We start from the raw sequence: 113,083 nt of genomic DNA on the forward strand, positions 1-113,083 counted from the left end.
GTCTTGATCGTGTCTTCGTCGTGAATGAGGCCAAATGGCGGGGTGTGCGGGCCGATGATAAAGCCGGCAACGATGTAACCCAGGACCACCGGCTGTTTCAACCGATGAAAGAGGATGGTGACCACGCCCGCCACCAACATGATTACGGCAAGATCCTGGATGAAGCTTATGGCATGCATGGCGTGCTACTCCTTGTTCACGGTGCCAGAGCAGACCGCTCCTCCGCTGAGGCGAACCTGAGCGGGCAGCAAGTACATACTGTGATTAAAGCGGGAAAGCCCATGTTGCATGGGCCGACTCAGGTTACCATCGCGCCCGGACGCAAAACGTCTGCGCAATATGCAGAAACAGATCGGTTGATGTGCTGCTGCACGTTTTGTGATGTGAGCTGTGACCGCTGCCCGGGTCTGGTGCACAACACCGCTGACGGCCCATGCGCGTGACGACGGAGCGCTCTGCGGCGTCCCGTATCTAGATCGGAAATTCAACAGGGGTACCAAGAAGTGTCTGCAGATACCGGCCCCGATTCAGCGCAACCTCACCGTGAGCACTCTATGGAACCTGGAAACGCCCAGCTGACTATGACCGTCCTGATGACCCCGGACATGGCCAACTTCTCCGGCAACGTACACGGCGGCACCTTGCTCAAATACCTCGACGAGGTGGCCTATGCGTGCGCCAGCCGTTATGCGGGGACGTATGTAGTGACCCTGTCGGTCGATCAGGTAGTGTTCCGCGAGCCTGTGCATGTCGGTGAGCTGGTGACGTTCATGGCATCGGTCAACTACACCGGCAATACGTCGATGGAAGTCGGCATCAAAGTGGTGACCGAGAACATTCGTGAGCGCTCCGTTCGCCACTCCAACAGCTGCTTCTTCACCATGGTGGCGGTGGATGACAATCGCCGGCCAGTCCCGGTCCCGGCGCGCCTGCCGCAAAGCAGCGAAGAAAAACGCCGCTTCCTCCAAGGAAAACAGCGCCGGCAGATCCGTCAGGAGCTGGAAAAACGCTACCAGGACCTGAAAACCGACTCGATTTAAACGCTCAGGCGCTGCGCTTCGAAACGCACCCGCGGATGGGCAATGCGATCCTGGGCTCGCACCAGCTGCAGTTCGTAGCTGGCGCAGGCTTGGGTTTCCAGCAGCACCTCATGGACAGCCGCTGCGGTGTATTCAAACGCTTGCAGCCAGCTGTCGCCCAGCAGCACGCGAGCCAGGAACAGCCCTGAGGTGAGGTCACCGACGCCAACCGGCTGGCGTGGGAAGCACAGCAGCGGCCGGCGCAGGTGCCAGCAGTCTTCGCCGGTTACCAGCAGCATTTCGAAAGAATCTTCGGCGCGGCCGGGATAGCTCAGGTGCTTGACCAGCACCACCTGCGGCCCGCGGGCGAGCAGGTTGCGCGCCATGGCCACGCAATCTTCCAGCGACTGCGCCTTGCGCCCGCTGAAGCTGTCCAGCTCAAGCTGGTTAGGGCAGAGAATATCGGCCTTGGCCGCGGCCTGTTGCAGAAGGAACTCGCTGACCTCGGCCGGCACGCTGCAGCCCTTCTCGGCATGGCCCATGACCGGGTCGCACAGATACAGCGCCTTTGGGTTAACCGCCTTGATCCGCTCGACGCCAGCCAGAATCGCCCGTCCCTGCTCGGCGCTGCCCAGATACCCGGACAACACCGCATCGCAGTTGCCCAGCTCGCCGATGTTGGCAATGCCTTCCACCAACGCAGGAATTTGCGCTGGAGCAAGCACTTCTCCGGCCCACTGGCCATACTGAGTATGGTTGGAGAACTGCACCGTGTTCAGCGGCCAGACATTCACGCCTATGCGCTGCATGGGAAACACCGCGGCGCTGTTTCCGGCGTGGCCGAAGACCACATGGGATTGGATCGCGAGCAAGTGCGGCGTGCGTTTCATGCAGAGGTTTCCAAAACTGATTTCAAGATAAGAACGTCGCGCAGTATGAACCCGATTGCCACCTGTACGACAGGCCAGGGACGCAGTTAAGCTGGATCTACCTGTTTGGAGCATATGCAAATGTTGACCCTGGAGAACCTCTTCTTCCTGATGCTGCTGGCCAGCGGCGGCGCCTGGCTGTGGCATAATCACGGGCTGCGCGAGAAAGCCCTCGAGCGGGTCAAACAGCATTGCGCCAAACTCGACCTGGAGCTGCTGGACGAGGCCGTAGCGCTCAAGCGTATTGGCTTTGTCCGCGACGCCAACGGCCGCAAGCGCCTGGCGCGGATCTACAACTTCGAGTTCACCGTGACGGGCGAGCAGCGCCATCCGGGTACGGTCACACAGTTTGGTGCACACACCATGCAGATCGAACTGGCGCCCTACCCGTTCGAAATCAAACCGGCGCCGCGCAGCGACAACGTGATCGAGATGCAGCAGTGGCGCCAGGAGCACAACCGCTGGAGCAACGATCAGCGCTGAATACGGCAGTCGGTCATGGCCTGCTGCAGCGCAGCTATAGGCTGCTCTTGCTCGAAGATCAGCTCCAGCCGTGAATCCTTGCGCCATTCGCTGCGCTGCCAACTCAAGGCGCCGTCAGCTAGCCCGTTGAACGACTGCCAGCCAGTTGTGCTGTGGATAACTCCTTTGGCTCTGAGCCAGGCCGTGGTGCTGAGAAAATGCTCGATGCGGCCTTGTTCGAAGCGTTGGGATGGATGCCAGCGCCAGCCACAGCTCCAACCACCTTCGCCTTTTTTAGCGGCAAACAATGGCTTGTCGCTACTTGTCCACAATGAGGCGGCTGGCTGGAGATAGTTGTCCTCAGGCAACGGCGCAACCGTCACAGCATGGGTCGGGCCTGTGGAAAACTGTAAAAGTTCTGCGATCGCCAGCCGTCCTTGTTCGGTCCAGAAAGCGGGTTTGCCGGATAACTGCGCGGTTATTGCCAGCCGCTGAGGATTATCCACAGCGTCGGCCTTGTTGATTATCAACAGCTCCGCTGCCGCCAGCGCTTGTTGCTGCGCCTCTGCCAAGCGCTCTCCCCTGACCAATGCTGACGCATCCAGTACCATCATCAGTGGCTGCAACTGCAGTATGCCGGCCCAGGGCGCCTGGCTTAACTGCTGCAACAGCTGCAACGGATGACCCAGGCCGGACGGCTCAATAAACAGCCGGTCCGGGCGAGCTTTGCGCAGCAGCCGACCCAGCCCAACCTGAAACGGCACGCCATTGACGCAGCACAAGCAGCCACCGGCAACCTCAGCGATGGCAACGCCGTCTTCGTCACGGTGCAACAGCGCAGCGTCCAGGCCAATCTGACCAAACTCGTTGACCAGCACTGCCCAGCGCTCATTGGCAGGCCTTTGCACAAGCAAATGGCCAATCAGGCTGGTCTTGCCGGCGCCTAGAGGGCCGGCAACAATGTGGGTGGGGATGTTCTTGAGCATGTCGATGGATCTGCGCAGAGCGAGGCAAAGCGGCCCCGTAACCGGAAGCGTCCACTATGCCCCGCCGGCTCAGGCAGTCAAGGCTAGCCTGCGAATCGCGAGGTTATCCACAGGCATCGTTTTACGCTGCCATATCCTCAGGCCAAGCGCCGAACGGGTCTGAAAATTTCAGCCACGCGTCAGAACCAGCGGCCATCTCCTCATCAGTTAATAGGCACGCATCCAGCGCTGTGGATAACTGTGCAAAGTCGATGTTCTGCCCGATGAATACCAGTTCCTGACGGCAATCACCGGCTTCCTCACTCCAGTGACCCAGGATCGCAGCCTTGCTGGCGTCGTCCTGCGGCCACTGGTCCTCCGGCACAAAACACCACCAGCGCCCCGCATAGCTGTAGCGCATCATGCCGCCCGCCTGCGACCAACTACCCGCCTCCTGATACTTGCTGGCAAGCCAGAAGAAGCCTTTCGAGCGCAGCAGTCGGCCGTTGGTCCATGGCTTGTGGATAAAGTCGAAGAACCGCTGCGGGTGCAGTGGCCGACGCGCCTGCCAGGAACTTGCGGCGATGCCGTATTCCTCGGTCTCTGGTACGTGCTCGCCGCGCAGCTCCTGCAGCCAGCCGGGTGCCTGCGCTGCCTGCTCGAAGTCGAACAGCCCGGTGTCGAGAATCTGCGCCAGCGGCACTTGGCCCATCACCATCGGCACGATTTGCGCGCGGGCATTGAGGCTACGCAGGATCGCCATCAGCTCGTTGCGCTGGTCCTGGCCGATCAGGTCGATCTTGCTCAGCAGCAGCACATCGGCGAACTCGATCTGCTCGATCAGTAGGTCACTGATCGAACGCTCATCGTCTTCGCCCAGCGTCTCACCGCGGCTGGCCAAGGTATCTGCGGCCTGGAAGTCGTGCAGAAAATTCAACCCGTCAACCACGGTCACCATGGTGTCGAGCCGGGCCAGGTCAGACAGGCTCCGACCTTGTTCATCGCGGAAGGTGAAGGTCTCGGCGACTGGTAGCGGTTCGGAGATGCCGGTCGACTCGACCAGCAGGTAATCGAAGCGGCCGTCCTCGGCCAGCCGGGCCACTTCTTCGAGCAGGTCTTCGCGCAGGGTGCAGCAGATGCAGCCGTTGCTCATCTCGATCAGTTTTTCCTCGGCGCGGTTGAGGCTGACGTTGCGCTGCACTTCGCTGGCATCGATGTTGATTTCGCTCATGTCGTTGACGATGACGGCGACGCGCAGGTTATCGCGGTTGCGCAGCACATGATTGAGCAAGGTGCTTTTGCCTGCGCCAAGAAAGCCAGACAGCACGGTGACGGGGAGACGGGTGGACATGGCAAACCTCATCAGGCGAACGCATTCGAAACGATGCATTTGCTTAATGTTATATTATAACAATACAATTTGGCCAACCTGTCCTGCGAATAATCTCTCCCGGAAGCCACCCATGATCCTGCCCGATATTGCTGCACAGATGGACGCACAGGCCCTGCCGCTGGATTGGGTCGGCATGCAAGGCATCGCGCTGCCCGTGACCATCGAGGGGCACCGGGTGAGTGCTCGCGCCAGCGCAGGTGTCAATCTGGTTGATGGACGCTCGCGCGGTATCCACATGTCGCGCTTGTACCTGGCATTGCAAAGCCTTGAGCAGGACGAACTGTCGCCTCTTGTCTTGCGCCGCCTGCTCAGCGAGTTCCTCGACACCCACGAAGGCCTGTCTACGGCCGCTCATTGCAGTCTGAGTTTTGATTATCTGGTCAATCGACCTGCGTTGATCAGCTCGCTAGCCGGCTGGAAGAGCTATCCAGTAACCGTTGATGCGTCGATCAAAAACGAAATGTTCCACGTGGAACTATTTGTGCGGATTGCCTATTCCTCGACATGCCCATGTTCCGCTGCGCTGGCGCGTCAGCTCATTCAGCAGCAGTTCCTGGATGATTTCGCTGGTGTGGAACTGCAGCAAGAGGCAGTGCTTGCCTGGCTCGGCAGCAGTGAAGGCATCGTCGCCACACCGCACAGCCAGCGCAGCGAAGCACACATCAAGGTGAGGTTAGCCACGAGCGACGACACAATGCCTTTAAGAGTGCTGGTAGATAGCACGGAGGCAGCATTGGGTACTGCGGTGCAGACAGCGGTGAAGCGCGCCGATGAGCAGGCCTTTGCTTTAGCCAATGGGCAGAACCTGATGTTCTGCGAAGATGCTGCCCGCCGACTGCATGTAGCGATGCAGGCGCTGCCTTGGGCAAATGGATTCAGCGTAAAGGTCGAGCACGCAGAGAGCCTGCATGCGCACGATGCGGTAGCCGTCAGCGAATGGCGCTGGTGAAACAACAACCGGCTGCTGGGGCAGCCGGTTGCAACAACAGCGCTTAGCCGCCCACCCGTGGCTTGACCGTGCCACAGTCGCTACCCAGCCACAGCGCGCGGGTATTCATGCTGCCCTTCTGTTCCACACCCGAAGCATTGAAGGTGCCGTTGACCTTGGTGGTGAATTCGCGGTCACTGAGGAATGTCGCTTCACCCTGACCCTGCGCTTTCGGGCAGCTGAATTCAAACTTCCAGACCTTGCCGGTGCGGTCAGTGATCTTCTGGGTGCAGCCGGACTTGGGGTCCTGCAGCGGAATATCGTCGGTCTTGACCTGCTCCGGTGTCAGGCACGAGCGCACGCCATTGCCACCAACGGTAATACCTTGCTTAGCCAGCACGCCTTCCATCATCGCCCGTTGCTCGGGCGGCAGGTTCTTCAGCTGACCAAGCATGAAGCCCATGTCGGGCAGCGCTTTGCCATCGACCTGCATGTCGCTGGTGGTCAGCTCCCACAGCCCAGGCTGGAGCATTTGTGCGTGGACCAACGGGCTGGTCAGACCCACGACCAGGGCGAACAGGGGCAGGCGGATGTTCATCAATAAATGCTCCTTGGCATAACCGGGCAACTGGCCGGACTCAGCTTAGACGTCAAATTTGTCAGTCGGTTGCACGCTAGACTAGACCCGTGGTCTGTTATCAGTAGTCTTCTCAGCAAGCAGGATGCACATGGATTACCACAGCCTCTATTTCTTCGGTTACGTGATTGGCTTCACTCATTTATTGGGGATGGTAGCTGCTCTGCATGCCGTGCTCACCGTGCGCACTGCCCAGGGCGCAATTGCTTGGGCGATGCCGTTGCTGTTCATCCCATATCTGGCATTGATCCCTTATCTAGTCTTCGGCGCCCGCTCGTTCAACGCCTATATCAAGGCGCGCCGTCAGGCCAACCAGGAAATGCACGTGGCGATGGCCAACCTGAACTGGCGGCCATGGGTTGAAGAAGCATTGGCGGCGCGCGAGTCGGACAGTTACAAGGCCCTGCGCGCCATGCCCAAGCTGGGTCGCATGCCGTGCCTGGCGAACAACCAGGTCAAGCTGCTGATCAATGGCCGGGCTACCTTTGACGCGATCTTTGCTGCGATCGACAAAGCGCGGCAAGCGGTGCTGGTCCAGTTTTTCATCATCCACGACGACATCATCGGCCGCGAGCTGCAGCAGTTGCTGTTGTGCAAGGCGGGCGAGGGTGTGCAGGTTTTCGTCCTATACGACCGCATCGGCAGCCACGCGCTGCCTGCCAGCTACGTGAAGGCGCTGCGCGATGGCGGTGTGCAAGTAAAGGCTTTCGCCACCCGTGGCGGCTGGTTCAACCGCTTTCAGGTCAACTTCCGCAACCACCGCAAGATCGTCGTGGCCGATGGTGAAGTCGGCTTTATCGGTGGGCATAACGTCGGCGATGAATACCTGGGCGGCAACCCACAGCTGTCCCCTTGGCGCGATACCCATGTCCAGATCAACGGCCCAGCCGTGGCCTGCCTGCAGGAGTCATTTGCCGAGGACTGGTACTGGGCAACGCGCGAGCTGTCGCCGCTGATTCTGCAGGACAACTACCCGGACAACGGCGTGCTCTGCCAGCTGCTGGCGAGCGGCCCGGCTGATCCCCAGGAAACCTGCTCGCTGTTCTTCGTCGAGGCTATCCATTCGGCGGTGCACCGGGTGTGGATAACCACGCCCTACTTCATCCCCGACGAGGCCGTGTTTGCCGCATTGCGCCTGGCTGTGATGCGCGGCGTGGACGTGCGCGTGCTGATTCCGGCGCGACCGGACCACCGCGTGGTCTACGCTGCTTCCAGCCTTTTTGCCTTCGAAGCGGTGCGCGCCGGCGTGCGCATGTTCCGCTACCAGCCAGGCTTCCTGCATCAGAAGGTGGTGTTGGTTGACGATGAGGTCAGCGCCATTGGCAGCGCCAACCTGGACAACCGCTCGTTCAGGCTGAATTTCGAAATCACCCTGCTGACCGTTGACCGGGCGTTTGCCGATCAGGTCGAGGCGATGTTGCAGGAGGACTTCTCCCACGCCAAGGAGATCACTGCCGAGGACAGCCGCGATACCCATCGCCTGCAACAGCTTGGCATGCGTATCGCTCGGCTGATATCTCCGGTGCTCTGAGAGCGCTCAGCGATACAGATCTTCGCGCGTCCATGGCAGATCGTGGTGGCCATCGGCATAGGGTTTGACCGCGAGGATCTGGTGCAGGTTGATCCAGCCCTTGCTGAAGGCATAGGCACACCCCGCCAGATACAGCCGCCAGATACGCAGAGTCTTGGCCGGTACTATCGCCGCTGCCCGGTGCAGCTGGTGCTCGAGGTTTTCACTCCACTGATGCAGCGTCCTCGCGTAATGCAAGCGCAGGCTCTCGACATCCACCACCTCGAGCCCGGCGGTGCAGATGCTGCTACTGATCATCGACAGGTGCGGCAGCTCGCCATTGGGGAACACGTAACGGTCGATGAACGCGCCCGCCCCTCTGCCCACCGGTCGGCCATCCACATGACGCGCCGTGATGCCATGATTCATCACCACCCCACCCTCACGCACGGCGCCGAACAACGTCTGGCAATACAGGTCGAGGTTGGCATGGCCGACATGCTCGAACATGCCGACACTGACCACCTTGTCGAAGCGTCCGTCCTGCGGCAGATCGCGATAGTCGAGGATCTGCAGATCGACCCGCTTGGTCAGCCCCTCCTCCTTGACCCGCTGGCGCGCCAGCTTGAGCTGCTCCTTGCTCAAGGTGATGCCGAACACCTTGGCGCCATACTCACGCGCAGCAAAGCGCGCCAGCCCGCCCCAGCCACAGCCGACGTCCAACAGATAGTCGTCCTGCTGCAGGCGTAGCTTGCGACACAGGTGGTCGAACTTGTCTTGCTGGGCCTGATCGAGGGTGTTGTCCGGCTCCTTGAAGTAGGCGCACGAGTAGGCCATGTCCTGGTCCAGCCACAGCTGGTAGAACTCATTGGACACATCGTAGTGGTAGGAGATGGCCTGCGCATCGGTGTGCTTGTCGTGCGCGGAGCGTACCGGTGCGGTGTCCTGCTGCCCCACCAGCAAGGCATCGCTGAGCTCATCGCAGACCCGGATCGCCTCGCCGATATCGCCTTCCAACTCCAGCTTGCCTTCAACGAACGCAGTGCCCAGCTCACCCATGCTGGGGTGGCTGAGCTGGCTGATCAGTTGCGGCTCCTTGATCAGGATGGTGACCTGAGGGCTAGGCCCCAGATCGAACTGATTGCCATCCCAAAGCTTGAGACGCAAGGGTAAATGCAGCTGCTGCAGTGCGGGTGGAAGTTGCGCTTGCATGAAGAGTCCCCCGTATGAAGTTCGGACGTCTTCGCAACAGGGTAGTACAGCTACTCAGCCAGGGAGCTGACGCTGGTCGGCCAGGGTCAGCGAGGCGCGCTGACGTCGGCCTGACCGCTCGCCAACAACGCCCCACGAACAAAGCCTTGCGCCAGGCGTCGCTCGATGAACCCGCGAACGTATGCAGCGCCGGCATCCCTGCCGCGTGGCACTGCCATGGCCTGGCGAATAGCGGTAAACGCGCCGTCCATTACCCGGTACTCAGGGTTACCCAAGGCAAACTGCTCCAGCGGCTGACGCACCCCTGCCGCGGCATCCAGCCCATTGGCGATGAACAGATCCACGGCGGCAGGGGACGTGTCTGCACGCTCCAACTGCGCATGCTGCAGGGTACGGGACAGATACAGATCATAGGCCGCGCCCTTGCTCACAGCGATACGGGTTTGAGCCTGATCGAGCTCGTCCACGTGCTGCCAGGCTGAATTACGCTTGACCAGATAAGTACCTTCGATGAGCACATAGGGCTCGGTGAAATCGATCTGAGCGGCCCGCACCGGCTCGATCGCCAGGAACGCAACACGCCACAGGTCTTGGTCCAACGCCGCAAACACCTTGCCGGCGGCGTCGAAGCCGGTTATCTGCAATTCGACACCGAGTTCAGCGGCCAGCGCTTTGGCCAAGGCAACGGACACGCCCAAGGGTGTGCCATCAGCGCCCTGCTGGGCGAGGACCGGATTGCCGTAGTTGATCGCAACTCGCAGCGTTCCTTCGGGAGCAAGATCGGCTAATACTTCTGGGGTCATCCCGTGCATGTCAGGGTTCCGCTGCAATGGCTGGCTGGATTGCCGAGGGTATAGGAGTGGCGCCCATCATTCACTCCACCGCCTCGTACGGCAAGCCAACATAGTTCTCCGCAATCGTTTTACGCCCGGCTTCCGAGCTCACGAAGTATTCCAGTTCGGTCTGCTGCATGCGTTGGCTGAAGGCGTCGGTGCCCGGGAATTGATGCAACACCGAGGTCATCCACCAAGAGAAGCGTTCGGCCTTCCAGACTCGGCGCAGGCAGATCTGCGAGTAACGCTCGAGCAGGTCCTGGCGGCCTTCGTGGTAGTACTTGAGCAGGATTCGGTAAAGGGTGCTGACGTCGCTGGCGGCCAGGTTCAAGCCCTTGGCGCCGGTAGGCGGGACGATGTGGGCGGCATCCCCGACCAGGAACAGGTGGCCATACTGCATTGGCTCGACCACGAAGCTGCGCAGCGGCGCGATGCTTTTCTCGATGGAGGGGCCGGTAATCAGCTTGGCGGCAACGGCTTCGGGCAGACGGCTCTTGAGTTCGTCCCAGAAGCGCTGATCCGACCAGTCTTCGACTTTTTCATCGCTGGCGACCTGCACGTAGTAACGAGTGCGCGTGGGCGAGCGCATGCTGCACAGGGCAAAGCCGCGCTCATGGCTGGCGTAGATCAGTTCTTCGTTGACCGGCGGCGTATCGGCCAGTACACCCAGCCAGCCGAACGGATACACCCGCTCAAATTCCTTGAGCACGCCGTCCGGGATCAATTTGCGGGAAACGCCGTGATAGCCATCGCAGCCGGCGATCAGGTCGCAGTCGATGCGCACCTGGTTACCGTCCTGGATGAACGTGACGTAAGGCTTGTTGCCCTTCAACTCGTGCAGTTGCACATCGCTGGCGTCGTAGTAGGTAGGCGCACCACTTTGCCGGCGAGCCTGCATGAGGTCACGGGTAACCTCGGTCTGGCCGTAGATCATCACGGTCTTGCCGCCAGTCAGTTCGCGCAGGTTGATGTGCTCGACACGACCGTTGAAGGCCAGCTCGAAACCATCGTGCACCAGCCCTTCCTGATCCATCCGTGCACCAACACCCGCCTCGCGCAGCAGATCAACCATACCTTGCTCAAGCACGCCGGCGCGGATCCGGCCGAGGACATAGTCAGGGCTCTGGCGCTCAATGATCACGTTGTCGATACCGGCGTTTTGCAGCAGTTGGCCGAGCAGCAGTCCAGACGGACCCGCCCCGATAATGGCAATTTGAGTCTTCATTGTTCTTATCCTCATGAGCCGGGGCTCAGGGTTACGATTAGTCGTTCTGTATTTTTCGCAGATAGAGGTTCCATAAGAAGGCACTTTCTGCTTTATTTTTAGGACTTTTCGAGGATCTGCGGATATCGGCAATGGCGAATGTGAATGGCATCCCGGTGTTCAAGCTCTACGGCGAGACGTCCTGGCCGACGCCAGATCTGATCCACTGCGAGTCGATTCCTGAGCGCAGTCGTCTGCATGACTGGGAAATCAAGACCCACCGCCACGGCGATCTGGCGCAATTGCTCTACGTGCAGGCCGGGCAGGCACGAGTCGTGGTCGAAGATGTCGAACAGCAAGTAAGCGGTGGTGCCTTACAGATCGTTCCGGTGATGAGCATTCACGGGTTTCGCTTTTCCGAGGACATCCAAGGCTATGTGATCAGCTTGGCCAAGCCGGTACTCGACCGCTTTGCGCCGCTGCTCGAAGGCAAGCCAATGGCTGAGGCACACTGCTACCTGGCTGGCGAAGACCGAGCCTACCTGGAGCAGTTGTTCGCCCAGTTGACCGAGGAATACGTATTGCGCCGACCGGAGCGCGACTTGATGTTGCAGTCGCTGCTGTGTGCCCTGCTGGTATGGATCTCACGGCGTGCTCGCGAGCGTGCTCAGCACATCGCGAAACCCCGTGAGCGCGGGATGCAGCACCTTGATCATCTGGCGCAGCTGATAGAAAAGCACTTCCGGGAACACCAGCAGATTGATGACTACGCCCGGCAGATCGGCGTCAGCACTGCCCACCTCAATGCGCTGTGTCGGCAACTTGCCGGCCAGTCTGCGCTGCAACTGGTCAACCAGCGGGTGATCCTCGAGGCCAAGCGCAACCTGGTCTACACCTCAATGACCATCGGCCAGGTGGCCGACAGTCTGGGCTTTGCCGAACAGGCTTACTTTTCGCGCTTCTTCAAGCGGGCTACCGGGCTGACGCCGAAGGAATTCCGGCTGCAACGCCGGGAGGTTTAGATGCTTTACAGGCCAAGCTCGGTCAGGCCTGGGTGATCATCCGGGCGGCGGCCCAGTGGCCAGTGGAACTTGCGCTCGCTTTCCTTGATAGGCATGTCGTTAATGCTGGCGAAACGACGATGCATCAGGCCATCCGATTCGAACTCCCAGTTCTCGTTACCGTAGGAGCGGAACCAGTTACCTGAGTCATCATGCCACTCATACGCGTAGCGAACGGCGATGCGATTATCGGTAAAGGCCCAGAGCTCCTTGATCAGGCGATAATCGAGTTCTTTTTTCCACTTGCGGGTGAGAAAGCCTTTGGCTTCTTCGCGATTGGCGGCAAATTCAGCGCGGTTACGCCATTTGGTATCCAGCGTGTAAGCGAGCGAGACTTTCTCGGCATCCCGGCTGTTCCAACCGTCTTCAGCCAGTCGAACTTTTTCAATCGCTGTTTCGCGCTTGAAAGGAGGAAGTGGCGGGCGAGTTTGGGCATTGGACATGGTCGTGACTCCAGTCGAGCAGGATAGATAAGTTTGAGTTGTTTCTCTGCAGCTCAAGCGTTAGGGCGTGAACTGCTTCAGCAACATCCGCGCAACGTCCTTTGCATCATCAGCGGCGTGATGATCACCCATGACTCGCGCCATGGTGATTGCGCCTTCCATCAACACCAGTAACTGCCTGGCTAACACCAACGGTTGCTCGGTGTTCAATTGCTCGGTCAGTTCAAGCGTGTAGTCCAGGAGCTTTTGCTTGTGCAGCTTTGCGATCTGGCGGATGGGATCATCGGGATTCCCAACCTCGCCTGCTGTATTGATGAAGGCACAGCCACAAAAACCCTCGGATTCGAACCAGCCCTTCAAAACAGAGAACATAGTAAGCACACGGTCATACGGCGTAGCCGCTTTGTCGCACTCTGTTCTAAACCATTGCATCCATCGCACATCGCGCGCACTCAGCGCCGCAGCGGCCACCTCATCCTTGGTAGCGAAATGGTTGTAGATGCCCTTGCGTGACACGCCAGAGGTCTTCACCAGTAGATCCATGCCTGTGGCATGAATACCGTTCTGGTAAATGAGTTTTTCGGCGGTTGCGAGGATCTGGTCTCGATGATCTATCGTTGGTCTGCCCATGGATTAAATGTAGAACGATCGTTCTCTACATTCAAGCAGCAACTGCTGAATTTTCGAATAGATGAGTGAGCGCTGGGGAAAGCCAAGTAGCCGGCATATCACCGTGGGGGGCTGAAGATGGCGGTGAGATCGGTGTCGGCGGCAACATGCTCGCAGTTGTAGCGATGAAGGCAAGGGATCAGGCTGCGAGCCAATCGCAACCGGAGCAGCCTTGTCGCCCCGGTTGTGTTCCCACTAACTATCCGCTGGCGGCGTACAGATCTACTCTGGATCGCGGCCGAGTGGTGTATCCGGGAGGGCGTTTAACTCGCGTCAGCCATATTGCATGGCCAACCAACTGGGTGCTCGGAACATAGTTTGACACAGAGGCCCCCAGAATCCGCTGGGTTCAGCGACGGGGGTACCGCCCGAAAACTAAATATAGTTTGACACAGCCAAGCACACTGTCGAAAAAGCCCACTCGCTTTTCGGATTAAAGTTTGACACAAACAGCCAGCCTATCAGCGGTCAGCCCATTATTCTCAAGGTCGTCCGCCCCCATCTCCAGGTGGCCTGAGCGAGCGGGCTGTCCGTCGGTAAGGTAAAGCATGCTAGTAGGGCACTTCGCTGAGCTTGATGCAGTTCATACTGCGTGCCTACATGTTCAGCATATCGTCATGACACGTACCTCAAGCCATCAGAGGTAAAAACGTTCATTTGCATGGTGCCGTGAACCGCATTCGCAAGGAAATCAGGCCCCAAAGCGTGATATCACTGGGCTACAATCAGTCATAGCGCTCACGCTCAGTCATCACAAACGCCTGCTGATGCCTGGCCCGAAATATGGATATTTCAATGCACACGTCTGCTGCACCTCGAACAATTCCAATTCTGTCCTCCCCGTCGCCGAGCAGTAGCCCAGCGCGCGGGCACCTTGGCGCGCGCCGCCGATAGGAAACTCGACTGTCTATGAATTACTTCACCGAAACGGCAGCTAACATCCTCGGCAATAAGAAGCTGCGCAGCCCGCAGATCGAGGCCTACATCAAAGCACTGGAGCATTTCGAAAACTCCAATGAAGATGCGCTGATCGTCCTGCCGACCGGCACAGGTAAAAGTGGCCTGATCTCTATCGTGCCGTTTGGCCTGGCAAAGGGTCGCGTGTTGATCATCACACCGGGCTTGGTCACCAAACAGAGCATCCGAAAGACCCAGGACCTGCTGGAAGACAATTTCTGGATCAATTTCGATGTGATTTTCAGTGCTGAGGATCTGCCGGTCACGTGTGAATTCACGTCAGATACACATCAGTCCAGCCTGGAACAGGCCCATTTCGTCTACTCGAACATCCAACAGGTGTACAACGAGCGCGGACAGTCACTAATTAAGCGGGTGGCCCCAGACTTCTTCGACCTGATCATCATCGATGAGGGGCACCATGCGCCGGCGGGCAGTTGGCAAAAGACCTTGGCCCATTTCTCCAAGGCAAAGAAGATTTTCGTGACAGGCACCCCATTCCGCGGCGACAACCAGGAAGTGCCAGGTAAGCTGATCCACAAGACGCCGCTTTCTGAGGTGATGCGTGATCGGTACGTGAAGTGGCTAAGGAAAGAGACCGTCAGTGCTCACGAGCTTTACTTCACAATCGCTGAGCAGCCAGGTACCCGGCTATCCAAGGAACAAGTCCTCGAATACAAGGACCGAGAGTGGGTAGAGCGTAGCGTCGCCCTGTCTCCAGAATGCTCAATGGACGTTATCGACCTGAGCATTCAGAAGCTGGATGAGCTTCGGAAAACCTCTCCAAAAGTGCCTCACAAGATTCTCGCTGTTGGCTGCAGCATCACCCATGCTGAGGACCTGCGCACCTGGTATCAATCCAAGAACCTGAGGGTGGCTGTCGTGCACAGCTACATGGATCAGGCCGATATCGCTGCAGCGTTTCGAGTAATCGACAACCATCAATGCGATGTCGTCATCTCCGTGAACATGCTTATGGAAGGCTACGACCATCGGTACCTCACAGTTCTTGCGCTTTTCCGGCCCTACCGAAGCGAAAACGCCTTTGCACAGATCGTCGGCAGAGTCCTGCGCGCGATTCCGGAAGAGGAAATCACGGCCTTTGAGATCGATAACAACGCCGTGGTGATCTATCACAAGGAAACCGGCCTGGACGCGATGTGGATGGCCTTCCAGACAGAGGTTGATCGGGCGAAACATCAGCGAACCCGCGACTACACCATCACGGATGAGGACTACACCCGCAAAGAGCAGGAGTTGGGTGGTGTTTCCACCTCTGAAGCGTTCGTGAGTGACCAGGACTCCTACCTTGTAGACTTGGACTTCAATAAGATCTTTTCCGAGAAAAGGGCCGAGGTCGAATCCATCGCGACTCAAAAGGTCCAGGCCCTTGCTGGTCTCGAGGGTTACGACGCGGATGTTCTGGCGCAGCTCAAAAGCGTGTTTCTCAACGCCGAGACGAAGAAAGCGGCTCAGATTATAGATCCCAACCTTGTGGAAAAGCGGCCCGAGATCGCCCGCAAGCAGCTGCGCGAGATCTTGACGAAGAAGGCTCAAGACGAGGTCGCGACCTTGCTCAGCGACCTGCAGATCCCAGAAAAAGCTTCTACCCTTTATCCGATATTCAAGAACCACCTGCCGATGGTGAAACCCAACACACCTAACGACGGTATACTGGTTAGCTTTATCAACACCAAGCTGGCGAAGAAATTCGGTAGGGTTGCTGACCGCGACAATGGCTTGCTGACCAGGTCAATTGAGGACGTGGAAGTGATCATCAACGAACTGAGGAGAATGCTGAAATGAGTCTTGAATCCATCAAAATACTGGTTGATGAGCTCTCGACTCTCCACGTAACCCGTGGCGTTCAGCCAAGTGAGCTCATCGACAATCTCTTCGAGGATGACTACGTCGAGTCCTCGGCCCGGAAAACCTCTCAGGGCTTGGTGTTCGAGCTGACCTTCCACGAGGCAGATGATGACGGATCGTCGAACAAGGTCACCATGCGCTACACCTACGACCTCAGCCGTCATCTGGTGCTTGTCGAGCAGAAGGTCGCTGCTAAGCGCTTCGCCATTCAGTGGGATCGCACCCGCGCCGTTCAAGAACGGTTGGCTAAACTTGAAGCGCTGCTCTCTGACCGGCTGCCACAGGAGAGCGTCGCCGCGATCCTATCGACCATGCCGCAAGACTACCTCGCAATCGCTCCTCGTCTGCGGTTGGTAGCCTAACCCTCGTCTTCTCCTCACTGCGGCTGATCGTCAAGCAGCGATGATATCGCCGCAGTGAATCTGCTCAATACGCCGATACGTCTCGTACAGAGAGATCAGGTCTCCTTGGGCCATGATCTCCAGAGGCGTGCGCCCCTCAAAGAATGGGTTGGCATTCTTGAACCCTGGAAAGCCCTTCACATTATCCTGGTTGCTGAATGCAACTCTCAAGAATCCGTGGATACCTATCACCAGGCTAATCCGCTGCTGCTGATCCAAATCCAGTCTTTGCCCACACTCCTGACCCCGCGCAGCGCGGCGATAGGTCGATTGAGAGATCCGTAGGATGCTGCAAGCCTGCGCCGGTGTTGCTCGCCAGGCATTGATGATTCGAAGCGCGACCTTCAAGCCGACCGAACACTGCTCACCTCTGAGGCGCTGTCTGTTGATCATGATTTCAACTCCTACGCTTTTAATGAGCTTACCGCTGACCAAGCGGGCGATCAAAGCTGCTACCGTCCTTGTACCGGACTCGATCACTCCAAATAATTCGCGTTTTCCAAAAAACCGCTCGATGGCCTATTGCGGTAGTAAGCGTTTCCACCAAGAACAACGTTGAAGCCGGGAGGTCCCTGCCAATCTCGTGATACGCCAGTTGATCTGAGTAGAGCCTCCGGATCTACGCCATGTTTTGCGAAGCCCTCCAAATCCCATTCGAAGAAGCTCACTAAAACGTGAAATACCGGGTTTGCAACGCTGGAAACCACATGGAGGCTGCCAGTGTTAATCGGAAGGTTAAGTCTAACCATATCGTCAACAGCACAAATCAATCTCCTCAACCGGAAGTGCCAAACCGATTCCAAGTGGAGATCAACCTGTTCTAGAGCTAGGGGAAATTTGTGCTTACGGGTTGCGCAATGCCTCCGCAGATTGATCGGGAGTAAATTCTGTAAATTGGTAATGTTTACCCGCTTCTGCCCTCTCGAAATCCGATACATCTCCTCAGCCCCCTTAATCAAGATGGCAGCAAACTCTTTGTCACGAGGGTCAGTGGCGCTTTCAACCTCAATAGGCGTGGGTTTTGGCTTGCTGAGCTTCGCCATCAGCCACGACTTGTCGTTCTCGTAAAGCCACCGTGTCGCCTTATAGGCATTCTGCCAGAGATATTCCAAGCTGATGTCCGCCCGAATCGCCAAGAGAGTTTCAATTTTCTGACGAAACTGGGCCTCTTTGCCCACGAGTGGTTTACCTTGCAGCCCGCGCAGCCTAGCACCTGCAATACTTTGAAGTACGCTTTCTTTCTTCAAGGCACTTTCAAACGCATCAACACTGCCGAACAAGTGCAGCGCGATAATCATATGCCGTGCAAGGGGCATGTCCATCTGCCCATTGTGGGAAGTAAACCTTATCCACTGCTCATGCTTTCCCGCGGCGTAGGCGCTGCACATCTGCGACAAGGCTTGATCGCCATATGTATCACGAATGCTGTCAAACAGCTTTGCTGTTCCAGCAAACCTTCCGTGTATGAAGCCCCGTTTTTTGCATTGTCGTAAATAGCTGGAACACAAAGCATCACTACTCATCGGCGGTAAATTGCGCTGTAGCAGTTCGTGTGCGAATTGGGCAAATTTCTTTTCAAGCTGAGCACCCTGACTCACTGGCGCAGGGGTGAGCGTGCTCCAACCGCATACACACGGCTCAGAAAGGCTCGGTAGCATCCGATTCTTTCTGAAGAATGGGTGAGAGCATCTCGGGCATGCTTGCATCAACAGGTCACCGTGACGCCAACAGACGGACACACCAGGCAAGTGATGCGAGCGATGCCAGTAGGCGTAACCCAATTCGAGAAGGTCCTGCTGAACGCAGGTTGGACAGAGTTTTGCCTTGCAGTGGACCGTCCCCTCCCTGCGGGGAATTCGGGCTACTCCAGTGAAGCTGAAACCTGTCGAAAGCCCTTCCGCCCCTTCACTGATCCCCAGAAATGGTCGGTAAGCGGGAAAGGTAGTGTTGGTGCAGATCAGCTCGTCAAGATTGCTTGCTGTGACACCTGGAAGCCTGGCAGCAAGCACCTCAATTTTCTTCGGGAGCATACCGACGTTGAAGGGATTCGAGCCAAACAGATCGCGGAAAGTCTCCCCTACGGTTCTGTTACCTGAAAGGAAGTGGTAGCGCGTGATACGAGAGTGCAGCATCTCGTCCGGCATCGACATAGGGAAAAATAGAAGATCAGACATCAGTTACCGACTTACAAGGTAGGGCTCGGAAAGGACGCATATCCAGTGATCGGTATACTTGTAACACACCAAATCCTGTACCAGGGTCAGGACTTTTGAAAATTTACACAAAGCACGACGTCAATTAGTCATAGTACTTTGACACCGTTGCACGCTATATCCCGCTCAGTATTTGTTCGATACAAAACACGTATACATCAGTAATTACGGGTGTACCCGGAAATTCACAACCACAAGATACCCTCACCCTTTCTCGCGGAAGTACGCCTGTACAAGCGTACAATAACGCCCGCAAGCTCCCGGGTGGGCGCGACGCAAAACAGCGCGATTTTAGCGAGGTCTTGAGGAGGCTCCCTCAAGTCAGAAATGCCAGGCTGAGTGCTTGCACCTGCGGCGACCAGTTGTGCGTTTCACTCTGGCCGTCACGGCACCATGCGAAGAGGGCGTAGGACAGGCCCTGCGTCAGCATTTCGTGGTCATCCGAATAGCAGCAAGACAGAACCAAAGAAATTTAGAGAATTAAAGCTGTCGCAGCCAGCAACGGCGGGGGCTGGGACGCTCTAACGTGGCATTGGGATTTGGGATAGAAAGCTTATTGGAGCCTCGGGGTGAAGGCCTTCGTCACCGAAATCAAACCGCCAATACCCCACATCATGCCAAGCATCGAGCTTGAATCCGACCTGCGGAAACGTACCGATGTGCTGGAAACCGAGTCGCTCGTGCAGCCCGACACTGCTTTCATTCGGCAAGGCAATGCCGGCATACGCCGAGCGATATCCCAGACGCTTCAGAACTGGCAGCAGCACGTCATAGAGCTGCCGACCAACCCCGCTGCGGCGCTGGTCCTCGGCGACATAGACCGTCACATCCACCGCCCAGCGGTACGCCGCACGCGCCCGGTGCTGACTGGCGTAGGCGTAGCCGACTACCCGCCCCTCATGCACCGCTACCAGATAGGGGTAGGTTTGCAGCGTCGTGGCAAGCCGCTCACGCATCTGCTCCACGCTCGGCACTGCCTCCTCGAATGAGATGGCCGTGTTGAGCACGATGGGCGCGTAGATGATCTGGATCTCTTCTGCATCCTCTGGTCTGGCGACCCGAATCTCGATTCCGCTATGCATCCGGCTGCTCCAAGCTGTTCAGGTGTTCAACTACTTCGTTGACTGTGCTGCGCGCGGTACGGGTGACGCCGATCAACGTAGCCGAGGCCAGGCCGGTCCAGTCGCCATATCCGACCAGCCAGAGGCGCGGCTCGCGAATAGAGCGCCCCCCATCAACCTCGACCCTACCGTAGTCATCCAGCACGTCCAGTGCCTTCAGGTGATCCAGCGCCGGCCGGAATCCAGTACACCAGATCACCGCATCGACCTGGGTTTTCTCACCATTGGGCCAGACGACCCCTTCAGGCGCGAATGAGACAAAAGGCCTTACAGACCGTAGGGCTCCTCGCTCGCGGGCCCGGACCACCGGGGGCACCATGACGATATCGCCAAGCCCGCCGACCGGTGCGTCGATAACACGGCCCTCCTGTTGAGCCTTGAGGCGCTCGGTAGCCCGTTCGAACAGCACCCGGCCATCGACGTCATCAGGCAGAAACGCCGGCTCCTCCGTGGTTACCCACGTTGCGTCGGCGACCTCGGACAGCTCCGCATAGATTTGCGCCCCCGAGTTGCCACCACCAACGACCAGCACCCGCTTTCCTCGGAAAGCCTCTGAAGACTGGTAATTGGCGGAGTGAATTTGCTGCCCCCGGAACAGCTCTATCCCCGGATAAACCGGAATATAGGGCTTGCTCCAAGTCCCCGTTGCGCTGATGACGGCACGGGCTTCCCAGTCGCGGTTCGTCGAGCGAACACGAAGGCCCCGCCCGGTTCGCTCCACCGCCGTGACGCTGACGGGGCGAACGATAGGAAACCCGTAGCGCGCCTCGTACTGTTCCAGATAGCTGACCACGTGATCCCTATCGGGATTACCTTCGGTGACTGGCGGCATCGGCCAGCCCGCGATCGAGCTCCAAGCGGATGGCGAGAACAGCGTCAGCGAGTCCCAGCCATGGCGCCAGGCCCCGCCCGCAGCCTCTTCGGCGTCGAGCAGCAGGAACGACAGCTTGGCCCGCTTGAGAAAATAGGCCACCGTCAGCGCGGACTGCCCGCCGCCAATCACGATGACATCGAGTAGTTCGCCGTCGGTGGCCATGGTCTCTCCTGTCTGGCTCGAGCGCTCAGTCTTCGCCGAATTGATTGATGTAGTTGATGTGCGCAGGCTTCTGAATCGCCCGTGGGCGCAGCTCCTGCACCCATGCGATCGCCTCGCGGCGCGGCATTCCGGATTCGATCAGCAGACGGGCAGCGAACAGCCCGGTGCGGCCGGAGCCGCCCTTGCAGTGGATGGCCAGGGTCTTGTTGGATGCGAGCAAAGCGTCCAACTGGTGGCGGATCTCTCCCAGCCCGGCCTCGAAGTTTTCATCCGGGGCCTGATCATCCTCGATCGGCAGCTGGTGCCACTCCAACCCATACTGCTTGGCCGCGACGCCAAGCTCGCCAACGCCGTTTTCCTGAAGCTCTGTATCCGACATCAGGGTAACCAGCGCCACGGCACCAGCCTGCTTCAGCGTCTCCAGGCTTTCAGCGAGAGCGGTGGCCTGCGTGCCCGGACAAGGCGTAAAAATCAGCGCACCCGGAGTATGGGGCAACGATTTAAATGAGTAAGGATGCGACATGCTCATGACCTCAAATAGACCGAATATTGACTCTCTTGGAGAGTTCTTCCGCCGACTCTTTGCGCTCGGAGTAGCGGTCTACCAAATAGTCCTGGCGATCACGCAGCAGGAGCGTGAACTTGGTCAGTTCCTCCATTACGTCGACTAGTCGATCGTAGAAAGAAGACGGCTTCATGCGCCCGGCTTCATCGAACTCCAGGAAGGCTTTCGGCACCGACGACTGGTTCGGGATGGTAAACATACGCATCCAGCGGCCAAGCACGCGCAGTTGGTTTACCACGTTAAAAGACTGCGAGCCTCCACAAACCTGCATCACGGCGAGGGTCTTGCCCTGGGTTGGGCGAACGGCGCCCATGGCCAGCGGTACCCAATCGATCTGTGCCTTGAAGACAGCACTCATTGAGCCGTGACGCTCGGGCGAGCACCACACCTGGCCTTCGGACCATTGCATCAGCTCGCGGAGTTCCAGCACCTTCTCGTGGGAGTGCGGAGCGTCATCCGGCAGCGGCAGGCCGGAAGGGTCGAAAATACGCGTTTCGGCGCCGAACTCTTCCAGCAGGCGCGCAGCTTCCTGGACCATCAAGCGGCTGAATGAGCGTTCGCGGGTCGATCCGTACAGCAGCAGGATGCGCGGTTTGTGTGTGGAAGGATCCTTCGGCGCCAGCCGCTCCAGCGACGGCAGATCAATCAGTTCTGGTTGGACATTGGGCAGGTGGTCGTTCATTTCGGTCTCCATTGATCCAGGGCCTACAGCGCGCCGATGCGGGCAAGTTCGGCTTTCAGTTCGTCCTGGCTCAGTTGCGAGAAAGGCAGCGCAATGAAGGCGCGCACGCGCTCATCGATCTTCGCAAGTGTTGTCTGGAAGGCTTCTTCGATTTCTGCCTCACTCCCGGTGACCGCCGAAGGGTCGGCCAGGCCCCAGTGGGCTTTGAGCGATGGACCGAAGAAAATCGGGCAGGCTTCGCCGGCAGCGCGGTCGCACACGGTGACAACGATGTCGGGAGGAGAGCTCTCGAAGGCATCCGAGGCCTTGCTTGAAAGACCAGCGGTGGGGATACCGGCGGCTTCCAAGGTTTTCAGTGCCCGCTCATTGACCTTGCCGCTTGGGAAGCTGCCAGAGCTCACAGCTTCCATACCCTCGGGGGCCAGGTGATTGAACAGCGCCTCGGACAGGATGCTGCGGCAGCTGTTGTGGGTGCACATGAACAAGACTTTCATCAGGTATCTCCGGTTCAAAAGCTCAGGCGGATGGCCAATGCGGCCAAGGTGGCAAGCAGGATCGGCAGCGTCAGGACGATGCCGGTGCGGAAGTAGTAACCCCAGGTGATGACGATGTTCTTGCGGGCCAGCACGTGTAGCCACAGCAAGGTGGCCAGGCTGCCGATGGGGGTGATTTTCGGACCGAGGTCACAGCCGATGACGTTGGCGTAGATCATGGCCTCGCGCACGATACCGGTAGCCTCGGCGGAATGGATGGACAAGGCCCCTACCAACACAGTGGGCATGTTGTTCATGACCGACGACAGGCCAGCGGCGAGCAGCCCCGTCCCGAGGGATGCGCCCCAGATCCCGTAGCCGGCGAAGACATTGAGGATCTGCGTCAGGTAGTCGGTAAGGCCGGCGTTACGCAGGCCATAGACCACGAGGTACATGCCAAGCGAGAACACCACGACCTGCCAAGGCGCGTCCTTGAGCACCTTGCGGGTTGAAATCACGTGCCCGCGCGCGGCGATCAGGTAGAGGATTAGCGCACAGGCACCAGCGATGGCGCTGATCGGAACGCCCAGCGGCTCGATGGCGAAGAAGCCGACCAGCAACAGCGCCAGCACCCACCAGCCGGCAACGAACGTAGCCTTGTCGCGGATAGCGGCTTCGGGAGCCTTCAGTTGGTCGAGTTCATAGGTACGCGGCAGGTCCTTGCGGAAGAACCACAGCAGCATTCCCAGGGTGGCGGCAATGCTGACCAGGTTCACCGGCACCATGACCGAGGCGTACTCGCTGAAGCCAATGCCAAAGTAGTCGGCGGAAACGATGTTCACCAGGTTGGACACCACCAGCGGCAAGCTCGCGGTATCGGCGATGAAGCCCGCCGCCATGACGAATGCCAGCGTCGCCGCCGGGGAGAAGCGCAGGGCCAGCAGCATGGCGATGACGATCGGGGTCAGGATCAGTGCCGCACCGTCGTTAGCGAACAGCGCCGAGACGGCGGCGCCCAGCAGGATGATGAAGGCGAACAGCTTGCGGCTGCTGCCATTGCCCCAGCGGGCCACGTGCAATGCCGCCCACTCGAAGAACCCCGCCTCATCCAGCAGCAGGCTGATGATGATGACGGCGATGAAAGTGGCGGTAGCGTTCCAGACGATCTGCCAGACCACGGGAATATCGGACAGGCTCACGACGCCCGCCAGCAGCGCCACGACGGCCCCCAGTGCGGCGCTCCAGCCCACGCCCAGGCCTTTGGGCTGCCAGATGACGAGAACGATCGTCACCAGGAAAATCAAAAATGCGATCAGCATGACTACAACTCAATCAGCGAAGGGAAGTCTCAAGCACAAGCAACAGGGCTCTGTGGCCGCTCGCCCATTTCGGCAAGGCGCAATGCATCGGGGCTCAACCATTCCTGGTTGGCATCGACCACTCCCTTCAGCATCGCGTCCACCCACTGCGGCAGTTCGGGGTGCAGTCGGTAGTACACCCATTGACCCTTGCGGCGATCCATCAGGATTCCAGCCTCGCGCAACTGGGCAAGATGCCGGGAGATCTTCGGCTGGCTCAGCTCCAGCGCGTGGGTAAGTTCGCAGACACAGAGTTCGCCTTCACGGGCGATCAGCAGGGTCATCCGGGCCCGGGTGTCATCAGCCAGGCATTTGAAAACGATGGGGGGAGTCAGTGTTTCCCGCATGTGACCTCCTGGGGAATGCGTGTACGGCCAATATCTGGAAATCCAAATATATGCCCATTCGAATATACGGTAAAGCAGATATTTACAATCGCCTCGCCTTACGGGACGTCATAAAACTGGAAAAAGCCCTCGCTCTGGGCCCTATACTGGCCGTCGATACCATCCCCAGAGTCCCCAATGAACCAGTCTGATATCTCTGTCCGATTGCTTGGTACCGATCAAATCCAAGGCCTGGCTGCGCATCTGACTGCAGCGGGCTTGCCGACCCAAGACCTTTTGCAGCCCGACCGAATGTTCTATTCCTTTCATCGGGGAGAAACGGAGCTGGGATACGGGGGCATTGAAGGAAGTGGTCGGACTCGTCTGATTCGCTCACTGGTTGTCGTACCGGCCCAGCGAAAGTCAGGGATCGGTACACTGCTGCTCAGAGCACTTGAGCGAATAGCGGAAGCTGACGGAGCCCAGAGCCTTCATCTGCTGACCACAACAGCACCCGACTTCTTCGAGGCTCGGGGATATGAGCACAGAGACCGATCCCAAGCCCCAAAGGCAATTTCCAGTTCGGAAGAGTTCAACAGCCTCTGCCCGACGTCTGCGGTCTACATGGTGAAGGAGCTTGGCGACATGAACTCGGTGTCACCACAGGTAACTCGCCTCCACGAACGTCAGTGAGTTCGTTCTCAGGTGTCCCAGAAACGAGTCCTGCGGCCCCCGAAAGATGTCGAACCCTGTGCTGACCCGCCATGAGTCAGTGATGGCGTACTTGAGGCGGCCCCGAAGCATCCAATCATTGCGGGGTTCGGTCCACACCGCGAACAGATCGAGATCCGCCTTGGAGTCGAACAACGGCCTTGCGTAGCGGAGTGTCAGTCCATACTGGTCCCGATCAAGTTCGTTGCTGATCAGAGCCTGAGCTTCTTGCACTTGAGCCATAAGGGGATCGTTGGCGATAGTCGACACCGAGCGCAAATGCCGCCAGAAGCCCTGCAACGATACGGTTTCTCGATCCCCGATGTACCACTCGGCCCCGCCGATTGCCGAAGTGTAGGGCTGCCGGCGTGCTACCGTCGGGTCCGACGATTGCTCGAAGTCCACCCAGGCGATCTCTCCCCGATAGGCCATCTCGCCACGAACGATCGTGAAGTCGCTTCCAATCAGACGCATGCGGGTTGCATGCTGGCCGAGGGTCACGCCAGCCGGCGTGGCACTACGCACTGCGAAGGTAGGGAACAGGTCATGACCATCGATCACGCTGATCGACCAGTCCGCGTCCGAACCCAATACGTCGTACTTCACGGCCACCGTTGGACGAACATCCGGGTCCTGCTCGCGGAAGGTTACGCCAGGCGTCTCTTCCAGAGGTACCTCATTAAAGCGGAACCGGTCGAGCACATGGACCTGCAGCTTCCCCACACCGGCAGCGCAGTCCAGATGCAGCCCCCAGTTGCCTGTACGCTGGTCCGTGGTCTCCGGGGTCAGGCGCCTATAGTTGCTGGGAGACACCTGGTCGGTAGGGTTGATCCCATCGGCCCGGCCCCACATCACCAGCTTCTTGCCCAGCGCAGGGGCGCACAGCGTGTCACTGCTTTTCACATACAACTCGTTGACCCCTGCATCCTCCCGTCTGCCGTCCAACCGCTCGGGGGACGACAGGGCCCAGACCTCGCTGCTGAAAGCCAGGCTCTCGCTGGCTTGCCAGTCGAGTTTGAGCTTGGCGCGATTGGACGAAATCGTGTGACGGTCATCCAGCATCCTGTTCGATGACCAAACCCCTGCCGCGACTTCACCGGTGACTTCAGGCACGTCGGCGAAGGCGCCCACCGAGAAAACCAAGGGCACGACGGCGCCAGCCCACCAGCCGGGGGAAAAAGACCCGCTCATGTCCTCTCCTTAGCGCGAAGCCATGTTGTTAGCCGAGAAGAGGCTGTCGCTCAGCGCCTCACCCACCTTGAAGTTGGAGAAGGTGATGGAAGTGGTGTGACCGCTCTGGAGGTTCTTGCCCTCGGTCTTCATCGGCTGCCACTTGCCGTTGGCGGCATCCACCAGTTGGATATCGGTGAAGGAGAACTGCTTGTATGGCGCCCCGCTGACGTCGGCCGCTTCCACATAGGTGGTAGCGAAGTTGTCCTTGCGGATCCAGGTCATGCGCTTCGCGTAGCCGGAGTTGGTGCGCACGCTGTCCTCGGCGGGCAGCGACTCGATGACGTAATGCTCGACGCCATCACGGGTCTCCTGCCTGACCAGGGTGTGCTTCCAGTCACTGACCTTGTGCCCCATCACGTCGCCGTAGCTGAAGTCGGTTCCGATGAAACTGTCCTTCTTGTTCGAAGCCACCAAGCGGCGGACACGCTTCATCGCCGGCAGGTACACCCACATCTCGTCGTCCTGGGCAGTCCGCTCGACCAGCAAGGTCGTGGTCCCGCGAATATCCGCCGGTGCTTCGAAGCGCACCAGGCGCATGGTGTCCTGCCCGTTGTCCTGAAGCTTTGAGGCCATGTTGGACTTACGGATCCGCTGGCTGCCGTCCTGGGTCTGCAGCACAAACTCGGCATTGGCCTTGGAGGTGCTGAAGCGGGTGACCACCGCGTTGCGCTCCATGATCTCTTTCGCCTCCAGTTCCGCAGACCAGCCGACCTGGGAATACGTCAGGAAGCCGATGGCCGCCAGGATGATCAGCAGTACGGCGCCACGGTCACCGGAACGGCGCTGGAAGATGAAACCAGGTTTGAAGGCCAGGATGGCACTCGGGATCAGGGTCAGGGTTGCAAGAACGCTCGCCAGCATCGCCAGCACGATAAAGGTAGAAAGCCACATATGAACCTTGTAGTCGTAGGAGAACATAAGGACGGCATAACCCCCGGCCACGGCGGTGGCGACGAACAGGCAGGCCTTGCCGGCGGTTTTCATCGCCATTTCCACCGCCTTGGGCAACGCCTTGCCCTGGGCCGTGTATTCGCTGATGCGGTAGATGAGGTAGATCGCGTAGTCGGCGCCGATACCAACCGCCATGGCCGAGATCAGTGAGTTGGGGATGTTCAGAGGCACGCCGAAATAGCCCATGACGCCAAACACCAGCGACAACACCACCAGCAGCGGCGACAGCACCAGCAGGCCGGCGATCACCGAGCGGAACGCGATCACCGACACCGCAAAGATCACGCCGAGGATCTGGACGATGTTGAGCAGCTTGCTGTGCACCATCACATCGGTGACCGCTAGGGTCTGCGCGACCTCACCGCCGAACGACACAGTGACATTGCTGGGGAAATGCTCGCTCGCGACCTGGCGCAGGTCGTTGACCAGGTGATCGATCTCGGCGTTGCTGTTGGTACGCAACATGATCGCGATCTTTGCCCGCCGGTAGTCGTAATCGACGTGGGCCGAGAAGTCCTCCGGATCCCCTGACATCGAGTAGAGGAACAGGTACTGAGCAATCAGCTCGCGGTCATTGGGAAGCGGCATGGCTGCCCCCGTGTCACCCGACGCTGCTTCGTGCATGCGCTGGAGGAAATCGTCGATGGACAGCGTCTTGCCCACGATCGGACGCTTCGCCGCGTCCGCCTGCAGGTAGCGGATCGCATCCAGTACGCGTGGGTCCTTCACCCCGTCCGCTTCGCCGGTGTCGACCATCACATAGAGCACGTTGGTCCCACCGGTTTGGGTGTTCAGCAGATTGTCATCGCGTTGCAGGGGCAGCGAGTCCGAGAAGAAGCTCTTGCTGGAATTATCCACATGCACCAGCGGCCAGCCGGCGACCGCCACGCCGATCAGCACCACAAAACCGCCGAGAATCCAGTGCCGGCTGCGCGGTGTCACCACCAGGTGAGCAATTCGGGCGCTGAGGCGATCCCAGATTCGAGGCTTGGTTTCAGTATCTATCTGCGCGGCCGATGGGGGCTTCAGTCCGGCCCGCACTGCCGGGGTAAAGGTGAACTCCAGGAGCACGGCCGCCAAGATGCCGATGCCGGTGAAGATGCCGAATGCCCGTACGGTTTCCAGCTCGAACACCACCAGCGAAAAGAACCCGAGGGCCGCCACACCGCCAGCGATCACCAGCACTGGGCCCACAGCCGCCAGCGACTGAATCGTCGCCAACCGGTTGGCCACCACAGGGTCCATCTGCTGACCATTCACAAGCTCGATGAAGCGTTCGTAGTAGCGCTTGAGCAACTGCACCGCGTGCCCTGCCGCAACGGCAAGGATCAGGATCGGCGTCGGCGAGTTGAAGATGTCCATTGGCACCTTCATCAACCCCATGATCCCCACGCCCCAGACTACCGACAGCAGCGCCGTCACCAGCGGCAGAACAAGCCCCTGGCGAGTCCGGAACGCTTCGTAGTGCAGCAGGCCGATGACCAGTACCGCGATCGGGAACAGCCAGTTGATCCGGTCGGCGAAGACTTCAGCCTGATGCAGGAATACCGGGTTGCCACTCAGGGATATCTCGATGCCCGGCGTATTCTCCTGGCTCAGGATCTGGCGAACATCGGACAGCATTGCGCCGAAGCCGTTAGGGTTCTCCTTGAGCTCCAGCATGATCGTAGCGGTGCGCCAGTCACTGGAGATCACCGTGTCCCGGTACACCGGGTTGGCGTTGATCGCCGCCTTCAGCTCCTCGATTTGCGCCGCGCTGGACGGCAACTGGTCACCCAGCAGCGGTTTGGCCTCAAAACCGTCAGCGTTGCCGCGGATACTCTTGGCCTGCCGCGATGACAGGCTGAGCAGCGTCTGCTTAGTGACCGACGGAGCCGCATAGAGCTTGTCGGTGATGCGCTTCACCGCCTCCAGCACTTGGGGCTGCAGGGCGTCGCCCTGGGTCGGTGTCAGACCGATCACCACCAGGTACTTCGAGCCGAAGATCTTCTCGATAGTATTGGTCGCCTTGATGTATGGGTGGCTCTGCGGTACCACGGCAGCCGGGTTGATGATGACCTGCTGTTTGGCGGCAAAGAACGCAAAGAACGCCGACAGCACCAGCACGATGGCGATAACCCACCGCCGATGGTCCACCACCCACGTCACGTACCGTTCCAGGGGCAGCGAGCTCTTCAGCCCGCTCGTATGAACAGAATCTACCGCTGCGGTTTTCGATATTTGCGTCATGGTCAGGCATCAGCACGTGAAGGAAGGGTTGGGGCAACATCGCTTTCGTTCTGGGGAGCGATTTGTGCTTTGAGGATGTGTTTCTGGACCTTCGCCGAGGCGGTATAAGGGAACGCATCCACGACGGTGCACTGAGTCGGGCACCAGCCATCGAAGGCTTGCGCCAGGGCCGTCTGCAGTTCAGCAACAACGGTGGTGGGCTCGGCATCGGGAGCCGCGACCCAGGCCAGTACGCTGCGACCGCTTCCTGTCTCGCAGATCACCAGAGCCGCGTCCGCGACACCCGGTACCAGTCTGGCCCGGTACTCGACCAGGGCAGAACTGAGGGGCGTCCCACCGACCAGCAGCGAGTCGCTCAGCCGATCGCTGACATCGAGCCGCGCATCGGCCTGAAGGGTTGCGAAGTCGCCGGTCGCCAGCCAATCGTCCTGCTCGGCGCCAACGGCTACCCAGTGTCCCCGTACCATGAGTTCGCCGGCGCCTTCGGCCACGCACGCCGCGTCATCACCTCGTACCGCCAGCTCGATGCCGAATACAGGCTGGCCATGTCCCAGCGCAGCCGCGCTGCTATCGAACCGTTCGATGGTGGCCAGCGGCGAGGTCTCGGTCATGCCCCAGGCGTGACACACCTCGACACCCAGTTGCTCCTGAATGAAATGCGCCACCTCGAACGGCAGGCGAGTTCCCCCAACCACAGTCCGGCGCAGGGTGCTGAAACGTTGCCCTGTGGCTTGCATGTAGCGAGCAAGCGCCAGCCAGTGAGCCGATACTGCGCCCAGCACGGTGACCCGATGTTCTTCGACCCACTGGAACCATTGGGCCGGATCACGGGTTGGTGGAACCAGGATCAGCTCGGCGCCCACCATCGGGCATACGAACGGAGCGCCCCATGCGCTGGCATGGAAGTTTTGCATCAGCGGCATGACCCGGTCGGCGCCGGTCAGGCCCATCGCGTCCGGCAAGGCGCAAGCCCAGGTGTGCAGCAGCGTCGAACGGTGCGTGTACTCGACGACTTTCGGCGTGCCGGTGGTGCCGGACGAGTAACAAACATGGGAAAGGGTGTCCTCCGGAAACTGTGCCGACACATAGCCGACAGCCCCCTCGGCATTGCGATGAGTCATCGCCCGCACCGCAGATCCTGGCAGCAGCCCGTGAAAAGCCTGAACCACGCCGGCCGTAGCGGCGTCATGCAGCATCAGTTTCGGACGTATCCGTTGCAGGAAGAGCCCCAAGTCTTCGGGGCTATGCTGGGGGTTCAGCAGGTGAGTGACCACTCCTTGGTCGAGTGCCCCGTAGAGCCAGGCCATCTGATCGAGCGAGCTCAGGCCAAAGCTGACGAGCGCATCACCTGGCCGGAACCCGAGGGCATGGAGTTGCGCGGCGCAATCACGAGCGGTATCGGCAAGATCCGCGTAGTTCTGGCGTTCGACAGCGCCGTCGAGAGCGATGGACGTTACTTTCACTGCGGCGTGCACCCTTGCCGCATGCTTGAGCACATCATGGATATGGAGCGGGAGAGTTTTCACTCTCGCGGTCGGGTATTGCACGGGATTAGCAGAGATAGTGTTCATGCGGCCATGGTAGAAATCGCCGCGCTTTGCCCACAATGGAACCGATGTACCATGGCGCCCTGCCACGCCAACTGCTCGGTTCAGGCGAATTGCAGATAGGCCTGAGTCAGTTCATGACGGGGCCGCTCGAATACCTCCCGCGCTTTGCCGCACTCGATCAGCCTTCCCACGCCCTCGACCTTCCAGAACACCGCCACCTGATCGGCAACCCGGCGGGCCTGACTCAGGCTGTGGGTGACCAGAACGATGGTTCGCCGCTGGGACAGGCTTGAGATGAGCGCCTCGATGGTTTGCGTCGAGATAGGGTCGAGGGCGCTGCAGGGCTCGTCCATCAGCAGCACCTCGGGCCCGAGTACCAGCGCCCTGGCCAGGCACAAGCGCTGCTGCTGCCCGCCAGACAGCGCCAGCGCCGGGCCATCGAGGCGATCATGTACCTCATCCCACAGGCCCACCTCTTTGAGCGCGGCCTCGATCCGCGCATCGATCTCGTCCCGCGCCTTGATTCCATGCTGCCGCAGCGCGAACTCAAGGTTCTTGCGAATGGAGAAGGGAAACGGATTGGGCCGCTGGAACAGCATCCCGACCTGGCGGCGCAACTGGGTCGGGTCCTTCAACAGGCGCTTGTCATCCATCCAGCTGAAGCTGATCGAACCTGATACCGAGCACTCGGGAACCAGGTCGTTGAGGCGGTTCAGGCAGTGCAGCAAGCTGGACTTACCGCAGCCGGAAGGACCGATCAGGGCCGTGACCGAGTTTCGCGGTACCCGCAGGTTCACCCCCTCGACCACCACCCGCTTGCCATAGCTCACCGACAGGTCCTGAATCTCGATATACCCTTCGGCTGCGGTATTCAGGTGCGTAACGGTGCCAGCGACGCTGGGGATGGCTCGCACCGAGGATTCGAGCGTTGCCGCCCCGGTCTTGTTGGTCATCGTCAATAACTCCCTGTCGTTGTGCCAGTCATGCGCCGCTGCATCCACCGGGTCAGGGCATGCACTGCGAAACTGAGCAGTGCCAGGAGCAGAAGAAGCGCGAGGGCCGATCCATAGGCGTTCGGCGTGCCGCCGGGTACGTTGGTGGCCAGATCGTAGATATGCACCGAGACACTGCGCCCCGAGTCGAGCAGTGACTCCGGCATCCGGTCCGAATAACCGCTGGTGAACAGCAATACCGCCGTTTCCGCCAGTGCTCTGGTCAGCGCCAACACGATCCCGGCGCAAATGCCCGGTAGCGCCACCGGCACCATCACCCGCAACAGCACGGCTTGCCGAGACAACCCGAGTGCCGCGCCACCCGCGCGATGAGCCATGGCCGCCGCTTCCAGCGAAAACGCCAGCGAGCGGGCTAGGGTTGGAAGGATCATGCAGGCTAGGGTCAGGCCTCCGGCCAGAATGGAATAGCCCAACCCCAACTGACGACAGAACAGGCTGAGACCGAAGAGCCCGAACACCACGGACGGTACGCCGGCCAAGATGTCGAGGCTGCAGCGCACAACCGTTGCTGGCCAGCCGCCTGGCTTGAAACCTTCGGTCAGCATCACCGCTACACCGAACGACAGCGGCAGCGCGGCCGCCAGGCTGACTAGCACGATGCCTAGCGTCGAAACCAGAATCGGCGCAATACCGCCGCCACGGCCCGCATCCACTGGACTGGACGATAGAAACTCCCAACTCAGAACCTGAACGCCCTTGCCGAACACCGTCAGCAACGGCCACAGCAGCATTGAGATCGCCCCGAGCGCCAGGCCGTAGAGCAATGCCGTCCAGGCCAACTCCTTGAGTCGGGCCAAGGGGATCCGCCTCATACCCCCATCTCCCGTTGACGTCGGCCAACCCACTCGCCTGCTGCCACCAGCACGCTGACAAGCAGCAACATCAGCAAGCCAGCCACAAACAGCGAAGCCCGGTGATCGCCCATGGCGTAGGGCATCTCCAGAGCGATGTTGGCCGTCAGCGCCCGTACGGGCGCGAACAACGAAGTAGGGACCTGCACGATATTGCCGCAGACCATTAGGACCACCATGGTTTCCCCGATGGCCCTGGCCGCGCCGAGTACCATGGCAGAGAAAATGCCTTGCCTCGCCGCCGGCACGACAATGCGCAGCAGGGTCTGATTCTCGGAAACACCCAGTGCCGCAGCGCCCTGCACATAGGCGAACGGTACCGTCTGGATGGCTGATTGGGTCAGGACGGTAATGGTCGGAATGATCATCAGGGCCACCACCAGGACACCGGCCAGCAGGCTGGCTCCGGGAGGGCTCCACTGGTTGATGATCGGCACGATGGCACTCACGCCCCAGAGGCCGTAGACCACCGTCGGCACCGCCGCACTGAGTTCCACCAGATTACGCATCAACCGCGCCAGCCCGGTGGGTGCCTTGAACGTGGTGACCAGCGATATCGCCAGGCTCAACGGCGTCGCCACAAGCAGCGCCCCGACCGTCAGGTAGAGGCTGGCCACGACCATCGGCGTCATATTGAAACTGGCATCCCTCGGCCACCAGCCTTCGTCGGTGAAGAACCGGGTGAAGCCTCCCTTGCTGATCAAGGGGAGCGCCTCACCCAGGAGAAACGCGACGATCAAGAACACGATCGCCGCCCCGAGCAAGGCCAGCATGGTCATTGCCGACCAGAACGCCCATCCGCGCAGCGCCGACGGCGGCGGTGAGATCGACTCAACGATAGGTAGTGTCATGAAGCGGCCCTGGCCAGCAACGCCGGCCGTTATTTCACGACCGGGATGAAGTACATCCGCGTGACGAAGTCCTCGGCCTGCTTCGATTGCGCATAGGCCACGAAGTCCTGGACCTGCTCATTCAGCGGCGTCTTGTAGACCAGGTTCAGGTCACGGCTGATCGCGTACTGCCCCGAGGCCACGGAAGCGGTCGAAGGAACTTGGTCGCCCATTGGGATCAGGCGAATGGCTGCACCTTGCCCAGCTTCGTATTCAGCCGAGCCGATGGAGACATAGCCCACAGCGGCAGGAGATCCGGCAACGGTCTGAATGCCTTGCTGGTTGTCGCCGATGATGACGTGGGCCTTGATGTCCTTGTAGGGAATGCCGAAGAAACTGCTGAAGATCTCCAGCGTGGAGCGGCCTTCCGCCTTGCTCACCACAGTGATCGGTGCATCGTCACCACCCACTTCCTTCCAGTTGGTGATTTGGCCGGTATAGATACCGATGACCTGCTCCTTGCTCAGCCCTGCAATCGAGTTGCTCTTGTTTACGATCATGCCAAGACCGTCCTTGGCGATCAGAGCATGCTCAAGGTCCTGCTCATCGGGCTTGAGGTCGCGAGACACCATGCCAAGTACGGCGGTACCGCTGCGCACATCCATGATGCCTCGCGCACTTCCGCCCGCCTGCACCTCGATGCGAACGCCCGGATGCTCTTGCTCGTAGGCCTTGGCCAGCTCGCTGATCAGTGGCGCGATAGTGCTGGCACCGACGACGCTGACGCGTATCGACTTAGTCTCCGCTTTCGGCTCTGCCTCGCGATTGCAGCCGGACAGGCAGAGCATCGCCCCCAGCATCCACAGCGCAGGCACACCAATGTGCCGGGCTGCCCAGGTTCTTGTTTTCATTTTGTACCCCAGCCTCTTCCATGAAACGCACCAGATGACCGCTGCGTCGTTATCTGACCCAGAGTAGGGGTCAATGAACCTGGTTTGAATAGAAGCTATGTACTATGGCCGCGCGCCATCATCCTCCCGACAATTCCCGCGGCAAGGGACTGCCCTTGAAGCCTAATGGGAGGATAAGAAATGCAAGAAGCATCTGCCGGCAATCAGCCAACTTCGCACGCCCCGATCGACCTTCGCTCCGTCAGCCGCCGCGAAGTGCTCGGCACCGAGCACAACAAGAGCGACGGCTACTTCAACCTGCTGGCTTACATCGCCTCGAACGCGATCGCAGGCGAGATCATGGCGGTCGAGAACTACTCGGAAATGGTCCCGCTGATGCCGGATACCGAGAGCAAGATCGAGACCGTCAAGCAGGCTCACGAAGAGTCCAAACACATCCAGATGCTGGCCAGCCTGGGCAAGCGCCACGACTACAACGTCATGCGCGAGATCGTCGAACCGCAGTGGTTCAACATCCGCCGGCACTTCAGCACCGCCGTACAAAACAAGGACTTGGCGGCCTGCCTGGTGATCCAGGACCTGATGACCGAAACCATGGCCATCGTGCTGTACCGCACCTTGGTGCGTCAGGGCGACCCGGATACCGCAGCACTGGCGAACAAGATCCTCGACGACGAGCTGGAGCACTTGGAAATCGGCCTGGCGCGTATTCGCAGCCTAATTGCCAAAGACCCTGAAGGCGTCCACGAAAGCCTCAAGTGGGCACACCATCGCGTCATGCCAGAGCTTTTCAGCATGGTGAGCACTAGCTGCCACTTCCTCTGTGATCGCCTGAATATCGATTGTGGTGCTCTCACGCTGGGCGACCTGAAAACTGACATTGACGAAATCCGCATCGAGGCACTGGACACCTATGTTGAGACCCTCGACAAGGCCGACTTCGACCCGGTGGTAACCGCCGCCTTGATCGAGTCGATGCAGTCCTACGGCGGTACCCCGTCCTTGAACGCAGGGCTGGCCAACGCCTAAGCGTTGTTCCAGTCCGCCCATCAGTACCGGCGGAGCTTGTATGTCCGATAACACGACCTTAGCGCAGGGTGTTCGCGCCTTCTTCGAGTTCCTGCTCATGGATGGTGCCCTGCTCATTGGGCTTTTCCTGCTGGTCACCTGGTCCGTGGTTATGCTGCAGCAGAAGATGCCCTTTCAGGCGACCCAAGGCTCGCTACTTGGCTCATCTGGCTGGCGTTCAGCTTTTGCCGCCAGCGTGGGCGGCGTGATCACCCCGTTCTGCTCGTGCTCAACCATTCCCGTACTGAGCGGCATGCTGAGGGCGGGGGTGGGTTTCGTTCCGAGCTTCGCCTTTCTGGTGGCGTCCCCGGTGGTCAACGAAGGCGTCTTCATCCTGCTGTTCCTGACCGTCGGATTCATTCCTGGGGCGGTGTTCATCATCGCCGGCCTCGCCCTGACTTCGGCGGCCGGCGTGATCGCAGGCCGCCTGGGGATGGCCAGGCACGTCACCATCACCCCGGCACCACAGAGCAGCGCAACCTTCCTGGGGCAGAAAGTCGCGGCCTGGCCGGGCTGGCAACCGGCAAGCCGCTTCGCCTGGCTGGCCGCCAAACAGGAACTGCGCACCGTCGCGCCGTACCTGCTGGTCGGCCTGCTAATCGGCGGCCTGATCTATGGCGCAGTGCCGAAGGACATGCTGATGGGGCTTGTCGATCGTTGGCCGGCCGCCTGGCTCTACCTCGCCTGCGCACTGGTGGGCGTGCCCCTCTACATCTCCCCGATCGCTGCACTGCCTATCGGTTTCGCGTTGATCGAGAAGGGCTTCCCAGTCGGGCCGCTTGTGACTTTCCTGGTCGCAGCGATAGGCACCAGCCCGCCCGAAGTGATGCTGCTGTTCAGGCTTTTCAGACTCCCGTTGGTGATAGCCCACACCCTGACCGTCGTTCTCTGCGCTTTGGCGCTGGGCTTGGCCGTCACTCTCGTGCTGTAACCACTCAATCAAGAGGGACAAGACATGTTCGGTTTCTTCAACAAAGCCTCGGACGCAGATATCGCCCAGGTCAAACGCGCACTGGGCAACGAAGCTGTAGTAGTGCTCTCCGCCAGTTGCTGCATGCCAGGTACCAATGAGGTCGATGAACAGATCGAGAAAGCCGCACAGGCAGCTCTGGCTGCGGTCAAGCTCGATTGGCCGGTGCTGACTGTCACCGTGACGAAAGCACAAACCATCCTGCCGAAAATTACCTCCGAGCTAAATGCAGCAGAAGGGGCACTAGCCCAGCAGGTCTCCGAGCTATTCATGGCCCACGGCCTGAGTGCATTCCCGATCGTTATCGTGGACCAGAAGCTGATGTCCTACGGCGGGGTTCCCGATCAAGCAATGATCCAGGACGCATTGCCCAACTCCACGGCGCCCAGCGTGGCGAGCGGAGGAGCCCGATGAATACGCCTCTGCAGACCGCACGCCATGGAGGGCGTGTTTTCCTAACTGGCGGTACCGGCTTTTTGGGAGCCCTAATGGCCGCCCAAATGCTCAGCGATGGATGGGCGGATCATCTGGTCTTGCCATCCCGTCGTGAAGTGCAAACCGGCAGCATTCCGGAAGAAGTCCAGCGAGAGCTACTCGCCCTGAGCAAAAACCCGGACGATTTTTCCGGCCAGATCACGACGGTTCACTGGCAAGGCGCCGAAACTGCCACGGTAGAGCTGCTGGAAAACACCCTGCGCGCGGGCAAGGTGGACACTATCGTTCACTGCGCCGGGTGCCTGGACTACTTCGACAACGACGCCCTCCAAGCGATGAACGTCGACTTCACCCAAAGGCTGGCTATCGCGGCCAAGCGTGCGGGGGTGAGTTTCTTCATTTTCGTATCCACCGCCTACTCGGCGGGCTACTCCGGTGCTCGAGTACCAGAAACCTCGCTGAGTGAGCCTCCGAAGGACCCGACCAATTACACCCTGACTAAGCGCGCAGCCGAGCGGGTTGTAGCTGAATGCGGCATTCCGTTCCTCGTCGTCCGCCCGTCGATCGTCATCGGCAGCTCGGTGGACGGACGCTACAGCGGTAAGCGCTACGGCCTGTATCAACAATGGATGGGCATCGAACGACTGCTGTCGGACCGGCACCACTCCGAGCTGCACACCGTCGCCACTGACCAGGCACTCAACCTGCTGCATCAGGACGTGTTCCAAGCCAGTGTCTCCAGTATCTTCCGCTGGGTACCTGCGGGGGAGTACGTCAACCTGGTTGTAGACGACGAGACTAGCCCGTCCATGCGCGACCTCTGGCGACTCTTCTGCGAAGTCACCCGGCCCAACACGGTGATCTTCTACGACAGCCTGAAAGACGTTGATCTCAAGGCCATCAACATTCGCCAGCGCGGCTATCTGACCTTCGCCCAGACGAACTTGGAAATCGGCGCCTACCCATGGGCGTTCGATCGCCAATGGCTGCGGAGCCTGCGCGAGCATGGATTGCACTTCACCGAAACCACGATGGAAACACTGAAGGTGTGCCAGGACCGGTTCGTTCGATCATCACAACCCATTCAGCGCTATCTAGAACGCTTCGGCGAGGTTCTGCCCGCCCACACCGAGTACCGTCATTATCTGGACACCCAGGACATAGCCGCAAATGAACATGCTTGATACCGCAGCCATTAGGCTGGAGCCGTGGCAGCGGGAGTTGATGCATATCGCATCATTGGTGAGTAAAGACCTCGACCACCATGCGAGTGTTACAGATTCGCCCCGCACGCTATGGTGGGGCGGCGGTTACTCCGACCTTCTCCCCCTTTGTGCCGATGGCTTAAGCGGTGAACTGCTGATTGCCGACAACGAATCGCGGAGCCTGCGCAAAAGCACGGCGTTGGTCGCCAAGGCTAGCGCAGTTCGACTGATGGCGCTCTCAGATCTGTCCCGCGATGCTGGTGTGATAGAGACGTTACTGCAAGGCGCGGTACTCCGTGACATCGACGGCTACCTAGCCCTGGAAGAAAAGCTGCGCTTTGGGATAGAGCGCTCTCCAGCCGTCCAGTCGGGATGGGCTAGCCGGATCGTAATGGACTTCGCTCTCAACCGTGTCGGTGCTGAAAGCGAGCAACAACTGATGTCCGAAACCTTCCGCGCGCTCAGTCTCAGCGGGTCCGTCCTTTGCGCGGTACTGGTGAGTGACGAGCTATTGAATTCGCTGCACTCCGTACGCTCCGCACCTGCTGGGGCGCCGCTAAGGATTCCATCTGAGCAAGCAGTCATCAGCGCGTTCGAACGTGCAGGCTTCCACGGGATTACCCTTCATTGGTCGGCAACGGCAGCGGAAGCTATCGACAGGATCGGCGATGCGGAAATCCGGATGTGCACAGTCCAGGCATATAAGGGAAAGCAAGGGCCTTGCTGGGAGCTCGGTCAGGCCGTCATGTACCGAGGCCCCTGGAGCGAAGTCCGCGATGACGATAACCATGTGTATAAGCGCGGGGAGCGAGTGGCGGTCTGTGCGAAAACCTATGACCTCATGATGAGGCCCCCTTATCAGGGCTCCTTCCTCGGGCTGCGCAGCGTGAACGAGCCGCCATTGGCCGAGGCGGTTTTGTTTGACTGCAATACACCGGCACTGAGGGACCCGAAAGTGACTAAAGGACTGTTGCCGTTTGAGGGTGCCCAGGCGACCGCCTGCTGTTCATCTGTAAGTGGATGTTGCTAGATCAAGCCCCATCAATGGCATTTGTCGCGGAGGTATCCGTTTCTCCATATAATCGTGAAAAATATGCTGATCAGGAGCCTGACCTCAGGCTTCTGATGCGCTATGACAGCACGGAGAGCGGAACATGGAAAAGGTCAAAAACGGCTGGGAAGTGCTTGCTGAAAGCATAGAATCGCCACCCTTGGCTGACCTTGATGTGGATTGCGTTGCTGTCGGTACCGCCTCGGTAAATGGCCCGGCAGTTCACTTCGAGCAGTTGCTCTTCATGCAGGGCGAAATCCATGAGGAACCAGAAACCCTGCAGAGCCATTGCGCTTCCCTCGTAGCCCTCTGGGCTGCCGTCCGAGCACCATCATTGATCGACCTAGGAAAATGCACCTGCATAGGCCGCCGCCTGCTACTGCAGGAACCAACCTTGGGCAGGCGTTTCGCAATCGATGCGACCCCGATCAGCGAGAGCCACTTGCTGTTCGCCGTAATCAGTTCCACAAAGCGCTGGAGCGACGTAGAACGCGTCAAAGTCATCGTGGCTGACCTGGTGCGGCAAGCCAACGGTCTGCACTCATCAGAAACTCCTGCCTACGTGCCCCCGCCAAGCCAAGAAATTGAAGAGCTGGACTGGTACCAGTTCACCGCCCGAGAGCTTGAAATATTGAAGCTAGTAGCCAGTGGAATAAGCAATAAGCAAATTGCCCGGCAGCTGGGTTCGAGCCCAAATACGGTACGCAATCAGATTCATGCGCTTTTTCGAAAAGCCAAGGTGACTAATCGAACTGAGTTAGCTCTACGTGTGACTGCTGCCATTTAAGTTCCCTCAACATTGAAGGTCTTTTCATCGGTGCCAGGCAAGATCTAGCCGTCTTAAGTGGTTCCAAAGCCCGCCCTGATAAGCGAATATCAGGAGGCACACCGTCGAAGATAAGCACGCGATCTGTATCACAGGTTAGTCTTTGAGCATCTGCTCAGCTATGCCACTGCAGTGTTGGAAAAGCGCTGATATCAAGATTTCGAGCTTACTCGCATCATAGGTGCCTGACTGAATGGCTTCGGCGGTCGTGTTGTAAAATGCCTTGGCGTAGCTGTCCTTGAAGTCGAGCGATCCCTGATAAATTTTCAATGACTCTTTGTAGTTCGTCCATGTGACCTGCGGAGGAGGACGCCCCTCCAGCTTAAGGTCTAGATAGCATTCGATAGCCGCGGCGCATCCGTTGATATCAGCGTTAGCAATCCCACCCGGCCCTTTTGCCGGAAAATTACGTAATCCATCCAGATCAGGTAGAACCATCGCTCTCATATTCGCTGGGAATTTGAAGCGATCAAGCAGGTTCCGGTAGGTCTCAATCCCTTCGGCATCATTGTCGAATAGGAAAATCACGCGATTGTGTACGTCGATCTTTACCAACCCTTCAGCGAATTTGGATAGGTTACCCGTACCGGAGAAGGGGTGACGCTCCTCTATGTCGATAAAGCGGAAAAAATCCTCGACATCTGGCCGCAACAGCGATAACGCGCGTTTTAAGATGTGGGTATCAGACGTGCCCTCAGTCGCAATCAGATAAGTCTGAGTTCGACGCGCATTGGCCACAAAATACTCGTTTTTAGCCCACCCTGCATGGACGAAGCTTCCGTAGTCCCAAACGACATCTTCGTCCAGATTGGCGGGATTTTCTGCGAGAATTCGGAGGACTGCATATGGGCTCAAGAACCCGATTAGGGAGCCAAAATGGCTGCGCTCGGAATACCCTCCGTGATCTCGGTCATAATCCCCACTGGGTAGGAGAGGGACCGCTGGATCACCGGCAAAAATGCCTCGTCCCTGAGCATGTGCGGCATCGTAGTCTTCTACGTAATCATTCTTAAGATCGCGTAGGGCATGCATTTTGATGAAGTCGACAAACTGCTCGAACGTTAAACGCTCCGGTCGCGGGTCATGGGGGTCATAGTCGTTGAATTGCTCGCCGTCGAGCGAGACCTGCATTTCATATTCCGATTTGACCGTCCCCAGCGTGTAACCGAGCAGCTCCAGCCGCGAAACCATGGAGCCGAGCGTTCGGCAGAAACACGATTCTCGTTGCTCAAGATCTTCGGCGCTGTGTGCGCAGTTGTAATTGATACCGGGGTGACGACGATACCGACGGTCACAATCCTGATACAGCATGCCATGGTCTACGCCCATGAAACCTGTGTTGTAGGTGAGATCAATATCGCCCACAGACAGCGTGATTGGTGTGCTCATGCAGATCACAGTTCCCGAATTAGCTCTGTAAGGTTGTCTTGTTAGAGGCAGTTTTTTCGAACCTAATTGTGTCGAACCGTACGCGCTCCAGCGTAGGCGTTTACGGGGCACTTCATCCTCTGGCTTACTCAGATATCGCCCTTCAACTGACAGAGTGAAATGCAAGGGTTCTCGATCTGCGAAGCCATGGATGAGTTACCTGCGGGGCAGGATTGTGGCGCGAGTGCAGGCCGCCCCAGCGGCCCGCTTCCACAGGATTAGGCTTGGTGGATTTCGACGGTCAGGTGCCGAACTTCGTGAACCGGCAACAGCCGCTCACGAATACTTTCAACACTGGTGTCGGGTTTGCCAATAACGCTGACGATAGCTGCGTGGGCGTCGGGGCCTACGCGCCAAACGTGCAGATCGCAAATGCGGACGTCACCCGGTTGCTCAATGAACTCGCGGATTTCCTGCGCTACATGATCATCAGTTTTGTCCAGAAGGACGCCCGCAGTCACTTTCATCAGGTTCCAAGACCAGCGCCCAATAACAACGGCGCCGACGATGCCCATCACAGGGTCGAGCCAGACCCAACCGAGGTATTTGCCCGCCAGCAGTGCGACGATCGCCAGGACCGAGGTCAGTGCATCGGCCAGCACATGCACATAGGCCGATCGCAGATTGTTGTCGCCGTGCCCGTGGCCATGATCGTGGTGGTGGTCGTGGTCGTGGTCGTGGTCGTGGCCGTGGCCGTGGCCGTGGCCGTGGCCGTGGCCCAGCAGCAACGCACTCACGATGTTCACCAGCAAGCCAACTACCGCGATACCAATCGCCATGCTGAATTGCACTTCATTCGGTTGGAACAAGCGGACGACCGACTCAGCACCCACTGCCAGGGCAACGAGTCCCAGAATCAGCGCCGAAGCAAACCCACCCAGATCACCGACCTTGCCCGTACCAAAACTGAATCGTGAGTTGGTAGCGTGTCGCTTGGCGTATGCGTATGCAGCGGCCGCGATGCCGAGCGCACCAGCGTGTGTGGCCATGTGGAAGCCGTCGGCGAGAAGGGCCATCGATCCGGTTATGTAGCCCGCGGCAATCTCGCCCACCATCATCACAACGGTCAGCAACACCACCCAGAGCGTGCGCTTCGCATTCTCTTCATGGGAGGCACCGAGAAAAACATGGTCATGGGTGGTTGCTGTCGTGCTCATACCTAGGATGTCCGAAGTCATTTTGAGTACCGCTGAATGGCTTCCAGGAGTTCTTCCACGCCCTTGCTGCGCTCTTCGTCAGTAAGTGACGGGGCAGCCACGTGCTCCCTGGCGTGATCCTTGATGATCTCGTCCAGCAAACCATTCATCGCTCCACGGGCCGATGCCACCAGTAGCAGGGTCTTGGCGCAGTCCTCTTCTTCCTGAAGGGCTTTTTCAATTGCCTGCATCTGCCCAGCAATGCGTTTGACGCGCTTGAGCAGCGCCTCTTTGTTCGATGCAAGATGGCCCATACCATCCCCCCCTATGTATATTTGCGCTGAGATTGGCATACCCCCCTCCCCTATACAAGAGGCCATTAATCAGCAGGCGATTTTTGAGACAGGGGGGGATGACTGCCGAACGTACCAGCCGTCATCCGGAGGAGCGTTAGATAGAGCCATCCTTTACTCTAACCGGGGTGTCAGTCGTGAGCGTGGCCATGGCCCGCGCTATCGTTCGATACCTCAGTCGGCATCGCCGCATGCGACGAGCAGGCCGAGAAGACCGAGTACAGCGATCGTACGTAGCAGTTTGACGGTCACGTCGTAGGTTACACAGTGGTGAGATCAAAGGATTCATAGGTCGAGGCTCACTTCTTCAACGTTCTGGTCACATTGGCTTCGGGTCTGCTGGTCGCTAGGGGAGTGCAGCACCGGACGCTCGAAAGCCTGGTACTCGCTGACGGGGCGGTTCTGGCTGCCTATCTGCTGCGCGAGCCACTCATGTTCGGCTTTTTTTGGGTGTTTGTGCCGGCAGCTCTGGTGCTCGCGATCAAAGGCCCCGAACTGTTCGGGTTACTGCCCGTTGCACTCTGTGCTGCTGGCAACTCTCGAAGTGGCCTGTTCGAGCAAGCAGCCCAACTAGAGCCGTTCGCCATCCTCGCACTGTCGGCTGCCGCCTTGGCGCCTCTTCTCGGTTTGACTCTTTTCTGGGCCCCATTGCCGTTTAAGGTCTTGCCTGTCACTCGGTGGAGCTATTGGTTCTACCCCGGCCACCTTGTGGCGCTGCTGGGCATTTGCAACTTGATGTAGGGTCGGCTTGGTTTTGAGCACTGGCATCCTCACGGTCCAGAACGCCAGCCCTCAAGTTCGGGCGGTCTTAATGGCAGTGACGCTCGCCCGTTTTGTGATTGGTGTGGCAACCCTTGGAGTCGGTTCCGCCGCTGTGCGCGAAGGCAGCCACCGAGGAGAACGATAGAACTGCAGCAATCACGAGGGAAACGATTTTCATAAGGCTATTCCATGCTTGGTTGCTGTAGTGGCCAATTGCCTTGCAAGCATAGGTCTATAAGCTCGGTCCAACAAATCCGTCCCGGGGACTGGCCGGGGATCGATTGCACACTGATTTGAGCACTATGGGCCGAAGGTACCGATATCAGCTCGTGGCGAGCGGCAAAGCGATGTGAAAGCTCGTCATCCCATCAGCGGAGGCACACCAAATTCGCCCGCCATGAGCGTTGATGATCGAACGCGTTATAGCCAGGCCAAGGCCGGCGTTGCTTGGGCTTCCCTCGCGTCTTGCGGGATCAGCTCGATAGAATCGGTCAAAGATCTTATTGATGTGTTGAGGATCAATCATGGCCCCGCTGTTTTGGATAGTCAGGATGACGTGATCCGCAGCTTCGGCGATACGGACAGCGATATCGTGACCCTCTGGTGTATAGCGCAGGGCGTTGGATAGGATGTTCGAAACTGCCCGGTCAATCATCAGCCGGTCACCACGAATCAACCCTTCGCCATCCAGCGTAAGTTTTATGCCCCGATCTTCGGCTGCGAGCTGGTAGTACTCAATCAGTCTGGACATTAGATCTGCCAGCTCAATATCCACTTGCTCTGGAATGATCAGGCCATTGTCGGCTTTGGCCAGGAACAACATGTCATCAATCATGCGTGACATGCGCTTCAGGTCTTCAAGGTTGGCGTAGAGGTTGTCTTCGTAGGCATCGAGGTCGCGTTTTTTGGTCAGGACCACTTCGGTATGCGTCAGGAGATTGCTCACCGGGGTCCGCAGCTCATGTGCTATATCTGCAGAGAAGTTTGATAGCCGGACGAACGCGTCCTCCAGGCGCGCAAGCATGCCGTTGAAAGACAGGATCAGCTCCTGCAGCTCAAGCGGCACGGGTTCTAATGGAATCCGCTCGCGAAGGGACCTGGCTGACATGGACGTAGCCACTCTAGTGATCTGCCCAACGGGCCGAAGTCCGCTCTTGGCCACGACCCATCCCAATCCTGCGCTGACCAAAGCACTGATTACCAAGCCAATGCTGAACCACCATTGCAGCGTCTTGAAGAAGTGAGCATGGCTGGTGACATCCAGCATCAACATGACTGTCACGGGAGCCGGCGACTGCGCTATCGCTAGTTGAGAGGTAATCCCACGGAAGTTCCCCGAGTCGGTCTGCCATTCCCAGATTTCACCTGAAGTGGCGTGCTTGAAGCGCTCTGGAATGCGGGATGCCTTGGAGTCCGAGAACAAGACGGTACCGTCAGCATCAAGGATCTCAGCGGAAAGGTCCTGATGAGCCCCCAACAACGCCCGCAACTGAGGCGCTTGATCCTCAAGTTCATGTGCTGCTGAGAGTGAAAGAATGTGCCGGGTGGATTCGAGTTTCTCGGCCAGGGCTTGCTCGTCCAGCATCTGGAAATGGTGCTGACTGAGCACGTAAAAGCTCATGCCGGCAACCATCAACACGGCGGTGACCGCTGACATGAACATCAAGGTGAGACGTTTGACGAGGGATGATTGGGCGCGCATCACTCGGGAACATCCATCAGGTAACCCATGCCACGAACTGTGTGGATCAGCTTGGTAGCGAAATCATCATCAATTTTGGCCCGCAATCTGCGAATAGCGACCTCAATCACGTTAGTGTCGCTGTCGAAGTTCATATCCCAAACCTGCGAGGCGATAAGGGACTTTGGTAGCACCTCGCCACGTCGACGCAGGAGCAATTCCAGCAGGGCGAATTCCTTGGCTGTTAGGTCGATCCGCTTGCCATTTCGGGTGGCTCGCCGCTTAAGCAGGTCGACCTCCAAGTCGGCCATTTGCATTGTCGTTTGCGCAGAGACACTGCTGCCTCTTCGCAGTAAAGTCCGCACCCGCGCAAGCAACTCCGAAAATGCAAAAGGTTTGACCAGGTAATCGTCAGCTCCAAGCTCTAGCCCTTTCACGCGGTCGTCCACGCCATCACGGGCCGTCAAGAATAAAACCGGTACCTCTTTTCCAGCTGCACGCACCATCCGCAGCACCTCCCAGCCATCCAGCCCCGGCATCATCACATCGAGAATCAGCAGGTCATAGGCCTCGCTCAACGCGGACTGCAAGGCATCAGTCCCTGTGACCACACGATCGACTGTAAAGCCAGCCTCTGTCAGCCCTTGCTGCAGGTAGGCCCCGGTTTTTGGCTCATCTTCGGCTACGAGTAATTTCATCTGCTGCGCCCCTTGGGTGACCTTCAGTTTGCAGCAAAAAAGACACCCAACCAGAAGCTGACGGAAAAGTAATGTCGGGCTCAGCTTGCTGACAGTGCCGGGTGGCTAGCTTGAGCACTGTGAACGACGCCAATCAGGCGAAGCTGACCCTTAGAGGAAACGCAAATGAACATGATCAAAGCGATTGTGATGTTAGTCACCTTCGGCATGGCGAGCCTCGCACTGGCTGAAGGCGGCGCAGATCGCACCTTCGCCAAAATGGAAGCTAAACGTGAATCTACTATGCAGGCTTATCAGCTTGCCCAAGAGAAAAAAACAGAGGCTCCTGTTACCGCCCAAGGCCAAAAGCACGCCGGCCACGAGAGCTGCTGAGCCGAGCTTACAGAAATGTAATCACCCCGGAATCTGAACTATGTCAGCTTTCGGGATATGGCCTCCTCCAAATCCTGTGCTTTAGCGAATGCCTACCGGGCTTGGGGGAGCTCAATTGAAACCAGATGGTTGCGGACTCCGCAGCCTGGATATCAGCGATCTACCTGACTGGACGCAACGGCATGCAAAGCAAAACCACGAGACGTTCATTCGTCAAAGGCCTGGCTGCTACCGGACTACTGGGTGGGCTGGGCATGTGGCGCGCGCCGGTCTGGGCTGTAACGAGCCCTGGCCAGCCCAACGTACTGACCGGCACCGATTTTGACCTGTACATCGGGGAGCTCCCGGTGAACGTTACCGGCGCAGCTCGAACGGCTATGGCCATCAACGGTTCGCTACCAGGGCCGATACTCCGTTGGCGAGAAGGCGACACAGTCACGCTGCGGGTACGAAATCGCTTGAAGCAGGATACGTCCATCCACTGGCACGGCATCATTCTGCCGGCAAACATGGACGGCGTGCCGGGCTTGAGCTTCCATGGCATCGCACCGGACGGCATGTACGAGTACAAGTTCAAGGTCGACCAGAACGGCACCTACTGGTACCACAGCCATTCGGGCTTCCAAGAGCAGGTCGGTGTGTACGGTGCGCTGGTGATCGATGCCAAGGATCCCGAGCCTTTCACTTACGACCGTGATTACGTCGTCATGCTGAGTGACTGGACTGACGAAGATCCGGCGCAGGTTATGTCCAAGCTCAAGAAGCAGTCGGATTACTACAACTTCCACAAGCGGACCGTTGGCGACTTTGTCGACGACGTAAGCGAGAAAGGCTGGGCTGCCGCTGTGGCCGATCGGAAGATGTGGGCTGAGATGAAGATGAGCCCAACCGATCTCGCCGACGTGAGCGGGTACACCTACACCTATCTCATGAATGGCCAGGCGCCGAACGGGAACTGGACGGGCATCTTCAAGCCAGGCGAGAAAATTCGGCTTCGCTTTATCAATGGCTCGGCCATGACGTATTTCGACGTGCGGATACCCGGCTTGAAAATGACGGTTGTTGCGGCCGATGGTCAGTACGTCAAGCCTGTGTCGATCGATGAATTCCGGATCGCCGTTGCCGAAACCTACGATGTAATTGTCGAGCCTGAGAACGAGCAGGCTTACACCATCTTTGCTCAGACCATGGATCGCACCGGTTATTCAAGGGGTACTTTGGCTGTCCGTGAGGGCCTGCAGGCCCCGGTACCGACGGTAGACCCACGTCCCCTGATCTCCATGGGCGACATGGGGATGGATCATGGCAGCATGGGTGGCATGGACCACAGCAAGATGGCTGGCATGGACCACGGCAGCATGGCCGGAATGGACCACAGCAAGATGGCTGGCATGGACAACGGCAGCATGGCCGGAATGGACCACAGCAAGATGGCTGGCATGGACCACGGCAGTATGGCCGGTATGGATCACAGCAAAATGGCTGGCATGGACCGCGCCAATATGGCCGCTAGCGGTGCCATGCAAAGCCATCCCGCCTCCGAAACAAACAACCCCCTGGTCGATATGCAGACCATGACCCCGACGCCGAAGCTGAACGATCCGGGAATCGGGCTTCGCGATAACGGGCGTCGGGTTCTCACGTATTCGGATTTGCGTAGCACCTTCATCGACCCTGACGGCCGTGAACCGGGCCGGACCATCGAACTGCATCTTACCGGCCACATGGAGAAGTTCGCTTGGTCCTTCGATGGCATCAAGTTCTCTGACGCAGAACCCCTACGGCTCAAGTACGGCGAGCGTCTGCGCATTACCTTGGTCAACGACACCATGATGACTCACCCCATCCACCTACACGGCATGTGGAGTGACCTGGAAGATGAGAATGGCAACTTCATGGTCCGAAAGCACACGATCGATATGCCGCCAGGCTCGAAACGAAGCTATCGCGTTACCGCAGATGCGCTCGGGCGCTGGGCCTATCACTGTCACCTCATGTACCACATGGAGATGGGCATGTTCCGAGAAGTCCGCGTGGACGAATGAACTGGAGATACGAGATGAGCAAAACAATGAAACGAAGCGCCTTTTTCCTCTCTGCCGCGATGGTTGGCCTGCTGGCAGTGTACGCCCCGTCTTCCTGGTCCAGTGACAACCACGATCAGCACCCTCAAAAATCGTCCGACGCAACACAATCGAACGGCTCGAAGAGCAAGCAAGCCCAGGGCATGAACCATGAGGGCATGGATCACGGCTCCATGAAAGGCATGGATCACGGCTCAATGAAGGGCATGGACCATGGCTCTATGGAAGGCATGGATCACAGCAAAATGATGGAATCGCATGGCAGCGACAAAGCTAAGGCAGGGAAAAATGGCCAATAGCGTTGCACGACCATCGCTGCTGGCACTGGCTGTTTCGCTAGGAGTGCTGGGCGTTTCACCCAGCTTCGCCGCTGAAATGGACCATTCCGGGATGGATCATTCGGCAATGGACCATGGTGCAATGCAGATGGACGACGCTTCATCACAGGATGCGATGCCGGGCATGGACCATAGCCAGATGGGGGGCGGGAGTAAGCAACCCACGCCCGATCACAGCAAAATGGGCCACGGCCAGCCCAAAGCCAAATCCACCTCCATGGACCACAGCAAGATGGACCATGGAAGTATGAAAGGCATGGATCATGGTGCGATGGATCATTCCACGATGGGACATGGCAAAGCTGAATCGCCGACTGCTACCAGGCGCACGCCAATCCCAGTGCTTACTGACGCCGACCGCCAGGCTGCCTTCCCCCCGCTTGACGGGCACAAAATGGATGATAGCGGTCTCAACAGCTTTTTCTTGCTGGACCAGCTGGAATACCAGGATGCCGACGAAGGCAGCACGCTTGCCTGGGACGCATCCGGTTGGGTGGGCGGTGACATCAATAGGCTCTGGATTCGCTCGGAGGGTGAGCGTACCAATGGGGTTACTGAAGATGCTGAGCTACAGCTCCTCTATGGCCGCTCCGTAAGCCCTTGGTGGGATGTAGTCGCTGGCGTCCGGCAGGACTTCAAACCGGAAGATCCCCAGACCTGGGCCGCGTTCGGTATTCAGGGCATGGCTCTGTATGACTTCGAAGCGGAAGCCACGGCGTTTATCGGTGAGAACGGTCAGACCGCTGCCCGCCTGGAGGGTGAGTACGACATCCTGCTGACTAATCGTTTGATCCTTCAGCCAACCGCTGAGGCCAATTTTTATGGCAAGAACGACCCGGAACGCGGAGTGGGCTCCGGCCTAGCAAACACCGAAGTCGGGCTGCGGTTACGGTACGAGATTGTTCGCCAGTTCGCACCCTATATAGGTGTTACTTGGAGCCGTTCCTACGGCAAAACCGCCGATTTCATTCGGGATGAAGGCGGGGATGTGGACGAAGCTCGCTTTGTCGCCGGTATTCGTATGTGGTTTTGAGAACTCAATATGAAAAGAACAATTACAACTCTGGTGACGGCGGGTGCTGTTGGCGGCGCGGCAGTGCTTGGCGCCGCTTACTTCGGTCTCGTGAACGTTGGTGCGGATGACCCGCACTTCCCCGCTGTGCATGCGTTTTTGGCTATGGCGCGTGATCGCTCAATTGAAGTCCGTGCCCGCGACATTGAGGTCCCAGACCTTAAAGATCCTGCTCTTATCCAAGCAGGGGCAGGCAATTACAACGCCATGTGTATCGGATGCCACCTCGCTCCTGGGGTGCAGAAAACAGAACTCAGCCAAGCCCTCTACCCATCTCCACCAAACCTCACCGAGATCGGCGTAAGTGGCGATCCTGCAGCTGCATTCTGGACCATCAAGCACGGCATCAAAGCCACAGGCATGCCTGCTTGGGGCAAGAGCATGGACGACCAGTACATCTGGGGCATCGTCGGGTTCCTGGAGCAGCTGCCGCAGCTCAATGCTGAGCAGTACCAGATGATGGTCGCCTCCAGTGGTGGCCACCAACATGGCGGTGGCGAAAGCGATATGCATAACCATGAAGGCCAACACGGTGGCGCGAAATCAGGTCATGGTAATCATGATGATTCCGCAGGGCATGGCGCGGTTGAGGAAAGGTATGAGCATGGAAGCTCGCAATCGGAGCCTGCATCTGTAGCGGAGCATCACGGTGATCATAAATCCGCTGAGGCGCACTCGGACCACCACACAGGCTCTGCTCCCAATACTCATGTGCACAAAGACGGAAAGGAGCACACACATGACAATTAAACGCCGCTTCCGTGGTTTAACTGCCATTGCGTCGCTGCTAATCGTCTCCGCCGGCTATGCAGCGGAGCCCCTGACTATCGATGTGCACCGGGACGCTAATTGCGGTTGCTGCAAGAAATGGATAGCGCACCTGGAGGCAAACGGATTCAAGGTCGTCGACCACGTTGAAGCGGACATGAGCTCGGTGAAGCAGGGGTTAGGAGTGGCTCCGAGGCTTGCGTCGTGTCACACCGCCGTCATCGACGGGAAGTTTGTGGAAGGCCACGTTCCAGCAGACCAGGTGCGAGAGCTCATAAAGCGAAACGACCTGGCAGGCGTCGCGGTACCCGGCATGCCCGCTGGCTCACCAGGTATGGAGGTTGATGGTGTGAAACACGCCTATCAAGTCATCGGCCTCACCAAGAGCGGGGACGATCAAGTGGTTGCCAGTTATCCTGGCATGTAATGTAAGGGGCCCCAAAGCAAAGGCCTCTGCCGGCCGACCAGCTGTAGTGCTGGCGGCCAGCGTCAACCTGTTCTTTCGGTTAGTTTTGACCCCTGCAGTTAATTCCGGCAGTGCGATATTCGAGGATTTTCAGCTCTCCTGTTGAGTCCTCGTAATTCATCTGTGCCGGCATCACGTCGCAGGTACCAGTAGTCGAAGTCCTGCTGATCACTCTCGCCACGTCCAGCTTCATTCCATAGCGATAATGAATCACTTCAGGTGGGGTTTTTCCATTGGCAGCTGCGTATGCACGCATTGCCTTCTCATTCGCCTGAATCATTTTTCCGTGCAAGCGATCGGATCCCCCTTCGGCGAAAGCGGATGAGGATGCGATTACGAGCAATAGGGCGGCGATGCTTTTGGCATTGATCATTTCAGTCACTCCATGAAGACATGTCTGAAGCCTAAGGCTTGGTAGCTGTCATCCATGTGATCTAGGCATTACATCTTTGTAAGGCTGTGCTGGGGTGACAGCGCTTTACTGCCCCCAAGGAGACGATTTGCGGTAGGCGTCAGGACGCTGTCACCTTCGACCCTGCCAATTAGGGTGCCTCCAGCAAACAGATCAATTGTTCATCAGGATCCCATCTCTGGCCTGATGCAAGCAGTGCGGTACAACGCCGATCGGGTAACGCTTCTCTGCTCATCCAACAGCTTCGCTTCGGCCCATAACAGGCGCCGAGCGCGAAATTGCTCGGCGGACTCACAAACTTGGTCCAACGCTTTCCGGCAAAGGGGCAGCTTTGAGAGCTGTTTCTCGAAGCGAGCCAGGACATGCAGCTCTCGCCCAATTTTCGCACGCGAGATCCAAACAGGCCTTCCGGGTAAGGCCAGAAGCCGCTGTGCACAGCAGCCGACCTGTATAGCAAGCTCCGCGTCAATTGCGGTGAGTCTGCCGGTGCTGTCCGATCGTGCTGCATGGAGACTTCCGTTTTTCTCTATGCAGCCCACAAGCCAGGCCCGGTCACATCGATACAGCCACGCATAGTCCCGGCATTGGTGAGCAGGCAGACGCCGATACTCCCCCTCGAAGGATGCTCGATGCTGCCGGCTCTGCCTCAGCAACCTCGCTTCTCTCCAAGCGGATGGGCCACTGTCTACGGCGCGGATGGTCCGGTACACATAAACCAGAGATACGCCCACTGCATCGGCGATCTGCCGTGCTTCGCTCCCCGCAAGAGCAAGCTTCCAGATAGCAGCCGGTAAGCCCTCCAATCCCTCGACTACGGGCGGAGTTCGCATCGTTTGTGAAGAACAGGCCACAAACGGCGATGGTCGCTCATGAGTATGGACTGATGGCCTGTCGATGCTGGAAATGCGAGCCAGCTCTATCCTCAAAGCGTTGGCCAACACGATGTACTTGAGTGGATGGTGGGTGCCTCTTGGTCGACGAAGCAGTTTGGTGACCCAGGTCGCAGGGGATGCTGCTGGGCACTCGCTAAGAATCGAGTACTCCCAGGCGTCCGGAAGCGCTTTGAAAAAGCTGACCATATACGCGCCCAAACGACGCAAGTCCAACCGATGTGCTGCACCAGAGGTGAGATCCAAGTCTGCAGCGCTCTGCAGAAAGCAAGCGCGCAGTACATCGGCTTGAAGAGAACAAGGCTGCAGGTCCAGCAGCCGCAGTGAACTCAATGCTATCTGTCGTAGCCCTGGGAGCGTCTCATCGGGAGCATCGAGCTGAATTGAGTGGGCTTGCACGCAATCATCGTCAGGGAGATTGAGCTGTCGAGAATTGCGGCTGCTCCAACCAGGTTCCACCACGTTGAGTAGGGTGCCATGATCTGGACATACCAACACACCAGGAAGCTGGTGAGCTCGGTGCCAGTAGGCGGCACCAACTCGACGGATATTTTCTTCAAGGCACTCAGGACAGAACCGGGTTCTCGAAGCCCACTCGATCCGACTGGCATTGATGCCCAACTTCAACATCAGCCCTCTGCTCTCCCCAGCCATTGAGACCTGGGCATTCTGCAGCTGATAGCGGGTGAGAAAGGGCGCGTAATAAGGCAGCAGAGTATGACGTGCGATGATTTGAGACAACGAACAGCAAGCGCCGCGAGGAAGAGCATCGACTAAATCACCCAGGCGGCTTGGAAACGCTACGTTCTGAGTGAACGAGGCTGCAGCTCTCTCGCCAGCGAACGCTGCTTTTCGGCTGCTACCGCCGCATAGCCGGGCATAGCGTGAGAGGACACTGTGAAGTGTCTCGTCGGGAAAAGCCGCTGGGAAGAAATGGAATTTCAGATCCATTTCGCCACCTTCGAATCATGATTTGAGGTAAGCCGGCGAAAACTCAAAGAGATCAGTGGTTATCCAACCCTCTGACTTTAGCGCTGCTATGGTGTCAGGCTGCTCACTCAGTGCCTTTGCTTGCGATGCCTCTACTCCGACAGCTGCAGGTGCAGCGGGAGATGCAGGTTTACTTGGAACTGATGAAGGTGAGTCCACTGGCTTCGTATGCGTCCTCACACCACGGAGCAATGCAAGCCGGTCTGCTCGTGGAAGCCCATCAAACGACATCATGTCGATCAACTGCTCCTCGATGGGAAGAAGGTCATCGAACTGTCGCATACGAGCAGGGTCTCGACTGCGCAGAGCTGAAAGAGCTGGTTTGAGGATTTGCATCTTGGCATTGCTCACCTTGGCGATCGCCTCGGCAGTCAGGCATTCGGAGCCGCTTTGAATGGCATAGCGCTGGCACAGAACGAGTAGCTTCACCAGGAAGTCTGTTACGCCTTGGGTGTACTCGTACAACGCATCGAAGATCTCGGGGGTCAGTTCAGCAGTCTGCTTGCACCACTGATAACTCCAGAGGTTCTCAACCAGGAACTGCCACTCCTCATCATCCTTCTCGAACCGCTTGAACTCGATAGTACTGCCGCTGCGACGGGCAACACGCATGACATCCGAGAACAAGCTGATCATTGAATTCGTGCCTATGAACACGACAGGGATGCCAATGTTGTTCACCAAGTGTAAGAAGAAGTTCAGCATGCTTTCCTTGCCACCCGTTTTCGCCAAGTGGAGGTTTTGCAGCTCATCAATCAGCAAGGCGCCAATGAAGAACGTACTGGCTACCTGGTACATCTGCTGCAGCGCATCGTTGATGTTCCGGTGCCGATGACGCTTGTGATAATCCTGGTCGCCGAGTGCTTGACCGACGGCGTGGAAAAACTGCTGGCAGAATCCAGCCAGCGACCCATCGCGCGGGCAGTCTAATTTGAGCCAGGTGATCTGGGTGTGGACAAATTGGTTCCCATCATAGCGCTCATGCCGAATCGTTTGGGGGTAGAGGCTCAGAATGGCGTGGAGCGCAGTCGACTTCCCAATACCACTCAGGCCTACAACGGTGAAGGAGTCAGCCGTCGATTTGAAAGACTCATGATAGCGCTGGGCCCCCGATAAGGAATGCAGGTGCCTGACCGTGTCAGGTGAGGTTGGATTGCGTCCAACGTAACCGCGGCGGACCAACAGGGAAAACATAGACTCCAGTTCCAAATGCAGCAGGAACGGCTGCACGACTGTCTTCAGTCGCTCAATACAGTGAATCCGTGTCGCTCCGTCGAGTTCAAGCTCTTCAGGTGTTACTGGCTGGGGGAAGTTCGATATCAACTCGATGGCCGCTGCTTCCGGAAGGATCGGCGGCAAAGCCTCAATCAACGGGTTTCCTGCATATTCAGAGATGGCCTGCTTGGTGTAACTCGCGAAAATTCGTGCGCCTTTCATTTACTCTGTCCTGGACGAAGTCTTCTGAGCAGATCGATGACCTGCGCGCTGCGAGGGCCCGCATACGAGTCACGTGCAATGGAGGTCGCTTCCGCTACGGGTTGTTCGGGCTCTGCTCGCACACCCTCTGGGACTGTGGCGTTTTCACGCTCCCGCTTGCGCTCTTCAGAACGATTTGCGCGGATGTTGGCCACCGCTTCAGATTTAGTACTCGCAGGAGGCTCAAGCTTCTGCTCGGCCGTAGCGACGCTGATGATTTGCTCCACGGTGTCGACCAAGCTCACGCGGCTCTCCAACTCTGCCCGTTTGTGAGCGGGTGGTGTTTGCCGATACGCTGCCAGCAGATCGTAGATCTCGTCCGAGCGATAACCGGCGTACTTTGCATCCGAGCGTCGAAGGTCGCAGCGCAGAAACTGCTTGTTCTCACCCTGGATCCAGATATGAGCGGCAGAGTTCGGATCGAACCGGCAATCGATCGACCACACTCCATTGCGGCGAGCTTTGGCAAACCAGTTTTCTTGGATCGCAAACTCACACACATAGTGCATGCCGCGGAAAATCACGCCGCCCTTCTGCACCGTGGCTCGCTCACGAGGCAACAGGTGGAGATAGATTAAATCGTCAGGCCGGTTGTTGGCCTGGATCAGATCATTCTCCGAAGCCCAGGACCATATGCCCATGGGAGTAGGCTCAACGCCATCGAGCATCATCGATTGAGTGAGGCGTTCTGGCTGTCGATGATAACGGTTGTAGTGCAAGACGCACTCAATGACGATCTGCGTGAACTCCTTCAGGTTGAGAGTGGCGTCGAGCCGATAATCGCGCTCGCCTCGCTCTTTCTCCCGCGCGGCCACACCGCCCGGAAGCCACCTGATACCGGTTAAATCATTGAGGATCCCGAACCTGCTTTCGACCATGGGCTTCCAATCTGGACGGTACGGAGGTGCCGTGCCCATCTCGATGCCCAAGCCAGTTGCCAATCCTTCCGCAGCCAAAGACAACATCTCGCCTCGGTCGGCGTAGATTTGCTGAGGTAGGTGGTGGCAGTCCCAGTCCTCGGAATTGATAACGACGCCGTTCTGCGCGCAGAAATCCACCTTGGAGGTGAATGCATTGAACAATGCCTGCCGCGCACCATTCCAGCTGGGCCCCTCCAGACCAACATACAGGCCAACAATCATCCCCGAGAAGCTGTCCACCACGATGTAGACCACAGGCCTTCCAATCACCATCCGCCGGGAATAACTGTTGACCAAATAGATATCTGCAATCGTCGCGTCAATCTCGAATTGGTGACAAGGCCCCCGAAGCCAATCGCGGACGGTACCGGACAGCGGACGGCAGTCTTTGAGCCACTTCGTCAATCCCTTACGCCCACGATCAGTTGCTATCTCGTCAAAAAATATTTTGCCCCAATAATCGAACTGATTGTAATTAGGTATGTCGGCATCTGGAAGTAAGCGAATTCGATTTTCTGCGTTCTTCGAATAATCTTTTACAGAATAGAATTTCTTAAGCATCTTGTCATAAGCAATGCGGATTGAGGGCGCTTTATCGTTGACATAAAGTGAGTAACCTACCCGAATACACCGCTTATCAACAACACTGAGCAGCTTGGAAGGCGTAGTCAGAACTCCCTGAAACTTAGGCTTAGGACCGGGCCGTTTATCTTGGGTGTAGTTCCTGCTGGCAACACCCACCGCTGAATAATCTTTGAGAAGCGCATTTCTTACCTGACCATAGAACCAATATCTATACAAAAGACGATAAATAGTCTTTCGATGCATACCCAGTTCAGCGGCGCGGTTTCCCACAAGGCGCCCCATCTCGCCACCAACGAAGATCTGTCCGGGGTAGGCCGGATCCAGAAGCGGCGCAATCACCGCCCATTTTTCATCCCTATCGCGCTTAGTGCTTTCATCGAGATCACCTTCCAAGACCAGCAGGAACTCGGGTACTCCCGTGACGACGGATTTGGTGTCGCCAGCCTCCAGCGAAAGCCTGAGTTCTTCAAGCCCCAAAGGGTAGGGCTTTCTCGGCGGCTCGACGAGGTCTATCACGATCACTGCATCGTTCTTCTCATCCAAATGAAGGACTCTGGCTAAGGTAGTGAGAGTCGAGAGTTCTGTGACGGGTTCGAATATGCCATTGATTGAAATAGTCATAACGATCTCTCACTCAATGCGTTTAGGTCAGAAGAGTAAATAACCTTGAGATCAGGCAGCGGCGACTTGAGGTGCAACGGAGCGTTACTCAAATCAGTGAGAATAACTTTTCGCCAGATTAGATTGAAGAAAATATCCCTAGCATCGCTGTACGCTATTCCTAAACGTGTAGCAATTCTTCTTAGACATTCAGACGTGGCCCAAGGGTAAGCTTTGCTAGACTCTAGGAGCTCAAGGAATTCAGAGTGAAGTGACGAACTCATCAGCGCACGGGGCAGTTGCGCGTATCGTCTAAGGAGTCCGAGGTTTTTAATCAGGTCGGGCGTAAACATTTCCTCAGTAACAATGGCCCAATCTACTCCCTGGCTCATCCAGAACCGTCTCTCGACTTCTAACTTTTCCAGAGTCCGAAGAGAATCCTCTCTGAGGTCTTGCTGATACTTAATTGTCCTAGCTACGGACTTGAAGTCTCCGTTTGGCTGCCTAACGGTCAGGAGGAAGTCTGTCGTCATTACGAGCGGCAGGGCAGTAGATTTGTATCTGGGGTAACGGACGCCAATCGCCTTTGCGATGGCTTGAGTGCTTTCCACAGGTAGCAACGGGTATTGCTCGCGGATGTCCACTACCTCTTCAGAGAACTCGCAGACCAGGAGGTAGGCACGTTCGAGATCGGACAAGAGATGATGTATGCGCTCGACTTTAACGCCTGGAATTTTGTGGGAGCGCCCCATCGAAGGGACATCCTGCACACGCAACCAAGGCACGTAACCGACTCCGGCGCCGGATCCAAATCCGTTGGCGATGTGCCGTTCAATATCCTGCTTTGAAGTAAACCTACGACCGCGCAACCCCTACCTCCTCAGTCCAGCCGGAGTGCTTCACCTGCTCCTCAAAAAATAGTCATAGGAAAATATGGACCTTTCGGCGGCATCGTCGAAGGGAATTCCAGACTACTCTCGCTGCCAAGCGAAGCGGTTAATCCGGACCAACGGCTTGGCCCAGAAACGGAAAACCCCCGTAAATACGGGGGTTTTCGCGTTGTGTCAAACTTTAATAGCGTGTGTCAAACTTTAACCTTTTGTGTCAATCTTTAATCCGCGCAGCCACCAACCGCCCTCCCAGCTTCACATCACTCCACCGTAACCGACTTAGCCAGGTTCCGCGGCTGGTCGACATCAGTCCCCTTCAACACCGCCACGTAGTACGACAGTAACTGCAGTGGGATGGTGTAGAGGATCGGCGCCAGTGCGTCGGCGATGTGCGGCACGTTGATCACGTGGATGCCTTCGGCGTTGCTCATGCCGGCGTGCTCATCGGCAAACACCACCAGCTCACCGCCGCGGGCGCGGACTTCCTGCAGGTTGGACTTGAGCTTCTCCAGCAGTTCGTTGTTCGGCGCGACGGTGACTACCGGCATGTCGGCGTCTACCAGCGCCAGCGGGCCGTGCTTGAGCTCGCCAGCTGGGTAGGCTTCAGCGTGGATGTAGGAGATTTCCTTGAGCTTGAGCGCACCTTCCATGGCTACCGGGTACTGCGCGCCGCGGCCGAGGAACAGGGTGTGGTGCTTGTCGGCGAACAGCTCGGCGATCTTCTCGACCACACCGTCCATCGCCAGCGCTTCGCCCAGGCGAGTCGGCAGGCGGCGCAGCTCTTCGACCAGCTCTGCTTCTACACCGGCTTCGAGGGTGCCACGTACGCGGCCGAGGGCCAGGGTGAGCAGCATCAGCGAGACCAGCTGGGTGGTGAAGGCCTTGGTCGAGGCAACCCCGATTTCCGGGCCAGCCAGGGTCAGCAAGGTCAGGTCGGACTCGCGCACCAGCGAGCTGATGCCGACGTTGCAGATGGCCAGGCTGCCAAGGAAGCCGAGCTCCTTGGCGTTGCGCAGGGCGGCCAAGGTGTCGGCAGTTTCGCCCGACTGGGAAATCGACACGAACAGGGTGTCTGGCTGCACCACGACCTTGCGGTAGCGGAACTCGCTGGCGACTTCGACCTGGCAAGGGATGCCGGCCAGGCTTTCCAGCCAGTAACGGGCGACCATACCGGCGTGGTAGCTGGTGCCGCAGGCAACGATCTGCACATTGCGTACTTTGGCGAACAGCTCGGCGGCTTGTGGGCCGAAGGCTTGCACCAGCACATGGTCACCGCCCAGGCGGCCTTCGAGAGTGCGCTGCACCACCGCTGGCTGCTCGTGGATTTCCTTGAGCATGAAGTGGCGATAAGTGCCTTTGTCGGCTGCTTCAGCGCCTTCGTGGTACTGCACGGTTTCGCGTTGCACCTGTGCGCCGGCCTGATCCCAGATGGTGATCTGGTCGCGGCGGATTTCGGCGATGTCGCCCTCCTCCAGGTACATGAAGCGGTCAGTGACCTGGCGCAGGGCCAACTGGTCGGAGGCGAGGAAGTTTTCGCCGTGGCCGAGGCCGATCACCAGCGGGCTGCCGCTGCGTGCGGCGACCAGGCGGTCCGGCTGCTTGATGCTGATCAGCGCCAAGCCGTAGGCACCATGCAGGCGCTTGACCGCAGCCTTGAGGGCATCGGCCAGGTCTGGTGTGCTTTTCAGGTTGTGATGAATCAGGTGGACGATGACTTCGGTGTCGGTCTGCGAGGCAAACACGTAACCCAGGCCTTTGAGCTCTTCGCGCAGCTCTTCGTGGTTTTCGATGATGCCGTTGTGCACCACCGCCAGTTCATCGCTGGAGAAATGCGGGTGGGCATTCTGCTCGGTCGGCGCGCCGTGGGTGGCCCAGCGGGTGTGGGCAATGCCCAGCTTGCCGGCAAGGGGCTCGGCGGCGACGGCGGCATCCAGCTCGCTGACCTTGCCGATGCGGCGGCGGCGTTGCAGCGCGCCGTTCTCGGTCAGCACAGCCAGGCCAGCGCTGTCGTAGCCACGGTACTCGAGGCGCTTGAGGCCTTCGATCAGGATGGTCGTGATATTACGTTCAGCAACGGCACCAACGATTCCACACATATTATTGCTCCTGGCTGATCGCGGCGCAGATCAGGTTAATGCCGCGGGCTTTGAATGCTTCGCGCGCCGCCATGGGCAGGCGCTCGTCTGTAATAAGGGTACTGATGCTGCTCCACGGCAGCTCCAGGTTAGGGATCTTGCGTCCGACCTTGTCCGACTCGACCATCACGATCACTTCGCGGGCAACTTCGGCCATCACGCGGCTCAAACCGAGCAGCTCGTTGAAGGTGGTGGTGCCACGCTGCAGGTCGATGCCATCGGCGCCGATGAACAACTGGTCGAAATCGTACGAGCGCAGTACCTGCTCGGCGACCTGGCCCTGGAACGACTCCGAATGCGGGTCCCAGGTGCCTCCGGTCATCAACAGCACCGGCTCGTGTTCAAGGTCACTGATGGCGCGGGCTACGTTGAGCGAGTTGGTCATCACCACCAGGCCGGGCTGGCGGCCCAGCTCGGGGATCATGGCGGCGGTGGTACTGCCGCTGTCGATGATGATCCGGGCGTGCTCGCGGATCCGCTCCACGGCGGCGCGAGCGATGGCCTGCTTGTACAGGGATACGGGTTGCACAGTTTCGGCCAGCAGCTCCTGCGGTACCGGTACCGCGCCGCCGTAGCGACGCAGCAGCAGGCCATTGCTCTCGAGCGCAGCCAGATCCTTGCGAATGGTCACCTCGGAGGTTTCGAAACGCTTGGCCAGGTTATCCACACTCACCTCGCCTTGCTCGTTGAGCAGGGCAAGGATGTTATGACGGCGCTGGGGGGTGTTTCGTTTCGACATGACAGATTAAGTTTCGATCCGAAAGATAAGTAGCCCAATCAAAACCTAACTCGGCGTCTTCGTCAAGCGCTCATGCGCCTGTGGGTAACTTTTGAAACGGATGTCACCTGCTGAAATAAGAAAGCCGACTTACTCACATAAGTCGGCTTTCTGATTAACGGCTGTGGATAAATCAGTTCTTGGTGATTTTCACAGGGCGCTTCCAGCCGTCGATATTGCGCTGACGGCTACGCGCGACTGCCAGCTGACCGGCCTCGACGTTTTGATTGATGGTCGAACCGGCCGCGGTAGTGGCGCCGTCCAGGATATCCACAGGCGCGACCAGCGAGTTGTTCGAACCGATAAAGACGTCCGCGCCCAGCACTGTCTTGAATTTGTTGGCGCCATCGTAGTTGCAGGTGATGGTGCCGGCGCCAATATTGGTGCGTGCACCGACCTCAGCATCGCCCAGGTAGGTCAGGTGACCGACTTTGGCACCCTCGCCCAGATGAGCGTTCTTCAGCTCAACAAAGTTACCCACATGCGCTTTGGCATCCAGCACGCTGCCCGGGCGCAGGCGCGCAAACGGGCCAGCATCGCTGCCCTCGCCCAGCACCGCACCTTCGATATGGCTGTTGGCCTTGACCACAGCACCCTTGCGCAAGGTGCTGTTCTTGATCACACAGTTGGGGCCGATCTGCACGTCATCCTCGATCACCACCTTGCCTTCGAGAATCACGTTGACGTCGATCAGTACATCACGGCCGACCGTCACCTCGCCGCGCACATCGAAACGGGCCGGATCACGCAGGGTCACGCCCAGCGCCATCAGGCGGCGACCTTCGCGCAGTTGGTAATGACGCTCGAGCTCGGACAGCTGGCGGCGGTCGTTGGCGCCCTGCACTTCCATGGCATCGTGCGGCTGCTCGGTAGCGACCACCAGGCCGTCTGCCACAGCCATGGCAATGACGTCGGTGAGGTAGTACTCGCCCTGGGCATTGTTGTTGGACAAACGACTCATCCAGTCGCTCAGGCGCGCAGCCGGCATCGCCAGGATTCCGGTGTTGCCCTCGGTGATCGCCTTCTGTGCCTCGCTGGCATCCTTGTGTTCGACGATCGCGGCAACCTGGCCCTGAGCATCGCGGACGATGCGGCCATAGCCGGTCGGGTCTTCCAGGTTGACGGTGAGCAGGCCCAATTGCTGTGGGCTGACCTGGGCCAGCAGGCGCTGCAGGGTTTCCACTTCAATCAGCGGCACATCGCCGTACAGCACCAGCACGGTGTCAGCGGTCAGCGCCGGGATGGCTTGAGCGACGGCATGGCCGGTGCCCAGTTGCTTGTCCTGCAGGACGAAGTTGAGGTCGTCTGCTGCCAGGCGTTCACGGACCAGCTCGGCACCGTGGCCGATCACCACATGAATGCCTTGCGGCTTGAGCTGGCGCGCGCTGTGGATAACATGGCCGAGCATGGAATTGCCAGCAACCGGGTGCAGCACTTTAGGCAGTGCCGAACGCATGCGGGTGCCTTGGCCTGCGGCGAGAATAACGATATCGAGTGACATTGACTGGCTACCAATCCGGGGCGGTCAGCGCTGTGACCGAAGAGAAATTTCGGAAAAAGAAAAAGGGTAGCCGAGGCTACCCTTTTACTCAATCGCAACGGAAGCGTCGGCCAGGGCCGATTACTTCCCTTTGCGCATCTGCTGGACGGTACGCAGCTGAGCTGCGGCCTCGGCCAGACGCGCGGCAGCAGCGCCGTAGTCGAAATCAGCGCTTTTGCTGTTCAGGGCGTTCTCGGCAGCCTTGAGGGCTGCTTGGGCCTGAGCTTCGTCCAGGTCGCCAGCACGTTGCACGGTATCGGCAAGCACCTTGACCATGTTCGGCTGGACCTCGAGGAAACCACCAGAGATGTAGAACACCTCTTGGGTGCCACCCTGCTTGGTCAGCGTGATCGGGCCTGGCTTGAGATTGGTGATCAGCGGCGCGTGGCCCGGAGCGATACCAAGATCACCCAGGTTACCGTGCGCAACTACCATCTCGACCAGACCGGAGAAAATCTCTCCTTCTGCGCTGACGATATCGCAATGGACTGTCATAGCCATCTGCTTGCCTCAACCTGATTGGCGCCCCTTGCGGGGCACCGGGATTACAGTTTCTTGGCTTTCTCAACAGCTTCTTCGATGCTGCCGACCATGTAGAACGCTTGTTCTGGCAGGTGGTCGTAGTCACCTTTGAGGATGCCGCTGAAGCCTGCGATGGTGTCTTTCAGGGAAACGTATTTGCCTGGAGAACCGGTGAAGACTTCGGCCACGAAGAACGGCTGGGACAAGAAGCGCTGAATCTTACGAGCGCGGGATACCAGCTGCTTGTCTGTTTCGGACAGTTCGTCCATACCCAGAATCGCAATGATGTCCTTCAGCTCTTTGTAGCGCTGCAGCACGTACTGAACGCCGCGAGCGGTATCGTAGTGCTCGTTGCCGATCACGTTCGGGTCCAGCTGGCGCGAAGTCGAGTCGAGTGGATCGACCGCTGGGTAGATACCCAGGGAGGCGATGTCACGGGACAGAACGACGGTGGCGTCCAAGTGGGCGAAGGTGGTCGCTGGCGACGGGTCGGTCAAGTCGTCCGCAGGCACGTATACGGCCTGGATCGAGGTGATCGAACCTTCCTTGGTCGAAGTGATGCGCTCTTGCAGTACGCCCATCTCTTCAGCCAGGGTCGGCTGGTAACCTACTGCCGAAGGCATACGGCCCAGCAGTGCGGATACTTCAGTACCGGCCAAGGTGTAACGATAGATGTTGTCGACGAACAGCAGAACGTCGTTACCTTCGTCACGGAACTTCTCGGCCATGGTCAGGCCGGTCAGCGCTACGCGCAGACGGTTGCCTGGTGGCTCGTTCATCTGACCGTAGACCAAGGCTACTTTGTCGAGAACGTTGGAGTCCTTCATCTCGTGGTAGAAGTCGTTACCCTCACGAGTACGCTCACCCACACCGGCGAACACGGAATAACCGCTGTGCTCGATGGCGATGTTACGGATCAGTTCCATCATGTTTACGGTCTTGCCGACACCGGCACCACCGAACAGACCAACCTTACCACCCTTGGCGAACGGGCAAACCAGGTCGATAACCTTGATGCCGGTTTCGAGCAGGTCGTTGCCGCCTGCCTGGTCAGCGAAGGAAGGTGCGTCGCGGTGAATACCCCAACGCTCTTCTTCGCCGATCGGGCCAGCTTCGTCGATCGGGTTGCCGAGCACGTCCATGATCCGGCCCAGGGTCGCTTTACCGACCGGGACAGAGATGGCAGCGCCGCTGTCGACTACAGCCAGACCGCGCTTCAAGCCTTCGGTCGAGCCCATCGCAATAGTACGAACCACGCCGTCGCCCAGCTGCTGCTGAACTTCCAGGGTGGTTTCCGCGCCTTGAACTTTCAGCGCGTTGTAAACACTCGGTACGCCGTCACGTGGGAATTCCACGTCGATGACGGCGCCGATGATCTGAACGATACGTCCGCTACTCATAGCTGGATCCTCTGAATTTTTGAACCGTTAAACCGCGGCAGCGCCGCCGACGATTTCCGAGATCTCCTGGGTGATCGCAGCCTGACGCGCCTTGTTGTAGATCAGCTGGAGGTCGCTGATCAGGTCACCGGCGTTGTCTGTGGCGTTTTTCATGGCGATCATCCGGGCAGCCTGTTCGGCCGCGTTGTTCTCGACCACCGCCTGGTAGACCTGCGACTCCACGTAACGCACCATCAAGCCGTCCAGCAGCTCTTTGGCATCGGGTTCGTAGAGGTAGTCCCAGTGGTGCTTGAGTTCTTGATCCGGGGTTGCCACCAACGGTACCAACTGCTCGACCGTCGGACTTTGCGTCATGGTATTGATGAACTTGTTCGATACCACCGAAAGGCGGTCGATACGGCCATCCAGGTAGGCGTCCAGCATGACCTTGACGGAACCGATCAGATCATTGATCGACGGTTCTTCGCCCAGATGGCTGATTGCAGCTACCACGTTGCCGCCAAAGATGCGGAAGAAAGTCGCACCCTTGCTACCGATCACGCACAGGTCGATTTCAACACCCTGCTCGCGATTGGCGTTCATGTCCTTGACCAGGGCCTTGAACAGGTTGGTATTCAAGCCACCGCACAGACCACGGTCACTGCTCACCACGATATAACCGACGCGCTTTACGGCACGTTCGATCATGAACGGGTGGCGGTATTCCGGGTTGGCGTTGGCCAGATGACCGATCACCTGGCGGATACGCTCCGCATAGGGACGGCTAGCAGCCATGCGCATTTGAGCCCTGCGCATTTTGCTGACCGCCACTTTTTCCATGGCGCTGGTAATCTTTTGCGTGCTTTTGATGCTCGCAATCTTACTGCGAATCTCTTTTGCGCCTGCCATGTATCACCTATCAGGTTAGCAAGCGGGGGCCGAAGCCCCCGCCGCGGCTTACCAGGTTTGGGTGGCCTTGAACTTCTCGATACCGGCTTTGATGCCCGAATCGATTTCGTCGTTGAAGTCACCCTTCACGTTGATCTTGGCCATCAAATCGGCGTGATCACGGTTGAAGTAGGCGATCAGCGCTTGTTCGAAGCTGCCAACCTTGGCGATTTCAACGTCGGTCAGGAACCCACGCTCAGCGGCATACAGCGACAGCGCCATGTCCGCGATGGACATTGGAGCGTATTGCTTCTGCTTCATCAGCTCGGTTACACGTTGACCGTGCTCGAGCTGCTTGCGGGTGGCTTCGTCCAGGTCAGATGCGAACTGGGCGAATGCAGCCAGTTCACGGTACTGAGCCAGGGCGGTACGGATGCCACCGGAGAGCTTCTTGATGATCTTGGTCTGAGCGGCACCACCTACGCGGGATACCGAAACACCGGCGTTCACTGCAGGGCGGATGCCCGAGTTGAACATGGCCGATTCCAGGAAGATCTGACCGTCGGTGATCGAGATCACGTTGGTCGGAACGAACGCGGAAACGTCGCCAGCCTGGGTTTCGATGATCGGCAGCGCGGTCAGGGAGCCGGTTTTGCCGGTCACTGCGCCGTTGGTGAACTTCTCTACGTACTCTTCGGAAACGCGCGATGCACGCTCCAGCAGACGGGAGTGGAGATAGAACACGTCGCCTGGGTATGCTTCGCGACCTGGTGGACGGCGCAGCAACAGGGAGATCTGGCGGTAGGCAACAGCCTGCTTGGACAGGTCATCGTAGACGATCAGTGCGTCTTCGCCGCGGTCACGGAAGAACTCGCCCATGGTGCAGCCGGCATAAGGTGCCAGGAACTGCAGTGCGGCGGATTCCGAAGCACTGGCAACCACCACGATGGTGTTGGCCAGGGCGCCGTTTTCTTCCAGCTTGCGAACGATGTTGGCAACGGTCGAACGCTTCTGGCCGACAGCAACATAAACACAGAAAATACCGGAGTCTTTCTGGTTGATGATGGCGTCGATGGCCATTGCAGTTTTACCGATCTGACGGTCACCGATGATCAGCTCACGCTGGCCACGGCCGACAGGGATCATGGCGTCGACGGATTTGTAGCCAGTCTGTACAGGCTGGTCTACCGACTTACGCCAGATTACGCCTGGAGCAACTTTCTCGACCGCATCGGTCTCGGTGTTGCCCAGCGGGCCCTTGCCATCAATTGGGTTGCCCAGTGCGTCGACAACGCGACCCAGCAGTTCCTTACCAACCGGAACTTCGAGGATGCGGCCGGTGCACTTGGCGCTCATGCCTTCGGCGAGGGTGTCATAGGCACCCAGGACCACTGCACCTACGGAGTCTTGCTCCAGGTTCAGGGCCATGCCGTACACGCCACCCGGAAACTCGATCATTTCGCCGTACATAACGTCGGCCAGACCGTGAATCCGCACGATACCGTCAGAAACGCTGACGACGGTACCTTCGTTGCGGGCTTGAGAGGCTACATCGAGGTTATCGATGCGGCCCTTGATGATTTCACTTATTTCGGAAGGATTGAGTTGCTGCATTGCTCTGCTGCCCCTTCAAACTCAAGATTTCAATGCTTCGGCCAGTTTCGCGATTTTGCCGCGAACAGAGCCATCGATTACCAGGTCGCCGGCGCGGATGAGGACGCCGCCGATCAGGCTGGCATCCTCTGACGCGTGCAGGCGAACTTCCTGGCCGAGCCGTGCACTGAGAACCTTGGCGAGTTTGTCTTGCTGTTCTTGGTTCAACGCAAAAGCACTGGTGACTTCCACGTCCACGGATTTTTCCAGTTCGGCCTTGTACAGCTCGAACAGGTCGGCAATTTCCGGCAGGAGCAGGAGACGGCCATTTTCCGCGGCAACATGAATGAAATTCTGTGCCTGTGCATCAAACTTGTCACCGCACACGTCAATGAACGTGGCGGCCTTTTGTGCGCTCGTCAGTCGCGGGGCCTTGAGCAGGCGCTGCATGGTGTCGTCTTGCGACACAGCAGCAGCCAGGCCGAGCATGGCTGACCAATTGGCCAGTTGCTGATGGGCCTGGGCATGCTCAAAGGCAGCCTTAGCGTAAGGTCGGGCCAACGTGGTCAGTTCTGCCATGATCGCCCTCGCTTAAATTTCAGCGGCCAGTTTGTTAACCAGCTCCGCATGCGCGTTTTGATCGATTGTGGCCCCAAGGATCTTCTCAGCACCGCCAACAGCCAGGGCACCCACTTGGGCACGCAGGGCGTCTTTGACGCTGTTCAGTTCCTGTTCGATCTCGGCCTGAGCCTGAGCCTTCACACGGTCAGCTTCGACGCGGGCCTGGTCACGGGCTTCCTCGACAAGCTGAGCAGCGCGTTTCTTGGCCTGCTCAATGATTTCAGCTGCCTGTGCTTTAGCTTCACGCAGTTGCTGACCCGCTTTCTCTTGGGCCAGCTCCAGGTCGCGAGCTGCGCGGTTGGCAGCGTCCAAACCATCGGCAATCTTCTTTTGACGTTCTTGCAGAGCAGCGATGACCGGAGGCCAAACGTACTTCATGCAGAAAACAACAAAAATCAAGAAGGCAACGGATTGGCCAATCAGGGTTGCATTAATGTTCACGCCAACACCTCGCTCGGTCTTTGTTCATCACCAGCCATCAACTCGTAGGACGAGATGATTAGCCAGCGAGTTGACCAACGAACGGGTTTGCGAAGGTGAAGAACAGAGCAATACCAACACCGATCATGGTTACGGCGTCGAGCAGACCGGCAACGATGAACATTTTGACCTGCAGCATTGGAACCATCTCAGGCTGACGAGCAGCACCTTCGAGGAACTTGCCGCCCAGCAGGCCGAAACCAATGGCGGTGCCCAGTGCGCCCAGACCGATCAGCAGAGCAACAGCAATAGCGGTAAGACCAACTACAGTTTCCATCTTTCCTCCCGACTTTTACGTCGTATTGGTTAGGTTTTTTAGTTTGAAGCGGTAAAACGAATCGTTTGGTACAGCTGCCCTTGCGGACTTTTTCAGCCCTCCCCCCAGCCAGGCGGGGAAGGCTATCAGACACGCCAGGCGGTCTTAATGGTTATCTTCGTGCGCCATCGACAGGTAGACGATGGTCAGCATCATGAAGATGAATGCTTGCAGTGTGATGATCAGGATGTGGAACACAGCCCACGCCCATTGCAGCACCACGCCCAGGCCGCTGAGCCAGAGCAGGCCGCTGCCGAACATCACCGCGATCAGGATGAACACCAGCTCGCCAGCATACATGTTGCCGAACAGTCGCAGGGCCAGCGAGATCGGCTTGGCGATCAGGGTAACGAATTCCAGCAGGAAGTTGACCGGGATCAGCAGCGCCTGAACGAAGACGTTCTTGCTGCCGAACGGATGCAGGGTCAGTTCGCCGATGAAGCCGCCGATGCCCTTGACCTTGATGCTGTAGAAGATGATCAGCGCGAACACGCTCAGGGCCATGCCCAGAGTAGCGTTAGGGTCGGTAGTCGACACAGCGCGGAACGGGATGTGCGGGTCGCCCGAGATCAGGATCGCCAGTTGCGGGATCCAGTCAACCGGTACCAGGTCGATGGCGTTCATCAGGAACACCCAGACGAAGATAGTCAGCGCCAGCGGTGCAATCACCGGGCTACGACCGTGGAACGAGTCCTTCACGCTGCCGTGAACGAAATCGACCATCACTTCGACGAAGTTCTGCAGACCGCCAGGCTGGCCGGAAGTGGCCTTCTTGGCTGCCATGCGGAAGATGAACAGGAAGATCAGACCCAGTGCAACCGACCAGCCCAAGGTGTCCAGGTGGAATGCCCAGAAACCCATAGCCTTGGCTTCAGCAGCCGAATGGGCCAAGCCCCAGCTGCCGTCTGGTAGTTGACCGTAGGTCAGGTTCTGCAAGTGGTGCTGGATATAGCCCGAAGCGGTTTCTGCTGCCATGGTTGCCTCAAACGCCCTTAGGTCTCGAAAGTCTTTTATTCATTAGCAGGGGCGCGAACCAGCTGACCAGTTGGGTCAGCATGAAGACGCCGAAGACTGCTAACGGCGCCAATGGCTTCACTCCTGCGAAGGTCAGTGCAAACAGCACTGCCGTCAAAATCAATTTGCCTGCCTCGCCTGCGTAGAACGACTTGACGATGGCCTGCGCTGCCCGGGCTCCGCTAAAGCAAAAAGCCTTCCAGGCAAAATACACATTGGGCAACCAGGCAATCAGTCCTCCACAGAGGCCTGAATATCCACTGACTGCACCCTTCCACTGCCACAACACCAAAGTTGCCAGCAGGACAACGACACATTGCGTCAGCAGCACCGGAAAAACCGCCCAGCGATGGAAAGGCAAGCGGTTTGGCGTGCGGGTTTCCATCACCACTACTCCTCGAATGTCGACCCTCAAGTCAGCATCGACTTGGCATAATTTGTGCCGACAAAATGCGCGCAGAGTATAGGGGTGGTTTAACCCCTATTCAACTCTTGGGTAGTGATTTCCGACTACGCGCTACAACAGGAATTGTTTCAGCGGATGTGAGCAAGCACACCCTGCAACTCATCTAGCGAGTTATAACGGATTACCAGCTGGCCTTTGCCCTTGTTGCCATGGCGAATCTGCACTGCGGAGCCCAGCCGCTCTGCCAGACGCTGTTCAAGGCGAGCGATGTCCGGATCAGGTTTGTTCGGTTCTACCGGATCAGGTTTACCGCTCAACCACTGGCGTACCAGTGCCTCGGTTTGGCGCACGGTCAGGCCACGTGCGACAACATGACGCGCCCCCTCTTCCTGCCGATTCTCTTCAAGACCGAGCAAAGCACGCGCATGGCCCATCTCCAGATCACCATGAGCGAGCATGGTCTTGATCGCCTCCGGCAACGAGATCAGGCGCAGCAGGTTGGCCACGGTCACCCGCGACTTGCCGACCGCATCGGCAACCTGCTGCTGAGTCAGTTCAAACTCCTGCTGCAGCCGTTGCAGGGCGATCGCCTCTTCCAGCGGGTTGAGGTCTTCACGCTGGATGTTCTCGATCAGTGCCATGGCAATGGCGGTTTCATCGGGCACATCGCGGACCATCGCCGGGATGGTGTCGAGGCCAGCCAGCTGAGTCGCCCGCCAGCGGCGTTCACCGGCGATGATCTCGAAGCGGTCATCAGCGATCGGACGGACCACGATCGGCTGCATCACGCCCTGGATACGGATCGAGGCGGCCAGCTCTTCCAGCGCCTCCGGGTCCATGTCACGGCGTGGCTGGTACTTGCCACGCTGGATCAGCTCGACCGGCAGGTGTTGCAGTTCTTTCTGGTCGATCTTGACAGCCTGCTCCTCGAGCGAGCTGACGGAAGGACCACTGAGCAGTGCATCCAACCCACGTCCGAGACCTCGTTTCTTAACGGCCATGCGGATTCCTTAAGTTGTTTGTGCAGTGCGTGATGGCCGACGTTGGCGGCGGACCAGCTCGCCGGCCAGGGCCAGATAAGCCTGCGCGCCACGCGATTGCTTGTCGTAGGCCAGCGCCGGCATGCCGAAGCTTGGCGCTTCGGCCAGGCGAATGTTGCGCGGGATCACGGTGTCGTAGAGCTGGTCGCCGAAGTGCTGCTTGAGCTGCGCGGAGACGTCATTGTTCAGGCTCAGGCGCGGATCGAACATCGTCCGTAGCAGACCCTCGATCCTCAGCTGCGGGTTCAGCTTGGCGGCGATGCGCTTGATGTTATCCACAAGGTCGCTGAGACCTTCCAATGCGTAGTACTCGCACTGCATCGGGATGATCACGCCATCGGAGGCTACCAGCGCATTGAGCGTCAGCATCGACAACGACGGCGGGCAGTCGATCAGGATGAAATCGTAGTTGTCGCGGATCGGCGCCAGCGCATTGAGCAGGCGGCTCTCCTTGACCTGCATTTCCAGCAGGACGACTTCCGCGGCGGTCAGGTCGCGGTTGGCCGGCAGCAGCTGATAGCCACCGTGCTCGGAGTAGTGCATCGCCTGGGCCAGGTCGCATTCGCCAATCAGCAGGTCATAGACCGAATGCTCGAGCTCATGCTTGTCGACCCCGCTGCCCATGGTCGCGTTGCCCTGCGGATCGAGGTCGATCAGCAGCACACGACGCCTGGTCGCAGCCAGCGATGCGGCGAGATTGATGCAGGTGGTGGTTTTACCCACACCACCCTTCTGGTTCGCAATTGCGAATACCTTAGCCATTGTTGCGTGTGTTCCCAGTCATGCCTTGCGGCGCAGTATCAGCAGATGACGCTGGCCCTGACAACCCGGAACGGTCAGGGCCTGCTCGCTTTCGACTGTGAAGTCTGCGGGCAATGCTACCAGTTCGTCGGCAGGATGCAGCCCTTTCATTGCAAGCCAGTGCGTCTGCGTGTCACCGAGGTGGCGCGTCCAGCCGGTGAAGTTCTCCATGCTGCTGAACGCTCGGGAGATGATCCCGGCAAACGGCTGCGCCGGTTGATACTCCTCGACCCGGCTGTGGATAACCTGCAGGTTGTCGAGCTTGAGCTCCAGCTTCACCTGGGTCAGGAAGCGGGTTTTCTTGCCGTTGCTGTCGAGCAGGGTCACTTGCTTGTGCGGGTGCAGAATCGCCAACGGGATACCGGGCATGCCACCACCGCTGCCAACATCGAGCCAGCTTTGCGCGTCGCTGTGGATAAACGGCATCACGCTGAGGCTGTCGAGCAAATGCCGCGAAACCATTTCATCAGGATCGCGCACTGCGGTGAGGTTGTAAGCCTTGTTCCATTTTATCAACAGGGCCAGATAACCCAGCAATTGCTGGTGCTGCTGCTCGCTCAGGGCGACGCCAAGCTGGCGCGCGCCTGTGGACAACTCTTCTGCGTGCTGCGGGGTGACCGAAGAACTCAAGCGCTTTGCTCCAATTCGCGGCCAGCGCCGCGTTTTTTCAGGTGGATCAACAACAGCGAAATCGCCGCCGGCGTGACGCCGGGGATACGCGAAGCCTGGCCGAGAGTCTCTGGACGGGTCTGGCCAAGCTTGCTCTGGATCTCTTTGGACAGCCCGGAAATCGTCGTGTAGTCGATATCCACAGGCAACTGGGTGTCTTCACTGGCGCGCAGGCGGGCGATTTCTTCCTGCTGGCGGTCAATGTAGCCGGCGTACTTGGTCTTTATTTCGACCTGCTCGGCAACCTGTGCATCGAGGATTTCGCCCCCGGTAGCCTCGATCAGGCCGACATAGTCGATCTCTGGGCGGGCCAGCAGGTTTAGCAGGCTGTACTCGTGACTCAGCGGCGTGCCGAACTTATCCACAATGGCTTGGCCTTGCGCAGTATTAGGGCGCACCCAGGTGGATTTCAGGCGCTGTTCTTCACGTTCGATGCCTTCGCGCTTGGTGCAGAACGCGGCCCAACGCTGATCGTCGATCAAGCCGAGCTCACGGCCCTTCTCGGTCAGGCGCAGGTCGGCGTTGTCTTCGCGCAGGATCAGGCGGTACTCGGCACGTGAAGTGAACATGCGGTACGGCTCCTGGGTGCCGAGGGTAATCAGGTCATCGACCAGCACCCCGAGGTAGGCCTCGTCGCGCCGCGGGCACCAGCTGTCACGGCCCTGCGCGCGCAGCGCAGCGTTGGTCCCGGCGAGCAAACCTTGTGCACCGGCCTCTTCGTAACCGGTGGTGCCGTTGATCTGACCGGCGAAGAACAAGCCGCCGATGACCTTGGTCTCGAGGCTGTACTTGAGATCACGCGGGTCGAAGTAGTCGTACTCGATGGCATAGCCGGGGCGCACGATGTGGGCGTTTTCCATACCACGGATCGAGCGCACCAGCTCCAGTTGCACGTCGAACGGCAACGAAGTGGAAATGCCGTTGGGGTACAGCTCGTGGGTAGTCAGGCCTTCCGGCTCGATGAATACCTGGTGGCTGTCCTTGTCGGCAAAGCGGTGGATCTTGTCTTCGATCGACGGGCAGTAACGCGGGCCGACGCCTTCGATCACGCCCGAATACATCGGCGAGCGATCCAGGTTTGAGGCAATGATCTCGTGGGTGCGGGCGTTGGTATGGGTAATCCAGCAGCTGACCTGACGCGGATGCATCTGCGCGTTGCCCATGAACGACATCACTGGAATCGGTGTATCACCCGGCTGCTCGGTCATTACCGAGAAATCCACCGAGCGGCCGTCGATGCGTGGCGGTGTACCGGTTTTCAGGCGACCGACACGCAGCGGCAGTTCACGCATGCGTTGGGCCAAGGCATTGGAAGGCGGGTCACCGGCGCGACCACCGCTGTAGTTCTGCATGCCGATGTGGATAAGCCCGCCGAGGAAGGTGCCACTGGTCAACACCACCGAATCCGCGAAAAAGCGCAGACCCATTTGTGTAACCACGCCCTTGACCTGGTCCTGCTCGACGATCAGGTCGTCACAGGACTGCTGGAAAATCCACAGGTTGGGCTGGTTCTCGAGAATCTCGCGTACCACAGCCTTGTAGATAGCGCGGTCGGCCTGGGCACGGGTTGCCCGTACGGCCGGACCTTTGCGGTTGTTCAGAACACGGAACTGGATACCGCTTTTGTCGGTGGCCAACGCCATGGCGCCGCCGAGCGCATCGATCTCTTTGACCAGATGGCTCTTGCCGATGCCACCGATGGCTGGGTTGCAGCTCATGTGACCGAGGGTTTCCACGTTGTGGGTCAGCAACAGGGTTTTTACACCCATGCGTGCAGACGCAAGCGCAGCCTCGGTACCGGCATGGCCGCCGCCGATGACGATCACTTCAAAACGGGAAGGGAAATCCACCACGCACCTCGTGCCTGTTTCGCGAATAGAAAAATTAAGCGGACAAGTATGCGACTTCCTGCCTTCTAAAGAAACCGTCTGCGCAAATTTTGACCAGCCTGTGGATGAACGGGATAACAGAAATTAAAAAGGAAAATATTTAAAAGCTTTGTTTTTATGTTTATTTCTATGCAGGCCATTATCTGTGGATAGAACGCTACAGGCCAGAATTCATGGTATGTACAGAGGAATTAAACCCTGTGTCCATGTGCCTATGAGGGCTCTGGATAAGCCCTTTGAGCCTGTGGATAGAATGCCATGTTACCCACAGGCGGATTTATCCTCAGAAAAAAAGCATGGTTATCAACTGAGCTAAGGGCGGCTTATCCACAGAGCTTAGACGCAGAGAACGAGCCTGTTGATCAAAATCAGCAGCCACGGATTAGGGATTTTTTACAAAGGAGGGAGTAAAACCGGACATTGCGTCCAGTGTGCTGCCGCTGTCATGGGCCGAAAGGCCTGCGCTCAGGCCCGTCGGCGACAGATTTGTGGATTATTTACCGATACAGAAGCTGGAGAAGATGCGCCCGAGCAGGTCGTCCGAGCTGAACGCACCGGTAATTTCGCCGAGTGCCTGCTGCGCCATGCGCAGATCCTCGGCCAGCAGCTCTCCCGCGCCCGCCAGCGTGAGCTGAGCACGACCGTGCTCCAGATGCGTACTTGCGATGTTCAGCGCCTCCAGGTGGCGCCGACGCGCGCTGAAGCTGCTTTCGGAGGTCTGTTGATAACCCATGCAGGCTTTCAGGTGCTCGCGCAGCAGCTCCAAGCCGGTGTCATCGCCCTTGGCGCTAAGCGTGATGGTGACGTGACCATCGGCGCATTGTTCAACTGCAACCGCTTCACCACTGAGGTCGGCCTTGTTGCGAATCAGGGTGACTTTACCCGGATCTGGCCGTTGGTCGAGAAATTCGGGCCACAAAGCGAAGGGATCTGCCGCTTCCGGCGCGGTACTGTCGACGACGAGCAGCACACGGTCAGCTTCGCTGATTGCCTTCAACGCACGTTCCACCCCGATCTTTTCCACATGGTCATCGGTATCGCGCAGGCCTGCGGTATCCACAACGTGCAACGGCATGCCATCGATGTGGATATGTTCACGCAGGATGTCCCGGGTGGTGCCGGCGATTTCAGTTACGATCGCCGCTTCGCGCCCGGCCAGCCGGTTGAGCAGGCTCGACTTGCCGGCATTGGGCCGGCCGGCGATCACCACGTTCATGCCGTCACGCAGCAATGCGCCCTGGCCTGCTTCCTTCTGCACTGTGGATAACGCAGTGCGAACCTCATCGAGCATGCCCAGTACGTGGCCATCGGCGAGGAAATCGATCTCCTCTTCGGGAAAATCGATCGCCGCCTCGACGTAGATGCGCAAGGCAATCAATGCTTCGGTCAGGCTGTGCACACGTTTGGAAAACTCGCCCTGCAGTGACCGCAGTGCATTTCGCGCAGCCTGAGTCGAGCTGGCCTCGATCAGGTCGGCGATGGCTTCTGCCTGGGCCAGGTCGAGTTTGTCGTTGAGAAAAGCCCGCTCACTGAATTCACCCGGACGCGCCAGGCGGCTGCCCAACTGCAGGCAACGCTGCAAGAGCATGTCCAATACCACCGGGCCGCCGTGGCCCTGCAGCTCGAGCACGTCTTCGCCGGTGAACGAGTTCGGCCCGGGGAAGAACAACGCGATGCCCTCGTCGAGCACCAGGCCGTCCTGGTCGCGGAACGGGCCGTAGTGTGCATAACGTGGTTTCAGGCTGCGGCCGGTAATGGCCAGCCCGGCCTCGCTCGCCAATGGACCGGACAGCCGGACGATGCCAACCCCACCGCGGCCTTGGGCGGTGGCAATCGCGGCGATGGTTTCACGCACAGGGTTCATGCTCGCAAGCCTCTCCACAAATTCATTACACAGATAGCAAAAACGCCCCACGAGGGGGCGTTTTTATTCACAGGCTAGCGTATCAGCCTGTTAGGCGGCAGCACTTTTGGAGGCTGCTTCGATACGGCGAGTGATGTACCACTGCTGCGAAATCGACAGGCAGTTGTTCACAACCCAGTACAGCACCAGACCAGCTGGGAACCACAGGAAGAAGAAGGTGAAGATGATTGGCATCATTTTCATGACCTTCGCCTGCATCGGATCCGGCGGGGTTGGGTTCAGGCGCTGCTGAATGAACATGGTCGCGCCCATGATAATCGGCAGGATGAAGAACGGATCCTTGATCGACAGGTCGGTAATCCACAGCATCCATGGTGCCTGGCGCATCTCTACGCTTTCCAGCAGAACCCAGTACAGGGCCAGGAACACCGGCATCTGCACCAGGATCGGCAAGCAGCCACCGAGCGGGTTGATCTTCTCTTTCTTGTACAGCTCCATCATCGCCTGGGACATCTTCTGGCGATCGTCACCGAAGCGTTCCTTCAGCGCGGCCAGTTTCGGCGATACGGCACGCATGCGCGCCATCGAACGGTAGCTGGCAGCCGACAGCGGGAAGAACAGACCTTTGATCAGCATCGTCAGGACGATGATCGACCAGCCCCAGTTACCCAGCAGGCTGTGGATATGTTGCAGCAGCCAGAAGATCGGCTGGGCAATGAACCACAGGAAGCCGTAGTCGACGGTCAGTTCCAGGCCTGGGGACAACTCCTTGAGCTTGGACTGAATCTTCGGACCGGCGTACAGCATGGCGCTGGTTTCGACCTTGCCACCAGCAGGCACGCTGAGCGCCGGGCCGGTGTAGCCGATGATGTAGTTGCCTTGGCTGTCTTTCCGGGTCTGCAGGACGTTGTTGTCCGACTTGGCCGGAATCCAGGCAGTTACGAAGTAGTGCTGCAGCCAGGCAACCCAGCCACCGGATACGGTTTCTTTCAGGCTGCCCTTGTCGATGTCTTTCATCGACACTTTCTTGTACGGCTCGGACGGCGTCCACAGGGCAGCGCCCAGGTAGGTCGCGGTACCGGTCGCGGTGCTCGACGATGGATCGGAGCTGGCATCACGCTTGAGCTGAGCAAACATGTTGCCCGACCAGGCCTGGCCGCTCTGGTTGTCGATCAGGTAGCTGACGGTCAGATCGTACTCGCCGCGCTTGAAGCTGAAGCGCTTGATGTAGTTGACGCCGTTCTCGCTGAACTTCAGGTCGACGACCAGTTGTTCCTGGCCATCGGCCAGCTGGAAGCTCTTCTGCTCGGCGGCATATACAGGGCGACCGGTGGCGCGGGCGTCCGGGCCATTGGCGCCGGTCAGGCCGCTTTGGGCCAGGTAGGTGCGCTCATTGCCGTTGTCGAACAGCTGGAACGGGATATCCGGATGATCCTGACGACGCGGGAATTGCGGCAGGTTCAGCTGGACGATGTCACCACCGACCGGGTCGATAGCCAGATCAAGGACGTCGGTCTTGACGCGGATCAGGTCCTTGCTGACGGCCACTGGAGCCAGTTCGGCCGGGCTGGCATCAGCATTGGCGCTCGGCACGTCGGCGCTGGCGCCGTCGTTGTTACCAGCCGGTACGGTGTCCGGCAAAGCCGGTGCAGCGTTGCTGGCAGCAGTATGCTGAGTCGGCAGAGCAGCCTGACCGTAGTCCTGGTTCCATTTAAGGACCAGCACGTAGGCCACGATTGCCAGGGCGACGATCAGGATCGTGCGTTTAATATCCATGATTACTCGGCTATCGAAGAAGTTCGGGAGGAGGGAGCGGGTGGGACGGGATCGAAACCGCCGTCGTTCCACGGATTACAACGCCCCAGGCGACGAACGGCTAGCCACCCGCCACGCAAGAGGCCATGGTTTTCAATGGCTTCGTAGGCGTAACAGGAGCAGCTGGGGTAGAAACGACAGTGGCTGGCCATCAGAGGACTAATGGCGTAACGGTAAAACTGGATCGGAACGAGGGCCAGTTTACGCATCTGGACTGTCTACCCCTGCAGGATCGGCAGTTACCGCTGGAGAGGGCCGACTGCGAGCCAGGCGCTTCCAGAGTTTGCCAAAGTGTTGGTGCAATTCTGGGTTTTCTACCTCGCCCAAGCCTTTGCGCGCGACGATCACAATGTCCAGCCCAGCAAGACTCTGCTGATTCAGACGAAAGGAATCACGCATCAAACGTTTGAGGCGATTGCGTTGAACGGCAAGCTTGACGCTCTTCTTGCCGATCACCAAGCCGAGGCGCGGGTGATCGAGGCCGTTCTCGCGGGCAAGGATAAGCAGGCTTTTGCCTGGAACCTTGCCAGTTGGCGAGTCGAAGACCGCTTTGAAGTGCCGGGCTGTAAGCAGTCGCTTATCCCGACTGAAGTCCTGACTCACCACCTGTGCCGAAAAATCAAACGGCCAGACGCTTACGGCCTTTGGCGCGACGACGCGACAGTACTGCACGACCGTTCTTGGTGGCCATACGGGCACGGAAGCCGTGGGTGCGCGCGCGCTTGATGGTGCTTGGTTGGAAAGTACGTTTCATGGCGTGTTACCTGGGTTCGACGACACGGGCCGGAATGGCCCCCGTTTTAAGAGATCGGCGATTCTAGAGAAAGCAAGCCAATAGGTCAATTTCCAACCAGCCTTTCCTTATGGATGGCAGCACTTTTTTCATCGGCGAGGTGGATGAGGTGGATGAGGTGTGCTGGACCGAGTGTGTCATCGGCCTGAGCGCTTTTCACAGACACGCTCAATATGAAAATATAAAAGAGGCATATATAAAGCTTTTCTGAATAACTTATAGATCTTATACACAGCCTTTTCTGTGGATAACATTACGCAGCCCTTTATCCATGCTATGTACAGAGATCGTAGACTCTGTCAGAAACAGGTGCTGCGCTTGTGCTGCGCATGGTCGAAACCTGTGGATCGAATGGCTGTTTATCCACAGGGGTTTTATCCACAGGCTTCAACCCAGGGTTGTGCATAGCCCTTATGTGGGGTTATCCACAGAGCTTATTCAGGGGTTAAGATGGCTTTTCGGACATGAATTGGCTGCTTTGGCACGCCATCCATGCCGCTCTTATGTGGATAAGTACTCACCCGCCCGGTACAATGGCGGTTTGCTTTTTGCCTCATCCGGCTTTCAACTCAGGGGATATCCGTGTCAGTGGAACTTTGGCAGCAGTGCGTGGAGCTTCTGCGCGACGAACTGCCTGCCCAGCAATTCAACACCTGGATCCGTCCACTACAGGTCGAAGCCGAAGGCGACGAGCTGCGCGTATACGCGCCTAATCGCTTCGTCCTCGACTGGGTCAATGAAAAGTACCTGGGCCGGCTGCTTGAGCTGCTGGGTGAGCACGGCAGCGGCATCGCACCGGCGCTGTCCTTGTTGATAGGCAGCCGCCGCAGTTCTGCAGCACGCGCAGCTCCCAACGCCCCGGTCAGTGCTGCGGCGGCAGCGATTGCACAGTCTCAGCAGCCTGTACCTGCGGCTCCGTCTGAAGAGCGCACTGCGGCCAAATCGATCGAGCCGGTAATGGTCAACGAGGTCGAAGAGCCGACTTCGCGCCACAGCTTTGACTCGATGGGCGGCGATACGCCCGTGCAGCCAACTGCACCTGGGCGCACTGAACAGCGCACTGTGCAGGTAGAAGGTGCGCTCAAGCACACCAGCTATCTGAACCGCACGTTCACCTTCGATACGTTTGTGGAAGGTAAATCCAACCAACTTGCCCGTGCGGCTGCATGGCAGGTGGCGGATAACCCCAAGCATGGTTACAACCCGCTCTTTCTGTATGGCGGTGTAGGCCTGGGGAAAACTCACTTGATGCACGCTGTGGGTAACCACCTGCTGAAGAAGAACCCGAATGCCAAGGTGGTGTACCTGCATTCCGAGCGCTTCGTGGCCGACATGGTCAAGGCGCTGCAGCTCAATGCCATCAACGAGTTCAAGCGCTTCTACCGCTCAGTCGATGCGCTGCTGATCGATGACATTCAGTTCTTCGCCCGCAAGGAGCGTTCGCAGGAAGAGTTTTTCCACACCTTCAACGCCTTGCTTGAAGGCGGTCAGCAGGTGATTTTGACCAGCGACCGCTATCCGAAGGAAATCGAAGGCCTTGAAGAGCGTCTGAAATCGCGCTTCGGCTGGGGTTTGACTGTTGCAGTCGAGCCGCCAGAACTCGAGACCCGCGTTGCGATCCTGATGAAGAAGGCCGACCAGGCCAAGGTGGATTTGCCGCATGACGCAGCCTTCTTCATTGCCCAGCGTATTCGTTCCAACGTGCGTGAGCTGGAGGGCGCGCTGAAGCGGGTCATCGCTCACTCGCACTTCATGGGCCGCGATATCACCATCGAGCTGATCCGCGAGTCGCTGAAGGACTTGCTGGCGCTGCAGGATAAATTGGTCAGTGTGGATAACATTCAGCGCACCGTCGCTGAGTACTACAAGATCAAGATCTCCGATCTGCTGTCCAAGCGTCGCTCGCGCTCGGTAGCGCGTCCGCGTCAGGTAGCCATGGCGTTGTCCAAAGAGCTGACCAACCACAGCTTGCCAGAGATTGGCGATATGTTTGGCGGCCGCGACCACACCACCGTGCTGCACGCCTGCCGCAAGATCAACGAACTGAAAGAATCCGATGCGGACATCCGCGAGGACTACAAGAACCTGCTGCGGACGCTGACGACATGATGATCGCCGGCGCAGCCATTTTGAAGGCAAGGGACTAGACCATGCATTTCACCATTCAACGCGAAGCCCTGTTGAAACCCCTGCAACTGGTCGCAGGTGTCGTCGAGCGTCGCCAGACCTTGCCGGTCCTGTCCAACGTCCTGTTGGTCGTACAAGGCCAGCAGCTGTCGTTGACCGGTACCGACCTGGAAGTCGAACTGGTTGGTCGCGTGCAGCTGGAAGAACCAGCCGAGCCAGGCGAAATCACTGTCCCGGCACGTAAGCTGATGGACATCTGCAAGAGCTTGCCAAGTGACGCGCTGATCGACATCAAGGTTGATGAGCAGAAGCTGCTGGTTAAAGCCGGTCGCAGCCGCTTCACCCTGTCGACGCTGCCCGCCAATGACTTCCCGACTGTTGAAGAAGGCCCAGGCTCGCTGACCTGCGACCTGGAGCAGAGCCGCCTGCGCCGTCTGATCGAGCGCACCAGCTTCGCCATGGCTCAGCAGGACGTGCGCTACTACCTCAACGGTATGCTGCTTGAAGTGTCCCCAGGCACCCTGCGCGCCGTTGCTACTGACGGCCATCGCCTGGCGATGTGCTCGATGACCGCAGGAATCGAGCAAGCTGACCGGCACCAGGTGATCGTGCCACGCAAAGGTATCCTGGAGCTGGCGCGTTTGCTGACCGATCCGGAAGGCATGGTCAGTATCGTACTCGGCCAGCACCATATCCGCGCCACCACCGGTGAATTCACCTTTACCTCCAAGCTGGTAGACGGCAAGTTCCCAGACTACGAGCGTGTGCTGCCTAAAGGCGGTGACAAGCTGGTGGTGGGTGATCGTCAGGCATTGCGTGAAGCTTTCAGCCGTACTGCGATTCTGTCCAACGAGAAGTACCGCGGGATTCGCCTGCAGTTGGCCGCCGGCCAACTGAAAATCCAGGCCAACAACCCTGAGCAGGAAGAAGCTGAGGAAGAAATCAGCGTCGACTATAACGGCAGCGCGCTGGAGATCGGCTTCAACGTCAGCTACTTGCTGGACGTGCTGGGCGTAATGACCACAGAACAGGTTCGTCTGATTCTATCCGACTCCAACAGCAGTGCCCTGCTGCAGGAAGCTGGCAACGATGACTCGTCCTACGTCGTCATGCCGATGCGCCTGTGATCTGTAGCTGAGCGAATGTCCCTACGACGTATCATGGTCACTGCGGTGCGCAACCTGCACCCAGTGACCCTCACGCCCTCCCCCCGCATCAACATCCTTTACGGCGCCAACGGCAGCGGCAAGACCAGCGTGCTTGAAGCCGTGTACCTTCTGGGTCTGGCTCGATCATTTCGCAGCACCCGACTGACGCCGGTTATCCAGTACGAGCAGCCGACCTGTACCGTCTTTGGTGAAGTGCAACTGGCCGAAGGTGGCACCAGCAACCTGGGTGTATCACGCGAGCGCCAGGGCGACTTCACCATTCGCATCGATGGGCAGAACGCTCGCAGTGCTGCGCAGCTTGCCGAGCTACTGCCGCTGCAATTGATCAACCCGGACAGCTTTCGTCTGCTCGAGGGCGCTCCGAAAATACGTCGGCAGTTTCTCGACTGGGGAGTGTTCCACGTGGAACCACGTTTCCTCGGTGCTTGGCAGCGCTTGCAGAAGGCGCTGCGGCAGCGGAACTCATGGTTGCGGCATGGTACACTTGACGCTGCTTCGCAAGCCGCCTGGGATCGAGAATTGTGCCTGGCGAGCGCGGAGATAGATGAATACCGTCGCACCTACATCAAGGCCTTGAAGCCCGTCTTCGAGCGTACCCTGAGCGAACTGGTCGAGCTGGACGGATTGACCTTGAGCTACTATCGCGGCTGGGACAAGGACCGGGAACTTAACGAGGTCCTCGCCACTTCTCTTCAACGCGATCAGCAGATTGGCCATACCCAGGCCGGTCCGCAACGTGCAGATTTGCGCCTGCGTATTGGTGCAAACAACGCTGCGGATATCTTGTCCCGTGGGCAACAGAAACTTGTGGTGTGCGCATTGCGCATCGCCCAAGGTCATCTGGTTAGCCAGGCTCGCCGCGGTCTTTGTATCTATCTCGTAGATGACCTGCCGTCTGAGCTGGACGAGCAGCATCGCCGCGCACTGTGCCGCTTGCTTGAAGAATTACGCTGCCAGGTGTTCATCACCTGTGTAGATCACGAATTACTGAGGGAAGGCTGGCAGACGGAAACGCCAGTTGCTTTGTTCCACGTGGAACAGGGCCGTATCACCCAGACCCACGACCATCGGGAGTGAAGGCATGAGCGAAAATCAAACGTACGACTCGTCCAGCATTAAAGTGCTGAAAGGGCTTGATGCCGTACGCAAACGTCCCGGCATGTATATCGGCGACACCGATGATGGCAGCGGCCTGCACCACATGGTCTTCGAGGTGGTCGACAACTCGATCGACGAAGCCCTCGCCGGTCACTGCGATGACATCACCGTCATCATCCATCCGGACGAATCCATTAGCGTCCGCGACAACGGCCGTGGTATTCCGGTCGACGTCCATAAAGAAGAAGGCGTCTCAGCTGCTGAAGTCATCATGACTGTGCTGCACGCCGGTGGTAAGTTCGACGACAACTCGTACAAAGTATCCGGCGGTCTGCACGGTGTTGGCGTTTCGGTAGTGAACGCCCTTTCTGAGCAACTCATTCTGACCGTACGCCGTAGTGGCAAGGTCTGGGAACAGACTTACGTCCACGGCGTACCGCAAGCGCCTATGGCGGTTGTTGGCGAAAGCGACAGCACGGGTACCCATATCCACTTCAAGCCGTCTGCTGACACCTTCAAGAATATCCACTTCAGCTGGGACATTCTGGCCAAGCGTATTCGCGAGTTGTCGTTCCTGAACTCGGGTGTTGGCATTCTGTTGAAAGATGAGCGCAGTGGCAAAGAAGAGCTCTTCAAATATGAAGGCGGCCTGCGCGCATTTGTCGAGTATCTGAACACCAACAAGACGCCGGTGAACAGCCAGGTCTTCCACTTCAGCACCCAGCGTGAAGATGGCGTCGGTGTTGAAGTTGCCCTGCAGTGGAACGACAGCTTCAACGAAAACCTGTTGTGCTTCACCAACAACATTCCGCAGCGCGACGGTGGTACTCACCTGGTCGGCTTCCGTTCTTCGTTGACCCGCAGCCTGAATGCTTACATTGAGCAAGAGGGCCTGGCCAAGAAGAACAAGGTTGCAACCACGGGTGACGACGCCCGGGAAGGCCTGACCGCGATTATCTCGGTGAAGGTACCGGATCCGAAGTTCAGCTCGCAGACCAAAGACAAGCTGGTCTCGTCGGAGGTGAAAACCGCCGTCGAACAAGAGATGAACAAGTTCTTCTCTGACTTCCTGTTGGAAAACCCCAACGAAGCCAAGGCTGTGGTCGGCAAGATGATCGACGCTGCCCGTGCTCGTGAAGCTGCGCGTAAAGCACGTGAGATGACTCGCCGTAAAGGTGCACTGGACATCGCTGGCCTGCCGGGGAAACTGGCTGACTGCCAGGAGAAAGACCCTGCCCTGTCTGAACTGTACCTGGTGGAGGGTGACTCCGCAGGTGGTTCGGCCAAGCAAGGCCGTAACCGTCGTACCCAGGCGATCCTGCCGTTGAAGGGTAAGATCCTCAACGTCGAGAAAGCTCGCTTCGACAAGATGATCTCGTCCCAGGAAGTCGGTACGCTGATCACCGCGCTGGGCTGTGGTATCGGCCGCGACGAGTACAACATCGCCAAGCTGCGTTACCACAACATCATCATCATGACCGATGCCGACGTCGACGGTTCGCACATCCGTACCCTGCTGCTGACCTTCTTCTTCCGTCAGCTGCCGGAGCTGGTCGAGCGCGGCTACATCTACATCGCTCAGCCACCGCTGTACAAGGTCAAGCGCGGCAAGCAGGAGCAGTACATCAAAGACGACGAGGCCATGGAAGAGTACATGACCCAGTCGGCTCTGGATGATGCCAGCCTGCACCTGGACGAATCGGCGCCAGCAGTTTCCGGCGTACAGCTGGAAAGTCTGGTCCAAGAGTTCCGCAGTGTGATGAAGACCCTCAAGCGTCTGTCGCGCCTGTATCCGCAGGAGCTGACCGAGCACTTCATCTACATGGATGAAATCACCCTGGAGCAGTTGGGTGACCACGCTCACATGCAGGCTTGGTTGAAAACCTTCCAGGCTCGCCTGCACAGCAACCAGAAGTCGGGCCTGGCCTACAACGCCAGCCTGCGTGAAGACAAAGAGCGCAACGTTTGGCTGCCGGAAGTGGAAATCACCTCCCACGGCCTCGCAAGCTACATCACCTTCAACCGTGACTTCTTCGGCAGCAACGACTACCGCACTGTGGTTAACCTGGGTGGCAAGATCAGCACCCTGTTCGGTGAAGGCGCTTACGTGCAACGTGGCGAACGGCGCAAGGCAGTCAGCGAGTTCAAGGAAGCCCTCGACTGGCTGATGAACGAGACTGCCAAGCGTCACACCATCCAGCGCTACAAAGGTCTGGGCGAGATGAACCCGGATCAGCTCTGGGAGACCACTATGGACCCAGCGGTTCGCCGCATGCTCAAGGTCACCATCGAAGATGCGATCGCCGCTGATCAGATCTTCAATACCTTGATGGGCGACGCAGTGGAACCTCGTCGTGAGTTCATCGAGAACAACGCGCTGTCGGTGTCCAACCTGGACTTCTGATCTGCCGTAAATGACCGGTGCTGCTCAAGCCTGGGCCCGCCGATCAACAAAAAGCCCGCAGTCGCGGGCTTTTTTTTTTCAGTATTTCACTGCCCTGTCAGCGGACTACCTCTTATTGAATGTCGTCCGGCTTCACGATCACCCAGTTCTTGTCAGCCGTCACCGGTAAGCCTTGCTTGGCCTGAGCAGTGGCGTTGGCTTTTATCATGCCGTCGAGCTGAGTCATGTATTTGTCCTTCCGGTTAATCCACAGGTGAATGCCACCTTTGCTGACATCAACCCCGTGGAACAGCATGTAGCCGTCACTGGTGGGTGTGTCGCCCCCGGCCAGTACCGGCTTTTTCCACTGGTCGATGTACGTCAGAATCGCCGCATGCTTGCCCGCCATCCAGGTAGCCGGCGTCCATAGGTAAGGGGTCAACTCAAGACCTAGGTTGGCTTTCTCGTCGTACTTGCCTGCGCTGATCTGCTTGCGTGCTGTGGTCAGCACACCGGTTGTGCGATCTTTCAGCAGCGTGGTCACACCGATTACATTTTCCGGTTTGACGTTGTAGCCATACTTGGGATCAGAGGCGACCATGCGTACCAGCTCCTCGGACGCAGCAGTGATCACATAGACCTCGATGCCGTTTTCCATGAGCTTGTTGTACAGCTCAGTCTGGCCAGTAAAGACTTTGGGCGGTTGGACTTCGGTGGTTTTTACCGTGTCGCCATCGTAGTAGGTGGCCGGCACTGGCTTCTTGGAAGCCATCAACTCATCTACGTAACCCTTCAGCTCTTGGAGGGTGAAGCCCGAAAACACCTGCGCTACCCATGGGTAGCAAACCATGTCATCCAGTTCACAGAGGCGGTAGTAGTAGCTGAACAGACTCTCTTTGTGGTCAGCAGTGTCTTTGAAGGGGATGAGCTTGAGGGAAGGGTCCAGTGTATCGCGGGTAATCAGCCCTTTGTTTTCCATGAACGGCAGCAGCGCTTCCTCAAGGTCGAAGCGGTAGCTGGTGTTGTCCATGTCGAAAACCGCGTAGTTACCCTTGTTGGCATTCGCGGCGATCATGGCATCGAGTTGTTTGGCAGCAGGCTCTGGCCAGTGCTTGAGTTCAGTCGCGCACACCTGGCTGGCTAGGCCGAGACAGATCGCGGCAGCCAATACTTTTGGTACGAGCTTCATGACGGTACGCCCCCTTGCAATGAGAACTGAGACCGTAGCAAAGATAAATTACAGCGCTGACGCCTGCGCGACTGTGGGTGGTCTCTAGGCGTCGTCTGCGCGGCTGATCGCGACATAGTGTGCAAAATCCGACGTCCCTGCGCAGGCATGTTCCACGTGGAACAGCAGCGCATTCGACCCTCTCAAAGCCCAAGCTCACGTAGCCGGCGATACAGCGTGCGTTCACTGATGCCCAGTACCTGCGCCAGCTCGCTGCGCGGCCCTTGGAACTGCTCCACCAACTGCGCGAGGTCGGCTAGCGAATTACGCGAGTCTCGTGTCGATACATTCGAGCTGGCGGGGGCCAGGTCCTCAGGCAAATACTCTGGGCGGATCAGCCCGTCATCGGCAAACAATCGCGCGCGTTCGAGGATATTGCGCAGCTCGCGGATATTGCCCGGGAAGGCATGCAAGCTCAGGCGCGCTTGCGCTTCAGGTGTCAGCGTGACGGTATGTGCGCCAGCCATGCGCTGTAACAAGCTCTGCGCCAGCATCGGTAGGTCCTCTACTCGCTCGCGTAGCGCTGGCAAGCGAATCGGAAAACCGCTGATTCGGTAGTACAGGTCCTCGCGAAAGGTACCTGCTGCCACCATCTCTTTGAGCGGCTTGTGGGTAGCCGAGATCAAGCGGAAGTCTGAGTGCACGGTGCGCAAACTGCCCACCGGGCGGAAGCTGCCCGACTCGATCAGTCGCAACAACTTGACCTGCATGGTCAGCGGCACTTCACCTATTTCGTCGAGGAACAGCGTGCCGCCATGGGCCGCTTCGGCGAGACCGATCTTGCGCTGGGTCGCGCCAGTGAACGCGCCTTTCTCATAGCCGAACAGCTCACTCTCGAACAGGCTGTCATTGAGCCCGGTGCAGTCGACCACCACCAGCGGGCCGGTCGCGCGCGGGCTGCCCAGATGCAGGGCACGGGCGAACAACTCCTTGCCCGTGCCGGATTCACCTTGCAGCAACACCGGAATCTGCGCCGGCGCGGCGCGTTGCAAGCTGGCCAGCGCCGCCTGGAACGCCGGCGCGCGGCCAACCAGCCCTTGCTGTTGTGGCTGGGCGGCAGCCAGGGTCACGGTGTTAAGGCGCTCGACGAAAGCAACCACCCTGCCCTGCTCATCGAGGATTGGCCGCAACTCGACGTCGACATGCTCGGGCCCGCGTGGGGTGTGATGAATGTGCAGGACCCGCTCCGGCACTTTGCTGTCCCAGGCTTTGCGCATCGGGCAGTGCTCGCCGGCCTGATCACAGGGCACCGCGTAGTGATGAGAGACGCGATGACATTTCTCGCCCAGCGGTGCACTGTCATTGATGCCGAACTGACGCCGGTAGGCAGCATTGGCCGCAAGGATGTTGTAGTCGGTGTCGAGCACGATCGACGGGTGCACATCGTGCTCAAGGTAGGACACCAGGCCGAGGATGGCTGGATGAGAAGCGGAAAGCGCAGACATGACCAGAACCGGTTGCGGGTACCTGGCGAGCGTAGCAAGGACTGCCAGTGACTGCCATTGGCTGACAGTCGACTGCCAACCACTGGCAGTGCTGGCAGCGAATTGTGAGGAAGACAACGCTGCGATAGCTGTAGCACTGCGGACAGGTGGGCCATAACGCCTCATTGAAACCCTGGCATGCATCTTGATAAACCCTGGGTTACTGCCTAAGCCTAACAAGGCGCTGCAGATATCTGGAGAGTGTGATGATCATCGGCAACAACATCCATGTAGAGAGCCTGTTCGACGAGGCCACTTCGACCATCAGCTACCTGGTGATGGACCGCCAGACCCTCAAGTGCGCGCTGATCGACAGCGTGCTCGACTACGACCCCAAGTCGGGACGCACCAGCCACAGCTCGGCGGACAAGCTGATCGCTCGGGTCGAGGCGCTCGGCGCCAGTGTGCAGTGGATTCTGGAAACTCATGTGCACGCCGATCACCTGTCGGCTGCTGCCTATCTGAAAGCCAAGCTTGGCGGCCAGGTTGCCATCGGTTCGCACATCACCCAGGTGCAGAAGACCTTCGCAGCACTGTTCAACGCCGAACCCGGTTTCGCCCGCGACGGCAGCCAGTTCGACGTGTTGCTGGAAGATGAATACGTGCTGATGATCGGCAATCTGCGGGCCCGTGCGCTACACACCCCAGGGCACACCCCGGCGTGCATGAGCTACGTGGTCGAGGATGCTGGCGAGAAGGCGGTGTTTGTCGGCGATACCTTGTTCATGCCTGACTACGGCACTGCCCGATGCGATTTTCCCGGTGCCGACGCACGCACGCTGTATCGCTCGATCCGGCGTTTGCTCGCCTTCCCCGACCACAGCCAACTGTTCATGTGCCATGACTACCTGCCCGAGGGTCGCGCCCTGCGTTTTGTCACCACCGTGGCCGAGCAGCGCGCCAGCAATATTCATATCCGTCAGGGCATCAGCGAGGACGAGTTCGTCGCCATGCGCGAAGCGCGTGACGCCACCCTCGATATGCCGGTACTGATCCTGCCCGCCGTCCAGGTCAACATGCGCAGCGGGCAGTTGCCTGAACCGGAGAGCAACGGCGTGCGTTACCTGAAAATCCCGCTGAACCAGCTCTGAACGTCGCCGGCCTAGTCCCCATACCAAGATCGAAAAGGAATACCCGCATGCCTGCCTTGCCATCCACAGCCAATAGCACGCGCATCGACCATCACAAGGTGGTGATCGTCGGCGCTGGTGCTGCGGGGATTGCCACCGCCGCCAGTTTGTTCAAGCGTGATCCGACGCTCGATATTGCGTTGATCGACCCGGCTGAGGTGCACTACTACCAACCCGGCTGGACCCTGGTCGGCGCTGGTGTATTCAGCGCTGCCAGCACCGCGCGCAGCATGGTCAGCGCCATCCCCAAAGGCGTGCGATTTATAAAAGCGCGGGTGATTAGTTTTGATCCCGCAGCGCAAAGCGTGGTTGTGGAGGACGGCCGCATCATCAGTTACGAACAGCTGGTGGTCTGCCCCGGCCTGACTCTCGACTGGCAGGCAATCGAGGGCCTCACGGAAACCCTCGGGCGCAACGGTGTGACCTCCAACTACCGTTATGACCTGGCACCTTACACCTGGCAATTGGTCCAGAACCTCAAGCAAGGCCGCGCCCTCTTCACCCAGCCCCCGATGCCCATCAAGTGTGCGGGCGCCCCACAGAAGGCGTTGTACCTTTCGTGTGATCACTGGCTGCGGCGTGAGCGCCTGGGTGCCATCAAGGCCAGCTTCTACAATTCGGGTCCGGTACTTTTTGGCGTTGCTGACTACGTGCCCGCATTGATGGCCTACATCGACAAGTACGCGGTGGATCTCAACTATTCACACCGCCTGGTGGCAGTAGATGGTCCGGGCAAGCGCGCGACGTTTATCCACAGCCTGGCCGATGGCAGCACGCAGACGCGAGTCGAGCCCTTCGACATGTTGCACGTGGTGCCGCCGCAAGTAGCGCCCGAGTTCATCCGCAGCAGCCCGCTGGCGGATGGCGCGGGCTGGCTGGATGTCGATCCGTTCACTCTGCGCCATCGGCAGTTCGCCAACGTGCACGGCCTGGGTGATGCGATCAATACCAGTAACGCCAAGACTGCCGCGGCTGCGCGCAAGCAGGCGCCGGTGGTGGCCAACAACGTGCTGGTAGCGCTCGGCCGGTCGCCCACCCTCGCGCACTATGACGGTTACGGTTCATGCCCGTTGACCGTGGAGCGCGGCAAGATCGTCCTGGCTGAATTCAAATACGGCGGTACGCTGGCACCCAGCTTTGCGCAGTGGTTGCTCGACGGCCGGCAGCCTACTCGGCTGGCCTGGCTACTCAAGGTGAGGCTGCTCCCTGCGCTGTATTGGCATGGGATGCTCAAAGGCCGTGAATGGCTGGCGCGGCCGCAACCTGCCGGCACCGAGAAGCAATCGTGATCGAAGTGCTGGGTGCAGCGCTGGGCGCGATCATCGGAGCGGTACTGGCGTTGACCGGTGCTGGCGGAGGCATTCTGGCAGTGCCGTTATTGGTATTCGGGCTGGGTTTGAATATGGTCGAGGCGGCGCCAGTTGGCCTTTTGGCAGTCGGCCTGGCGGCGTCAGTCGGTGCGCTGCTCGGGCTGCGCCAGGGCCTGGTGCGTTATCGCGCGGCGTTGTTCATTGCGCTGATCGGTATCTGCGCAACACCTTTCGGTTTGATGCTCGCTCATCGGTTGCCCAACGCACCGCTGGCGTTGGTGTTCGCCGCAGTGCTGATCCATGCCTGCCTGCGCATCTGGCGCAAGGCGGCGCGCGAGTTGCGTGGTGAGCCGCCGTGTGGCGAGCGGCTGATCATGCCCTGTGTACTCAACCCTTTGCAGGGGCGGCTGCGCTGGACCTTGCCCTGCGCACGTGCCCTGGCCGTGACTGGCGGTGTGGCGGGTTTACTGTCGGGACTGCTGGGCGTCGGTGGCGGCTTCGTCATCATTCCGGCACTCAGCCGTTATACCAACCTGGAGATGAAGAGCATTGTCGCCACCTCGTTGGCGGTGATTGCGCTGGTTGCCTGCGGCAGCGTAGTCAGCGCCAGCGTCGCCGGGGTGATGCACTGGCAGGTAGGTGCACCCTTCGCGGTAGGTGCGGTGATGGGCCTGCTACTGGCGCGCCCACTGGCCGGCAAGTTGGCCGGGCCGCGCTTGCAGCAGGTGTTTGCCGTGGTCGGCATCGGCGCAGCGCTGCTGCTGGCGAGCAAGGGCCTACTCGGCTAGCAGTTCGGCCTGCTCTGCTGCACACAGCGCCAGCAGGTAATCCCAGACTACCCGCAGGCGCACTGACTTGTGCAACTCGCGCCGGGTGCAGATCCAGTAGCTGCGCTGGATGGTTTCGCTGGGCAGCACCCGGCGCAGCTGTGGATCATGCCTGGCCATGTAGTTGGGCAGCACAGCGATGCCTAGGCCGGCGCGTGCGGCCTGCTGCTGAGCGATGACGCTGGTGCTGCGAAAGATCACATTCGGCGCACGGCAGAAACTGTTGAGAAACAGCAGCTCCTGGCTGAACAGCAGATCGTCGACGTAGCCAATCCAACTGTGACGGGCCAGATCCTCACGACTGTTCAGCGCCGGTGAGCGTTCGAGGTACTCGGGGCTGGCGTAGAGCGCCAGCCGATAGTCAGTGAGCTTGCGAGTTATCAACAGGTCGGCATTGGGCCGTTCCAGATGAATGCTGATTTCTGCCTCGCGGTTGAGGATGCTGACGAAGCGCGGCACCGCCACCAGTTCGACTTCCAGGCCCGGATAGCGCTCGAACAAGGCGCGCATGCGTGGGGTGAAGAACATGATGCCGATGCCTTCGGTGACACCCAGGCGGATCTTGCCCAGCGGCGTTATCGCCTGGGTGATCTCTTCCTGCGCCAACAGCGCGACGTTCTCCATCGCTTCGGCATGCTTGAGCAGTGCCTGGCCAGACGGCGTCAGCTCGTAACCCTGTGCATGTTGAACGAACAGCGCTGTGCCCAGGCTCTTTTCGATGCCCTCGATATGCCGCGCCACCGTGCTGTGGGTGGTGTTCAAGCGCTTGGCTGCAGTCAGCAGACGGCCGCTGCGCTGCAACTCGAGAAAGAACCTCAGATCATTCCAGTCGAACATGCTTATCCCTGTGCATAACTGTGAGCGGCTGTCAGGTTACTCAGGAAACGGCTGATATTGGCTGTGCTAAAACGCACAGCGGTTGAGCGAAAACTCGTGTTTCCTTAGCGAAATTACGCACTAAGATCAAAAGCGGCAAGAATAATAATCAGGCCCGAGGTCGCACATGCCATCAGCCGATTCTGCCTACGACTATGTCGTTGTAGGCGCTGGCCCAGCCGGATGTTTGCTGGCCAACCGTTTGTCCGCCGATCCATCCTGCCGGGTGCTGCTGCTCGAAGCGGGTGGGCGCGATAACTATCCATGGATTCACATCCCGGTCGGTTACCTCTATTGCATCGGTAACCCGCGCACCGACTGGTGCTTCAAGACCGAGGCGCAAGCGGGCCTTGGCGGCCGCAGCCTGGGTTATCCGCGCGGCAAGGTGCTCGGCGGCTGCTCGTCGATCAACGGCATGATCTACATGCGCGGCCAGGCCAGCGACTACGATCGCTGGGCTGAACAAGGCAACGACGGCTGGGCCTGGAAAGACGTGCTGCCGCTGTTCAAGGCCAGCGAGAATCACTATGCCGGCAGCAGCGACAGCCACGGCGCCGACGGCGAATGGCGGGTCGAACAGCAGCGCTACAGCTGGCCGATCCTCGACGCCTTCCGCGATGCCGCCGAGCAGAGCGGGATTGGCAAGGTCGATGACTTCAATACCGGCGACAACCAAGGCTGTGGATACTTTCAGGTCAACCAGCGCAGCGGCGTACGCTGGAATGCGGCCAAAGCCTTTCTGCGGCCAATCCTCAAGCGGCCCAACCTGACTCTGCTCACTGGCGTCGAAGTTGACCAGGTGCTGCTCGACAATACCCGTGCTACGGCGGTCAAAGCTCGCTGGCAGGGTGAGTGGCACGAGTTTCAGGCGCGGCGGGAGATTATCCTCTGCGCAGGCTCGGTCGGTTCACCGGGTATCCTCCAACGTTCCGGCATCGGCCCGCGCAAGCTGCTTGAAGATCTCGGCATCGGCGTACGCCATGACATGCCTGGTGTGGGCGGCAACCTGCAGGACCATCTGCAGCTGCGCCTGATCTACCAGATCCGCAACACCCGTACCTTGAACCAGATGGCCAACAGCCTATGGGGCAAGATGGGCATGGGCCTGCGCTATCTATACGACCGCAGCGGCCCGCTGGCGATGGCGCCCAGTCAGCTCGGCGCGTTCGTTCGCTCCAGCCCCGAGCAGGCCAGCGCCAATCTGCAATATCACGTCCAGCCGCTTTCACTGGAGCGCTTCGGTGAGCCGCTGCATCGCTTCCCGGCGTTCACCGCGTCGGTGTGCAATCTGCGCCCCGCCAGCCGCGGGCGCATCGATATTCGCTCGGCCGATCTGCATGCCGAGCCTGTGATCAACCCTAACTATCTGAGCGACCCGCAAGACCTGCGAGTTGCCGCCGATGCCATTCGCATGACCCGGCGCATCGTCCAGGCCCCTGCCCTCGCCGCCTTCGACCCGGTCGAGTACCTGCCGGGCGCTGCGCTCAACACTGAAGAAGAGCTGTTTGAGGCTGCGAGCAAGATCGGCACCACCATCTTCCACCCGGTCGGCACGTGCCGCATGGGCAGCGGCGCGTTCGATGTGGTCGACCATCAACTGCGTGTGCACGGCATCCCAGGCTTGCGCGTGGCCGATGCCTCGATCATGCCGCAGATTGTTTCCGGCAATACCTGTTCACCGACACTAATGATCGCCGAGAAAGCGGCGCAACTGATTCTCAAAGGAGCTGCAACCCAAACCTACCTCAGCGACGCAAGCGCAATACCGACGCCCTGACCAGGTGCGTGCAACAAGCGGCGGCTGGTGATCAGGGCCTGCCGGCAGTGGAACAACAAGAATAATCACTGTGGCCTGCGGGCCGAGGACAGCAACGATGTCTGATTACATTCAAGAGCAGGGAGCAGCGGCGAGCCCTACCAGCCGTCGCGAGGAAAGAAAGATCATTTTCGCGTCATCCCTCGGGACGGTTTTCGAGTGGTATGACTTTTTTCTGTACGGCGCTCTGGCGGCGGTGATCAGCAAGCAGTTCTTTGCGGGGGTCAACGACACCACGGCGTTCATCTTCGCCCTGATGGCATTCGCTGCGGGCTTCTTGGTCAGGCCGTTCGGCGCGCTGGTGTTCGGCCGCCTGGGCGACATGATCGGGCGTAAATACACCTTCCTGGTCACCATCGTGTTGATGGGCTTGTCGACCTTCGCGGTCGGGCTGTTGCCTACCTATGCCAGCATTGGTATCGCGGCGCCGATCATCCTGGTGATTCTGCGCATGCTCCAAGGCCTGGCGTTGGGTGGCGAGTACGGTGGCGCGGCAACTTACGTGGCCGAGCACGCACCGCCCGGCAAGCGCGGTTTCCATACCGGCTTCATCCAGTCGACCGCGACCCTGGGCCTGCTGCTGTCGTTGCTGGTGGTACTGGGTAGCCGCTACATCAGCGGTGATGAGTTTGAAACCTGGGGCTGGCGCCTGCCGTTCCTGCTGTCGATTGTGCTGCTGGGGATTTCCACCTGGATCCGCATGAGCATGCACGAGTCGCCAGCCTTCGTGAAAATGAAGGCGCAGGGCAAGCTGAGCAAGTCGCCGATTCGTGAGTCGTTCACCAATTGGAGCAACCTCAAGATCGTCCTGACGGCACTGTTCAGCATCAACGCCGGTCAGGCAGTAACGTTCTACACGGCGCAGTTCTATGTGCTGTTCTTCATGACCCAGATGCTCAAGATGGACCCGGCCCAGGCCAACACTCTGCTGATCATCAGCGTGGTGATCGGCGCGCCGTTCTTCGTGTTCTTCGGTTGGCTGTCTGACCGCATTGGCCGCAAGCCGATCCTGATGGTTGGCCTGCTGCTGGCAACCGTCCTGTACTTCCCGCTGTTCAAGGCCCTGAGCCATTACGCCAACCCACAGATCGACGCCGCCAGCCGTCAGTCGCCCATTGTGGTGATGGCTGACCCAGCCAGCTGCACCTTCCAGTTCGACCCGGTCGGCAAAGCGCGTTTCGACAGCCCGTGCGACAAGGTCAAGACCTTCCTGGTCAAGCAGGGCCTGCCGTACAGCTCGGCTGCTGCGACTGGCAGTGATGTCGTGGTGAACATCGGCGACACGGCCATCACCGGCTTCGACGAAGCGGCAATGCGTGCGGCGATTACCCAGGCGGGGTATCCGGCCAAGGCCGATCCTGCGCAGGTCAACGAGTTCATGGTGGTAGCGCTGATTGTAGCGATGATCCTGATCGCGACCATGACCTATGGCCCGCTGGCGGCGGTGATGGTCGAGCTGTTCCCGACGCGGATCCGCTATACCTCGATGTCCCTGCCGTACCACATTGGTAACGGCTGGTTCGGTGGGTTCCTGCCGACCGTATCGTTCGCGCTGGTGGTGTATACCGGGGATATTTTCTATGGGCTGTGGTACCCGGTGTTGATAACCGGGGTGAGCCTGGTGGTGGGGATATTCTGTTTGAAAGAGACCAAGGATGTGGACCTGGACAAGGTCTGATCTGAAACAGCCGGGGGCTGCACAGCAGCCCCCGTTTTCAATCACGAAAAAAACTTATGCACGGTTTTCGAAAAACTGTCACATAGATAAATAACTATAAATTTCAATCACTTAGAGTCAATCTCTAAGCATCATTTGAAAAGTTGCTCACAAGTTATCCACAATTTTCCAAGCTGTCTGCGGCGCTGCTTTCAGCCACTGGAGGCAGCGCACCCAGCGCCCGCTGGGTCTCCTGATTCCACGCCTCAGCGCGGTTATTCAGGTCAGCAATGGCCCGCGGCCCACTGCCTTCGGCATACATCGGCTCGCCAATCACCACCTCGATCACCCCCGCCTGCTTGCCCCAGCCAGACTTCGGCCAGTAACGGCCGGCGTTATGCGCAATCGGCAGCACCGGCAGGCCTGCGTTCACCGCCAAGGCCGTACCGCCACGGGAGAACTTGCCGATCTGCCCATACGGGACACGGGTACCCTCAGGGAAGATCAATACCCACACGCCTTGCTTGAGCAGCTCATCGCCCTTCTTGGCAACGTGGCGCAAGGCTTCCTTGGGGTTGTCGCGGTCGATCGCGATCGGCCGCAGCATGGCCATGGCCCAGCCAAAGAACGGCACATACAGCAGCTCACGCTTGAGTACCTGGCTCAGCGGTTGGAAGTACGCCGACAGGAAGAACGTTTCCCAGGTGCTCTGGTGATTGGACAGAATCACGCACGGGGTCGCTGGCACGTTCTCCGCGCCGGTGATCTTGTAGCGGATACCCAGCATCACCTCGGTCAGGCGCACGGCAAAGCGGCACCAGTAGACGTTGATGAAGCGGTAGCGCTTTTGAAACGGCAGAAACGGCGCGATGAAGAAGCTCAAGGTGCACCAAAGCAACGAGCTGGTGCCCAGCAGCAGGTAAAAAAGAAAGATTCTGATCGCCTGCAGGATCGACATAGTGGCATGTACCGTTGCGGGTCGTGCCCGCCTAATGAACTGTGCGCCAGGCGGCGTACAGTCTAGATAAGTGCTCTGGCGACAGCGGCCAGATCGTCAAAAATCAGCGTGCTTGCAGCGACGCCCTTGCTCAGGGTGCGCTCACCTTTGCCGGTTTTCACCAACACCGGTTGTGCTCCGACGGCCAGGGCGGCCTCCAGGTCACCTTTACTGTCGCCGACGAACCATACGCCAGGCAGCTCTGCCTGGTAATGGGCAGCGATTGCCTCGAGCATGCCCGGCTTCGGTTTGCGACAGGCGCAGCCCTCGTCCGGACCATGCGGGCAGTACACGACGAGGCCCAGTTCGCCACCCTGCTCGGCCACCAGCTCGCGCAAGCGCGTGTGCATGGCCTCGAGGGTGTCCAGCGAATAGTAGCCCCGGGCAATGCCGGACTGGTTGGTGGCCACCGCCACCGTCCAGCCCGCTTTGCTCAACTGCGCGATGGCCTCGATCGCGCCGGCAATGGGGATCCACTCCTCCAGCGACTTGATGTAGGCGTCGGAGTCGTGATTGATCACCCCGTCACGATCGAGAATCAGCAGTTTCAAGGCTTACCCCAGCAACGAGATGTCGGCCACACCCAGGAACAGACCGCGCAGGCGACTGAGCAGGGCGTAGCGGTTGGCACGGACCTTGGCATCTTCGGCGTTGACCATCACTGCCTCGAAGAAGGCGTCGACCGGGTCACGCAGCGCTGCCAGGCGGGCCAGCGACTCACGGTACTGACGGGCCGCGGCCATCGGTTGCACAGCCTGGTCGGCCTGCTGGATCGCCGAGTACAGCGAGAACTCGTTGGCATTGTCGAAATACTTCGGCTCGACTTGCTCGGAGATCGCACCCTCAGCCTTGCTCAGCAGGTTCGACACACGCTTATTGACCGCGGCCAGGGCCCCGGCTTCAGGCAGTTGGCGGAACGCCTGCACGGCCTGTACGCGTTGGTCGAAGTCCAGCGCCGAGCCTGGCTTGAGGGCACGTACCGACAGGTAGGTACCGACGTCGATGCCTTCGTCTTCATAACGTGCACGCAGGCGGTCGAAGATGAACTCCAGGACCTGCTCGGACAGCCCGGCTGGCTTGATCTTGCTACCGAACTGGTTGACGGCGAAGCTCACGGCGTCGGTCAGGTCCAGGTCCAGCTGCTTGTCGATCAGAATGCGCAGCACGCCGAGGGCAGCGCGACGCAGGGCGTACGGGTCTTTGCTGCCGGTTGGCAGCATGCCGATGCCGAAGATACCGACCAGGGTGTCGAGCTTGTCGGCAATGGCCACGGCAGCACCGGTGAGGGTCTGCGGCAGTTCCGCGCCAGCACCGCGCGGCATGTACTGCTCGTTCAGGGCCAGGGCGACGTCTTCCGGCTCGCCGTCGTTCATGGCGTAGTAGTAGCCGGCAACGCCTTGCATTTCCGGGAACTCGCCGACCATTTCGGTGGCCAGGTCACACTTGGATAGCAAGCCGGCACGCGCCGCACGCTGGGCGTCGCCGCCGATGCGTGGGGCGATGTAGGCGGCCAGCTTGGAGACGCGCTCGGCTTTGTCGTAGACGCTGCCCAGCTGGGCCTGGAACACCACGTTCTTCAAGCGCTCGTTGAAGGTCGCCAGCGGCTGCTTCTTGTCCTGCTTGAAGAAGAACTCGGCGTCGGTCAGACGCGGACGCACGACCTTTTCGTTACCGAGCACGATCTGCTGCGGGTCACGGCTCTCGACGTTGGCCACGGTAATGAAGCGCGGCAGCAACTTGCCGTCGCTGTCGAGCAGGCAGAAGTACTTCTGGTTGTCCTGCATGGTAGTGATCAGCGCTTCTTGCGGCACTTCAAGGAAGCGTTCCTCGAACGAGCACACCAGCGGCACCGGCCATTCGACCAGCGCAGTCACTTCATCGAGCAGCGCCGGCGGCACGATGGCCGTGCCTTCCTGCTGCAGGGCGAGCTCTGCGGTGCGCTTGGCGATCAAGTCGCGGCGCTCGGCAAAATCGGCCAGCACGTAGGCTTTGCGCAGGTCTTCGGCGTAGTTGGCAGGCGCGCTGATAACCACGTTTTCCGGGTGGTGGAAACGGTGCCCACGCGACTCGCGACCGGCTTGCTGCTTGAGGATGGTGCAATCGACCACCTGCTCACCGAGCAGCATCACCAGCCATTGGGTTGGCCGCACGAATTCTTCACGGCTGGCCGCCCAGCGCATGCGCTTGGGAATCGGCAGGTCGTTGAGCGAATCTTCGACGATGGTCGGCAGCAGGCTGGCAGTAGCCTTGCCCGGGATGTGCTGCGAGAAGCGCAGTTTGGCGCCGCTCTGGTCGATCTCGCTGAGGTCGACGCCGCACTTCTTGGCAAAGCCCAGGGCCGCCTGAGTTGGCTGGCCTTCGGCGTTGAACGCGGCCTGCATGGGCGGGCCATCGACGTTGATGGAGCGGTCAGGCTGCTGCACGTCGAGCTGACGAATCAGCACTGCCAGGCGGCGCGGCGCGGCATACACGCTCTTGCCGGCGTAATTCAGGCCAGCGGCCTGCAGGCCTTTTTCGATACCGGCCAAAAACGCGTCACCGAGGCTGGCGAGGGCTTTGGGTGGCAGCTCTTCGGTGCCCAGTTCAACCAGAAAATCTTGAGCACTCATTGTGCAGCCTCCAGCTTAGCCAACACTTCGTCACGCAGTTCAGGGGTCGCCATCGGGAAGCCCATGCGGGCACGGGCTTGCAGGTAGCTTTGCGCCACGTCGCGAGCCAGCGTACGTACGCGCAGGATGTAACGCTGGCGCTCGGTCACCGAGATGGCGCGGCGGGCGTCGAGCAGGTTGAAGGTGTGCGACGCCTTCAGGACCATTTCATAGGTCGGCAGCGGCAGGTCGAGCTTGATCAGGCGGTTGGCTTCGCTTTCGTAGAAGTCGAACAGCTCGAACAGTTTGTCGACGTTGGCGTGCTCGAAGTTGTAGGTCGATTGCTCCACTTCGTTCTGGTGGAACACGTCGCCATAGGTGACCACACCGAACGGGCCGTCAGCCCAGACCAGGTCGTACACCGAATCAACGCCCTGCAGGTACATCGCCAGGCGCTCGAGGCCGTAGGTGATTTCGCCGGTGACCGGGTAGCACTCCAGACCGCCGACTTGCTGGAAGTAGGTGAACTGAGTCACTTCCATGCCGTTCAGCCAGATTTCCCAACCCAGACCCCAGGCGCCGAGGGTCGGCGATTCCCAGTTGTCTTCGACGAAGCGCACATCGTGCACCAGCGGGTCGAGGCCGATCGCTTTCAGCGAGCCCAGGTACAGTTCCTGGAAGTTGGCCGGGTTAGGCTTGAGGACCACCTGGAACTGGTAGTAATGCTGCAGGCGGTTGGGGTTTTCACCATACCGTCCGTCGGCAGGCCGACGGCTTGGCTGCACGTAGGCGGCGTTCCAGGTTTCTGGGCCGACGGCGCGCAAAAAGGTCGCGGTGTGGAAAGTGCCGGCGCCTACTTCCATATCGTAGGGCTGAAGTACCACACAACCTTGCTCAGCCCAGTACTTCTGCAGGGCGAGGATGAGGTCTTGGAAGGTACGCACGGCTGGCGTAGGCTGGCTCACGAAATTCACCTGTATCTGGGGATGCGGATGTAAAGAGCGGGAGTATAACCCGATTCGCCTCGCCCTCTACTGATTGGAGCCTTATGCCACGCTGCTTTTGGTGTACCGACGATCCGTTGTACCAGGCCTACCACGACCAGGAGTGGGGAACGCCGCAGCGCGATCCGGCGTTGCTGTTCGAGATGCTTTTGCTCGAAGGGTTCCAGGCTGGGCTGTCCTGGATCACCGTATTGCGCAAGCGCGAGCGCTATCGCCAGGTCATGTATGACTTTGACCCGGCGCAGCTGGCGCAGATGAGCGATGAGCGCATCGAGGAATTGATGCTCGATGCCGGGATCATCCGCAACCGCCTCAAACTCAACGCGGCGCGGCGTAATGCCAAGGCCTGGCTGGCTGTGGATAACCCGGCCGAGTGGCTCTGGTCGTTTGTCGGCGGCACGCCGAAGATCAACCACTTCACCGACCGTAGCGAGATGCCGGCAGTCACCGACGAGGCCAAGGCGATGAGCAAGGCGTTGCAGAAAGCCGGCTTCACGTTTGTTGGTCCGACTATCTGCTACGCGTTCATGCAGGCCACCGGGATGGTCATGGACCACACCACCGACTGCGATCGCTACGCCGCCTTGGCGCGCTGAGCGGGTACAATGCGCGCTTGCTGAAATAAGGAATTCGCCTGTGGAAAAGTTCAAGGGCGCCCTGATGGTCGGGGTGCTGCGCCTGTTTGCCAAGCTGCCCTGGAGCGCGGTGCAACGGGTTGGCGCCGGCATTGGCTGGCTGATGTGGAAGATACCCAACGGTTCGCGCAACGTGGTGCGGATCAACCTGGCCAAGTGTTTTCCGGAGATGGACCCGGCCGAGCGCGAGCAGTTGGTCGGCCGCGCCCTGCGCGATATCGGCAAGTCGTTTGTCGAAAGCGCCTGCGCCTGGATCTGGCCGCCCCAGCGTTCGCTGGACCTCGTCCACGAAGTGCAGGGCCTGGAAGTGCTGGAGGCCGCCCTGGCCTCAGGCAAGGGCGTAGTCGGCATTACCAGCCACCTGGGCAATTGGGAAGTGCTCAACCACTTCTACTGCAGCCAGTGCAAACCGATCATTTTCTACCGCCCGCCCAAGCTCAAGGCCGTCGATGACCTGCTTCGCGAGCAGCGCGTGCAGATGGGCAACCGTGTGGCGCCGTCGACCAAGGAAGGCATCCTCAGCGTGATCAAGGAAGTGCGCCGTGGTGGCCAGGTGGGGATTCCGGCTGACCCGGAGCCGGCCGAGTCGGCTGGGGTATTTGTACCGTTCCTCGGCACCCAGGCGCTGACCAGCAAATTTGTGCCGAACATGCTGGCTGGCGGCAAGGCGGTCGGGGTGTTCCTGCATGCGCTGCGGCTGCCGGATGGTTCTGGGTTCAGGGTAATTCTCGAGGCGGCGCCCGAGGAGATGTACAGCACCGATGTAACGGTGTCGGCGGCGGCCATGAGCAAGGTGGTCGAGCGTTATGTGCGCGAGTATCCGAGCCAGTACATGTGGAGCATGAAGCGCTTCAAGAAGCGTCCGGCTGGCGAGCCGCGCTGGTATTGAGGTTTCTGGGGCTGCTGCGCAGTCCTTCGCGGGCAAGCCCGCTCCCACAGGTTACGGTGGCGCTGCAAATGCTGTGGGAGCGGGCTTGCCGGGACGCCGGACCGCCGCGAAGGGCCGCAAAGCGGCCCCCAGCAATCTCAGATTTTATTCAACTTCTTCAAAAACACCGCCATCTCTTTCTCGGCCTGCTTGTCGCCATGCGCCCGCGCCGCTTCAGTCCCTTGTTCCCACGCCTGCCGCGCCGCGGCCAGATCACCGCTCAGCTGATAAGCCTTGCCCAACAGCTTCCACGCCGCCGAATACTTCGGGTCCAGCTCAACGCAGCGGGCCAGATGCACCGCCGCCTCGGCGCCGTTGCCCTCATCCAGCCAGGCCTTGCCCAGGCCGAAGCGCAACAGTGAGTTATCCACACCCTTGTCGAGCATCTTCTGCAGCGATTCGCGCATTGCGGTGCCTCCTTAGAAAAAGCTCAAGCCTACGTGGAACAGCTTCTCGACGTCGCGGATATGCTTTTTATCCACAACGAACAGAATCACGTGGTCGCCGGTTTCCAGCACCGTGTTGTCGTGGGCGATCAGCACCTGCTCGGCACGAATGATCGCGCCAATGGTGGTGCCCGGCGGCAGGTCGATGTCGGCGATGGCCTTGCCAATCACCTTGCTCGACTTGGCGTCACCATGCGCCACGGCCTCGATCGCCTCGGCCGCACCGCGGCGCAGCGAGTGCACGCTGACGATATCGCCGCGGCGCACGTGGGCAAGCAAGGTGCCGATAGTCGCCAGCTGCGGGCTGATGGCGATGTCGATATCGCCACCCTGCACCAGGTCGACATAGGCCGGGTTGTTGATGATGGTCATCACTTTGCGCGCACCTAGGCGCTTGGCCAGCAGCGACGACATGATGTTGGCCTCGTCGTCGTTGGTCAGGGCCAGGAAGATATCGGCGTCAGCGATGTTCTCTTCCAGCATCAGGTCCTTGTCCGAGGCGCTGCCCTGCAACACCACGGTGCTTTCCAGGGTGTCGGACAGGTAACGGCAACGGGCCGCGTTCATCTCGATGATCTTGACCTGGTAGCGGCTCTCGATCGCTTCAGCCAGGCGCTCGCCGATCTGCCCGCCCCCGGCGATGACCACACGCTTGTTGGTCTCGTCGATGCGGCGCAACTCGCCCATGACCGCACGGATGTCCTTCTTCGCGGCGATGAAAAAAACCTCGTCATCGGCTTCAATGACGGTATCGCCCTGCGGCTTGATCGGCCGGTCACGGCGGAAGATCGCCGCCACGCGGGTGTCGACATTGGGCATGTGCGCGCGGATCTGGCGCAACTGCTGGCCCACCAGCGGGCCGCCGTAGTAGGCCTTGACCGCCACCAACTGGGCTTTGCCGTCAGCGAAGTCGATCACCTGCAGTGCGCCGGGGTGCTCGATCAGACGCTTGATGTAGTTGGTCACCACCTGTTCGGGACTGATCAGCACGTCGACCGGGATATGGTCGTTGTGGAACATTTCTTCCCGAGTCAGGTATGCCGATTCGCGCACCCGAGCGATCTTGGTCGGGGTGTGGAACAGCGAGTAGGCGACCTGGCAGGCGACCATGTTGGTCTCGTCGCTGTTGGTCACCGCCACCAGCATGTCGGCGTCGTCGGCGCCGGCCTGGCGCAGCACCGTCGGCAGCGAGCCACGGCCCTGCACAGTGCGGATATCAAGGCGGTCGCCAAGGTCGCGCAGGCGGTCGCCATCAGTGTCTACCACAGTGATGTCATTGGCTTCGCTGGCCAGGTGTTCTGCCAGCGTGCCGCCTACCTGCCCTGCGCCAAGGATGATGATCTTCATCCACTACTCCTAACCTGGTGTTTTATCCGCGCGAGGCGGCAATCTTGATCAGCTTGGCATAGTAGAAGCCGTCGTGGCCGCCTTCCTGAGCCAGCAACTGGCGCCCGTGCGGCTGGCGCAGGCCGGCCTCGGTGGCCAGGTCCAGTTCACGGGCGCCTGGCGTACGGGCCAGAAACGCCTCGATCACTTCAGTGTTTTCGGTCGGCAGGCTCGAGCAGGTGGCGTACAGCAGCATGCCGCCGACTTCCAGGGTTGGCCACAGCGCATCGAGCAACTCGCCCTGCAACGTGGCCAGGGCCGGGATGTCATCAGCCTGACGGGTCAACTTGATGTCCGGATGACGGCGGATCACTCCAGTCGCCGAGCACGGTGCGTCGAGCAGAATGCGCTGGAAGGTCTTGCCGTCCCACCAGTTGGCGGTGTCGCGGGCATCGCAGGCGATCAGCTTGGCGTCCAGTTGCAGGCGCGCCAAGTTCTCGCGCACGCGGACCAGGCGCTTGGCTTCCAGGTCGATCGCCACCACTTCGGCCAGGCCCTGCTCGGCTTCGAGCAGGTGGCAGGTCTTGCCGCCCGGTGCGCAGCAGGCATCCAGCACGCGTTGGCCGGGGGCCAGTTCGAGCAGGTCGGCGGCCAGTTGCGCCGCTTCGTCCTGCACGCTGATCCAGCCTTCGGCAAAGCCTGGCAGGCCACGCACGTCGCAGGCAGCCGCGAGCACGATGCCGTCGCGGCTGTACTGGCAAGCAGCGGCCGCGATACCGGCTTCGCCAAGCAAGGCCAGGTAGGCGTCGCGGCTGTGATGGCGGCGGTTGACCCGCAGGATCATCGGCGGATGAGCATTGTTGGCGGCGCAGATGGCTTCCCACTGCTCCGGCCAGAACGCCTTGAGCGACTTCTGCAGCCAGCGCGGGTGGGCGGTACGTACCACCGGGTCGCGCTCCATGCTGGCGAGCAGTTCTTCGCCCTCGCGCTGGGCGCGGCGCAGCACGGCATTGAGCAGGGCCTTGGCCCACGGCTTTTTCAGCTTGTCGGCGCAGCCCACGGTTTCGCCGATGGCGGCATGCGCCGGGATTCGCGTGTAGAACAGCTGGTACAAGCCCACCAGCAGTAGCGCCTGCACATCACTGTCGGCCGCCTTGAACGGCTTTTGCAGCAACTGCGCGGCCAGCAGCTCCAGGCGTGGCTGCCAGCGGGCGGTGCCGAAGGCGAGGTCCTGGGTCAGGCCACGGTCGCGTTCCTCGACCTTGTCCAGTTGCGTTGGCAACGAACTGTTCAGCGAAGCCTTGCCGCTGAGTACAGCAGCGAGGGCGCGGGCAGCAGCCAGACGTGGGTTCATTGGCCAAGCACCTTGCCGTCAGCGAACTTCTCGCGGCGGCTGTTGAACAGGTCGCTGAAGTTCAGCGCCTTGCCGCCTGGCAGTTGCAGGCGGGTCAGGCTCAGTGCCTGCTCACCGCAGGCGACGATCAGGCCGTCCTTGCTGGCGCTGAGGATCTGGCCGGGGGCGCCGCTGCCTGTGGACAACTTCGCTTCGAGGACCTTCACGCTTTCGCCATCGAGGCTGGTGTGGCACACCGGCCATGGGTTGAAGGCGCGTACCAGACGCTCCAGCTCAACTGCCGGGCGGCTCCAGTCGATGCGCGCTTCTTCTTTGTTCAGCTTGTGTGCATAAGTGGCCAGGGCGTCATCCTGCACTTCGCCCTGCAAGGTGCCAGCGGCCAGCCCGGCAATCGCCTCGAGCACGGCAGGCGGGCCCATTTCGGCAAGGCGGTCATGCAGGCTGCCGCCGGTGTCGCTGGCACTGATTGGAGTAGTGACCTTGAGCAGCATCGGCCCGGTGTCCAGGCCCGCTTCCATGCGCATCACGGTGACGCCGCTCTCGGCATCGCCGGCTTCGACGGCGCGCTGGATCGGCGCCGCACCGCGCCAGCGTGGCAGCAGCGAGGCATGGCTGTTGATGCAGCCCAGGCGCGGGATATCCAGCACCGCCTGCGGCAGGATCAAACCGTAGGCAACCACCACCAGCAGGTCCGGCGCCAGCGCGGCCAGTTCGGCCTGGGCCTCGGCATTGCGCAGGGTCGGCGGTTGCAGCACAGGGATGTCATGGGCCACGGCCAACTGCTTGACCGGGCTCGGCATGAGCTTTTGCCCACGGCCGGCCGGACGGTCGGGCTGGGTGTACACCGCAACCACCTGGTAAGGGCTGTCGAGCAGGGCTTTGAGGTGTTCGGCGGCAAACTCAGGGGTGCCCGCGAAGACGATGCGCATGGAGTTCTCGCTTGAAATAGAAAAAGGCTTGCCGGAGCAAGCCTTCTGCAAGGTGGGGGATCAGGCGTTCTGGCGGTGCTGCTTTTCCAGCTTCTTCTTGATCCGGTCACGTTTGAGCTGCGACAGGTAGTCGACAAACAGCTTGCCGTTGAGGTGGTCCAGCTCGTGCTGCACGCACACCGCGAGCAGGCCTTCGGCCTCCATCTCGTACGGCTTGCCATCGCGATCCTGGGCTTTGACCCGGATGCGCAGAGGGCGATCGACGTTTTCGTAGAAGCCCGGCACCGACAGGCAACCTTCCTGGTACTGGCCCATGTCGTCGGTCAGCTCTTCGAGCTCGGGGTTGATGAACACCCGTGGCTCGCTGCGATCTTCGCTCAGGTCCATCACTACCAGGCGCAGGTGGACGTTGACCTGCGTCGCGGCCAGGCCGATGCCAGGCGCTTCGTACATGGTTTCAAACATGTCGTCGATCAGCTGGCGCAAGGCGTCGTCAAACACCGTCACCGGTTTGGCAATGGTACGCAGGCGCGGGTCCGGGAATTCGAGAATGTTCAAAATGGCCATAGGGGTCAGGCAGTCACTGTGCGGTCGGTTGAAAACTGAACACACATAATAAAGGCAAACGCACGATTCAGCACGTAGCAAAGGTCAGCTAGGGTTTCAGAACGGCGCTTATAGCCGAATCTGTTGACAGGTTATAAAACTCTTATCAACACAGTTATCCACAGGTTGTGCCATCTGCATGACCCTTTGTCGATCAAGGATGATCAGCCATGCCCGTTCCCCTTTCGTCTGACTGTCCACCTGCTGAATTAGAGGCGAGGCTGCGCCTGCATCGCTTGCCTGACGTCGGTATGCGGCGTTTTCTGACACTGATTGAGGCGTTTGGCAGCGCCTCCTCGGCGCTCAGTGCACCGGCAACTGCCTGGCGCACGCTGGGGCTGACTGCCGCTGCCTGCGAGGCTCGGCGCAGCCCAGAAGTGCGCGATGGTGCCAGCGCTGCAATGGCCTGGCTAGAGCGTCCGGGCCAGCATTTGCTGATGTGGGACCAGCCTGGCTACCCGCCTCTGCTGGGCGAAATCGACGATGCCCCGCCGCTGCTGTTTGTGGCCGGCAACGTTGAAATACTCGAGCGCCCGCAGCTGGCTGTCGTCGGCAGCAGGCGTGCTTCGCCGCCGGCGCTGGACAACGCCGCGGCTTTTTCGCGCTGCCTCGCCCGCGCCGGTTTTACCATCACCAGCGGCCTGGCGCTGGGCGTAGACGGCGCCGCTCATCGGGCTGCGCTGGACGCTCAAGGCAGCACAATCGGGGTGCTTGGCACGGGTCTTGAAAAACTTTATCCACAGCGCCATAAAGCCCTCGCGCAGGAGATGATCGAGCGTGGTAGCGCAGTGGTTTCAGAGTTCCCGCTGGACGCCGGACCACTGCCTGGCAACTTCCCCCGTCGCAACCGGATCATCAGTGGTTTGTCGCTCGGTGTGCTGGTGGTCGAGGCCGGTACCGCCAGCGGCTCGCTGATCAGCGCCCGTCTGGCGGCCGAGCAAGGCCGCGAGGTGTACGCCATCCCAGGCTCGATCCATCACCCCGGCGCCAAGGGCTGCCACCAGTTGATTCGTGATGGCGCGCTGCTGGTGGAAAGCGTCGAGCAGATCCTAGACAGCCTGCGCGGTTGGCAAAACCTGCCGCCGGTGGCTGTGGATAAACCCGCCCACCCCCTGCTCGCCTTGCTCCACGCTGCACCGCAAACCAGCGAAGGGCTGGCCCGCAGCAGCGGGCAGGCGCTGGCGCAGGTGCTCGCCAGCCTGACCGAGTTGGAGCTGGAAGGCCGCGTCAGCAATCAAGCTGGGCGTTGGTTTGCGCGGTCTGGCTGAGTAAACTGCAGGTCAGCGTAATTCGGAGTAACAACAATGGTCAGCAGTTGGCGTGTGCAGCAAGCCGCACGGGAAATTCGCGCGGGCGCGGTGATTGCCTACCCGACCGAAGCAGTCTGGGGTCTGGGCTGCGACCCCTGGAACGAAGACGCGGTGTACCGCCTGCTCGCGCTCAAGTCGCGGCCTGTGGATAAAGGCCTGATTCTGGTGGCAGACAGCATCGAGCAGTTCGACTTCCTGTTCGAAGACTTCCCCGAAGACTGGATCAAGCGCATGGCCGACACCTGGCCTGGCCCAAACACCTGGCTGGTACCGCATCAGGGCATGTTGCCGGAGTGGGTCACCGGCCAGCACGACACCGTTGCCCTGCGCGTCAGCGATCATCCACAGGTGCGCGAGCTTTGCGCGCTAGTTGGGCCGCTGATTTCCACTTCGGCCAACCCCGGTGGACGGCCGGCAGCGAAGAGTCGCTTGCGGGTGGAGCAGTATTTCCGCGGGGATCTGGATCTGGTGCTGGGTGGGTTGTTGGGCGGGCGCAAGAATCCGAGTGTGATTCGTGATCTGGCCACTGGCGAGGTGGTGCGGGCGGGGTGAGCGTCTGGCTCGAGTCTGCCGGGGCTGCTTTGCAGCCCTTTCGCGACGCAAGGCCGCTCCTACAGGGACCGCGTAAGCAGGTCAGACGCGGTCCCCGTAGGAGCGGCCTTGCGTCGCGAAAGGGGTGCGTAGCGCCCCCAGCATTTCTGGCTGATACCGAATTCGTAAGTCCGCAGACTGTTGCCCAGCATTACTCAGTCATGTGCAGGATATTTCTGATTTTTACCAAAAGGCTGTGCGGATCGTATTCGGCGAAATATCCTACGCACGCTGTAGAATGCCATCACCTTCTCAGTGGGAACTCATGCCTCTAGGCTTCACATCGTCGCTGAATAACTCAGCGATCGGGTGTGGTAACCCGGAGATGATGATTCCCCATGTCAGTCATGGCAGCTGTGCGCGGGAGGCTTTTAGCCTGCCGGGTCTTGGGGTATCTCTCCGGTTTACCACCCTGCGTATAGCTGCCACCAATTCGCGTGGTAACGAGTTGTAGCGGCGATTGATTAGAGAAAACCCCATGACCAAGAAGCTTGTACCTGATCCGCCTCTCCCACTAACCACGAGTCACCCCTTCGGTCGCTGCGAAGCCGGCCATCCTCCGCTTTACTCGGTAAACCCAAACATCCCCATCGAAGACGCTCTGGTCCACGTCGCACTGCACCTGCGCTGTGCCTACGAAACCGGCCTGCAAGCCATGGAGCATATGCGCGAAGAAGGCCGCGGCCTGTTCTGGGCCAACCTCCATGCAGTGGAAGCGGCTGAAGGTGTGGTCGAGTCGCTGCTCGACAACTTCGAGGCAGGCACGCTGGAAAAGCGTATGTCTCTCATCTGACAGCCGCTGTGTTGGATATTGGGGCCGTTAGCCGGCCCCAATCACTCAGGGCAGCAGTACGGCCGAACCAACGGAGCGTAGCGCCCCAGTATTTCTGGCTGGTACCGAATTCGTGAGTCCGCAGACTGTTGCCCAGCATTACTCAGTCATGTGCAGGATATTTCTGATTTTTACCAAAAGGCTGTGCGGATCGCATTCAGCGAAATATCCTACGCACACTGTCGTATGCCATCACCTTCTCAGTGGGAACTCATGCCTCTAGGCTTCACATCGTCGCTGAATAATTCTGCGATCGGGTGTGGTAGCCCAGGTGCTTTTTTTCCATGACAGTCTATGGCGGCTGTGCGCGGGAGGCTTTCGAGCCTGCCTGGATTGGAAAATGCCCGGGTCTACCACCTCGCGTATCGCCGCCACCCAATTCACGTGGTAGTGAATTGAAGCGGTAAAGCTTAGGAGCATTTTCCAGTGGCCAAGAAAATCGTCCCAGATCCACCCTTACCCTCCACCACCGCCCACCCCTTCGGCCGCTGCGAAGCCGGCCATCCTCCGCTTTTCTCAGTAAACCCAAACATCCCCATCGAAGACGCTCTGGTCCACGTAGCGTTGCACCTGCGCTGTGCCTATGAAACCGGCATGCAAGCCATGGAACACATGCGCGAAGAAGGCCGTGGCCTGTACTGGGCCAACCTGCACGCGGTGGAAGCGGCTGAGGGTGTGGTTGAGTCTTTACTCGACAGCTTCGAATCCGGGACATTGAGCAAGAGGATGTCGTTGACCTGACGCCCGGTGCTGGCTGTATTGGGGCCGCATAGCGGCCCCGCAGCTCAGGGCAACAGCACCGTCGAGCCGACCGTGCGCCGCGCCGACAGCTCGCTCTGCGCTTTGGCCGCTTCGCTGAGCGGGTAGCGTTGCTGGATATCCACCGTCAGCTGGCCGCTGGCGATCATGGCGAACAGGTCATCGGCCATGGCCTGGGTGTTTTCGGCGTTGTTGGCGTAAGTGGCCAAGGTCGGCCGGGTCACGTACAGCGAACCCTTCTGCGCCAGAATGCCCAGGTTGACGCCACTGACCGCGCCGGAGGCGTTGCCGAAGCTGACCATCAAGCCGCGTGGCTGTAGGCAGTCCAGCGAGGTCAGCCAGGTATCGGCGCCAACGCCGTCGTATACCACCGCAACCTTTTTGCCGTCAGTCAGCTCAAGCACGCGCTTGGCGACGTCTTCGTGGCTGTAGTCGATAGTCTCCCAGGCGCCGAGGGTCTTGGCCCGCTCGGCTTTTTCCGCCGAGCTGACCGTGCCGATCAGCTTGGCGCCCAGCGCTTTAGCCCACTGGCACGCCAGCGAGCCAACCCCACCAGCTGCGGCGTGGAACAGGATCACTTCGCCCGGCTGCACGGCGTAGGTCTGTTTGAGCAGGTACTGCACGGTCAGGCCTTTGAGCATCACTGCGGCAGCCTGCTCGAAGCTGATGCTGTCGGGCAGTTTGACCAGGTTGGCTTCGGGCAGCGTGTGCACTTGGCTGTAGGCGCCCAGCGGGCCACCGACGTAAGCGACGCGGTCGCCGACCTTGAGCCGGGTGACACCTTCGCCGACCGCATCGACGATGCCGGCACCTTCGGTGCCCAGGCCCGAGGGCAGCGCTGGCGGTGGGTACAGGCCGCTGCGGAAATACGTGTCGATGAAGTTCAGGCCGATCGCCTGGTTGCGCACACGAACCTGCTGCGGGCCGGGTGGGGCCGGGTCGAACTCGACCAGTTGCAGTACTTCGGGACCGCCATGCTGGCTGAACTGGATACGCTGGGCCATCTCGCACTCCTGTTGTCGGATTGGATGCAGGCCTTCTATCGGACGCCTTTGCTTGACTGCCGTCAACTGCGACGCGCCGGTTGCCGGTGGTATGCTACGCGGCGAATTCTTCCCTGCTCCTCCCAGGTGACCCCGATGACCAGCCGCACCGAGGCCGTGAAGGCCTATCTGCTCGACCTGCAAGACCGCATCTGCTCTGCCCTCGAACGCGAAGACGGCGGCGCCCGCTTCGTCGAGGACGCGTGGGTGCGCGAAGCCGGTGGTGGCGGGCGCACGCGGGTGATCGGGGACGGCGCGCTGATCGAGAAAGGCGGGGTCAACTTCTCCCACGTGTTCGGCAGCGGCCTGCCGCCGTCGGCCAGTGCTCACCGGCCAGAGCTGGCCGGGCGCGGCTTCGAGGCGCTGGGGGTGTCGCTGGTGATCCACCCGCATAACCCGCATGTGCCGACTTCGCACGCCAATGTGCGGTTTTTCATCGCCGAAAAAGAAGGCGAAGAGGCAGTCTGGTGGTTTGGCGGCGGCTTTGACCTCACCCCCTACTACGGCAACGAGGAAGACTGCGTGCACTGGCACCGCGTCGCCGAGCAGGCCTGCGCGCCGTTCGGCGCCGACGTCTACCCGCGTTACAAAGCCTGGTGCGACCGCTACTTCCACCTCAAGCACCGCGGCGAGCCGCGTGGCATTGGTGGGCTGTTCTTCGATGACCTCAACGAGTGGGACTTCGACACCTGCTTCGCCTTCATTCGGGCGATCGGCGATGCCTATATCGACGCCTACCTGCCGATCGTGCAGCGGCGCAAGGCCACGCTTTATACCGCTGAGCAGCGCGAATTCCAGGAGTACCGCCGTGGGCGCTATGTCGAGTTCAACCTGGTGTACGACCGTGGCACCTTGTTCGGCCTGCAATCGGGTGGGCGTACCGAGTCGATCCTGATGTCGCTGCCGCCGCAAGTGCGCTGGGGCTATGACTGGAAGCCGGCGCCAGGCAGCGAAGAAGCGCGCCTGACCGACTACTACCTGCAAGACCGCGACTGGCTTGGCCAGTAAGCCCTGTGGATAACCGAGGAAGCGCCATGGACCAATACGTCGTTTTCGGCAACCCGATCGGCCACAGCAAGTCGCCGCTGATCCACCGCCTGTTTGCCGATCAGACCGGCCAGCACATCGAATACAACACCCTGCTGGCGCCGCTGGACGAGTTCAGCGACTGCGCTCGCGGCTTCTTCAAGCAAGGCCAGGGTGCCAACGTCACCGTGCCGTTCAAGGAAGAAGCCTACCGCCTGTGCGACAGTCTCACCGAGCGTGCCCAGCGCGCCGGCGCGGTCAACACCCTGACCAAACTGGCCGACGGCAGCCTGCAAGGTGACAACACCGACGGCGCCGGTCTGGTGCGCGACCTCACGCAAAACGCCGGGGTCGAGCTCAAGGGCAAGCGCATCCTCATCCTTGGTGCGGGCGGCGCAGTGCGCGGTGTACTCGAGCCGATTCTGGCGCATAACCCGCAGGCGCTGGTGATCGCTAACCGGACGGAAGAAAAGGCCGAGCAGCTGGCGCATGAGTTCGATGCGCTAGGGCCGGTGGTGGCCAGTGGTTTTGCCTGGCTCAGCGAGCCGGTAGACGTGATCATCAACGCCACCTCGGCCAGCCTTGCCGGGCAGATGCCGCCGATTGCCGACAGCCTGGTCGAAGCTGGCCGCACCGTGTGCTACGACATGATGTACGGCAAGGAGCCGACCCCGTTTTGCCAGTGGGCGACTCGCCTGCAGGCAGCCAAGGTACTCGATGGCCTGGGCATGCTCGCCGAGCAGGCGGCCGAGGCGTTCTTCATCTGGCGTGGGGTGCGGCCGGATACAGCGCCAGTGCTGGATGAGCTGCGCCGGCAGTTGGCGCGGGGTTGAGCCGCAAGCCGGGGTCGGGCAGGGTCTCAAATTGTGTGGGGTTTGAGAATGTCGGGGCTGCTTTGCAGCCCTTTCGCGACACAAGGCCGCTCCTACACTGACCGTGTCCAGCCAGTCTGACGCGGTCCCCCCCAGCATCCTGAAGTCCCAATCAATCCTCAAAGCGTATTGGACACGCCTGCGCCCCTTCCAGCTTCTGCAATTCCT

The 113,083-nt window shown here is 59.3% G+C and carries 110 protein-coding genes (2 of these 110 running past the window's edge); 38 read left to right on the top strand and 72 right to left on the bottom strand.

Annotation, left to right across the window (positions count from 1 at the left end):
* A protein-coding gene (locus AC58X1_RS12755; protein ID WP_181105916.1) for a cation:proton antiporter crosses the window boundary here: on the bottom strand, positions 1–179 show its start. The gene continues 1,582 nt to the left of window position 1, outside the view; the window shows 179 of its 1,761 coding nt (coding positions 1–179); its start codon is at positions 177–179; its stop codon lies off the left edge, out of view.
* A 375-nt stretch (positions 180–554) separates the two neighbouring features.
* On the opposite strand from AC58X1_RS12755, the gene AC58X1_RS12760 reads away from it, so the two are divergent.
* Positions 555–1,040: an acyl-CoA thioesterase gene (locus AC58X1_RS12760; protein WP_101322816.1), complete on the top strand. Its 486-nt coding sequence runs from the start codon at positions 555–557 to the stop codon at positions 1,038–1,040.
* On the opposite strand, the gene pdxY is transcribed toward AC58X1_RS12760, so the two are convergent.
* Positions 1,037–1,909 (bottom strand): pyridoxal kinase PdxY, encoded by an 873-nt coding sequence (gene pdxY, locus AC58X1_RS12765; protein WP_101322815.1) that lies wholly within the window; start codon positions 1,907–1,909, stop codon positions 1,037–1,039. The two genes, AC58X1_RS12760 and pdxY, sit on opposite strands and share 4 nt — an antisense overlap.
* 120 nt (positions 1,910–2,029) lie before the next feature.
* On the opposite strand from pdxY, the gene AC58X1_RS12770 reads away from it, so the two are divergent.
* Positions 2,030–2,431 (top strand): DUF3301 domain-containing protein, encoded by a 402-nt coding sequence (locus AC58X1_RS12770; protein WP_150570353.1) that lies wholly within the window; start codon positions 2,030–2,032, stop codon positions 2,429–2,431.
* Here the strand turns inward: AC58X1_RS12770 and AC58X1_RS12775 are convergent.
* Together AC58X1_RS12775 and zigA are read right to left on the bottom strand one after the other, a co-directional pair.
* Positions 2,422–3,396 (bottom strand): CobW family GTP-binding protein, encoded by a 975-nt coding sequence (locus tag AC58X1_RS12775; protein ID WP_150570335.1) that lies wholly within the window; start codon positions 3,394–3,396, stop codon positions 2,422–2,424. The two genes, AC58X1_RS12770 and AC58X1_RS12775, sit on opposite strands and share 10 nt — an antisense overlap.
* Positions 3,397–3,517: 121 nt before the next feature.
* Positions 3,518–4,726, bottom strand: coding sequence for a zinc metallochaperone GTPase ZigA (zigA, locus tag AC58X1_RS12780; RefSeq protein ID WP_497428919.1), 1,209 nt, complete (start codon positions 4,724–4,726; stop codon positions 3,518–3,520).
* Positions 4,727–4,838: 112 nt separating this feature from the next.
* On the opposite strand from zigA, the gene folE2 reads away from it, so the two are divergent.
* Positions 4,839–5,717 (top strand): GTP cyclohydrolase FolE2, encoded by an 879-nt coding sequence (gene folE2 / locus AC58X1_RS12785; protein WP_497428920.1) that lies wholly within the window; start codon positions 4,839–4,841, stop codon positions 5,715–5,717.
* Between the two features lie 43 nt (positions 5,718–5,760).
* Here folE2 and AC58X1_RS12790 read toward each other — a convergent pair whose 3' ends face one another.
* Complete coding sequence (locus AC58X1_RS12790) at positions 5,761–6,294, bottom strand: DUF3617 domain-containing protein (protein WP_101322810.1); 534 nt, start codon at positions 6,292–6,294, stop codon at positions 5,761–5,763.
* Between the two features lie 130 nt (positions 6,295–6,424).
* Between AC58X1_RS12790 and cls the strand changes: the two genes are divergently transcribed.
* Positions 6,425–7,864: a cardiolipin synthase gene (cls, locus tag AC58X1_RS12795; RefSeq protein WP_497428921.1), complete on the top strand. Its 1,440-nt coding sequence runs from the start codon at positions 6,425–6,427 to the stop codon at positions 7,862–7,864.
* 6 nt (positions 7,865–7,870) lie between these two features.
* Here the strand turns inward: cls and cfaB are convergent, their stop codons facing one another.
* The 3 genes from cfaB to pobA all read right to left on the bottom strand — a co-directional run bounded on the left by cfaB (position 7,871) and on the right by pobA (position 11,113).
* Positions 7,871–9,055, bottom strand: a complete 1,185-nt coding sequence (gene cfaB, locus AC58X1_RS12800; RefSeq protein ID WP_101322808.1) for a C17 cyclopropane fatty acid synthase CfaB — start codon at positions 9,053–9,055, stop codon at positions 7,871–7,873.
* An 86-nt stretch (positions 9,056–9,141) separates the two neighbouring features.
* Complete coding sequence (locus AC58X1_RS12805) at positions 9,142–9,867, bottom strand: transporter substrate-binding domain-containing protein (protein ID WP_497428922.1); 726 nt, start codon at positions 9,865–9,867, stop codon at positions 9,142–9,144.
* A 61-nt stretch (positions 9,868–9,928) separates the two neighbouring features.
* Positions 9,929–11,113: a 4-hydroxybenzoate 3-monooxygenase gene (gene pobA, locus AC58X1_RS12810; RefSeq protein ID WP_497428923.1), complete on the bottom strand. Its 1,185-nt coding sequence runs from the start codon at positions 11,111–11,113 to the stop codon at positions 9,929–9,931.
* 131 nt (positions 11,114–11,244) lie between these two features.
* On the opposite strand from pobA, the gene AC58X1_RS12815 reads away from it, so the two are divergent.
* Entirely contained in the window at positions 11,245–12,114 is an 870-nt protein-coding gene (locus tag AC58X1_RS12815; protein ID WP_150570328.1) for a helix-turn-helix domain-containing protein, read from the top strand.
* A 5-nt stretch (positions 12,115–12,119) separates the two neighbouring features.
* Here the strand turns inward: AC58X1_RS12815 and AC58X1_RS12820 are convergent, their stop codons facing one another.
* On the bottom strand, positions 12,120–12,596 hold the full coding sequence (locus tag AC58X1_RS12820; protein ID WP_497428924.1) for a nuclear transport factor 2 family protein: 477 nt from the start codon (positions 12,594–12,596) through the stop codon (positions 12,120–12,122).
* Between the two features lie 60 nt (positions 12,597–12,656).
* On the bottom strand, positions 12,657–13,226 hold the full coding sequence (locus AC58X1_RS12825; protein WP_497428925.1) for a TetR/AcrR family transcriptional regulator: 570 nt from the start codon (positions 13,224–13,226) through the stop codon (positions 12,657–12,659).
* A gap of 948 nt (positions 13,227–14,174) precedes the next feature.
* Between AC58X1_RS12825 and AC58X1_RS12830 the strand changes: the two genes are divergently transcribed.
* Together AC58X1_RS12830 and AC58X1_RS12835 are read left to right on the top strand one after the other, a co-directional pair.
* The gene (locus tag AC58X1_RS12830; RefSeq protein WP_150570325.1) at positions 14,175–16,028 is read left to right on the top strand and encodes a DEAD/DEAH box helicase; all 1,854 of its coding nucleotides are present in this window, start codon (positions 14,175–14,177) and stop codon (positions 16,026–16,028) included.
* Entirely contained in the window at positions 16,025–16,453 is a 429-nt protein-coding gene (locus AC58X1_RS12835; protein ID WP_497428926.1) for a hypothetical protein, read from the top strand. Before AC58X1_RS12830 ends, AC58X1_RS12835 begins: the two co-directional genes overlap by 4 nt.
* Before the next feature lie 30 nt (positions 16,454–16,483).
* On the opposite strand, the gene AC58X1_RS12840 is transcribed toward AC58X1_RS12835, so the two are convergent.
* From AC58X1_RS12840 to AC58X1_RS12880, 9 genes are all read right to left on the bottom strand, one after another.
* Positions 16,484–16,885, bottom strand: a complete 402-nt coding sequence (locus AC58X1_RS12840) for an antitoxin Xre-like helix-turn-helix domain-containing protein (protein ID WP_497428927.1) — start codon at positions 16,883–16,885, stop codon at positions 16,484–16,486.
* An 83-nt stretch (positions 16,886–16,968) separates the two neighbouring features.
* Entirely contained in the window at positions 16,969–18,666 is a 1,698-nt protein-coding gene (locus tag AC58X1_RS12845; protein WP_497428928.1) for a TniQ family protein, read from the bottom strand.
* A gap of 560 nt (positions 18,667–19,226) precedes the next feature.
* Positions 19,227–19,787, bottom strand: coding sequence for an arsinothricin resistance N-acetyltransferase ArsN1 family B (locus tag AC58X1_RS12850; protein ID WP_497428929.1), 561 nt, complete (start codon positions 19,785–19,787; stop codon positions 19,227–19,229).
* Positions 19,780–20,862: an ArsO family NAD(P)H-dependent flavin-containing monooxygenase gene (locus tag AC58X1_RS12855; RefSeq protein WP_497428930.1), complete on the bottom strand. Its 1,083-nt coding sequence runs from the start codon at positions 20,860–20,862 to the stop codon at positions 19,780–19,782. Before AC58X1_RS12855 ends, AC58X1_RS12850 begins: the two co-directional genes overlap by 8 nt.
* Before the next feature lie 25 nt (positions 20,863–20,887).
* The gene (locus AC58X1_RS12860) at positions 20,888–21,391 is read right to left on the bottom strand and encodes a cyclin-dependent kinase inhibitor 3 family protein (RefSeq protein ID WP_497428931.1); all 504 of its coding nucleotides are present in this window, start codon (positions 21,389–21,391) and stop codon (positions 20,888–20,890) included.
* 4 nt (positions 21,392–21,395) lie between these two features.
* The gene (gene arsH / locus AC58X1_RS12865) at positions 21,396–22,109 is read right to left on the bottom strand and encodes an arsenical resistance protein ArsH (protein ID WP_497428932.1); all 714 of its coding nucleotides are present in this window, start codon (positions 22,107–22,109) and stop codon (positions 21,396–21,398) included.
* Between the two features lie 23 nt (positions 22,110–22,132).
* The gene (locus AC58X1_RS12870; RefSeq protein ID WP_031324193.1) at positions 22,133–22,603 is read right to left on the bottom strand and encodes an arsenate reductase ArsC; all 471 of its coding nucleotides are present in this window, start codon (positions 22,601–22,603) and stop codon (positions 22,133–22,135) included.
* Between the two features lie 14 nt (positions 22,604–22,617).
* Positions 22,618–23,901 carry an arsenic transporter gene (locus tag AC58X1_RS12875; RefSeq protein ID WP_497428933.1) on the bottom strand — a complete coding sequence of 428 codons (1,284 nt, stop codon included), beginning with the start codon at positions 23,899–23,901 and terminating at the stop codon, positions 22,618–22,620.
* A 29-nt stretch (positions 23,902–23,930) separates the two neighbouring features.
* Entirely contained in the window at positions 23,931–24,287 is a 357-nt protein-coding gene (locus AC58X1_RS12880) for a metalloregulator ArsR/SmtB family transcription factor (RefSeq protein WP_049695271.1), read from the bottom strand.
* A gap of 177 nt (positions 24,288–24,464) precedes the next feature.
* On the opposite strand from AC58X1_RS12880, the gene arsN2 reads away from it, so the two are divergent.
* Positions 24,465–24,959, top strand: coding sequence for an arsenic resistance N-acetyltransferase ArsN2 (gene arsN2 / locus AC58X1_RS12885; RefSeq protein WP_497428934.1), 495 nt, complete (start codon positions 24,465–24,467; stop codon positions 24,957–24,959).
* Here arsN2 and AC58X1_RS12890 read toward each other — a convergent pair.
* From AC58X1_RS12890 to AC58X1_RS12920, 7 genes are all read right to left on the bottom strand, one after another.
* Complete coding sequence (locus AC58X1_RS12890) at positions 24,924–26,168, bottom strand: hypothetical protein (protein WP_497428935.1); 1,245 nt, start codon at positions 26,166–26,168, stop codon at positions 24,924–24,926. The two genes, arsN2 and AC58X1_RS12890, sit on opposite strands and share 36 nt — an antisense overlap.
* A 9-nt stretch (positions 26,169–26,177) precedes the next feature.
* Positions 26,178–29,309, bottom strand: coding sequence for an outer membrane lipoprotein-sorting protein (locus AC58X1_RS12895; RefSeq protein WP_497428936.1), 3,132 nt, complete (start codon positions 29,307–29,309; stop codon positions 26,178–26,180).
* An 83-nt stretch (positions 29,310–29,392) separates the two neighbouring features.
* Positions 29,393–30,853: an AMP-binding protein gene (locus AC58X1_RS12900; RefSeq protein ID WP_497428937.1), complete on the bottom strand. Its 1,461-nt coding sequence runs from the start codon at positions 30,851–30,853 to the stop codon at positions 29,393–29,395.
* A 188-nt stretch (positions 30,854–31,041) separates the two neighbouring features.
* Positions 31,042–31,893, bottom strand: a complete 852-nt coding sequence (locus tag AC58X1_RS12905; protein ID WP_497428938.1) for a phosphate ABC transporter ATP-binding protein — start codon at positions 31,891–31,893, stop codon at positions 31,042–31,044.
* A gap of 2 nt (positions 31,894–31,895) precedes the next feature.
* Complete coding sequence (gene pstA, locus AC58X1_RS12910) at positions 31,896–32,750, bottom strand: phosphate ABC transporter permease PstA (RefSeq protein WP_497428939.1); 855 nt, start codon at positions 32,748–32,750, stop codon at positions 31,896–31,898.
* A gap of 11 nt (positions 32,751–32,761) precedes the next feature.
* Positions 32,762–33,655, bottom strand: a complete 894-nt coding sequence (gene pstC / locus AC58X1_RS12915; RefSeq protein WP_497428940.1) for a phosphate ABC transporter permease subunit PstC — start codon at positions 33,653–33,655, stop codon at positions 32,762–32,764.
* Positions 33,656–33,684: 29 nt separating this feature from the next.
* Positions 33,685–34,545, bottom strand: coding sequence for a phosphate ABC transporter substrate-binding protein (locus tag AC58X1_RS12920; protein WP_497428941.1), 861 nt, complete (start codon positions 34,543–34,545; stop codon positions 33,685–33,687).
* A 180-nt stretch (positions 34,546–34,725) separates the two neighbouring features.
* Here AC58X1_RS12920 and AC58X1_RS12925 point away from each other — a divergent pair, with 180 nt between their 5' ends.
* From AC58X1_RS12925 to AC58X1_RS12950, 6 genes are all read left to right on the top strand, one after another.
* Positions 34,726–35,574: a ferritin-like fold-containing protein gene (locus AC58X1_RS12925; protein WP_497428942.1), complete on the top strand. Its 849-nt coding sequence runs from the start codon at positions 34,726–34,728 to the stop codon at positions 35,572–35,574.
* 40 nt (positions 35,575–35,614) lie between these two features.
* Positions 35,615–36,544, top strand: coding sequence for a permease (locus AC58X1_RS12930; RefSeq protein WP_497428943.1), 930 nt, complete (start codon positions 35,615–35,617; stop codon positions 36,542–36,544).
* 24 nt (positions 36,545–36,568) lie between these two features.
* The gene (locus AC58X1_RS12935; RefSeq protein ID WP_497428944.1) at positions 36,569–36,997 is read left to right on the top strand and encodes a hypothetical protein; all 429 of its coding nucleotides are present in this window, start codon (positions 36,569–36,571) and stop codon (positions 36,995–36,997) included.
* The gene (locus AC58X1_RS12940) at positions 36,994–38,202 is read left to right on the top strand and encodes an SDR family oxidoreductase (protein ID WP_497428945.1); all 1,209 of its coding nucleotides are present in this window, start codon (positions 36,994–36,996) and stop codon (positions 38,200–38,202) included. The genes AC58X1_RS12935 and AC58X1_RS12940 overlap by 4 nt, the downstream gene beginning before the upstream one ends.
* The gene (locus AC58X1_RS12945) at positions 38,189–39,253 is read left to right on the top strand and encodes a DUF8838 domain-containing protein (protein WP_150570307.1); all 1,065 of its coding nucleotides are present in this window, start codon (positions 38,189–38,191) and stop codon (positions 39,251–39,253) included. Before AC58X1_RS12940 ends, AC58X1_RS12945 begins: the two co-directional genes overlap by 14 nt.
* Before the next feature lie 124 nt (positions 39,254–39,377).
* Positions 39,378–40,061, top strand: coding sequence for a helix-turn-helix transcriptional regulator (locus AC58X1_RS12950; protein WP_150570306.1), 684 nt, complete (start codon positions 39,378–39,380; stop codon positions 40,059–40,061).
* Positions 40,062–40,196: 135 nt separating this feature from the next.
* Here the strand turns inward: AC58X1_RS12950 and AC58X1_RS12955 are convergent, their stop codons facing one another.
* The 3 genes from AC58X1_RS12955 to AC58X1_RS12965 all read right to left on the bottom strand — a co-directional run bounded on the left by AC58X1_RS12955 (position 40,197) and on the right by AC58X1_RS12965 (position 42,978).
* Complete coding sequence (locus AC58X1_RS12955; protein WP_150570305.1) at positions 40,197–41,489, bottom strand: HEPN/Toprim-associated domain-containing protein; 1,293 nt, start codon at positions 41,487–41,489, stop codon at positions 40,197–40,199.
* Between the two features lie 257 nt (positions 41,490–41,746).
* Positions 41,747–42,706, bottom strand: a complete 960-nt coding sequence (dmeF, locus tag AC58X1_RS12960) for a CDF family Co(II)/Ni(II) efflux transporter DmeF (protein ID WP_497428946.1) — start codon at positions 42,704–42,706, stop codon at positions 41,747–41,749.
* Positions 42,703–42,978 carry a metal/formaldehyde-sensitive transcriptional repressor gene (locus AC58X1_RS12965; protein WP_150570303.1) on the bottom strand — a complete coding sequence of 92 codons (276 nt, stop codon included), beginning with the start codon at positions 42,976–42,978 and terminating at the stop codon, positions 42,703–42,705. Before AC58X1_RS12965 ends, dmeF begins: the two co-directional genes overlap by 4 nt.
* Before the next feature lie 354 nt (positions 42,979–43,332).
* Between AC58X1_RS12965 and AC58X1_RS12970 the strand changes: the two genes are divergently transcribed.
* On the top strand, positions 43,333–43,758 hold the full coding sequence (locus AC58X1_RS12970; RefSeq protein ID WP_497428973.1) for a TraX family protein: 426 nt from the start codon (positions 43,333–43,335) through the stop codon (positions 43,756–43,758).
* Positions 43,759–43,825: 67 nt separating this feature from the next.
* Here AC58X1_RS12970 and AC58X1_RS12975 read toward each other — a convergent pair whose 3' ends face one another.
* The 3 genes from AC58X1_RS12975 to AC58X1_RS12985 form a co-directional block, all read right to left on the bottom strand.
* Positions 43,826–43,957 carry a YHYH domain-containing protein gene (locus tag AC58X1_RS12975; RefSeq protein WP_150570302.1) on the bottom strand — a complete coding sequence of 44 codons (132 nt, stop codon included), beginning with the start codon at positions 43,955–43,957 and terminating at the stop codon, positions 43,826–43,828.
* Positions 43,958–44,101: 144 nt separating this feature from the next.
* Positions 44,102–45,481, bottom strand: coding sequence for a heavy metal sensor histidine kinase (locus AC58X1_RS12980; protein ID WP_150570301.1), 1,380 nt, complete (start codon positions 45,479–45,481; stop codon positions 44,102–44,104).
* Positions 45,481–46,158, bottom strand: coding sequence for a heavy metal response regulator transcription factor (locus AC58X1_RS12985; protein WP_150570300.1), 678 nt, complete (start codon positions 46,156–46,158; stop codon positions 45,481–45,483). The genes AC58X1_RS12980 and AC58X1_RS12985 overlap by 1 nt, the downstream gene beginning before the upstream one ends.
* A 165-nt stretch (positions 46,159–46,323) precedes the next feature.
* On the opposite strand from AC58X1_RS12985, the gene AC58X1_RS12990 reads away from it, so the two are divergent.
* From AC58X1_RS12990 to AC58X1_RS13015, 6 genes are all read left to right on the top strand, one after another.
* A complete protein-coding gene (locus AC58X1_RS12990; RefSeq protein ID WP_150570299.1) occupies positions 46,324–46,530 on the top strand; it encodes a co-regulatory protein PtrA N-terminal domain-containing protein in 207 nt (68 codons plus the stop codon).
* Between the two features lie 182 nt (positions 46,531–46,712).
* A complete protein-coding gene (locus AC58X1_RS12995) occupies positions 46,713–48,575 on the top strand; it encodes a copper resistance system multicopper oxidase (RefSeq protein WP_497428947.1) in 1,863 nt (620 codons plus the stop codon).
* 14 nt (positions 48,576–48,589) lie between these two features.
* Positions 48,590–48,913: a hypothetical protein gene (locus AC58X1_RS13000; RefSeq protein WP_191622760.1), complete on the top strand. Its 324-nt coding sequence runs from the start codon at positions 48,590–48,592 to the stop codon at positions 48,911–48,913.
* The gene (locus tag AC58X1_RS13005; protein WP_150570296.1) at positions 48,903–49,985 is read left to right on the top strand and encodes a copper resistance protein B; all 1,083 of its coding nucleotides are present in this window, start codon (positions 48,903–48,905) and stop codon (positions 49,983–49,985) included. The genes AC58X1_RS13000 and AC58X1_RS13005 overlap by 11 nt, the downstream gene beginning before the upstream one ends.
* A gap of 9 nt (positions 49,986–49,994) precedes the next feature.
* Complete coding sequence (locus tag AC58X1_RS13010; protein ID WP_497428948.1) at positions 49,995–50,774, top strand: c-type cytochrome; 780 nt, start codon at positions 49,995–49,997, stop codon at positions 50,772–50,774.
* The gene (locus AC58X1_RS13015) at positions 50,764–51,219 is read left to right on the top strand and encodes a DUF411 domain-containing protein (RefSeq protein WP_150570294.1); all 456 of its coding nucleotides are present in this window, start codon (positions 50,764–50,766) and stop codon (positions 51,217–51,219) included. Before AC58X1_RS13010 ends, AC58X1_RS13015 begins: the two co-directional genes overlap by 11 nt.
* A gap of 79 nt (positions 51,220–51,298) precedes the next feature.
* Here the strand turns inward: AC58X1_RS13015 and AC58X1_RS13020 are convergent, their stop codons facing one another.
* The 26 genes from AC58X1_RS13020 to rpmH all read right to left on the bottom strand — a co-directional run bounded on the left by AC58X1_RS13020 (position 51,299) and on the right by rpmH (position 78,525).
* A complete protein-coding gene (locus AC58X1_RS13020; RefSeq protein ID WP_150570293.1) occupies positions 51,299–51,631 on the bottom strand; it encodes a DUF2790 domain-containing protein in 333 nt (110 codons plus the stop codon).
* A gap of 203 nt (positions 51,632–51,834) precedes the next feature.
* Positions 51,835–53,511, bottom strand: coding sequence for a TnsD family Tn7-like transposition protein (locus tag AC58X1_RS13025; RefSeq protein ID WP_150570292.1), 1,677 nt, complete (start codon positions 53,509–53,511; stop codon positions 51,835–51,837).
* A gap of 15 nt (positions 53,512–53,526) precedes the next feature.
* Positions 53,527–54,987 carry an ATP-binding protein gene (locus AC58X1_RS13030; protein ID WP_150570291.1) on the bottom strand — a complete coding sequence of 487 codons (1,461 nt, stop codon included), beginning with the start codon at positions 54,985–54,987 and terminating at the stop codon, positions 53,527–53,529.
* Complete coding sequence (locus tag AC58X1_RS13035) at positions 54,984–57,152, bottom strand: TnsB C-terminal domain-containing protein (protein WP_150570290.1); 2,169 nt, start codon at positions 57,150–57,152, stop codon at positions 54,984–54,986. The genes AC58X1_RS13030 and AC58X1_RS13035 overlap by 4 nt, the downstream gene beginning before the upstream one ends.
* Entirely contained in the window at positions 57,149–58,000 is an 852-nt protein-coding gene (locus AC58X1_RS13040; protein WP_150570289.1) for a TnsA endonuclease N-terminal domain-containing protein, read from the bottom strand. Before AC58X1_RS13040 ends, AC58X1_RS13035 begins: the two co-directional genes overlap by 4 nt.
* 281 nt (positions 58,001–58,281) lie before the next feature.
* Positions 58,282–60,117, bottom strand: a complete 1,836-nt coding sequence (gene glmS / locus AC58X1_RS13045) for a glutamine--fructose-6-phosphate transaminase (isomerizing) (RefSeq protein WP_150570288.1) — start codon at positions 60,115–60,117, stop codon at positions 58,282–58,284.
* A gap of 1 nt (position 60,118) precedes the next feature.
* On the bottom strand, positions 60,119–60,895 hold the full coding sequence (locus tag AC58X1_RS13050; protein WP_497428949.1) for a DeoR/GlpR family DNA-binding transcription regulator: 777 nt from the start codon (positions 60,893–60,895) through the stop codon (positions 60,119–60,121).
* 172 nt (positions 60,896–61,067) lie between these two features.
* A complete protein-coding gene (gene glmU, locus AC58X1_RS13055; RefSeq protein ID WP_150572357.1) occupies positions 61,068–62,435 on the bottom strand; it encodes a bifunctional UDP-N-acetylglucosamine diphosphorylase/glucosamine-1-phosphate N-acetyltransferase GlmU in 1,368 nt (455 codons plus the stop codon).
* A 120-nt stretch (positions 62,436–62,555) separates the two neighbouring features.
* Positions 62,556–62,975 carry a F0F1 ATP synthase subunit epsilon gene (locus AC58X1_RS13060; RefSeq protein ID WP_101322799.1) on the bottom strand — a complete coding sequence of 140 codons (420 nt, stop codon included), beginning with the start codon at positions 62,973–62,975 and terminating at the stop codon, positions 62,556–62,558.
* 44 nt (positions 62,976–63,019) lie between these two features.
* Positions 63,020–64,396, bottom strand: a complete 1,377-nt coding sequence (atpD, locus tag AC58X1_RS13065; RefSeq protein ID WP_101322798.1) for a F0F1 ATP synthase subunit beta — start codon at positions 64,394–64,396, stop codon at positions 63,020–63,022.
* A 27-nt stretch (positions 64,397–64,423) separates the two neighbouring features.
* Positions 64,424–65,284 (bottom strand): F0F1 ATP synthase subunit gamma, encoded by an 861-nt coding sequence (gene atpG, locus AC58X1_RS13070; RefSeq protein ID WP_101322797.1) that lies wholly within the window; start codon positions 65,282–65,284, stop codon positions 64,424–64,426.
* Between the two features lie 48 nt (positions 65,285–65,332).
* Entirely contained in the window at positions 65,333–66,877 is a 1,545-nt protein-coding gene (atpA, locus tag AC58X1_RS13075; RefSeq protein ID WP_101322796.1) for a F0F1 ATP synthase subunit alpha, read from the bottom strand.
* A gap of 21 nt (positions 66,878–66,898) precedes the next feature.
* Positions 66,899–67,435, bottom strand: a complete 537-nt coding sequence (locus tag AC58X1_RS13080) for a F0F1 ATP synthase subunit delta (RefSeq protein ID WP_101322795.1) — start codon at positions 67,433–67,435, stop codon at positions 66,899–66,901.
* 12 nt (positions 67,436–67,447) lie between these two features.
* Positions 67,448–67,918, bottom strand: coding sequence for a F0F1 ATP synthase subunit B (locus AC58X1_RS13085; protein WP_101322794.1), 471 nt, complete (start codon positions 67,916–67,918; stop codon positions 67,448–67,450).
* A 58-nt stretch (positions 67,919–67,976) separates the two neighbouring features.
* Complete coding sequence (gene atpE, locus AC58X1_RS13090) at positions 67,977–68,234, bottom strand: F0F1 ATP synthase subunit C (protein WP_002555987.1); 258 nt, start codon at positions 68,232–68,234, stop codon at positions 67,977–67,979.
* 144 nt (positions 68,235–68,378) lie between these two features.
* Positions 68,379–69,248 (bottom strand): F0F1 ATP synthase subunit A, encoded by an 870-nt coding sequence (gene atpB, locus AC58X1_RS13095; RefSeq protein WP_101322793.1) that lies wholly within the window; start codon positions 69,246–69,248, stop codon positions 68,379–68,381.
* 7 nt (positions 69,249–69,255) lie between these two features.
* Positions 69,256–69,672 (bottom strand): F0F1 ATP synthase subunit I, encoded by a 417-nt coding sequence (locus AC58X1_RS13100; protein WP_497428950.1) that lies wholly within the window; start codon positions 69,670–69,672, stop codon positions 69,256–69,258.
* Positions 69,673–69,821: 149 nt separating this feature from the next.
* The gene (locus AC58X1_RS13105; RefSeq protein WP_101322791.1) at positions 69,822–70,694 is read right to left on the bottom strand and encodes a ParB/RepB/Spo0J family partition protein; all 873 of its coding nucleotides are present in this window, start codon (positions 70,692–70,694) and stop codon (positions 69,822–69,824) included.
* A gap of 9 nt (positions 70,695–70,703) precedes the next feature.
* Positions 70,704–71,495: a ParA family protein gene (locus AC58X1_RS13110; protein ID WP_497428951.1), complete on the bottom strand. Its 792-nt coding sequence runs from the start codon at positions 71,493–71,495 to the stop codon at positions 70,704–70,706.
* Positions 71,496–71,513: 18 nt separating this feature from the next.
* Positions 71,514–72,164 carry a 16S rRNA (guanine(527)-N(7))-methyltransferase RsmG gene (gene rsmG, locus AC58X1_RS13115; RefSeq protein WP_150572356.1) on the bottom strand — a complete coding sequence of 217 codons (651 nt, stop codon included), beginning with the start codon at positions 72,162–72,164 and terminating at the stop codon, positions 71,514–71,516.
* Positions 72,161–74,053, bottom strand: coding sequence for a tRNA uridine-5-carboxymethylaminomethyl(34) synthesis enzyme MnmG (mnmG, locus tag AC58X1_RS13120; RefSeq protein WP_101322788.1), 1,893 nt, complete (start codon positions 74,051–74,053; stop codon positions 72,161–72,163). Before mnmG ends, rsmG begins: the two co-directional genes overlap by 4 nt.
* 532 nt (positions 74,054–74,585) lie before the next feature.
* Complete coding sequence (gene mnmE, locus AC58X1_RS13125) at positions 74,586–75,956, bottom strand: tRNA uridine-5-carboxymethylaminomethyl(34) synthesis GTPase MnmE (protein ID WP_101322787.1); 1,371 nt, start codon at positions 75,954–75,956, stop codon at positions 74,586–74,588.
* A gap of 90 nt (positions 75,957–76,046) precedes the next feature.
* Positions 76,047–77,732, bottom strand: a complete 1,686-nt coding sequence (gene yidC / locus AC58X1_RS13130; protein ID WP_101322786.1) for a membrane protein insertase YidC — start codon at positions 77,730–77,732, stop codon at positions 76,047–76,049.
* Positions 77,733–77,734: 2 nt separating this feature from the next.
* Positions 77,735–77,980, bottom strand: a complete 246-nt coding sequence (gene yidD / locus AC58X1_RS13135) for a membrane protein insertion efficiency factor YidD (protein WP_101322785.1) — start codon at positions 77,978–77,980, stop codon at positions 77,735–77,737.
* Complete coding sequence (gene rnpA, locus AC58X1_RS13140) at positions 77,973–78,377, bottom strand: ribonuclease P protein component (protein WP_101322784.1); 405 nt, start codon at positions 78,375–78,377, stop codon at positions 77,973–77,975. The genes yidD and rnpA overlap by 8 nt, the downstream gene beginning before the upstream one ends.
* A gap of 13 nt (positions 78,378–78,390) precedes the next feature.
* Positions 78,391–78,525 carry a 50S ribosomal protein L34 gene (rpmH, locus tag AC58X1_RS13145; RefSeq protein WP_002551315.1) on the bottom strand — a complete coding sequence of 45 codons (135 nt, stop codon included), beginning with the start codon at positions 78,523–78,525 and terminating at the stop codon, positions 78,391–78,393.
* Positions 78,526–79,146: 621 nt separating this feature from the next.
* Here rpmH and dnaA point away from each other — a divergent pair.
* The 4 genes from dnaA to gyrB are packed head-to-tail and all read left to right on the top strand — an operon-like array spanning position 79,147 to position 85,362.
* Entirely contained in the window at positions 79,147–80,673 is a 1,527-nt protein-coding gene (gene dnaA, locus AC58X1_RS13150) for a chromosomal replication initiator protein DnaA (protein ID WP_497428952.1), read from the top strand.
* A 41-nt stretch (positions 80,674–80,714) separates the two neighbouring features.
* Positions 80,715–81,818, top strand: a complete 1,104-nt coding sequence (dnaN, locus tag AC58X1_RS13155; protein ID WP_101322782.1) for a DNA polymerase III subunit beta — start codon at positions 80,715–80,717, stop codon at positions 81,816–81,818.
* Positions 81,819–81,833: 15 nt separating this feature from the next.
* A complete protein-coding gene (gene recF / locus AC58X1_RS13160; protein WP_101322781.1) occupies positions 81,834–82,937 on the top strand; it encodes a DNA replication/repair protein RecF in 1,104 nt (367 codons plus the stop codon).
* Between the two features lie 4 nt (positions 82,938–82,941).
* On the top strand, positions 82,942–85,362 hold the full coding sequence (gene gyrB, locus AC58X1_RS13165; RefSeq protein WP_101322780.1) for a DNA topoisomerase (ATP-hydrolyzing) subunit B: 2,421 nt from the start codon (positions 82,942–82,944) through the stop codon (positions 85,360–85,362).
* 112 nt (positions 85,363–85,474) lie between these two features.
* Here gyrB and AC58X1_RS13170 read toward each other — a convergent pair whose 3' ends face one another.
* Both AC58X1_RS13170 and AC58X1_RS13175 read right to left on the bottom strand, forming a co-directional pair.
* Entirely contained in the window at positions 85,475–86,530 is a 1,056-nt protein-coding gene (locus AC58X1_RS13170; protein WP_497428953.1) for an HAD family hydrolase, read from the bottom strand.
* A 182-nt stretch (positions 86,531–86,712) separates the two neighbouring features.
* Positions 86,713–88,014 carry a sigma-54 interaction domain-containing protein gene (locus AC58X1_RS13175; RefSeq protein ID WP_259075134.1) on the bottom strand — a complete coding sequence of 434 codons (1,302 nt, stop codon included), beginning with the start codon at positions 88,012–88,014 and terminating at the stop codon, positions 86,713–86,715.
* Positions 88,015–88,259: 245 nt separating this feature from the next.
* Here AC58X1_RS13175 and AC58X1_RS13180 point away from each other — a divergent pair, with 245 nt between their 5' ends.
* Genes AC58X1_RS13180 through AC58X1_RS13190 form a run of 3 tightly spaced genes read left to right on the top strand, consistent with a single transcriptional unit; the run spans position 88,260 to position 91,281 of the window.
* Entirely contained in the window at positions 88,260–89,144 is an 885-nt protein-coding gene (locus AC58X1_RS13180; RefSeq protein WP_150570282.1) for an MBL fold metallo-hydrolase, read from the top strand.
* 47 nt (positions 89,145–89,191) lie between these two features.
* On the top strand, positions 89,192–90,472 hold the full coding sequence (locus AC58X1_RS13185) for an NAD(P)/FAD-dependent oxidoreductase (RefSeq protein ID WP_150570281.1): 1,281 nt from the start codon (positions 89,192–89,194) through the stop codon (positions 90,470–90,472).
* Positions 90,427–91,281: a sulfite exporter TauE/SafE family protein gene (locus tag AC58X1_RS13190; protein ID WP_150570280.1), complete on the top strand. Its 855-nt coding sequence runs from the start codon at positions 90,427–90,429 to the stop codon at positions 91,279–91,281. Before AC58X1_RS13185 ends, AC58X1_RS13190 begins: the two co-directional genes overlap by 46 nt.
* Here AC58X1_RS13190 and AC58X1_RS13195 read toward each other — a convergent pair.
* Positions 91,270–92,157 carry a LysR family transcriptional regulator gene (locus AC58X1_RS13195; protein ID WP_101322774.1) on the bottom strand — a complete coding sequence of 296 codons (888 nt, stop codon included), beginning with the start codon at positions 92,155–92,157 and terminating at the stop codon, positions 91,270–91,272. The two genes, AC58X1_RS13190 and AC58X1_RS13195, sit on opposite strands and share 12 nt — an antisense overlap.
* A 166-nt stretch (positions 92,158–92,323) precedes the next feature.
* Here AC58X1_RS13195 and AC58X1_RS13200 point away from each other — a divergent pair, with 166 nt between their 5' ends.
* Complete coding sequence (locus tag AC58X1_RS13200; RefSeq protein WP_101322773.1) at positions 92,324–93,973, top strand: GMC family oxidoreductase; 1,650 nt, start codon at positions 92,324–92,326, stop codon at positions 93,971–93,973.
* 97 nt (positions 93,974–94,070) lie between these two features.
* Positions 94,071–95,690, top strand: coding sequence for an MFS transporter (locus tag AC58X1_RS13205; RefSeq protein WP_101322772.1), 1,620 nt, complete (start codon positions 94,071–94,073; stop codon positions 95,688–95,690).
* 154 nt (positions 95,691–95,844) lie between these two features.
* Here AC58X1_RS13205 and AC58X1_RS13210 read toward each other — a convergent pair whose 3' ends face one another.
* From AC58X1_RS13210 to glyQ, 4 genes are all read right to left on the bottom strand, one after another.
* Positions 95,845–96,627 carry a lysophospholipid acyltransferase family protein gene (locus tag AC58X1_RS13210; RefSeq protein ID WP_101322771.1) on the bottom strand — a complete coding sequence of 261 codons (783 nt, stop codon included), beginning with the start codon at positions 96,625–96,627 and terminating at the stop codon, positions 95,845–95,847.
* A gap of 62 nt (positions 96,628–96,689) precedes the next feature.
* Positions 96,690–97,217, bottom strand: a complete 528-nt coding sequence (gene gmhB, locus AC58X1_RS13215; RefSeq protein WP_101322770.1) for a D-glycero-beta-D-manno-heptose 1,7-bisphosphate 7-phosphatase — start codon at positions 97,215–97,217, stop codon at positions 96,690–96,692.
* Positions 97,218–97,220: 3 nt separating this feature from the next.
* Positions 97,221–99,275, bottom strand: a complete 2,055-nt coding sequence (glyS, locus tag AC58X1_RS13220) for a glycine--tRNA ligase subunit beta (RefSeq protein ID WP_101322769.1) — start codon at positions 99,273–99,275, stop codon at positions 97,221–97,223.
* Positions 99,272–100,219, bottom strand: a complete 948-nt coding sequence (gene glyQ / locus AC58X1_RS13225) for a glycine--tRNA ligase subunit alpha (protein ID WP_101322768.1) — start codon at positions 100,217–100,219, stop codon at positions 99,272–99,274. Before glyQ ends, glyS begins: the two co-directional genes overlap by 4 nt.
* An 83-nt stretch (positions 100,220–100,302) precedes the next feature.
* Between glyQ and AC58X1_RS13230 the strand changes: the two genes are divergently transcribed.
* Positions 100,303–100,854 carry a DNA-3-methyladenine glycosylase I gene (locus tag AC58X1_RS13230; RefSeq protein WP_497428954.1) on the top strand — a complete coding sequence of 184 codons (552 nt, stop codon included), beginning with the start codon at positions 100,303–100,305 and terminating at the stop codon, positions 100,852–100,854.
* Positions 100,855–100,894: 40 nt separating this feature from the next.
* The gene (locus AC58X1_RS13235) at positions 100,895–101,782 is read left to right on the top strand and encodes a lysophospholipid acyltransferase (protein ID WP_150570278.1); all 888 of its coding nucleotides are present in this window, start codon (positions 100,895–100,897) and stop codon (positions 101,780–101,782) included.
* Positions 101,783–101,919: 137 nt separating this feature from the next.
* On the opposite strand, the gene AC58X1_RS13240 is transcribed toward AC58X1_RS13235, so the two are convergent.
* The 5 genes from AC58X1_RS13240 to def are packed head-to-tail and all read right to left on the bottom strand — an operon-like array spanning position 101,920 to position 106,443.
* Positions 101,920–102,228: a tetratricopeptide repeat protein gene (locus AC58X1_RS13240; RefSeq protein WP_181105936.1), complete on the bottom strand. Its 309-nt coding sequence runs from the start codon at positions 102,226–102,228 to the stop codon at positions 101,920–101,922.
* Between the two features lie 12 nt (positions 102,229–102,240).
* The gene (gene trkA, locus AC58X1_RS13245) at positions 102,241–103,614 is read right to left on the bottom strand and encodes a Trk system potassium transporter TrkA (RefSeq protein WP_101322764.1); all 1,374 of its coding nucleotides are present in this window, start codon (positions 103,612–103,614) and stop codon (positions 102,241–102,243) included.
* A gap of 22 nt (positions 103,615–103,636) precedes the next feature.
* A complete protein-coding gene (rsmB, locus tag AC58X1_RS13250) occupies positions 103,637–104,947 on the bottom strand; it encodes a 16S rRNA (cytosine(967)-C(5))-methyltransferase RsmB (protein ID WP_181105937.1) in 1,311 nt (436 codons plus the stop codon).
* Positions 104,944–105,876 (bottom strand): methionyl-tRNA formyltransferase, encoded by a 933-nt coding sequence (gene fmt, locus AC58X1_RS13255; protein WP_188036915.1) that lies wholly within the window; start codon positions 105,874–105,876, stop codon positions 104,944–104,946. Before fmt ends, rsmB begins: the two co-directional genes overlap by 4 nt.
* 60 nt (positions 105,877–105,936) lie before the next feature.
* A complete protein-coding gene (gene def, locus AC58X1_RS13260) occupies positions 105,937–106,443 on the bottom strand; it encodes a peptide deformylase (protein WP_101322761.1) in 507 nt (168 codons plus the stop codon).
* 209 nt (positions 106,444–106,652) lie between these two features.
* Between def and dprA the strand changes: the two genes are divergently transcribed.
* The 4 genes from dprA to AC58X1_RS13280 all read left to right on the top strand — a co-directional run bounded on the left by dprA (position 106,653) and on the right by AC58X1_RS13280 (position 109,956).
* Positions 106,653–107,750 carry a DNA-processing protein DprA gene (gene dprA, locus AC58X1_RS13265; protein ID WP_181088465.1) on the top strand — a complete coding sequence of 366 codons (1,098 nt, stop codon included), beginning with the start codon at positions 106,653–106,655 and terminating at the stop codon, positions 107,748–107,750.
* A 36-nt stretch (positions 107,751–107,786) separates the two neighbouring features.
* Positions 107,787–108,344, top strand: coding sequence for an L-threonylcarbamoyladenylate synthase type 1 TsaC (gene tsaC / locus AC58X1_RS13270; RefSeq protein ID WP_103435475.1), 558 nt, complete (start codon positions 107,787–107,789; stop codon positions 108,342–108,344).
* A gap of 517 nt (positions 108,345–108,861) precedes the next feature.
* On the top strand, positions 108,862–109,176 hold the full coding sequence (locus AC58X1_RS13275) for a DUF3077 domain-containing protein (protein ID WP_150572347.1): 315 nt from the start codon (positions 108,862–108,864) through the stop codon (positions 109,174–109,176).
* A gap of 465 nt (positions 109,177–109,641) precedes the next feature.
* Positions 109,642–109,956, top strand: coding sequence for a DUF3077 domain-containing protein (locus AC58X1_RS13280; RefSeq protein WP_188036914.1), 315 nt, complete (start codon positions 109,642–109,644; stop codon positions 109,954–109,956).
* Between the two features lie 44 nt (positions 109,957–110,000).
* Here the strand turns inward: AC58X1_RS13280 and AC58X1_RS13285 are convergent, their stop codons facing one another.
* Positions 110,001–110,978 carry an NADPH:quinone reductase gene (locus tag AC58X1_RS13285; RefSeq protein ID WP_497428955.1) on the bottom strand — a complete coding sequence of 326 codons (978 nt, stop codon included), beginning with the start codon at positions 110,976–110,978 and terminating at the stop codon, positions 110,001–110,003.
* Between the two features lie 135 nt (positions 110,979–111,113).
* Between AC58X1_RS13285 and hemF the strand changes: the two genes are divergently transcribed.
* Complete coding sequence (gene hemF, locus AC58X1_RS13290; RefSeq protein WP_150572346.1) at positions 111,114–112,025, top strand: oxygen-dependent coproporphyrinogen oxidase; 912 nt, start codon at positions 111,114–111,116, stop codon at positions 112,023–112,025.
* Between the two features lie 26 nt (positions 112,026–112,051).
* Positions 112,052–112,876 (top strand): shikimate dehydrogenase, encoded by an 825-nt coding sequence (gene aroE / locus AC58X1_RS13295; RefSeq protein WP_101322754.1) that lies wholly within the window; start codon positions 112,052–112,054, stop codon positions 112,874–112,876.
* Positions 112,877–113,027: 151 nt separating this feature from the next.
* Here the strand turns inward: aroE and AC58X1_RS13300 are convergent, their stop codons facing one another.
* Positions 113,028–113,083: the 3' end of a SulP family inorganic anion transporter gene (locus AC58X1_RS13300; protein WP_497428956.1), read on the bottom strand. Its footprint extends 1,510 nt past the window's final position; the window shows 56 of its 1,566 coding nt (coding positions 1,511–1,566); the start codon falls outside the window, past its right edge — the gene reads right to left on this strand; its stop codon occupies positions 113,028–113,030.

Source organism: Pseudomonas sp. PGPR N4 (genome assembly GCF_059693665.1).

Coding starts and splice junctions, on each gene's coding strand:
- AC58X1_RS12830 (WP_150570325.1), top strand. CDS start 14,175: ATGAATTACTTCACCGAAACGGCAGCTAACATCCTCGGCAATAAGAAG.
- AC58X1_RS13000 (WP_191622760.1), top strand. CDS start 48,590: ATGAGCAAAACAATGAAACGAAGCGCCTTTTTCCTCTCTGCCGCGATG.
- AC58X1_RS13285 (WP_497428955.1), bottom strand. CDS start 110,978: ATGGCCCAGCGTATCCAGTTCAGCCAGCATGGCGGTCCCGAAGTACTG.
- glmU (WP_150572357.1), bottom strand. CDS start 62,435: ATGTCACTCGATATCGTTATTCTCGCCGCAGGCCAAGGCACCCGCATG.
- dprA (WP_181088465.1), top strand. CDS start 106,653: ATGCCCGTTCCCCTTTCGTCTGACTGTCCACCTGCTGAATTAGAGGCG.
- AC58X1_RS13010 (WP_497428948.1), top strand. CDS start 49,995: ATGAAAAGAACAATTACAACTCTGGTGACGGCGGGTGCTGTTGGCGGC.
- AC58X1_RS13110 (WP_497428951.1), bottom strand. CDS start 71,495: ATGGCTAAGGTATTCGCAATTGCGAACCAGAAGGGTGGTGTGGGTAAA.
- AC58X1_RS13025 (WP_150570292.1), bottom strand. CDS start 53,511: ATGGATCTGAAATTCCATTTCTTCCCAGCGGCTTTTCCCGACGAGACA.
- AC58X1_RS12825 (WP_497428925.1), bottom strand. CDS start 13,226: ATGGGCAGACCAACGATAGATCATCGAGACCAGATCCTCGCAACCGCC.
- trkA (WP_101322764.1), bottom strand. CDS start 103,614: ATGAAGATCATCATCCTTGGCGCAGGGCAGGTAGGCGGCACGCTGGCA.
- arsH (WP_497428932.1), bottom strand. CDS start 22,109: ATGAACGACCACCTGCCCAATGTCCAACCAGAACTGATTGATCTGCCG.
- AC58X1_RS13015 (WP_150570294.1), top strand. CDS start 50,764: ATGACAATTAAACGCCGCTTCCGTGGTTTAACTGCCATTGCGTCGCTG.
- folE2 (WP_497428920.1), top strand. CDS start 4,839: ATGATCCTGCCCGATATTGCTGCACAGATGGACGCACAGGCCCTGCCG.
- AC58X1_RS12985 (WP_150570300.1), bottom strand. CDS start 46,158: ATGAAATTACTCGTAGCCGAAGATGAGCCAAAAACCGGGGCCTACCTG.
- AC58X1_RS13080 (WP_101322795.1), bottom strand. CDS start 67,435: ATGGCAGAACTGACCACGTTGGCCCGACCTTACGCTAAGGCTGCCTTT.
- AC58X1_RS13275 (WP_150572347.1), top strand. CDS start 108,862: ATGACCAAGAAGCTTGTACCTGATCCGCCTCTCCCACTAACCACGAGT.
- dmeF (WP_497428946.1), bottom strand. CDS start 42,706: ATGACTTCGGACATCCTAGGTATGAGCACGACAGCAACCACCCATGAC.
- atpA (WP_101322796.1), bottom strand. CDS start 66,877: ATGCAGCAACTCAATCCTTCCGAAATAAGTGAAATCATCAAGGGCCGC.
- recF (WP_101322781.1), top strand. CDS start 81,834: ATGTCCCTACGACGTATCATGGTCACTGCGGTGCGCAACCTGCACCCA.
- cfaB (WP_101322808.1), bottom strand. CDS start 9,055: ATGCAAGCGCAACTTCCACCCGCACTGCAGCAGCTGCATTTACCCTTG.
- AC58X1_RS13180 (WP_150570282.1), top strand. CDS start 88,260: ATGATCATCGGCAACAACATCCATGTAGAGAGCCTGTTCGACGAGGCC.
- AC58X1_RS13210 (WP_101322771.1), bottom strand. CDS start 96,627: ATGTCGATCCTGCAGGCGATCAGAATCTTTCTTTTTTACCTGCTGCTG.
- glmS (WP_150570288.1), bottom strand. CDS start 60,117: ATGTGTGGAATCGTTGGTGCCGTTGCTGAACGTAATATCACGACCATC.
- glyS (WP_101322769.1), bottom strand. CDS start 99,275: ATGAGTGCTCAAGATTTTCTGGTTGAACTGGGCACCGAAGAGCTGCCA.
- AC58X1_RS12975 (WP_150570302.1), bottom strand. CDS start 43,957: ATGAAAATCGTTTCCCTCGTGATTGCTGCAGTTCTATCGTTCTCCTCG.
- arsN2 (WP_497428934.1), top strand. CDS start 24,465: ATGAACCAGTCTGATATCTCTGTCCGATTGCTTGGTACCGATCAAATC.
- AC58X1_RS12775 (WP_150570335.1), bottom strand. CDS start 3,396: ATGCTCAAGAACATCCCCACCCACATTGTTGCCGGCCCTCTAGGCGCC.
- AC58X1_RS12955 (WP_150570305.1), bottom strand. CDS start 41,489: ATGAGCACACCAATCACGCTGTCTGTGGGCGATATTGATCTCACCTAC.
- fmt (WP_188036915.1), bottom strand. CDS start 105,876: ATGCGCATCGTCTTCGCGGGCACCCCTGAGTTTGCCGCCGAACACCTC.
- dnaN (WP_101322782.1), top strand. CDS start 80,715: ATGCATTTCACCATTCAACGCGAAGCCCTGTTGAAACCCCTGCAACTG.
- AC58X1_RS13100 (WP_497428950.1), bottom strand. CDS start 69,672: ATGGAAACCCGCACGCCAAACCGCTTGCCTTTCCATCGCTGGGCGGTT.
- AC58X1_RS12990 (WP_150570299.1), top strand. CDS start 46,324: ATGAACATGATCAAAGCGATTGTGATGTTAGTCACCTTCGGCATGGCG.
- AC58X1_RS13190 (WP_150570280.1), top strand. CDS start 90,427: ATGGCTGGCGCGGCCGCAACCTGCCGGCACCGAGAAGCAATCGTGATC.
- aroE (WP_101322754.1), top strand. CDS start 112,052: ATGGACCAATACGTCGTTTTCGGCAACCCGATCGGCCACAGCAAGTCG.
- AC58X1_RS13240 (WP_181105936.1), bottom strand. CDS start 102,228: ATGCGCGAATCGCTGCAGAAGATGCTCGACAAGGGTGTGGATAACTCA.
- AC58X1_RS13175 (WP_259075134.1), bottom strand. CDS start 88,014: ATGTCTGCGCTTTCCGCTTCTCATCCAGCCATCCTCGGCCTGGTGTCC.
- AC58X1_RS13060 (WP_101322799.1), bottom strand. CDS start 62,975: ATGGCTATGACAGTCCATTGCGATATCGTCAGCGCAGAAGGAGAGATT.
- cls (WP_497428921.1), top strand. CDS start 6,425: ATGGATTACCACAGCCTCTATTTCTTCGGTTACGTGATTGGCTTCACT.
- gyrB (WP_101322780.1), top strand. CDS start 82,942: ATGAGCGAAAATCAAACGTACGACTCGTCCAGCATTAAAGTGCTGAAA.
- atpE (WP_002555987.1), bottom strand. CDS start 68,234: ATGGAAACTGTAGTTGGTCTTACCGCTATTGCTGTTGCTCTGCTGATC.
- AC58X1_RS13195 (WP_101322774.1), bottom strand. CDS start 92,157: ATGTTCGACTGGAATGATCTGAGGTTCTTTCTCGAGTTGCAGCGCAGC.
- AC58X1_RS13035 (WP_150570290.1), bottom strand. CDS start 57,152: ATGACTATTTCAATCAATGGCATATTCGAACCCGTCACAGAACTCTCG.
- AC58X1_RS12890 (WP_497428935.1), bottom strand. CDS start 26,168: ATGAGCGGGTCTTTTTCCCCCGGCTGGTGGGCTGGCGCCGTCGTGCCC.
- AC58X1_RS13020 (WP_150570293.1), bottom strand. CDS start 51,631: ATGATCAATGCCAAAAGCATCGCCGCCCTATTGCTCGTAATCGCATCC.
- AC58X1_RS12875 (WP_497428933.1), bottom strand. CDS start 23,901: ATGCTGATCGCATTTTTGATTTTCCTGGTGACGATCGTTCTCGTCATC.
- AC58X1_RS12835 (WP_497428926.1), top strand. CDS start 16,025: ATGAGTCTTGAATCCATCAAAATACTGGTTGATGAGCTCTCGACTCTC.
- AC58X1_RS12840 (WP_497428927.1), bottom strand. CDS start 16,885: ATGATCAACAGACAGCGCCTCAGAGGTGAGCAGTGTTCGGTCGGCTTG.
- atpB (WP_101322793.1), bottom strand. CDS start 69,248: ATGGCAGCAGAAACCGCTTCGGGCTATATCCAGCACCACTTGCAGAAC.
- rsmB (WP_181105937.1), bottom strand. CDS start 104,947: ATGAACCCACGTCTGGCTGCTGCCCGCGCCCTCGCTGCTGTACTCAGC.
- hemF (WP_150572346.1), top strand. CDS start 111,114: ATGACCAGCCGCACCGAGGCCGTGAAGGCCTATCTGCTCGACCTGCAA.
- AC58X1_RS12770 (WP_150570353.1), top strand. CDS start 2,030: ATGTTGACCCTGGAGAACCTCTTCTTCCTGATGCTGCTGGCCAGCGGC.
- zigA (WP_497428919.1), bottom strand. CDS start 4,726: ATGTCCACCCGTCTCCCCGTCACCGTGCTGTCTGGCTTTCTTGGCGCA.
- AC58X1_RS13030 (WP_150570291.1), bottom strand. CDS start 54,987: ATGAAAGGCGCACGAATTTTCGCGAGTTACACCAAGCAGGCCATCTCT.
- AC58X1_RS12905 (WP_497428938.1), bottom strand. CDS start 31,893: ATGACCAACAAGACCGGGGCGGCAACGCTCGAATCCTCGGTGCGAGCC.
- AC58X1_RS12805 (WP_497428922.1), bottom strand. CDS start 9,867: ATGCACGGGATGACCCCAGAAGTATTAGCCGATCTTGCTCCCGAAGGA.
- AC58X1_RS12930 (WP_497428943.1), top strand. CDS start 35,615: ATGTCCGATAACACGACCTTAGCGCAGGGTGTTCGCGCCTTCTTCGAG.
- AC58X1_RS12940 (WP_497428945.1), top strand. CDS start 36,994: ATGAATACGCCTCTGCAGACCGCACGCCATGGAGGGCGTGTTTTCCTA.
- atpG (WP_101322797.1), bottom strand. CDS start 65,284: ATGGCAGGCGCAAAAGAGATTCGCAGTAAGATTGCGAGCATCAAAAGC.
- AC58X1_RS12880 (WP_049695271.1), bottom strand. CDS start 24,287: ATGCGGGAAACACTGACTCCCCCCATCGTTTTCAAATGCCTGGCTGAT.
- AC58X1_RS12950 (WP_150570306.1), top strand. CDS start 39,378: ATGGAAAAGGTCAAAAACGGCTGGGAAGTGCTTGCTGAAAGCATAGAA.
- AC58X1_RS12920 (WP_497428941.1), bottom strand. CDS start 34,545: ATGAAAACAAGAACCTGGGCAGCCCGGCACATTGGTGTGCCTGCGCTG.
- mnmE (WP_101322787.1), bottom strand. CDS start 75,956: ATGAACCCTGTGCGTGAAACCATCGCCGCGATTGCCACCGCCCAAGGC.
- tsaC (WP_103435475.1), top strand. CDS start 107,787: ATGGTCAGCAGTTGGCGTGTGCAGCAAGCCGCACGGGAAATTCGCGCG.
- AC58X1_RS12995 (WP_497428947.1), top strand. CDS start 46,713: ATGCAAAGCAAAACCACGAGACGTTCATTCGTCAAAGGCCTGGCTGCT.
- AC58X1_RS12945 (WP_150570307.1), top strand. CDS start 38,189: ATGAACATGCTTGATACCGCAGCCATTAGGCTGGAGCCGTGGCAGCGG.
- yidD (WP_101322785.1), bottom strand. CDS start 77,980: ATGCGTAAACTGGCCCTCGTTCCGATCCAGTTTTACCGTTACGCCATT.
- def (WP_101322761.1), bottom strand. CDS start 106,443: ATGGCCATTTTGAACATTCTCGAATTCCCGGACCCGCGCCTGCGTACC.
- yidC (WP_101322786.1), bottom strand. CDS start 77,732: ATGGATATTAAACGCACGATCCTGATCGTCGCCCTGGCAATCGTGGCC.
- AC58X1_RS12980 (WP_150570301.1), bottom strand. CDS start 45,481: ATGCGCGCCCAATCATCCCTCGTCAAACGTCTCACCTTGATGTTCATG.
- AC58X1_RS12760 (WP_101322816.1), top strand. CDS start 555: ATGGAACCTGGAAACGCCCAGCTGACTATGACCGTCCTGATGACCCCG.
- AC58X1_RS12855 (WP_497428930.1), bottom strand. CDS start 20,862: ATGGCCACCGACGGCGAACTACTCGATGTCATCGTGATTGGCGGCGGG.
- AC58X1_RS12925 (WP_497428942.1), top strand. CDS start 34,726: ATGCAAGAAGCATCTGCCGGCAATCAGCCAACTTCGCACGCCCCGATC.
- AC58X1_RS12870 (WP_031324193.1), bottom strand. CDS start 22,603: ATGAAAGTCTTGTTCATGTGCACCCACAACAGCTGCCGCAGCATCCTG.
- AC58X1_RS12935 (WP_497428944.1), top strand. CDS start 36,569: ATGTTCGGTTTCTTCAACAAAGCCTCGGACGCAGATATCGCCCAGGTC.
- AC58X1_RS12850 (WP_497428929.1), bottom strand. CDS start 19,787: ATGCATAGCGGAATCGAGATTCGGGTCGCCAGACCAGAGGATGCAGAA.
- pobA (WP_497428923.1), bottom strand. CDS start 11,113: ATGAAGACTCAAATTGCCATTATCGGGGCGGGTCCGTCTGGACTGCTG.
- atpD (WP_101322798.1), bottom strand. CDS start 64,396: ATGAGTAGCGGACGTATCGTTCAGATCATCGGCGCCGTCATCGACGTG.
- AC58X1_RS13170 (WP_497428953.1), bottom strand. CDS start 86,530: ATGAAGCTCGTACCAAAAGTATTGGCTGCCGCGATCTGTCTCGGCCTA.
- AC58X1_RS13200 (WP_101322773.1), top strand. CDS start 92,324: ATGCCATCAGCCGATTCTGCCTACGACTATGTCGTTGTAGGCGCTGGC.
- AC58X1_RS12860 (WP_497428931.1), bottom strand. CDS start 21,391: ATGAGCATGTCGCATCCTTACTCATTTAAATCGTTGCCCCATACTCCG.
- AC58X1_RS12815 (WP_150570328.1), top strand. CDS start 11,245: ATGGCGAATGTGAATGGCATCCCGGTGTTCAAGCTCTACGGCGAGACG.
- AC58X1_RS12845 (WP_497428928.1), bottom strand. CDS start 18,666: ATGTCTGATCTTCTATTTTTCCCTATGTCGATGCCGGACGAGATGCTG.
- AC58X1_RS13185 (WP_150570281.1), top strand. CDS start 89,192: ATGCCTGCCTTGCCATCCACAGCCAATAGCACGCGCATCGACCATCAC.
- AC58X1_RS12820 (WP_497428924.1), bottom strand. CDS start 12,596: ATGTCCAATGCCCAAACTCGCCCGCCACTTCCTCCTTTCAAGCGCGAA.
- AC58X1_RS13105 (WP_101322791.1), bottom strand. CDS start 70,694: ATGGCCGTTAAGAAACGAGGTCTCGGACGTGGGTTGGATGCACTGCTC.
- rpmH (WP_002551315.1), bottom strand. CDS start 78,525: ATGAAACGTACTTTCCAACCAAGCACCATCAAGCGCGCGCGCACCCAC.
- AC58X1_RS13050 (WP_497428949.1), bottom strand. CDS start 60,895: ATGTCGAAACGAAACACCCCCCAGCGCCGTCATAACATCCTTGCCCTG.
- AC58X1_RS12790 (WP_101322810.1), bottom strand. CDS start 6,294: ATGAACATCCGCCTGCCCCTGTTCGCCCTGGTCGTGGGTCTGACCAGC.
- AC58X1_RS13230 (WP_497428954.1), top strand. CDS start 100,303: ATGCCACGCTGCTTTTGGTGTACCGACGATCCGTTGTACCAGGCCTAC.
- AC58X1_RS12965 (WP_150570303.1), bottom strand. CDS start 42,978: ATGGGCCATCTTGCATCGAACAAAGAGGCGCTGCTCAAGCGCGTCAAA.
- pstC (WP_497428940.1), bottom strand. CDS start 33,655: ATGACACTACCTATCGTTGAGTCGATCTCACCGCCGCCGTCGGCGCTG.
- AC58X1_RS13205 (WP_101322772.1), top strand. CDS start 94,071: ATGTCTGATTACATTCAAGAGCAGGGAGCAGCGGCGAGCCCTACCAGC.
- AC58X1_RS13005 (WP_150570296.1), top strand. CDS start 48,903: ATGGCCAATAGCGTTGCACGACCATCGCTGCTGGCACTGGCTGTTTCG.
- pdxY (WP_101322815.1), bottom strand. CDS start 1,909: ATGAAACGCACGCCGCACTTGCTCGCGATCCAATCCCATGTGGTCTTC.